The following is a 115343-nucleotide window of genomic DNA, read 5'->3' on the forward strand; positions in this document are numbered from 1 at the left end:
GCCGGGGTGAACATTGTCGAAGTCGCCACGCCAGCGCTTCCCGGTGAAGTAACGGACACCAACAATCGTGCCGTGGCGACCGTGGACGGCGTTCGTGAGAACCTGCGCGTTCTGCTCGTCTCCGGCGAGCCGCACAATGGCGAGCGCACCTGGCGCAACCTGCTGAAATCCGATGCTGCCGTCGATCTGGTTCACTTCACCATTTTGCGCCCGCCGGAAAAGCAGGACGGCACACCGATCAACGAATTGTCGCTGATCGCGTTCCCGACGCGTGAACTCTTCGTGGACAAGGTCAACGAGTTCGATCTCATCATTCTCGACCGCTACCAGCACCGCGATGTGCTGCCGCTGCTCTATTACGATTACATCGCGCAATATGTGGAAAATGGCGGTGCGCTGCTGGTCGCAGCCGGACCGGAATATGCAGGCGACATGTCGATTGCACGTACGCCGCTTTATAGCGCCCTGCCAGCCATGCCCACCGGAGCCGTGACGGAGAAGGCGTTCTATCCCCGCCTCACGAATATTGGCAAACGCCATCCTGTCACGCGCGGCCTCGACGGCAGCGAACAGGAACCGCCGCACTGGAGCCGCTGGTTCCGCACCATCGACATCACCGCGCCGCAGGGCGAAACGGTAATGAGCGGTGCAGACAACAAGCCGCTGCTGGTGCTCAACCGCGTCGGAAAAGGCCGCGTCGGCATGTTCCTCTCCGATCAGGGCTGGCTTTGGGCGCGTGGTTTCGAAGGTGGGGGCCCCTATGCTTCCCTCTATCGTCGCATTGCCCACTGGCTGATGCAGGAACCTGAGCTGGAGGAGGAAGCGCTCACAGCAACGGGCAATGGCCGCACGCTTTCCATCCGTCGCCAGACCATGGGCGATAATCCGGGTACAGCGGCCGTTACGACACCTTCCGGCAAGGCATTGCAGGTCAATCTGGTGCAAAGCAAGCCGGGCCTGTTCGAAGGTTCGCTGCAAACGGACGAGATCGGTATCTTCCGGGTGAAGAACGGCGATCTGGAAGCACTGGCCCATGTAGGGCCGATCGATGCGCCGGAATTTGCAGACAGCATCTCCACGGCAGGTCGCCTGAAGCCACTTGCCGAGGCGACCGGCGGCTCGGTCCATCGCGTGCATGCGAGTGCCGACAGTTCGATACGGGTTCCCACGATCACCGCAGTCGGCAGCAATCGTGCGGCCAGCGGCAATGACTGGATCGGCTTGCGTGAGACGTCGGATACGCAACTGAAAAGCGTCAATCGCCTGCCACTGTTCTCTGGCTTTTTGGCACTCGGCCTGCTGCTCTTCGTCTTCGGCAGCATGTGGTATCGCGAAGGGCGTTAACCCGCCCCTCACCCAATGCCCTCATCCTGAGCTTGCCGAAGGATCGAGGGTAAGCGTTTCGCAGAGACTACAGAGAAGCCCGGTTGGCATGACGCACGGTGCCGCTGACACCGCTTGCGGCACCGGCGGTCAGTTCGCAGGCGAGCATCCGGCGCGGATCGACCGACGCTGGCATGATCATCGAACCGGGCGGCACCATCTTGAAGCCAAACGGAGCATAGTAAGGCTCGTCACCGACAAGAATGACCAGCTTGTGACCGGCTTTCGTCGCCGCTTCCAGCGACATGCGCATCAGCTTGCCGCCAATACCCCGCTTCTTCCATTCAGGCCTGACCGCAAGCGGTCCGAGCAGGAGTGCGGGTGTCTTGCCGATCACAGCCGGCGTCTGCCGCACCGACCCCACCACGATACCGCCCATAAGCGCAACGAAGGAAAGGTCGAGAGCGTGCGGACCGCCTTCGCGGATGAAATGCGCGGCACGGGTAAACCGTCCCGGTCCGAAAGCTTCGGCATTGATGGCTTCGATTTCAATGTCGTGCGCCGGGCATTCCTGCGCGTAGGTCAGTTCAAGCTGCTGCATGGGCTTAGATCGCAATAGGAGAAGTCGGGGACCGTCAGGTCAATGGAATGCATTCCGCGCGGTTGGGCACGGTCCAAGTTTCATCGTCGGATGAAAAGCATTTCCATTAATCATTCTCCTCGGCGGCCAGAGTTTGGATGACCGCAATTTGGAAGTTGCATTACACCAAATTGGACAGAGGTAAAACTATTTTTTTCAAAATGGCGGTTTGAATTGATCTTTTTGGCACCGTTACGCACTGTTCACGGCTTGCGATGCTGCAAAATGACGGTTCTAGCCCTATTCTCTTTCCAAAAGGAGAAATCTCATGGGACTTCTGGTCGATGGCAAATGGCATGATGCCTGGTACGACACCGAGAGCACAAAAGGTCGTTTTGAGCGTTCGAAATCGCAATTTCGCAACTGGGTAACCGCAGATGGCAGCGCCGGTCCGACCGGCGAAGGCGGCTTCAAGGCTGAACCGGGGCGCTATCATCTCTACGTTTCCTATGCCTGTCCGTGGGCACATCGCACGCTGATCTTCCGTGCGCTGAAGGGACTGGAAGACGTCATTTCAGTATCGGTCGTGGACTATCTGATGGCCGATGAAGGCTGGACATTCTCCGGCACGACCGGCAGCACCGGCGATGCGCTCTACGGCTCGAAGCGGCTTTATGAAATCTACACCCGCGCCGATCCGAACTATTCCGGCCGCGTCACCGTTCCGGTTCTGTGGGACAAGCAGCGCCAGACGATCGTGTCCAACGAATCGTCGGAAATCATTCGCATGCTCAACACCGCCTTCAACGACTTTGGTGATGCTTCCCTCGATTTGTATCCGGAAGCACTGCGCAGCGAAGTCGATGCGCTCAACGACTTCATCTACCCCAATATCAACAATGGGGTCTATCGCGCCGGTTTCGCCACGACGCAGGAGGCCTATGAGGAAGCGTTCGGGCAATTGTTTGCGGCACTCGATTCGCTCGAAGACCGCCTTTCCCGCCAGCGTTATCTGACCGGTTCCAGCCTGACCGAAGCCGACTGGCGGCTGTTCACGACGCTGTTGCGCTTCGATCCGGTCTATGTCGGCCATTTCAAGTGCAATCTGCGTCGCCTTGCCGATTACCCGAACCTCTGGAATTACACGCGCGAACTCTATCAGGTGCCGGGTGTGGCCTCGACAGTGAACATGGAACACATCAAGGGCCACTATTATCGCAGCCACAAGAACATCAATCCGACAAGGATCGTTCCCGAGGGGCCGGAAATCGATTTTTCTGCGCCTCATGACCGGGATCGTTTCCCGAAGGCCTGACCCGAGGAACTGCGTTCTTCCTGCAACACTATAGCTAGAACATCAGCACTCTCTCAAATCTCTTGCGCCCCTTTGATTTCGATCAATGGGGCGTTTCGCTGCGCGGTTCAGATTGCACACATCACTACTATCCCAGGACCGACCACGACTTAAGGAGAGAGAAGATGAACCGCTTCACGAAGGGATTGCTGGCTGCGACCGCGCTGACATTTACCGCACCGGCTGCATTCGCTGCGGACGCCATCGTAGCCCAGCCTGCGTCTGAAATTCAGGCCGTGCCCGAAGCCCTGTCGCCATGGCAGATCCGCGTGCGCGCACTTGGCGTCGTTCCCCAGAATTCCGGCTATGTGAACGGTGTTTCAGGTTCGGATCTCGATTATTCGAAGTCGATCACGCCTGAACTCGACATCACCTATTACTTTACGGACAATTTCGCAGCCGAACTCATTCTCGGCACGACTTACGCCAATATCAACGGCGCCGGCTCAATCGACGGATTGGGCAAGATCGGCAAGGCATGGATTCTGCCTCCGACCCTTACCCTGCAGTACCACTTCACCAATTTCGGTGCCTTCAAGCCTTATGTCGGTGCAGGCGTGAACTACACCATGTTCTACAATCAGGATGCGACCGGCGTTGAATATCTGAAGGTCAAGAATGCATTCGGCGGCGCACTGCAGATCGGCTTCGACTACATGCTCAACGAACATTGGGGCGTGAACTTCGACGTCAAGAAACTGTTCCTCGAACCAAAATTCGACGCCACTCTTGCTGGCGGCGTGGAAGTCAGCGGCAAGGCCAAGCTTAACCCTTGGCTGATTGGTACGGGTATCACCTACCGCTTCTAATCAATCATCGTTCCGGTGAAGGCGCGGCAGTCGTGCCTTCACCAAAGCGGCAGTGGTTCCAGATCGTGAAGCGCTTCCTGCAGGCGCCGCTTGGTGGACGGTGTCGTTCCTTCCGGCAGATCATCCAGCGGGAAAAACCCGCATTCCGCAATTTCCCTGTCCGGCAATCGCGGTGCTGTCTGCTCGAACTGCCTGCATATATAGAGCGCCACATGATCACGCGGCGATGCATGCGCATTCTTGTAAAGCGCAAAAAGCTGTGGCGGGCCTTTCAGAACAATATTGGCTTCCTCGCGCAATTCCTTTTCCAACGCCTGCCCGAAGGTTTCGCCGCGTTCGACGCCTCCGCCCGGCAATTGCCATCCGGGCACATAAGTGTGCTTCACCAAAAAAACGGAATTCTTCTTTTCATCGAAGACAATAGCCCTGACGCCCAGCGTCATCGGGCGTCGCATTAAAAAATAAGTATGAAATATGAAATGACGAAAGCGCATACCGTCTCTCCGCGAGGCAATATACCTCTATCCAAAACAGCAATGACATCAACAAAAAGTCGCTAAACAGGTTTCGATTTTAAAGATAATACAGTAAATGAGCCTGATGTTCCGTCTCGCGCACATCTCCGATATACACCTTTCGCCTTTGCCTCGCGTGAGATATCGCGAACTGGCATCGAAACGCATCACCGGCTACATCAACTGGCTGCGCAATCGCAAGAACGCGATGCATGGAACCGTGCTGGACACGCTCATTACCGACATGCAGGCGCAATCACCCGACCACATCGCGGTGACGGGCGATCTCGTCAATCTGGCGCTCAATCTGGAAATCGACATCGCCCATGAGTGGCTGTCCAAATTGGGCAAGCCGGATGATGTTTCGGTGGTTCCCGGCAATCATGACGCCTATGTGCCCGGCGCGCTCGACAAGTCGTGCCGGAAATGGGAACCGTGGATGCGCGGTGACGGCATCGACAATCACGGCAATCGTCCGCAATTCCCCTATATGCGCGTGCGTGGACCCGTTGCGCTGATCGGTGTTTCTTCGGCGCGCGCGACAGCTCCCTTCATGGCCAGCGGCGACTTCCGGTCTGAACAAGGGAAACGTCTGGCTGCAATGCTCGATGAAGCCGGTGCCCGCGGGCTCTTCCGTATCGTGATGATCCATCACCCGCCCATCTATGGCGCGACGCCTGCCCATAAACGCCTTTACGGCATTCGCCGTTTTCAGAAGATCATACGCAAGCGTGGTGCAGAGCTGGTTCTTCACGGCCATACGCATCTGATCACGCATTATGAGATCGACGGACCGGACGGCAAGATTCCCGTTATCAGCGTACCGTCTGCAAGCCAGAATTTCGGCGGCCATAAACCCGCCGCCCGCTATAACATATTCAATATCGATAAACGTCCTGACGGCGGCTGGTCCTGCCTCATGGAAGAACACGGCGTTTCCGATGCCAGCGAGACAATAACGAAGCTCAACGAGCGCGTTCTCTATTGATCCGGCCAATAAAAAACGGCGCCGAAGCGCCGTTTTCATTTCATTTATGTTCGCTCACTTGCCGATGACGCGGTTGGCCGCCGATACGATGGCCTCCAGCGAAGCACTGACGATATTGTCGTTGATACCGGCACCGAACAGCTTGCCGCCCGGATGAGCCATTTCGACATAGGAGATGGCCGACGCATCCGAACCCTGCTGTAGTGAATGTTCGGAATAATCCACGACCGACATCTTCACGCCGAGATATTTCGACAATGCATCGACGAAACCGTCGATCGGCCCCGTCCCTTTGCCCTCGATATTTTTGGTCACGCCGTTATCGGTGATTTCGGCGGTCAGAATACGACGGCCCTTCTGCTCCGGATCAGGCATGGTGTGATGATCAACGAACTTGATGCGGGCATCCGGCTGCGTCACGTAGAGCTTCTGGAACTCCTCGTGAATCCGCTTCGACGGCAGTTCCTTGCCTTCTTCATCGGTGATGTTCTGGATGATTTCCCGGAATTCGACCTGCAGATTGCGCGGCAGGTTCAAGCCGTAATCCGCCTGAAGGATATAGGCGATACCGCCCTTGCCCGACTGCGAATTGATGCGGATGATCGCCTCGTAGGAACGGCCCACGTCCTGCGGATCGATCGGCAGATAGGGCACTTCCCAGATTGGTGAATTGGCAGAACGGCGCGCTTTCATACCCTTGTTGATCGCGTCCTGATGCGATCCGGAGAAGGCCGTATAGACCAGCTCGCCGACATAGGGATGACGCTCGGCAATCTTCAACTGGTTCGAATATTCATAGACTTCCTTCATCCGGTTGATGTCGGTGCAGTCCAGTTCCGGGTCCACGCCCTGCGTGTACATGTTCAGTGCCAGCGTCACCACATCGACATTGCCGGTACGTTCGCCATTGCCGAACAGCGTGCCTTCCACACGGTCAGCACCTGCCATCAGGCCCAGTTCAGTTGCAGCAATGCCCGTGCCACGGTCGTTGTGCGGATGCAGCGAGATAATCAGGTTCTCGCGATTGTCGAGGTTGCGGCACATCCATTCGATCTGGTCGGCATAGACGTTCGGCGTGTTCATCTCGACCGTTGAGGGCAGATTGACGATCAGCTTGTTGTCAGCAGTCGGCTTCACGATCTCGATGACCGCGTTGCAGATTTCCAGCGCCACATCCATCTCGGTGCCGGTGAAGCTTTCGGGCGAATACTGGAAGCGATAGCCGCCCCCTGCTTTCGCAGCCATATCCATGATCATCTTGGCGGCATCAGTTGCGATCCGCTTGATACCGCCGACATCCTTGGCAAAAACCACACGGCGCTGCAATTCACTGGTGGAATTGTAGAAATGGATGATTGGTGTTTTTGCACCTTCAAGCGCTTCGAAAGTGCGCGTGATCAATTCGGGGCGGCACTGGACCAGAACCTGCAAATCCACTTCGTCGGGAACATTGCCCTGTTCGATGGCCCAGCGGCAGAAGTCGAAATCCGTCTGCGAGGCGGATGGGAAGCCGATCTCGATTTCCGGAAAACCCATATCGACCAGCAGGCGGAACATACGCTCCTTGCGGTCATGCCCCATGGGGTCGACCAGGGCCTGATTGCCGTCACGCAGATCGACTGAACACCAGATCGGCGCCTTTTCGATGCGCTTGGACGGCCATGTGCGGTCATCGAGCTGCGGGGCCGGGAAAGGCGAATATTTGGTGCCTGCAATAGGCATGCCTTTGCGCTCGGAACTGGATTCTGATTGCGGTGTGGCGATAGACTGATTCATTTCTCGTTTCCTCCCGGCTTCCGACGGCATTGAAGCCCGTCAAGCGCGGATACTGCTGATCGATTATAAGGGTTTTTTGAAAAGGAGCACAGGCCAGCGGGACCGTTTTCGACCGCCGGACGCTCCTTCAGCGAGCCCGGCGATCGCCGCTAAGGCCGAGGGTAAGAAGCGAGTTTAGAACGCAAACATCAACGCGCGCGCCGAAGGCGGCTGCGGAATGTTCCAAGGATGTTGCGTTTCTGATCGTCATGAGGAAAGCTTTTACACGCGAGATTTGTACTGTGCAAGACAGTATTTCATTCCGTGTCTGGATCGACTTTTGGACCAGACAATCAGGCGAACGGCACCGCGCTTGTCCCCGGAGGCAGCTTTGCCTCGTCCTCCGGTTCGACGTGGATCACCACGCGCGCGCTTTCGATCTGCTTCTTCAAAGCGTCTTCGATACGGTCGCAAATCACATGGGCATCGCCGACACTCATATCGGCCGCAACGACCAGATGAAACTCGACGAAGGTGACACGGCCAGCGATACGCGTCTTGAGGTCGTGAACCTCGATAGCCCCGCCTGCATTGGCCGAGATCACGTCGCGAATGCGCATTTCCTCGGAAGGTTCGACAGCAATATCCATCAGCCCCTGCACCGAGGAATTGATGACATGCCAGCCCTGCCAGAGAATATTGATCGCAACCAGAATGGCGAGCAATGGATCGAGTATGGCCCAACCGGTAACCACTGCACCGACAAGACCGACCAGAACGCCCGCAGAGGTGAACACATCCGTCATGATGTGCTTTCCGTCGGCTTCCAGCGCAGGCGAGCGGGACTTGCGGCCGGTGCGAATCAACAATGTCGCCCAGAAGCCGTTTATGGCCGCTGCGACGGTGTTGATGCCCAGACCCAGCCAGGGTTCATCAAGCATCCGCGGCGTTTGCAGCGCAAACCAGGCCTCGCGGAAGATCAATAGTGCGGCGACCGTGATCAGGACGCCTTCCACAACAGCCGAAATATACTCGGCCTTGTGATGTCCGAAGGGGTGATTGTCATCGGCTGGCAGATAGCTGACCCGAATGGCCCACCATGCGCCGATTGCCGCAATCACATTGACGATGGATTCCAGTGCGTCAGAATAAAGCGCCACGGAACCGGTCAGTGCATAGGCCAGATATTTCAGCCCCATCACACCGAAAGCAATGGGAATAGACCAAGCGGCAAGCCGCCGAACCTTTGCACTCGCGTCCATGATGAACCTTATTATCTTGATCTTTTCCCGAAATCGGGACGGCCAACTGTTGGCCCCTCATGCATTGGCTTGAACGCGGGACGTATCCACAACGCTTCTGGCATATGCAGCAGCAATTCACCGCCGTTCTATACCCCAGAAAAGCAAAACTTCGTACCCCTGTTTTTTCAGTTCCGGCATTTAATTTTCTCCTGCAAATGCAAGGCATTACAGTTGCAAATGAGTTGCCGGAGCAAGCAATGGAAAAGCGGCGCCAGGCATAAAAAACCAGCCGTAGCGTGAGCTGCGGCTGGTTTCAAATCGGGACGAGATGTGTAGGATCAGGCGTTGCTGCGGCGCGCCTTTTGCTTGCCCGCCAGATGCGTCACCACATTTTCAATCATGCGCATTCCGGCATTGTGGCCGAGCGTCATGATGGATTCCGGGTGAAACTGAACAGCCGCCACCGGCTCTTTCTTATGCTCGAAAGCCATGATGACACCGTCTTCGGTTTCCGCTGTGACGAGGAAATCATCCGGCAGACGTTCTGGGTCGGCAAAGATCGAATGATAGCGCCCGACCGTCACTTCCTTCGGCAGGCCGGAGAAAATGCGTTCCGGTTTCGACACACGAATACGCGACGGCTTGCCATGCATCGGGATGCGCAACTGGCGCAATGTGCCGCCATAGGCCTCAGCCAGCGCCTGCAACCCAAGACAGACACCGAAGATCGGCAGTTCACGCTTGCGCGCCTTGTCGATGGTCGCCTTGCAATCGAAATCCTGCGGCGTGCCGGGTCCGGGTGACAGGACCACGAGGTCAGGCTTCACCCTGTCGAACACATCATCGGCAACCGGAGACCGCACGGTTGAAACCGTAGCGCCCGTCTGGCGGAAATAATTGGCGAGCGTGTGCACGAAGGAATCTTCGTGATCGACGAGCAGGATCGAGATCCCCTCACCCACCTTCGCCGCAACACGCTCTTCGGCAACATGATTGCTCTTTTGTGCTTCACGCACAGCCGCGATCATCGCCGATGCCTTCAATTCGGTTTCGGCTTCTTCTTCATCCGGATTGGAATCGAACAGAAGCGTTGCACCGGCGCGGATTTCAGCCACACCATCCTTGATGCGAATGGTGCGTAGCGTCAGGCCAGTATTCATGTCACCATTGAAGTGCATCATGCCGATGGCACCGCCGTACCATGCACGCGGGCTGCGTTCGTTTTCCTCAAGGAAACGCATAGCCCACAGCTTCGGCGCGCCAGTTACCGTCACAGCCCATGCGTGGCTGAGGAACCCATCGAAAGCATCCATGCCATCACGAAGGCGACCTTCGATGTGATCGACCGTGTGGATCAGTCGCGAATACATTTCGATCTGGCGACGGCCGATGACGCGTACCGAACCCGGTTCGCAGACGCGGCTCTTGTCGTTGCGGTCTACATCCGAACACATGGTCAGTTCGGATTCGTCCTTCTTGGAGTTCAGCAGTTTCAGAATCTGTTCCGAATCCGAGATCGCATCTTCACCGCGCTTGATGGTGCCGGAAATCGGGCAGGTCTCGATGCGGCGCCCATTGACGCGCACGAACATTTCCGGCGATGCGCCGACCAGATATTCGTTCTCGCCCAGATTGATGAAGAACGAATAAGGCGACGGATTGATCGTCTTCAGGCGACGGAAGATCTCCGACGGTGCGGTGTGGCAGCGCTCATAAAAGGTCTGGCCCGGCACCACTTCGAAGAGATCGCCGCGCTTGAAGCTTTCCTTGGCACGCTCGACCAGCTTCGCATATTCGCCAGGATTGTGGTCACCACGCGCAAGCTTGGCTTCCGAAGGCTTGAAGGCTTGCGCGGGCGTTGCCCGTGCAAGACCATGCGTGGAAGAACCGCCGCAAGTGAACTCATAACGATCCACCCAGGCACGCGCCGAGTAGTGATCCGCAACAAAAATCTCATCAGGGATGAACAGCACCAGATCACGCTGATCGTCCGGCCGTTTCAATTTGTACTGAATTGGATCGAACTGGAACGCCAGATCGTAACCGAATGCACCGTAAAGGCCAAGATTTGCGTCTTCTTCGGAGAAGAACAGGCCGACAATGGCGCGCAGAACCGTGAAGACCGAAGGCATGCGCGAGCGCTCTTCCTCGGTGAAGGTTCCGCTCGGTTCGGCAATGGTCAGTTCGATACGGTTTTCCTCGGCCTTGTCGACCGTCACCTCGGCAAGTGCTTTCACCGTGTCCAGGATAGGCCGCAGAAGAATGATCCCGCGGGCATTCAGGGCTTCTATGCGCATGGTGCGTTGACGCGAGGTGATCACCACCGGAGGATCGACGATAGCTGTATCCCATCGCGTATAGCGACCCGGATATTCGTAGTTGGACGAAAACACCGCGCCGCGCCGTTCGTTCAGTGCATCGATATAGGTCTCGATCGCACCCTTATAGGCCGTGAGGTGACGCACGCGCTCGACGACGATGCCGCCTGCCGTCTCGTGCTGGAATATCTCGCTATCCGCAATCTTCGCATTCATGATCGGCTATCCCAAATCTCGCTTGTTTCCAAACACTTCCAGAACCCGGTATTTCTGAGGTCTTATTCAAACAGCCAAACAAAAAGGCCGCCCGGATAATCCCAGCGGCCTGTTTCCTAAACGCAAATGCACGAACGCCTGCGTGGCCGCTATGGGCGGGCCCACCACCAACCGTTGATGACGATATTGCGCGAAATGTTCATGGACATACAGTTAGCCTTCAATGTGCATCCTTGCAACCGCAAAATTTAAGGGTGGGATTGAGCAATACAGACCGGCACTCTAACGGCGATCCCGCCATGCATTCGCGGATTTTGCCGGATGATCCTGTTACCCGCAAAGAAAATCCGGACAGTTTGGGGCTGTCCGGATTTCCTTAGAACCGGGATGGACAAAACGGAAGGACAAGGACGAATCCTCCGGTTTCTGGCACCCCTATACCCCATGCCTAAATTTACAGGTGCAATATAACTTTCAGTATGCACATTATTCCTACCACAAGTTGCACATAGATTGCAACTTGTGATTGTTATTTGCATATATGCTTACGTTTAAGCCGATTTCATCGGAACAGTTCGAAAATTTGTAGGACCACCCAACAAGTTTCATCTTGCGTCGGGGGCCGATTTCGGATTGATTTCCGTGGCAACTCAAACACATATCCAAAAATCAAGAACAGAGCCGTCGCACATAAACGGCCATTGGGGACAACTGATGAAGAATCTCGATGCGATGGACAGGAGTATTTTGCGCGCCCTTCAGGAGAACGGACGCCTGACCAATACCGAACTAGCCGATCGCATAAATCTCTCGCAGACGGCGACCGCCGAACGCGTCAAGCGACTGACCCGTGAAGGGTATATTCTCGGCTATTCAGCGCGGCTATCGCCCAAGATGCTCGACCGCGCCATGCTGGTCTTCATAGAGATCAAGCTCGACCGCACCACACCGGAGGTCTTCGAAACCTTTTCGACCTTCACCCGCAACAATCCCGACATTCTGGAATGCCACATGGTTGCGGGCGGCTTTGATTATCTCGTCAAAGCCCGCGTATCCGATATGGATCACTATCGGCGCTTTCTTTCCGAGGCGCTTCTTTCTCTACCCGGCGTGCGGGAATCGCACACTTATGCCGTCATGGAGGAAGTGAAGGAAACCGCCTATATCGCCGTTTAGAGCATGTCCCCAAAAGTGGGAACCGGTTTTGGGAATAAGACAGGCGAAAAAAGGGGATAGAGCGCCCATCTGGTTAAACGGGATACCGCTCTAACTGGTTGTTCTGACGCGCATCTTGCCAAAAAAGTCACATTCTTTTTGGGATGCGCTCTGATCCCGTTTCACAGACGATAAGCCCTCTTTGAAGGTATCGTTGCTGTCAGCAGAATGGCAGCAGCGAACCCGGCATTTTTCAATTCAATCTTGCCAACCATTATTTACGGGTATATACCCGCAAAATGTCACATCCATGTTTCTGTATTCTCCTGCGCCAGGCAGCCCGCAAGACATCAAGCGTCTACGACAACGCTCTGGCCCCGCTTGGCATTAACGTTGCCCAATTCAGTACACTGCGCAAAATCCGCCGTGCAGGCTCTATTTCACTGACCGAACTTGCGCATTTGTCCGAGCTGGATCGCTCGACCATGGGCCGCAATGTGAAGGTTTTGCAGCGTATGGGCCTGATCGAGCCCGCCCTCAGCGATGACCATCGCGAGACCAGCGTAACGCTGACAGCGGAGGGTCGCGATCTCGTGGAGCGCGGTGGTCCGCTCTGGGATCAGGCGCAGGAGGAAATCGAGGCCCGATTGGGAGAAGAAGGTGTGGCGCAGTTGGAAAAGCTGCTCCACAGCCTCGATTAGAGCGCATCCCGAAAAGTGTGAAACCGTTTTCGGATTAGATGCGCGGTTCAAAACAAATAGTCAGAGCGCCGATCTCGTTCAATCCGATCGGAACACGCTCTAAACTGACGCCTTTTGACTGAGAACAATGCCCTGAAGCCACGCGCCCGCTATGGAGCGAACGGCTTCGCCATCAAACGCATGGCTGGCCAGAAACCAGCTTGAACCCGAAAGCGCCAAAGATGATTTCTGCCCGCCTTGCCAGCTTTCTCGCCCAAAGAAACATCCATTACGGATGGGTCGTTGCCGCCGTTACATTTCTCACCATGCTGGCGACAGCCGCCGCCATGGGGTCTGCGGGCATTCTCATCGAACCGCTCCAGCGTGAATTCGGCTGGACGAATGCGAATATCTCTTTCGCAATGGCGCTTCGTCTTGTTCTTTTCGGCCTGATGGGCCCGTTTGCGGCGGCTTTCATGAACCAGTTCGGCCTGCGCCGTGTGGTTGCAGCAGCTCTCGTCATGATTTCACTCGGGCTTGTCGGTTCCATTTTCATGACCGAGGAATGGCAGATGGTTGCGCTCTGGGGTGTCGTGATTGGCCTGGGCACCGGCATGACCGCGCTCGTCCTCGGCGCAACCGTCGCAGCGCGCTGGTTCGAAAAGCGGCGCGGCCTTGTCGTCGGCCTGATGACAGCCAGCAACGCCACCGGTCAGCTCGTCTTCATGCCGATCCTTGCCAGCGTCAGCCAGACGATTGGCTGGCGCACGTCGCTGACCATCGTCATCTGTTTCCTTGTTGCCGCGCTCGTGTTGGTTCTCGCTTTGATGCGCGATCATCCGGCGGATATCGGCCTGAAACCGTTTGGCCGCACAGCACCGCTCCCAGCGCCTGAACCCCGGAAGAGCTTCGGCGCGATGCTGGCCTCACCGCTTGTCACCTTGCGCGAGGCCTCTTCAACCTCAACCTTCTGGGTCCTGTTCCTGACCTTCTTCGTCTGCGGCTTTTCCACCAACGGCTTGATCCAGACGCACTGGATCACACTTTGCGGTGATTTCGGCATAGCGCCGGTCGGTGCCGCAGGCATCCTTGCTGTAATCGGCGCGTTCGATCTGATCGGCACGATCATGTCCGGCTGGCTCTCCGACCGGTTCGACAATCGCTGGCTGCTGTTCTGGTTCTATGCGCTGCGCGGCCTTTCGCTGATCTACCTGACCTTCACCGATTTTACCGTCTACGAACTCGCGCTCTTCGCCGTCTTTTACGGTCTGGACTGGGTGGCGACCGTGCCGCCGACAGTCAAGCTCGCTGCCGAACGTTTCGGTCCGGAAAAGGCCGGTCTGGTCTTCGGCTGGGTGTTCACCGGCCATCAGATCGGTGCCGCTGCTGCTGCTGCCTTCGCCGGTTTTGTCCGCACCGATTATGACAGCTACACCCCTGCTCTGATCCTCGCCGGTGCCATGTGCTTTGCTGCCGCCGCGATGGTGTTCATCATCAACCGCCCTGCCCCGCGCGTCGTTCTGCAGGCGTCATGACGCGATAGAGCGCCGTGCGTCCATGTGGACGCACGACGCTCTAACTTATTGAATGTTACGCATCGTGCTTTCTACCCTTCCTGTTCAGTGCCAGAACACCGAGACTGATCAGCAAGGCGGCCAGCGTGTCGGGCCAGCCCGGCACTTCCCCCAGCAGGACAAGCGCCAGAACCAGAGTGATGACAGGGATCAGTGCCGACAGCGCTGCACCAGCCGCGGTTCCAAGCAAGACAACCGCGCGGTTGAAGGCAAAGACGCCGAATGCCGAGGTTAAAATGCCCTGATAGAAACCTTGCAGGGCAATATCTCCCCAGGACGTCGCTCCAAGCCCCTTGGGCAGGAAGATCATATAGATCGGTAAATAGACAATCGCTGAAGCAACTGCCGCAATGGCAGTGGCGTGCAAGCCGTCCATTGCCTTCCGCCGAAACACCATGACGTAGATCGCCCACACCAGTGCTGCGGTAAAAAAGGACAAGTGCCCGAGCATTTCCTGTCCGCCCAATTGCGACAGACCGGCGATCAACATGCCACCGATCAGGATCAGCAAAACGCCAAACGAGCGCGACGGTGCGAGAGGTTCCTTAAGAAGAACCATGCCCAGAATGGCAACCATCGCAGTCATCAACCCCGGAATGAGCGCAGCCGCATGGGATGCCGGAGCATATTGCAGACCATAGGTTGTCAGAAGTGCATAGGGAACGCCCGCTCCGGAAACCAGAAGAACAAAGCCGAGCGGACCAAGCTTGCGGAAACCAAAACCCTTCATAAAGACCACCGGCAAAAGCGCCAGTCCTGCCACACCGAAACGCAGCGCGATAATGTCGAATGGCGTCAGTGCTGTCTTGAAACCGAAGCGGGTCAGAACAAACGAGCCTGACCATACCACAACCCCGGATAGCCCCCAGGCCAAACCGCGAATCGTGTCGGAAGTCGAGATTGTCGGAGTGTCGTCGGGGATGGCCGTCATGGTCGCTCGCTGCAGGATGAAGGAATAGCGCTTGACTATTGCACCCTTGGCCGAATTGAACGCCACGGATAAGCGAGATATGAGATATTAGAATTTCTTATGCCACTTTGTTTTTTGCATCCAGCGCAATGTCGCAGAAGCGTTCGACCAGATGCCTGACCGGGCTGTCGGGTCGAAAGACAATATAGACGGTACGAAAAGTCGGTGGATTGAGGCGGCGCGCCCGCAATCCATTCAAATCGGCACCCGGCAGACTGATTTCTGACAACAACGTCGTGCCAATGCCATGTCGTACCATTTCCAGCACAGTGGCGACGTCGCGGGTGCGCACCTGCTCGCTGCGCGTTTCACCATCGCTATGAATGATTCGGTCGATAATCATTTCGCAGCCCGCGGCGGCGATGAGCTGGCGTTCCCGCAAATCCTCGGCGGCGATCATGTCATTCCGCATGAAGGGATCGTCGCGTCGTCCCACCACGACAAGTTCTTCCCGACCAACCTCCCGTGCTTCAAGCTCAGGCGCCGGCAGCGATGTAATACCGAGATCGGCGATACCGTCCCGCACCCATAGGCTGACATCATCGTGCCCGCCCTCGAAAGCGCTGAATTCGATGCCGGGATAGAGCCGCTGAAACGTCTTTCGCAAGCCGGGCAAAACATATTCGAGCTGGCTTGGAATGGCCGCGACACGTAATCTTTCGGGTACACCGGAAGCACTGCATCGTGCCTGCAATTCTATCCGATCCACGGCAGCGAGGACAGCCCTGGCATCGGCAAGGATCGATTGTCCGAATGCCGTCAAAGCAGCTCCATCGCGCTGTCGCGCCAGCACATCGACCCCGAGGATTTTTTCCAGCGTCGCAATCGCCTGGCTTGCGCCCGATTGCGTAAGTCGCAAGCGGCGCGCTGCGGCACCGACACTGCCGGTTTCCGCGACGGCTTCAAGCAGACGTAACTGGACCAGACTGATCTTCATCATTTTGGTTCCGGACTTCGGTTCCGACTCAATCTTTCATCAAAGCATCGCCCCAGTCGGCGCGACGCGCCCAGCGGAAGAAATCACCATCGCGTTTCGTGAACAGGCGCTCTTCCGCTGTCCCGTCATCCTTGCAGAGCTTCAATGAAACTTTACCGCCACCAACCCGCGTCGGCGCGATGACCCGTGCTTCAACTGCCTTGGACGGTTGGCGCACCGCAGCAAGATAGATGAACTTCTCGTCCTCCCAAGGCACTTCGGCTTCCTTGGTCAAACGATGAATGCGCGACCGCGCAACACGGCGTGAAAAATGGCACCAGTCGGGCGAGATCAACGGGCAATCGAGCTGGTGCGGACAGGGTGCAGCGATATGCGCACCGCCAGCGATAAGCACCCGGCGTGCATCGAGAATGCGCTGCCAGCCTGCGGGGGTACCCGGTTCCACGATGACCAGCATCTGCCGGGCCGACGCCCACAGGTGCTCAATCAGTTTCTGCCTGTTTTCGGGAGCAAGCTCGTCGAGTACATAGGCAATAGTCACGAGATCGGCCTGCGGAAAATCAAGTTTTTCCCGAACCACATCTCCTGCCCGCCAGTCGAGGTCAGGCAATCCGCTACTTTGCGAAAGATTGCTGCCCACGGCTCTGATCGCAGGGCTCGCCTCGATCATCGTTGCCGATTGAAGCGTCGGCCAGCATTGCTTTGCCGCCCAAAGGGCTGTTCCCGGCCCTGCACCCACATCAAGCATGGATTGCGGCGCGAAATCGGGGCGGACTTCAGCCGCACTATCCAGACTGGCGCGAACCGCCGCATAGGTCGCAGGCAGCCGCGCCGCCAGATAGGCCTTTGCCGCAAGATCGTCGGAAATATGCATGCGTCCGTCCCGCGTCTCAGCGCGGTAGCGGCGTGAAAGCATTTCGGATGCACGCTTGAGGTCGGTCAATGCGACACCCTCAAGCGCGGCATCCACCGCCTGTCGCAAGGAAGCTGGCAGTTCCATTGCCGGTCAGCGCTCCAGAACCTGTTTCACATCAACGAGATTCGAACGAACACGCAGAATATAGAAGCCCATCGTGGTCAGATGCGATGGCGTAAACCAGGCATCGGGGCTGCCGTTGGAAACGATGAAAGGCTGCATGTCGAGTGCGGCACGCATCTGCTTTTCCATTTCGTCCCACACACCGTCGAGGTGCTTTTCGGCGAGAACGCCGCGGAAATCCGAGTGGGCTGCGCGCAGCAAGCCGTAATAGGCATAGAGCTGGCCATAAGCGAACCAGAAGCGGTCATCTGCACGCGTATCGAACCAGCCGGCGTGATAGTTTTCGGCGCGATCCTTGAGGATAGCCGAGGTGGAACCAAGGTCGCTCGCGATACGGTCAACGAACTGGATCAGATTGTCGGCACGGGCATCGAAGGTCGCCTGACAGTTTTCAAGCCGCCCGTTGAAGGAGCGCAGATCCTTGATCGCCGAACGGTAGTAGCTGGGCGTTGGCGTCTTCGGACCAAACGGGCTCAAGCCGAAATACCAGGAATCTTCGGCAAATTGCAGATTACCGCGTGCCTTTTGCAGATCGCCATCAATCTGCGATGTGCCTCTGAGACGGCCAATATTGTCGACGAGTTCAATCGCAGTACGGCGAACCGCTGCATTGATGCCGCGCTGGAACGACGCCTTGTTGTCGAGGAACGGCGTACGATCCCAATCCAGACCGAAAAGGCCGAGCTTGTAGAGCAGCATGGACGAAATCCATGCATTCTGGTTGACGTTGAAGTCCGTGAGATCGGCAGCAACTTCGGCGATGGCCGAGCGGGAACATTTGCGGGCGGAGGACGGCAGTTGTGCAGCCTGAGCTGGCTGATTCGCCGGCGCGGCCTCACCAGTCTGGTTGGCTTCAGGCGTAATGGCAGGCTGTTCCACAGGTGCGGCGGTGGATGGTGCCTCAGCCGGCGCAGCCTCCGCTTTTACCTCTTCGCCAGGCGTGGTCGCATTCTGATAGGTGTACTTGGCCGGATAGTCCGGGTCGAAATTCGTCCACGCCTGAGTCTGCCAAATGAAGTAGACGTAAAGGCTGCCAAGACCGATCACGATAACCGCAACCGCGACTTTCCACAAAATTCCGAGCCGCAGGAAAAGCCGCCACAAACCGCCCAAAGGAACGGCAATCAGGCGGGCGAGCACCGCAATGAAACGGCCGAGGAAGGAAAAAACGCCCTTAACTGCATTCCACACTGTAACAAATCCTTCCTTTTGCCCCAAACTCCGGGCTTCGCACCGCTTCTGCGTCGCGTCTGGACCTATGCATGGCACGTCCCGTTCGCAAGCATCCAAGCCTGAAAAAGCTTCAGGTTCTCAAATAGAGTGTGCTCATCTTTTCGACAACCTCGAACGGTCATCCAACTGATTTTATCCGTCATTTTCAGCTGGCAGGGTTGAAACCGGGGGCTCAATACGTAACATGGCGCCACCCCGCTTCGGCCAAGTACGTGGCAATCATGCCCCGTTTCCCCCACGGCTGACGGTTCCGGAAAATGATGGGCGACAGCAGTTTCAGGAAGGTGCCAAACGGTTTTCCGCCGGAAACTGCGATCAACGTCGCAATCAAGAACATTTTCGCCGCTATGGTACTTGAATGGCGAAATCTTTGGTGTTTGCTAAAGCTGGAACCGGAAAAACAATCAATCCGTCAAAACGGCCCGGTAAATGGAGAGAAGAATGAAGTCCGTATCGACCTATATGCTTACGCTTGCCTTGGGTGGCCTTGCCACGGGGACGGCAATGCTGAGCATGCCTGCAACCGGTTTCGCCGCCGAACCCGAAAGCTGTTCGACCGTCCGTTTCTCGGATGTCGGCTGGACCGACATCACCTCCACGACGGCAGTGGCGACAGAAATCCTCAAGGGTCTCGGCTACAAGACCGACATCAAGGTTCTCTCCGTACCGGTGACCTATGCGTCACTGAGCAAAAAGGACATCGACGTCTTCCTCGGCTACTGGAACCCTTCCATGACCGCCGACCTCCAGCCCTATCTGGACAACAAGACCGTCGAGACGCTGCGCACCAATCTGACCGGCGCGAAATACACCCTCGCCGTGCCTAAATACGCCTATGACGAAGGTCTGAAGGACTTCAAGGATATCGCCACATTCAAAGACAAGCTTGGTGGCAAGATCTATGGCATTGAGCCCGGCAATGACGGCAACCGCCTGATCCTCGACATGATCACCAAGGATGCCTTCGGCCTCAAGTCGTTCGAGCTGGCGGAATCCTCCGAGCAGGGCATGCTTGCGCAGGTCGCGCGCAGCATCAAGAGCAAGGAACCGGTCGTGTTCCTGGCATGGGAACCGCACCCAATGAACAAGCGCTTCGAAATCGCTTATCTGACCGGCGGCGACGATTTCTTCGGTCCCAATCTCGGCGGCGCCAAGGTCGAAACCAATGTTCGCACCGGCTATACGCAGGAATGCCCGAATGTCGGCAAGTTCCTCACCAATCTCGAATTCAAGCTCGATATCGAAAACGACATCATGGGCAAGATTCTTGATGATGGCGAAGAACCGTCAAAAGCCGCAACCAACTGGCTGAAGGCCAATCCTGGCGTTCTCGACCAGTGGCTGGCCGGCGTGACCACAGTCGATGGCAAGGAAGGCCTGCCAGCCGTCAAGTCGGCACTCGGTCTCTGATCTTCGACACTATGGGCCGTGGCAAACCACGGCCCCGCAATCTGTGGATACCCCGCACCCTTTCTCTTTGTTTTACGCATTATCCGACGCAAAACCGCTTCGCACCTTTGCTGGTAATGCTCTAGCACGCAGCAGGAGACTTGATCGTTGAACTGGCTGACGGACTATAAGATCCCTGTCGGACCGACCGCCAAATCCGTGGTGGACTGGCTGACGGACAATATGGGCGGCTTTTTCGATACACTGGCCGCCGTCATGCAGAGCCTTATTGATGGGCTGCTTTTCCTTCTCAAGCTCCCGCATCCTCTGCTTCTGATCGCCATCTTTGCTGTCATCGCGTGGCTGATCCAGCGCCGTATCTCGGTGGTCGTGCTGACCGTGATCGGCTTCCTGTTCATCATCAATCAGGGCTACTGGGATCGCACACTCGAAACCCTGACCCTCGTTCTGTCTGCCTGCTTTCTCTGTATGGCAATCGGCGTGCCACTCGGTATTGCCGCAGCCCATCGTCCAGCACTCTACGCCGCGATGCGCCCTGTGCTTGATCTGATGCAGACCCTGCCGACATTCGTCTACCTGATCCCGGCCATCGTCTTCTTCGGCATCGGCATGGTGCCGGGCCTGCTTGCAACCGCGATCTTCGTTCTGCCTGCGCCAGTGCGCCTGACCCATCTCGGCATATCGTCCACACCGTCATCGCTGATCGAAGCGGGTGAAGCATTCGGTGCGTCACGGTCGCAGCTCTTGTGGAAGATCGAACTGCCCTATGCGATGCCGCAAATTCTCGCCGGTTTGACCCAGACGATCATGCTGTCGCTTTCGATGGTGGTCATCGCCGCGCTTGTCGGCGCCGATGGGCTGGGCGTGCCAGTCGTCCGGGCGCTAAATTCGGTCAATACCGCACTCGGCTTCGAGGCCGGACTTGTCATCGTCGTGGTCGCCATCGTGCTCGACCGCATCTTCCGCGCCGGACGCGAGAAATAGCATGATCCCGAAAAGTGGGTTCCGGTTTTCGGACGAGATCATGCTCACACAAAGATCAGGAGAGAGCGGATGACCATTATCGCACTCGAAGACGTCTGCATCATTTTCGGCACCAATGTCGATGACGCACTTGCTCTTGCGGATCGTGGAGCCACACGTTCCCAGATCCAGACCGAAACCAATCTCGTGCTGGGTGTGCACAACTGCACGCTCAACATCGAGGAAGGCGAAATTCTCGTTCTGATGGGTCTCTCCGGCTCCGGAAAGTCCACGCTTCTTCGTGCCATCAACAGGCTCAACCCGATCTCACGCGGGCGCGTTCTCGTTCGGGAGGGAGATCGCGCCATCGATGTCGGCAAGGCCGACCGTGGAACACTTCGCCATCTGCGCACCGAACTTGTCTCGATGGTGTTCCAGCAGTTCGGCCTCCTGCCCTGGCGCACGGTTGAAGAAAATGTCGCCTTCGGACTGGAAATTTCCGGCATGGGCAAGGACGAGCGCCTTACGCAAGCCCGCCAGCAACTTGAGCTTGTCGGCCTGCAGGACTGGTCCAAGCGCAAGGTCGGAGAACTTTCGGGCGGCATGCAGCAGCGCGTCGGGCTTGCCCGCGCTTTTGCAACCGGCGCACCGATCCTGTTGATGGATGAGCCTTTCTCAGCCCTCGATCCACTGATCCGCACCCGTCTGCAGGACGAATTGCTGGCCTTCCAGTCACGCCTGAAGAAAACCATCGTCTTCGTCAGCCACGATCTCGATGAAGCCATGAAGATCGGCAATCGTATCGCCATCATGGAAGGCGGGCGCATCGTTCAGTGCGGCACACCACAGGAAATTCTCCTGCAGCCTGCCGACGACTATGTTGCGGACTTCGTTGCCCATATGAACCCGCTCGGCGTTCTTCGAGCAGGCGACATCATGGTACCTTTCGATCGCAATGCAGCGCCACGTCCTTTTGCTGCAACTGCCCGGCGCGAAACCCTGGTGCGTGAGCTGATGAATGCGGTGGCTGACAGCAGCGGTGATGTCGGCATCATTGAAAATGGTGCCGTCGTCGGCAAGATCGCCGCAGATGATATTGTACGCGCGCTGGCCTGGCATCAGCAACGTGGAGTACAGGCTTAAAAAGGAAACCTGAACACTGTGTTTTCTATCCAAAAAATAGCGGACAACATCATGGCAACAATAAAAACAACAAAATAAAAATACATTAGAATACCGAAAGAAGAGATAAAAACGTCATTTATTTAAGTCAAAACTGCTTAAAGTACAATAATCTCGTTTCATAACAAAAAAGGCCGCACATTTTCATGTGCGGCCTTATTAAACAGTGCATCGATACGGGTCAGCTATGTGCAGCCTGTCTTGCAGCGGCACGTGCTTCCACACGTGCGCGAATAGCATCGACATCCGCACGCGGCGTCGCGGCAAACAGCTTCTTCGTATAGTCATGCTGCGGATTGTTGAACACGGCGTCGCGCGAACCGTATTCGACGACCTCACCGAAATACATCACCATCACCTCGTCGGCGATATAGCGCACCACAGAAAGATCGTGGCTGATGAAGACGTAAGTGAGGCCAAACTCTTCCTGCAGGTCGGACAGCAGGTTCAGAACCTGTGCCTGCACCGACAGATCGAGCGCGGAAACCGGCTCATCGAGAATGAGCAGCTTCGGATTGAGCATCAGCGCGCGCGCAATGGCGATACGCTGGCGCTGACCGCCGGAGAACATATGCGGATAACGGTTGAAGTGCTCGCGACCGAGACCGACCTTCAACAACATCTGCATCGCCTTGGCGCGACGCTCTTCCGCCGACATTTTCGTGTTCAGCAGCAGCGGTTCCGCCAGAACATCGCCGATCTTCTGGCGCGGGTTCAGCGAACCGTAAGGGTTCTGGAACACGATCTGCACCTTCTGGCGCATTTCCGCCGTCAGTCCATCACGAGCAATATCCACATCCTTGCCGCCGATCTTCAGTTCGCCGGAGGTCTGCGGATCAATCATCGTAAGAATGCGCGCCAGTGTGGACTTGCCGCAACCGGATTCGCCGACGATTGCCAGCGTCTTGCCCTTTTCGAGCTTGAAGCTCACGCCCTTCACGGCGTGAACTACTTTCGGCTTGCCGAACAGGCCGCCGCCGACATGATAGTCGCGCTTTATATCGCGCGCTTCGAGAACGATCTCGCTCATCGCGCTTCTCCTGCACTGCTGGTGTCAAAGACGAAATCGGAGACAGTCGGAAGACGATCGCCGGTCGCATTTTCCGGCAGAGCCGACAAAAGCGCGCGCGTGTAAGGGCTTTTCGGAGAGGAAAACAGCGACAGAACGTCGGCGTCTTCCATCTTGTGACCCTTATACTGCACGATGACCCGGTCCGCCGTTTCGGCGACAACACCCATATCGTGAGTGATCATGATCAGGCCCATGCCATGCTCCACCTGGAGCCGCATCAGGAGATCGAGGATCTGCTTCTGGATCGTCACGTCGAGAGCGGTGGTCGGTTCGTCGGCGATCAGGAGCTTCGGATTGCAGGCAATCGCAATCGCGATCATGACGCGCTGGCACTGGCCACCCGACATCTGGTGCGGGAAGCTGCCGAGACGCTCGGAGGCGTCGCGGATACCGACGAGTTCCAGAAGCTCGATAGCGCGCGCACGGCTCGCCGAGCCGTTCATGCCCATATGCTGCTTCAGAACTTCCTCAAGCTGATAGCCAACCGTGAAGCACGGATTGAGGCTCGCAACAGGTTCCTGAAAGATCATCGAAATGTCGCGGCCGATGATCTGGCGACGTTCCGAGCTCGAAAGCGTGCGCAAATCCTTGCCGTCGAACGACATCGTGTCTGCCGTCACGGTCGCGGTCTTGGGTAGAAGGCCCATCACCGCAAGCATGCCGACGGACTTGCCCGAACCGGACTCACCGACGATGGCGAGAACTTCGCCCTTGTCGACCGTAATATCGATACCGTCGACCGCCTTGAAGGGACCGACCGAGGTATCGAACGAAACCGTAAGGTTCTTGATTTCAAGCAAAGCCATCGATCAGCTCCTCTTGAGTTTCGGGTCAAGCGCGTCGCGCAGACCGTCGCCAATCAGATTGATGGCGAGAACAGTGATCAGGATTGCCAGACCCGGGAAGGTAACAATCCACCAGGCGCTCAAGATGAACTCGCGCGCTTCTGCGAGCATCGTGCCCCATTCCGGTGTCGGCGGTTGTGCACCCATACCGAGGAAGCCCAGTGCCGCAACATCGAGGATAGCGTTGGAGAACGACATCGTTGCCTGCACTACGAGGGGCGCGAGACAGTTCGGCAGGATGGTCTTGAACATCAGGCGCAGCCTGCTTGCACCGGCAAGTTTGGCCGCAGTCACATATTCGCGTTCCTTTTCCGCCATGACGGCGGCACGGGTGAGACGCGAAAAGTGCGGCAGCAAAACCAGCGTGATGGCAAGCACGGCATTGATGAGACCCGGGCCGAGAATGGCCACCAGAACCAGCGCCAGCAAGAGCGACGGGAACGCCAAGATCACGTCCATGATGCGCATGAACACCGTATCGACACCACCACCGAAATAGCCGGTGATAAGACCAATGGTGATGCCAAGGCACATCGAAATGATGACGATGACGAAACCGACGAGCAGCGAATACTGGGCGCCATAAATCAGGCGGGACAGAATATCACGCCCGACAGCGTCCGTTCCAAGCAGGAACTGGGTCGAGCCGCCGTTTTCCCAAAAAGGTGGAACCTTTACGAATTCGCGGAACTGTTCTGTAGGACTGTGCGGCGCAATGAGCGGAGCAAATATCGCCACCAGAATAATCGCGACAAAGACGTAGAGGCCGATAACCGCGCCACGATTGACGCTGAAATAGAACCAGAAGTCCTTCAGTGCGCGCATCTTTCCGATGTCGCTCGCGGCTTCCGGCTGAATAGCTGAGTGTGTCATGATACCCTCACTTATGCCGGATACGCGGATTGATCAGGCCGTACATCAGATCCACCACCAGATTGACCACCATGATGATGGCGGCAATCAGCAGCAGGCCGCTTTGAACAACCGGATAATCGCGACGGAAAATGGAATCGAGCATCCATTTGCCGATCCCAGGCCAGGAGAAGATGGTTTCCGTCAAAATCGCACCGGCCATCAGCACGCCGACCTGCAAACCAATCGTCGTAATGACGGGGATCATGGCGTTGCGCAGGGCATGAATGCCCACGACGCGGCGCGTCGGCAAACCTTTGGCGCGAGCGGTCCGCACATAGTCCTCGCCCAGCACTTCCAGCATCGCCGAACGCGTCTGACGCGCAATGACCGCGAGCGGAATGGTCGCCAAGACGATGGTCGGCAGGATGAGATGTGACGCCGCCGACAGGAACGCGCCTTTCTGGTCCGACAAAAGGCTGTCGATCAGCATGAAGCCGGTCACAGGCGGGAAGAAATACAGGAGCGAAATGCGGCCTGAAACCGGAGTCCACTGCAAAATGCCGGAGAAGAAAATGATGAGCAGCAGCGCCCACCAGAAAATCGGCATCGAGTAACCGACCAGCGAAATGCCCATGAGGCCCTGATCGAACCAGGATCCACGTTTGACGGCTGCGATAACACCTGCGGGAATACCGAGGAAAATGGCCAGGATGATCGCGCAGATGGACAACTCGACGGTTGCAGGAAACAGCGCGAAAAACTCTACCAGAACCGGCTTTTTGGTCACCAGAGACTGACCGAAATCGCCGTGCAGCAGGTTCCAGACATAATCCAGATATTGCTGCCAGATCGGACGATCGAACCCGAGCTGTGCCATCAGTTCGGCATGGCGCTCGGGGCTTACGCCGCGTTCACCTGCCATCAGCAGCACAGGATCGCCAGGCAGAACCCGGACGAAGGCAAAGGCCACGATTGTGATGCCTATGAAGGTCGGAACCAGATAGACGAGTTTGTTGAATATGAAACGGAACATACAAAAACTCCGACCGGGTGCAGGGGATCACCCTACACCCGGCCGCTTGTGTTGTCAGATTTTACTCGGAAATATCAACTTCTTCGAAGCGATAATCACCAAGCGGGCTCTGCTTGAAGCCAGTAACCTTGGCCGACATCGGAACGAAAACCGTCGAGTGAGCAAGCGTGTTCCAAGGAGCCTGTTCCTTGAAGATCACCTGTGCTTCTTCGTAAAGCTTCGCGCGCTCGTCCTGGCTGGTCGAGACCTTGGCCTTCTGGATCAGGTCTTCGAACGGCTTGTAGCACCACTGGGCACGGTTGTTGTTGCCAACACCGGCGCAGCCGAGCAGCGTACCCATGAAGTTGTCCGGATCACCATTGTCACCAGTCCAGCCGAGAATGACGGAACCGTCACGGTCCTTGTCGGACGACTTCTTGAGGTATTCACCCCATTCCATCGAGACGATTTCAGCGCTGACACCAACCTTAGCCAGATCGGACTGCATGAGTTCGGCAGTACGACGAGCGTTCGGCATGTACGGACGGCTGACAGGCATCGCCCACAGCTTCATCTTCAGATCCTTGACGCCAGCGGCCTCAAGAGCCTTCTTGGCAGCTTCCGGATCGTACTTGTCGTCCTCGACCTTGTCGTTATAGCCCCACATTGTCGGTGGGATCGGGTTCTTGGCAACCTGGCCCTGACCCTGGAACACGGCATCGACGATGGCCTGCTTGTTGATGGCCTGGTTCAGCGCCTTGCGGACTTCAGGCTTATCGTAAGGAGCCTTCAGCGTGTTATACGCGAAGTAAGCCACGTTCAGGCCAGCCTGTTCGTCAACCTTCAGGTTGGAATCGGCCTGAAGACCCTTGATGTCAGCCGGAGCCGGATAGGACATCAGGTGGCATTCGCCAGCCTTGAGCTTCTGCGCGCGAACAGCCGGATCGGTCGTGATTGCGAAGACGAGATCGTCGATCTTCGGCTTGCCGCCCCAATAGTTTTCGTTAGCCTTGAAGCGAACGACGGCGTCCTTCTGATAAGCGACGAACTGGAACGGCCCGGTGCCGACCGGAACCTGGTTGAGGTCGTCCTTCTTGCCGTCGGCGGCGAGCTTGTCGGTGTATTCCTTCGAAATGATCGAAGCGAAAGGCATCGAGATATTGGCGAGGAACGGTGCTTCTGGACGGTTCAGCACAAACTTGACGGTATAATCGTCAACCTTGGTGATGTCCTTGATCAGCGCACCCATTTCCATGCTGTCGAAATATTCGTAGGTGATGCCAGCCGTATACTGGTGCCAAGGATTGTCCTTGTTGCGCATGCGATCGAAGGAAAAGATCACGTCGTCGGCATTGAAATCGCGGGTCGGCGTGAAATAGTCGTTCGAGTGGAACTTGACGCCCTTGCGCAGATGGAAGGTGTATTCCAGACCGTCGTCGGTAACATCCCAGCTTTCTGCGAGACCAGGCACAACTTTCGTCGTTCCGTTTTCGAATTCAGCAAGACGGTTATAGACCGGATGGGCCGAGGCATCGAACGTATCGCCGCCGGTATAAGCAGCCGGATCGAAGCCTTCAGGCGAAGCCGGCGAGCAATATACAAAGGTCTTTGCCGATGCAGCACCGCTCATCAGAGCCACCAGCGCGGTTGCTGCCAGGAGTTTTTGGTAGAATTTCATTATTGTCCGCCTCCACGGAAAAGCATGCCGCGTGCACCCCATTGCCCGCAGCTTGCGCTTATCGAAACGTGTGGACGGTCACTTTGCAAGCGCAATTTTTAGAACCAGTTCATATTCTCAACCGGATATGGCCGTATTTGTTAGATTTTTATTCTACATATAATGGAATTTTCGGAATATTGCGCTAAAGCTCCTCGATTTATAATATTATTCGCACGGAACTTGCATGGGGTAATGCGCTTTATGCATCGTCGACTCACGCGCGACGCTGATGCACCTGCACCGAATTCACTGGTTCTTTTGACGGAAGCACATTATTAAGTGGATAATATCAGTCATATTTGAGTCCAGCAGATCATGCCCGAAACCAATCCAATTCGCCCGACCACACCAGAAGCCGTTCAGCTTGCCAAAACCCTGCTGCGCACATCGCGCTACGGCGCCATCGCCGTTTTCGATGCCGCAACAGGCCGGCCATTGGCCAGCCGTGTCGCGGTTGCGACGGATATGGATGGCACCCCACTGATTCTCGTTTCCGGGCTGGCGGCCCATACACCGGGTCTTCTGGCAAACCCTGCCTGCTCACTTCTACTTGGTGAGGTTGGCAAGGGAGACCCCCTCGCCCATGCACGCGTCACTTTGCACTGTCAGGCTCGGAAAGTTGAGAGGACAACCTCGGACTATCCGCGCATTCGGCGACGCTACCTCAACCACAATCCGAAAGGTTCGCTATATGTGGATCTGGGAGATTTCGCTTTCTTCCGGCTTGAGCTGGAAAGCGCCAGCCTGAACGGCGGCTTCGGCAAGGCCTTCAACCTGACGCGAGAGGATTTGCTGTGCGCTACGTCGATCAGCGCGAATTTTGCTGACAGCGAACAAAGCGTGCTCGACGAGCTGAACGAACACCATGCACTGGAAATCGCGCAAATTGCTCAACAACTATTGAAAGCAAGCGCTATTAAAGATCAACTGAAAGTGATAGGCTTGGATCCAGACGGTGCCGACATTGCCAATGGCGATCTTGTTCTGCGTCACATGTTTTCAACGAGCGCTGATTCCGTGAGGGAAGCTGTTACTGCACTGACCAGACGGTAAAATAAAGCCCCCTGAAACAGAATCATATTTTTTTTGGGACGAAATTGCACGTCTTTATACCGGAATGAATATAAGCAAGGGCTTTTCAAACTCGGTTTATAGTATTAATTTCAATATGCATGCTAATGCAAATTCGCATGTATATTTCAACTTTGTCCAGTCTTACGGGGGTATGACGGCAAATGAGCAACGAAGATACTTTCTTTGATTTGATTCAAAACGTAGATCAGGCTGCCGATTTCCTATCGGCACTTGCTAACAATAAGCGATTACTAATATTATGTAAGTTGCTTCACAATGAAATGTCAGTAGGTGCACTTGCCAAGGCGATTGACCTTAGCCAATCCGCCTTGTCTCAGCACCTGGCAAAATTACGGGCTCTCGACCTCGTTTCAACCCGACGCGACGCGCAGACCATCTACTACATGGTCTCTTCGCCGCACATCGAGTTGATGTTGTCGACGCTCTCGAGTCTCTATATGAGTCCAACGCCGCGCAGACACAATCTGGCGGCAGTCGCTCACGCATAACAATATGAGGTCACAGCCGTGCGATGAACGAAAACACTCATTCGCACGGCTGCGTCCAGCAGATTGACGATCAGGACGATATTCGCCTTTCCCCCTATCGTGATATTCGCGAAAAGGATCTCGTCGGACGCCAGCAACGGTTTATCGCTGAAGGCAAGGTGGTTCTAAACGTCCTGTTTTCGTCCTCAGCACGATTCGAAACAGAATCCTTGCTCGTTCTGGAAAACCGGCTTGCCGGACTAGCCGAACAGCTCAATCAATTGCCGCCGGATGTGCCCGTCTATTCTGTTCCGCAGACTGTCATGGATGCGGTCGCCGGATTTCATGTTCATCGTGGCATTCTCGCTGTTGGCCGCCGCAAGACGCAGCCGAGCCTGCAGGCGATGCTGGATGTGTTGCCCGCAAAATCGCTCGTCGTGGTTTTGTGCGGTATTTCCAATCACGACAATGTCGGTTCGATTTTTCGCAATGCCGCCGCCTTCGAAGCCAATTGCGTACTGATGGACGAAACCTGCTGTGATCCGCTTTACCGCAAGGCCATTCGCGTATCGGTCGGTGCGACGTTGAAGATTCCTTATTTTCACGGCGCGAACATCGATGAAATTATTGCCGCACTGGGCGATGCAGGGTTCAATCTGCTGGCGCTCAGCCCGTCATCCTCGCTCAGCATCTATGATGCGGCCAAGCACGACCGCCAGGCACTCCTGCTTGGCACCGAAGGTGACGGATTGCCACCTCGCCTTCTTCATAAGTTGCAGACGGCCAGAATTCCGATGTCCGACGCATTCGACAGCCTGAATGTCGCGACTGCTTCAGGCATCGCTCTGTCGCGCTTCAGCAAGTTTCAATAGACTTCTCGTTTCCCTGATGAGGAGAACGCTGCTGCTATCAACCGGCCGTCGATGGCTGCCAATCCTGCTGCAATCATCGCCATGCCGATCAAGTGCTTGGTTTGCAAAGTTTCGCCGAGAAAAAGCACTCCAAGCAGGATAGCACTGACAGGAATGAGAAACGTCACCAGCATGAGATTGACCGCGCCCGCCGTCGATAGAATGCGGAAAAAGAGAACGTAAGCGAGTGCCGTCGAAAGCAGCGCGATACCGGCCAGCGCTGCCCAGACTGCAGCGCTCGGAGCAGCCAGCGTCCAGGGATGATCCACCAGCAGGGCAACCGGGATGAGCATGATCGTTGTTGCCGTTACCTGGCCGGTGGCGGTTATCAGTGGTGCGACTCCCATCGCTTTGAAGCGACGTCCAAAAATACCTGCCAATGAATAGGAGAATGCAGCACACAGAATCGCAAGCTGCGGCCACAGGTTGCCTCCGATTCCGCTGATGGCATCGGGCCCGATCATGATCGCCACCCCGCAAAAGCCGATCAAAACGCCGGCAATCTTGTTCCGGGTAATCTTTTCGTCCACCGTCAGAAAATGTGCGACAATAACGCCGAAGAGCGGTGTCGTGGCATTGAGGATGGATGCCAATCCACTGGCGATCTGGGTTTGCCCCCAGACGATGAGGCAGAACGGCAGCAGATTATTGAGAAAACCCATACCGAAAAACGCCAACCATATACGGCGATCTTTCGGTAACGATAGGCCCATCATCCGAATTAACACCACCAAAGCGAGCGCAGCCAGCCCGACCCGGAGCGTGACGATAGTAAAAGGCGGCAACTCCCGAACGGCAACACCGTTAAAGAAGAAAGAACCGCCCCAAAGAACGGAAAGAACAATGAGCATCGCCCATTCCTTCCATCCCATCATCTTCTGCACCGTCATCTTCAAAACCTCCGAAGCCAAAGCTTAGAGCATAATCCGACCGGAGTGAAACGAGGATCGATAAGGTTATGCTTAAAATAGAGGAAGTTAGAGCGCCGATCTGATCCTATCAGATCGAAACGCGCTCTAAGTTCCGCTGACTATGAGCTTAGATGCAGCTCGCGCAATTGACTTCCCGTTTATCGCTTTCAAATTCCAGAGCGCTTCCAACGATTCAATGTAAACTGGAAATGCTCCAACTGAGATAGCGTATTGCTGGCGCATACAAAAAAAGCGGATGCTCGCGCACCCGCCTCTCATTCATCGGTCAGAAAAACGATCAAGCTGCAGAGGCACTTGCCTTGTTGGCAACGAGGCGGCGCAGCATTTCTTCAGCCTGCGGTTCACGCTCTGAACGGCCAATGAAGCCGCCGCCAAAGACGCGCGCGGTGTTGCTTTCATCGGAATAAAGCACGCAGGCCTGTCCCGGAGCGATACCGCTTTCACCATCGACCAGCTCAACCCAGGTCTGACCATCGGCATGGCGCAGTACGGCAGGGCGCGGCGGCCGGGTCGAGCGAACCTTGGCGAAAACTTCCATTCCGCCTTCCGGCAGGTCATTGATCGGAGCATCGCCCAGCCAGTTGATGTCACGCAGGAAGACCTTATGCGTTTCCAGCGCTTCACGCGGGCCGACGATAACCCGCGCATTGGCTGCATCGAGATGAACGACGTAGAGTGGTTCACCTGTGGCCACGCCGATACCGCGGCGCTGGCCGACCGTATAGTGCACAATGCCATCATGGCGGCCGAGTGTCCGACCGTCGATATGGACAATATCGCCAGGATTGGCCGCTTCCGGCTTCAGCTTGGAGATAATGTCTGAATATTTGCCCTGCGGCACGAAGCAGATGTCCTGGCTATCCTGTTTCTTCGCAACAGTCAGGCCCATTTCCTCTGCAATTTCCCGCACCTGAGCTTTCGGCAGGTGACCAAGCGGGAAGCGCAGATAATCAATCTGCTCCTGCGTGGTGGCAAACAGGAAATAGCTCTGGTCGCGATCCGTATCGACCGGACGATAGAGCGACCGATGCGCGCCCCGATTCCCATCATTGGCACGGCTGCGGATATAATGCCCCGTCGCCAGCGCATCGGCACCGAGATCGCGTGCGGTCTGCAGAAGGTCGGCAAACTTCACCGTCTGATTGCACGAGACGCATGGAATCGGCGTTTCGCCGCTGACATAGGAATTCGCAAAAGGATCGATCACCGCTTCGCGGAAGCGCGCTTCGTAATCGAGAACATAGTGCGGAATGCCGAGGCTTTCCGAAACGCGGCGGGCATCTTCGATATCCTGTCCCGCGCAGCAGGAACCGGCGCGATGAACAGCCGCGCCATGATCGTAAAGCTGCAGCGTCACACCGACGACATCGTAACCTTCACGTTTGAGAATCCCGGCCACAACAGATGAATCGACGCCGCCCGACATGGCGACGACAACGCGCGTGTCTTCCGGCTTTCCCGGCAGATCGAGGCTGTTCAGGCTCATGATTGATTCCAGCTTCCGGGCAAGCGCCCTGCTTCTCAAAATTTAGTTTTCTGCGCCCTATATAGGCTAAAGTGCGGCAATTTGCCAAGGGTCCGGGAACAATCATTGTCCAGATTGCGACAAGCCACACACACTTCCACGTGAGGTTTTCCGATCATATGCCGCAAAAAGGCCCGGAATAGGGCACAGGCGAATATTTTTCCAAGTCTTACCAGAGTGTTACTAGGTGTTTAGGTAATTTTTAAAGCTGTCGGGTTAGTCTCCTACTCGATTAGGTCCTTGAGTGTTGTGTAGAGAGTACAATGACCGATCTGGTAAGACCGCGTATAAAATATGTTATAGGTCCTGATGGCAGCCCGCTGACCATCGCGGACCTCCCCCCCGCCAATACAAGGCGCTGGGTCATTCGCCGCAAGGCTGAAGTCGTCGCTGCTGTTCGCGGCGGGCTTCTGAGCCTTGAGGAGGCATGCCAGCGCTATACGTTGACGGTGGAGGAATTCCTTGGCTGGCAATCTTCGATCGATGAGCATGGTCTCGCCGGTCTCAGGACCACCAGAATTCAACAATATCGTCACTAAACCTGTCTCAACAAAGTAGAGACCGGTTTTAGAAGAACGGTAACACGACCAGGGCGGAGCAAAATCTTCCGCGATGGATCTGATAAATCGAAAACCGGCCCACGTGGCCGGTTTTTATTTGCACATTCCATTTCTATGTTGTGAACTCGGGATACTGATCCGCAATAGCGGATCGAAGCGATCCAGACACGCATCGTTCAGGAGGATGGCATGAGCGGGACTATCGAGATTCGCAAGGAAGACAGCTCCGACGGTGGCCGTTACGCGGCTGTTCTCGACGGCAGCGAAGCCGAAATGACCTATACGAAGCTTGGCCCCTCACTGGTATCCATCGACCATACTTTCGTGCCGGATACGATGCGCGGCAAAGGGGTCGCTCAGGCACTTGCCAAGAATGCCGTTCTCGACGCACGGCGGAGCGGATGGAAAATCATTCCGCGCTGCAGCTTCATGCATGCGCAGGCGATGCGCCATCCCGACTGGTCGGATGTTTTCGGCAAAGAATAGACTCTAAACGGAAGACTTACTGCAAATCACGAATGCGGCGCGCCAGGCTTTTCGGACCGGCATTCTTGCCTTCGCCTGTACCGGACTTTTCCGCTGCCTCAAGGATTGAGTGTATCGGAGAATCCGGTCCTTCTTTCTCGGCAGTTGCGGCCACCATACGAGCGGCAAGCTCAGCCATTTCTTCACGAAGCAATGCATTCTCGCGTTCGATCCCGGCCTGATCGGGGCTTTCGTTTACGCCCGTATTTTTCCGGCTATAGCGCTCGATTTTTTCCTGTGCATCGGAAAGCTCCGATATCAGCTTCTCAAGCTTTTGCTGCAGTTCACCATTGCGGCGCTTTTCGCTTTTCAGCTCCGTCTGCGCAGAGGTCAACTGGGTCGAAACTTCGTTGTAACGTGCTGCGGCTTCCTTGCGATCTCGACGCATTTCAGTCATCTCGTTTGTCAGACGGCTGTACTCCGTCTCGCTTCCACTAATCTCGATCCGCAAAGTATCGGCCAATCCCTCAAGCGCACTGTAGTGGCTCTGCACCCGCTCCAGTTCCGCCCGAAGAATTTCTGCCTTTTCCAGCGCCGTATCGCGTGCTGCTTCAGCATCCTTGGTCACCCGCTCATGCTCAGCAAGTTGCTTCTCAATATCGGTCTGGCTTCCCTCTAGGAGCGGGATGCGTTTCAGCTCTTCATATTGCCGGGCAAGCGTCACCTTCTGTTCCGCGGCCTTTTGCCGTTCGAGCTTCAGCAACTGTTCCTGTCGGCTGACCACAACAGCATGTTCAGCCCGAAGACCGTCTCGGTCGGCCCGTATCTCGGCCAGCGTTATCGGCAGTTCAGCCTGAACCTGACGGCGCGCCAGAAAGAAGGCGCGTCGCCAGACGGAAGGGCCGAGCAGAACCACGACGAAAACCGTCACAAGAACGCCGAATATGAAAAAAAGAGCGGACTGGATCACGGTTTCAAATGGGCCCGAGTGGTTTCAGACAATCATTTACTATTCATAGTGCGCGATCAGCCGTCTTTCCAGCCAGCAAAAACAGTCTCCGGCTGAAAAGACATCCATCCGCAACCAAGCTTTAGAACGGATTCCACGTCGGTGCCGGGGAAAGCTTCAGATAGCCGATATTCACGCCCAGCCTCGCGCCCACGCCCGTGCGGATCGGCACCAGCATGATGTTCTCGCGTTTCAGGACGTTGAAGCCCACCCCTGCAATGACATAGGCAGAGCCCGCAACACCGGCATAGCGGCCGTACAAGTTCTGGATGTCATCGAGATTATAGACAAGCATCATCACCCGAGAACCCTGCCCGCCGAAATCCCAGCCAAGCGAGGGGCCTTGCCAGTAGGTCTTATGGTCGCCTGCGTTCTTGGTGTAGAGCGTACCTTCGCCATAAGTCAGGCCGCCGATGAAAGCGCCGGAACCTTCTTCACCAAGAATATAGCCGTTGGGCAGACCAAAACTCTGGAACGCCTTCTCGACCGCGCTTGCGATACCGCCCGAAGTCGACCCGAAGAACCTGTGACCAGATTCGACGATTTCCTCGGCGGAGTATGTGTTCTGTGCTCTCGCCTGATTTGGCAGAGCGATGAAAGAAACGAACAGCGCCGCAAAAAACGCAACGAAACACGCCGCATTGCGGAACCTGATTTGCGACAGGGATTGTATGGCCATGTAAAATTCCTTCTGGCTCTCCGCTCCTCTGTCTGACGGCCCTGTTAAAAGCCAGACCACGTCTCTTCCGGACATTTTGGTCGAATCGGGCCTATTTTAGACCTGAATTTATTGTCCAAACCTTTAAGCAGCGAAATTGGCTTTACGAAGGCATGCAATTTCCGGCTTTTCTCACACTGATGTGAGGGAATGCGGGGCTGGACGGATCGAAAAGACAGCTTTGTTGCGGCGGTCCAATGGCGCGTGTATCCAGTTAAATCGACATTCGGGGCGATTCGCCCACCTTCATGCAGCACGCAAACATCTGGCTTTGCGGACTGTCTCGTTAACCGATAACGGTCCTGTCATCCGACGCGAACAGATGGCAGGGATCGATCCGCGTTCCGGAGAAAACGCCATGCCAATGCACGTTACCCTTTCTGCGCTCGACCTCGGTGCGCTTTTGTGCAGCAGGATCTGTCATGACATCATTTCGCCGGTCGGCGCGATCAATAACGGTCTGGAGCTGCTGGAAGAAGGTGGAGCCGACGAAGACGCAATGGCGCTCATCAAGTCGAGTGCCCGCAACGCTTCCGCCCGCCTTCAGTTTGCCCGCATCGCTTTCGGTGCCGCAGGTTCGGCTGGTGTGCAGATCGATACAGGCGACGCGCAGAGCGTTGCCACTGAATATTTCAAGAACGAGAAGCCGGAATTCACCTGGGAAGGCACCCGCGTCCTTCTGCCCAAGAACAAGGTGAAGCTGCTTTTGAACATGCTTCTTATCGCCAATGCAGCCATACCGCGTGGCGGCTCGCTGGCCGTACGTCTTGAAGGCGGCGATACCGAACCGCGTTTCGTCATCACCGTGAAGGGCCGCATGCTGCGCGTTCCACCGAAGTTTCTTGAGCTTCATTCGGGTGCTGCCCCGGAAGAGCCGATCGACGCCCATTCCGTCCAGCCCTACTATACACTTCTTCTGGCCGAAGAAGCTGGCATGAAGATTTCCATCCACGCCACTGCAGAAGACATCGTATTTTCTGCTGAATAAGCTTTCCAGAGCGCGGGGCCAACCCGCGCTCACACTGGCAAACCGTCACAAAACCCTCTATCAGTCAGGCAATGCATTTGTGGAGGGGACCGAATGTCGAATGAACCAATGACAGGTTGCTGCCTGCTGGTTGACGACTCCTCCGTCATTCGCAAAGTCGCCCGGCGCATCCTGTCCGAAACCATTGCAGAATTCGCTGAGGCCTCAACCGGTCGGGAAGCGCTTGAAGCCTGTTTTTCGCGCATGCCCGACGTCGTTCTGCTCGACTACGACCTTCCCGATATGACGGCGCTGGAGGTCGTGACCGAGCTGCGCGCCATGCCAAATGGCAATCAGCCCCGCATCATCGTGTGTCTTTATGAACTCGACGTGACCCGCATCATGCGGGCAAAGCGCGCAGGCGCCAATGGCTATATTCTGAAGCCATTTGACCGGGCCTACCTCACCGAACAGTTTGCAGGCATTTTGTCCGCGTGAAATCCGAAACGAATGGTCGCTTCAAAAAGCAAAAGCTCCGCTAAAGCGGAGCTTTTAAGTTTCGGATCATTTAAAGCATTTCTAGCAAAACTGCGAAGCGGTTTTGCACAGGATAATGCGTAAAAACAAATAGATAGGGCATTTCCAATGCTTCAATCTAAACTGGAAATGCTCTAACCGATCAGGCGCTTTCGCGCATTTCTGCATCCGGTTCACGCAGCACATAGCCGCGACCCCAAACCGTCTCGATGTAGCTCTGGCTACCCGAAACAGCATCAAGCTTCTTGCGCAGCTTGCAGATGAAGACGTCGATGATCTTCAGTTCCGGCTCGTCCATCCCACCATAAAGATGGTTGAGGAACATTTCCTTGGTGAGCGTCGTACCCTTGCGGAGCGAAAGAAGCTCCAGCATCTGGTATTCCTTGCCGGTCAGATGAACGCGCTGGCCGGAAACTTCGACCGTCTTTGCATCCAGATTGACGATCAGATCGCCCGTCGTGATGACCGACTGCGCATGTCCCTTCGAACGGCGCACAATCGCATGAATACGTGCGATCAGCTCGTCCTTGTGGAACGGCTTGGTCATGTAATCATCGGCGCCGAAGCCAAGACCACGAACCTTGTCCTCAATACCGGCCATGCCGGAGAGGATGAGGATCGGCGTCTTCACCTTGGACAGACGCAAGGTGCGAAGAACTTCGTAACCAGACATATCCGGCAGATTTAGATCCAGCAGGATGATGTCGTAATCATACAGCTTGCCGAGGTCGATGCCTTCTTCGCCCAGATCGGTCGTATAGACATTAAAACTCTCGGACTTGAGCATCAACTCAATGCTCTGTGCGATAGCACTGTCGTCTTCAATCAAAAGGACGCGCATCTCTTATCCCCTTTCCGCAGCCGACCAGATGTCCCTCACGGCGGCACACGGAACTGTCGTTGCCTTTGCATGAAGGTGCCAGCAAATGGTTAACAAAATATGATTCTGCTTGGCAAGCATATTTCTGCCCTATTTAGAAAATTCTCTTAGATGCCTGAATCATAAAGACATTCGCTTCCTGATGACTCTAAAGCATCACATTAAGAATCTTCGCTAAGCGATTCATCTGACTCTAGCTTTCGCCTGTTGCCGAAAAACCACATGAGGTTTACCGAGCCTTAAGTCCTAACGCGTATGATTAACTTCGCCGGTAAAGGAATGGTTACCAAACGAGCGAATTCTTAACTTTTTGTTTCGCTTGTTGAGCCAATTCGGAAAAACGGCTGCGATGATTTCCCCTCTAGGGGCTTGGATTCGCAAGGAGATTCGGGTGTCGGTCGGGTGCGTTTTGCTCGTTTACACCTGTTAATAAAGTCGGGGGGAACGCCCCAACACATGAAAGCTGGTTGGTGTTCAAGGAGTATTGCGTATGAAGCCACGTGAAAGCCTAGTCAGGCTGAAACTGTTCCAGGTGAAGGAAAAACGCCGTCAACTGGGCCAGCTCGACCTGATGATCGGCGAGTTCGAACGGATGGCCGGAGAACTCGACACCCAGATTCTATCGGAAGAAAAGAAAGCTGGCATCACTGACATCAATCATTTCGCTTATCCGACCTTCGCCAAGGCGGCGCGCCAGCGGCGTGACAACCTTTTCGTATCGATTCGCGACCTGATGTCCCAGAAGGAAGCGGCAGAAGCAGAATTGTCCGCCGCAGAAACGGAACTGTCGAAAGCCGAAGCACTCGAAGAACGTGACGGCGGCAAGCCCCCACGCGAAGTGATCGAACGGCCTGTCAATCAGCGCCGCGCCATGATCGGCTGATCGAAGCGGTCATAGGAAATTCAAGACGCTGCTTTTGTCGAAAAGCGGCGTCTTGCTGCTTGCTGCAAGCGCCTCTTTTTCTTCAGTATATTGATATTTAGAGATCAATGTTTCTTGAACAAAATCGGATTTGCATCGCTCCTTCACCGGATGTAGTCAGGAAGAGCGATGCAGAAAATCTCCCCCTCCGGGCCGACCCCGACGCCAAGCAAGTTCAGTTTCAAGCATAGAGCCAGACCGATCCAATGGGCCTCGCTGGCCGCTTTTTCGGCTATTCTGATATTTGCAGGCGAAAAGCTGCAACTGCCCGCCGCCATGCTTCTGGGCGCGATGCTCGGTGCAATATTGATGGCCGCAGGCGAAAGCACCTTGCGGGTTCACCGTTGGCTGTCACTGGCAGCACAAGGCGTTGTCGGGTCCCTCATCGCCCGTTCGATCACGGCTGAGTTTTTCACCAGCATGGGGCAACACCTGCCCGTCATTCTGTTGTCCGTTGGCTATGTGCTGTTCACCAGCACCCTGATCGGCTATCTGCTCGCACGGTTTCGTATCCTGCCGGGAACAACCGCGGTATGGGGCTCTTCTCCAGGCGCCGCCACCGCAATGACACTGATGGCTGAATCGCACGGAGCGGATGCCCGTCTCGTCGCCTTCATGCAATATCTGCGCGTGGTGCTGGTCGCCACGGCCGCTTCGCTCGTCCTGCGCCTCAGCACAGGCGTGGAAACTGTCGCTCCCGTCGAGATCGTCTGGTTTCCACCTATCGATTGGTCCACCCTCGGTCCGACATTGCTTCTGATCGTCGGCGGCTCGTTCCTTGGAGAGATCCTCCGCATTCCAACCGGTGCCATGCTTGTCCCGCTGATATTGGGCGCATTGCTTCAGGATACTGGTCTCATAATCATCGATCTGCCGCCGTGGCTGCTCGCGGTCAGCTATCTGCTCATCGGCTGGCGCATCGGCCTTGGCTTCTCACGCGCCATCATCGCGCATGCAGCGCGCGCATTTCCCGCTGTTCTGACATCAACCCTGATCCTGATTGCCATCTGTGGACTGTTCGGCATGGCGCTGGGTCACGCTCTGGGTCTCGACCCGCTGACAGCCTACCTCGCCACCAGTCCGGGTGGCGCCGATACGGTGGCGATTATCGCGGCATCGAGCAATGTCGACCTGCCCTTTATCATTGCGATGCAGACAAGCCGGTTCTTCATCGTACTTCTGGCGGGCCCCGCCATCGCCCGCTTTGTCGCTGCGCGCATTGATAAGCACATTATGAAAAAGAACCTTTAACGGCCCGATTGCCGGAACTGGCGAGGCCGTGTTAGGCTTTCGGCATGACACAGGTTTGCACCCATCTCATGTTTCAGGGCAGTGCAGGCGCAGCCTTGGAAACATATCGTTCGATCTTTCCGGACTTCCTGATCGAGTCGATCAAAATCTATGACGAAGCGAGTGGCAGTCCGGGCAAGGTGCAGATTGCACGCGTGACCTTCGCCGAACATCGGCTGATCGTGATCGACAGCCCCATTCCGCACCAGTTCGATTTCAACCCATCCATATCGCTGTTCGTCGATTTCCACGATGAGGAAAGCCTGATGAGCGTTTTTGAGAAGCTTTCGGAAGGCGGCGAGACGCTGATGCCGCTCGACAATTACGGTTTCAGCAAACTTTTCGCCTGGATCAAGGACAAGTACGGGGTTTCCTGGCAACTGAACTTGCAGGCCTGATTAGAGCATAATCCGACCGGAGTGAAACGAGGATCGATAAGATTATGCTTGAAATAGAAGAAGTTTGAGCGCCGATCTGAACCAGTCAGATCGAAACGCGCTCTAAACAAAAAACCCGGCTTTCGCCGGGTTTTTCGCCTACCATATTTGTAGTTTTTCAGGCTTATTTGCCGTGGAAGCCACGGATCGCACCGATGATCTTGTCCTGATCTTCTTCCGTAAGATATGGATGCATCGGCAGGCTCAGAATGCGTGCAGGCAGCGCTTCCGAAACAGGCAGTCCGCCCGGTGCAATCGGATAATGCTTGTATGCGGTCTGCAGGTGCAGCGGCTTCACATAGTAAATGACCGATGGAATGCCGGCTGCCTGAAGATGCGCCTTCAGACCGTCGCGGTTTTCGCTTTCAATCGAATACTGTGCCCAGGCCGAACGATTGCCAGCAGGCAGGCCCGGAACCTTGACCACATCCTTGAGCAACTCATTGTAGCGCTTGGCAACACGATCGCGCGCTTCCATTTCGTCTTCAAGGATTGCCAGCTTTTCCAGAAGAACAGCAGCCTGGATTGTGTCGAGACGCGAGTTGAGACCAATGCGAACATTGTCATACTGCGTTTCGCCCTTGCCGTGGAACAGCACGGAGCGCAGCGTGTCGGCGAGTTCAGCGTCGTTGGTGAACATTGCGCCGCCGTCGCCATAACAGCCCAGCGGCTTGGCAGGATAGAAGCTTGTTGCGCCGACATGACCGAAAGCGCCACACATGACATTGTCGCGCTTGCCGCCGATCGACTGCGCAGCATCTTCAATGACGAACAGACCTTCGCGGTCAGCAATCGCGCTGATGCGGTTATAGTCGGCCGCCAGACCGAACAGATCGACCGGGATGATTGCCTTCGGCTGCAGACGGCCTTCCTTACGGATAGCGGCGATAGCAGCTTCAAGCTGTTCGACATTCAGATTATAGCTGTTCGGATCGACATCGATGAACACCGGCTCTGCGCCAACAAGCGCAACAACTTCAGCGGTTGCAGCGAATGTAAACGAAGGAACGAACACCGCATCCCCCGGACCGATGCCGCGTGCCATCAGGGGCATCTGCAAGGCGTCAGTGCCGTTAGCGCAGGCGATGACATGTTCCACGCCCAGATATTCACCGAGCTTCTTTTCGAATTCGGCCACTTCCGGTCCAAGAATATAACGGCCTTCCGCAACAACCTTGGAAATGGCGGCATTGAGACGGTCTTCGATACGCGCGCGCTGCGCTCCAAGATCAATAAACTGCATGTTGGCTCCAATATATCTGGCCCGCACAAATCGATATGCGAATCCTCGGCACCCTATTTATTCGCTTGCGCCCTGCCCCGCTATGGCCAGAGCGTTCAAAGTTTTGCGATTCCTGTAACACCGCTTGACGCAGTTCACATGGAACGCGCGGCCCCCTTTTTAGCGCGGGTGCCGGACAGTCCCTTCCGTGAGAATACGCAACACGCTGATTGCTTCCTTGCCATCGGTACGCGGCTTCTCGCGCGTCTCGATGCAATGCAGGAAATGCTGCAATTCACGTGTCAGAGGCATGCCTTCCTCAACCGGGATATAGACCGGCTCGACGGATTTGAAAGACCATTGGTCGTTTTCACGCCAGACTTCGTGGCTGTAGAGCGCAAGCTTGCGATCCCATGGCTCGACGTCATCGAATACAGCCATACCTTTTGTACCGGTAACAGTCAGGCGGCGCTCACGATAGGCGTTCAGGCGCGACGCAAACAAATGACCGCGGATGCCGTTCGGAAAATCGAGATGTAGATGGGCGACGTCGGTGAGATGATCGAGCGTCGCGACGCCCTCTCCACGAACCGCGCTCGGCTCTTCTCCGGTGATCGCCAGGATCATCGAGAGGTCATGCGGCGCAAGATCCCACAGGGCGTCGAACTCGTTGTGGAACTTGCCGAAGCCAACGCGATGCGAATGCACATAGCGGATGTCGCCCAGCTCGCCACTTTTCACCATGTCGAGAAGTTTTTCGAAGGCCGGATGGAAGCGCAGCACATGACCAACCATGAACACGCGCCCATTTTCGCGGGCGGCTTCCACTTCAGCTTCCGCAGCCGGAATATCGAGCGCGATCGGCTTTTCAACCAGCACGTCCTTGCCGTTCTTCACTGCCTGAATGGCGTATTGTGAATGAAACTGCGCTGGCAGCGCCAGGACGATGCCGTCGATATCCGGACGGGCGAACAACTCATCGACGGGAATGCTGGGAACGTTGAACTCAGTCGCGAAGCGTTCCGCCTGTTCTACCCTTGAGTCCGAGACTGCCTGAAGGGCACCGAGGCTCTTCAGGGTACGAATGTGATTGCCGCCCCAATAGCCGCAACCCAAAACCGCAATACGAGGTGCCATAGAACTATGCCTTTGCTGATGCCAAGTTCCTTATCGGTGCAAATGATAGAAAACAAGACGAAAGCTATGCGAAGAATGCTTGACAGCTTTTCATTCCGCACATATACCGCCGCCATTCCTTGCAGGAACAACGATTTGTCCCACCGGAAACGGCGATCATGAAGTTGTCTCTGTAAAGCGACGCGTGGCGGAGTAGCTCAGTAGGTTAGAGCAGAGGAATCATAATCCTTGTGTCGGGGGTTCGAATCCCTCCTCCGCTACCATTGCGCTCCCTTTTCAATAATTACTGCAGTTTTTGTAGCTTGACCGGCTATCGGTTAGCTTTAATCTTCGGGTTCATCGATTGGACCCGGCCACCTTCATGCAAATCATCGCCCTCGATCATGTTCAGCTGGCAATGCCAGAAGGCCAGGAACAAAAAGCGCGCGATTTTTATTGTTCAATCCTTGGTTTTAACGAAGTTCCAAAACCCGAGAATCTGGCAGCTCGCGGCGGCTGCTGGTTTGAAATGGGAACGATCAGGCTTCATCTGGGCGTTGAGCGCCCTTTCGCACCTGCGCACAAGGCACATCCTGCATTTCTGGTCGACGATCTGCAGGACATGATCGCATATCTTGCAAGAGCCGGTGTCGAAGCCGTCGTGGATGAGCCGTTGCAAGGTTATGAGCGTTGCTACATCCGCGATCCATTCGGCAACCGCATCGAATTGATGCAGAAAACCGCCTGATGGCAACGACCATCAGGCGATAAGGCTCAATTCGCTACAGCAGCTATGATACGGCAAAGCCCTTCGCGCACTACCGACTTGCTGGTTGTCTGCCCCGCCTGAATACTGAAAATCGCATCGACACGTGTGCCCTTACCTTGCGCCCGTGCAGTTACGCGCAAGGTCTGGATACGGCCCGATCCGGTCGTTTCCTGAAAAGCATCAATGGAAGCGAGCTGCTTGTTGATCTTGATGCCCGAGAAACCTTCGGCGGCGACAGCTTGTGCCAGACGCTGCAAGGCGGTCGACGATTTCACGCCGGCAAAGCTTTGTGTCGAGCGATAGCTCATGGCTGTCACGAGCGGAACGCCCTCGGACTTGAAATTCTGTTCGCACGAAGCAGCAAAGCCCGCCCCGGCTGTCGTCAGGGTCAGCAGACCCGCAATCAGGAACACCCGCATTCATCTCTCCCTCAACTCTATACAAGAGGACTAATAAGCTGTCATAGCCGCGCCGCCAACGGCAAGTTGATGCCCATGCGGCAACACTTCACTGGATTGTGGTCGGTGCAGCCATTATATCCGCTCAAGAGCCCGCCCTCCGGCACCAAGACACTCGACAAGCGATCATGACCGTTCTCATCAATCAGCCTCACCCGTCCATCGATCCGGTTTCAATTGAAAAGCTGGTGGCCATTTTCTACGGACGGGCGCGCGAAGATGCAGTCATCGGGCCTATTTTCGCCGACGCGGTTCACGATTGGGACCATCACATCGCACAGATCGCCGCGTTCTGGTCGTCGGTTATTCTCAAGACCGGCAGCTATGAAGGGCGCCCTATGGCGCCGCATCTGAAGCTGGGACTGAAGAACGAACATTTTGACCGCTGGCTCGAGCTTTTCGAGAAAACCGCGCGCGAAATATTCCCGCCCGAAGCCGCAATCATTTTTATCGACCGGGCACGACGCATTGCCGACAGTTTTGAAATGGCAATCGCCACCAATACGGGACAGATTTCCGCACCACGCCATTCTCGCCGCCCTCTTTAACCAAAAGAGGGCGCAACCCTTGCGGGCAATGCAACATATCTTGTCATCGAATATTTAACTATATAAGCACGTCCCCAGAATAAGCGGACTGCAACTCAGTCACGTCAACAGAAAATAAAGGCTTGCGGGAGCAGATAAAGCCAAATGCGCGGTGGTGTGTTTGCGATGTAGCTAATATTCGCAATATATCACTTGCATAAAGGGGCAGAATTTCGAACAGTTGCCGCAGCTTTTTGAAAGCTCAAGAGATCGTGTTGTCGCGTCAACCCAGACGCGAACATTCGACTTGAGCGGATATGCAGGGAGATAAAATATGAATGAATCCATTCGCGAACTTTTGGCCAAGGTCGGCAGCCTGCCGGGAGCAGTGACCGACATCGCCGACGATGCCGATCTTTACAGCGCGGGCCTGTCCTCCTTTGCATCGGTCCAGCTCATGCTTGGTCTGGAAGACAAGTTCGATATCGAATTTCCCGACCAGTATCTCAATCGCAAGTCTTTCGCGAGCATCAAGGCCATCGAACAGACGATCACCCAGATTCTCAAGGACAAAGAGGCCGCATAATGAATGCCGGGGCGGGAAACAGTCTTTCAGAGCGCGTGGGCCGCGTTGCGGACATAGCGGGTAAATTTTCCGATAGCGTCGATAAGGAAGGCCGCTTCCCGCGCGAAGCAATCGATGCAATGAAGGCCGAAGGTCTGCTCGGCATTCAGGTGCCGACCGAGTTCGGCGGCGAGAGCGCAGAAATCGACCAGATTGCGGAACTATGTTGCGTTCTCGGCCAGTCCTGTGCGTCGAGCGCAATGATTTTCGCCATGCATCACATCAAGCTCTCCAGCGTGGTGGAACACGGCCAGACTGTCGAATGGCACCGGCACTTCATGCGCAAAATCGCGAAAGACCAGTTGTTGCTTGCATCGGCTACGACCGAAGGCGGCATCGGCGGCGATCTGCGCAACTCGATCTGTGCCATCGAGGTCGAAGGCGACATCTGCCGTCTGGAAAAGAACGCCACCGTCATTTCCTACGGCACCTATGCGGATGCCATTCTAATCACGTCGCGATCACACAAGGATGCTGCGTCGTCGGATCAGGTGATGACCGTGTTCCTGAAAGACCAGTACACGCTCGAAAAGACCCACGATTGGGATACACTCGGCATGCGTGGCACTTGCTCGGAAGGATTTGTATTCCGCGGCGAGGCTGACAAGGCGCAGATCCTGCCACATCCCTTTGCCGAAATCGCGGCGCAATCCATGCTGGCGCAGTCGCATACGCTGTGGAGCTCGCTCTGGTACGGCATCGCTGTCGATGCAGTCAACCGGGCGCAGGCATTCGTGCGCGCCGCCGCAAAGCGCAATCCGGGCGCACCGCAGCCGGGTGCCTTGCGCGTTGCCGAAGCATCCAACATGCTTCAGATGCTCAAGTCCGAAATCGTCGCCTGCCTCAAGACCTATCGCGAAGCGAAGCACGATCCTGACAAGCTGGCATCGATGGGCTTTGCGATTGCAATGAACAATCTCAAGATTGCAGCGTCACAGACGATCCTTCAGATCATCAATCACGCCATGCTGGTCTGCGGCATTATGGGCTACAAGAACGGTACGCCTTTCAGTCTCGGACGTCATCTGCGTGACGCGCATTCCGCGCAGCTGATGATTTCCAACGAGCGCATCCTCGGCAATACGGCCACCATGCTGCTCATTCACAAACAAAACACCAGCCTTTTGGGATAATCGTCATGGATGCTCAGAGATCATTTCTAGACCGGCTTTTCGATTCCGGTCTCCTGATCGACACCGGCGTGGAAGGTCTATATGGACGCTCCGGCCAGTTCGAAGATGTCATCCAGGCATTTGAACGCCTGATCGACCGTACCGGAGGCAATGACGGCGCCGAAGCGATCCGCTTCCCGCCCGGCATGAACCGCGCTTTCTTCGAAAAAAGCGGCTACATGAAAAGCTTCCCGCAACTGGCCGGTACGGTGCACAGCTTCTGCGGCTGCGAGCTTGACCATGTCAACCTCATCAAATGCATGGATGAAGGCACCGACTGGACGCTGGAACAGAAGGCGACGGACATCGTTCTGACGCCTGCAGCCTGTTACCCGCTCTATCCCACGATTGCCAGGCGCGGACCGCTGCCGCAGGGTGGCGGTCTTTACGACCTGCAATCCTACTGCTTCCGTCATGAACCTTCGGTCGACCCTGCCCGCCAGCAGCTTTTCCGCATGCGTGAATATGTGTGCATGGGCACCGAGGCCAATGTGATGGCATTCCGCCAGCTCTGGATCGACCGTGGCACAGACATGATGAAGAAGGTCGGGCTGCCAGTTGAAATCGACGTCGCCAACGACCCGTTCTTCGGACGTGCAGGCAAGTTGCTGGTCAACAACCAGCGCGACCAGAACCTGAAGTTCGAACTGCTGATCCCGATCACCAGCGTCGAGAAGCCGACCGCCTGCATGAGCTTCAACTATCATCAGGACCAGTTCGGCGTGAAATGGGGCCTGTCGCTTGACGACGGTGCCGTGGCACACACCGCCTGCGTCGGGTTCGGACTGGAACGCATTGCACTGGCGCTCTTCCGTCACCACGGTCTGGATGTTGAGATCTGGCCGGAAAATGTACGCAAGGAATTGTGGGGCTGATCGCGACTATGCAGGCTGTTTTTCCGAACATCGCGCCCGACCGTTACACGCCGCACGCTTTGCATGCCCAGACGCGTATCTGGCCGGAAACCAACTGCTATGTCGATCTCTGGATCGAAGTGCTGGCAGCATTGGGTGTCGCTCCGGAAGCCATGCTCGGCTTCACGCTCACACAGGATTTCGAGGGCGACCAGTTCACCTTCTTCAAGGTGCCGCTGGAAGACCTCGAAGCCCTGTACGGGGTGCGGGCGACGGAGCTTGCAATTTTCGATCGTGTGGAAAGCCATGTGGCCGAGCAGATTGCACGCGGCCGCCTGTGCATGATCGAAATGGACAGCTACTTCATGCCGGATACGCATGGCGTCAGCTACCGGACTGAACATGGCAAGACGACCATCGCCATCAATCGTATGGACGTTGAAAACCGCTCGCTGGATTATTTCCACAATGGCGGTTTTTATCATCTGGAAGGCGACGATTTCGACGGTGTTCTTCAGCGTCATCTGACGGAAGTCGACCTGCCCTTCCTGCCGTACACGGAATTCGCCAAGTTTCCAAAGAATGTGCCGGATGAAGCGCATCAGCGACGCGTTGCAGAAATCCTTCTGGCACGCCATTTTGCTCGCAGGCCGAAAGAAAACCCGATCCGCGCGTTTGCCAGCGCTTTTCCTGGACAGGTAGAAGCAATCGCAGAGCGTCCGTTCGGCTTCTTCCATAAATATGCCTTCAACACACTGCGTCAGCTCGGCGCAAATTTCGAACTCGCGGCAAGTCACCTCGACTGGCTGGGGCAAGGCAAGCGTTTTGCAACGGCCTCAACGGATGCCTTGCAGATTGCGGAAACAGCAAAGGCTGTTCAGTTCCAGCTCGCCCGTGCTGTGATGCGCAAGAAATTCGACGCATTGGCCGGAACGCTGCAACCCGCAGCAGATGCCTGGGATCGGATGATGGCAGCGCTTGCAACGGAACTCGGTCGCGATGCGGCTTGAACTGAACCCGACCAGCCGCCCACTCTCGACCGGGTGGCGGCTTGTCATCACTGGCCCGGATGCGGCACAATCGCCGCACGACGCCAGGTCCGGTGAAACGATCGATGATGCCCCCGTGCCCGGCACGGTGGCGGAAGCCCTGGAAAGAGCCGGGCGTTTCGACCGAAAAAATCCCATACCGCTCGACAATCAGGATGCTTGGTATTTTCTCGATCTTGAGGAAACAGCCGGCCCTGCCACGCTCCATTTCGGTGGGCTTGCCACCATTTGCGACGTCTTTTTCAACGGCGAATTGCTGCTGCAAACCGACAGCATGTTTCTTGGCCATGACGTGCCCGTCATGCTGTCGGGCAAGGACGAACTTGCCCTGTGTTTTCGTGCACTCGCACCCCATCTCGGCCAGAAAGGTCCGCGTGCCCGCTGGCGCACGCAACTGATGAACACACAGGGCCTGCGCCTCATCCGCACAACGGCTCTAGGCTATATGCCCGGCTGGTGCCCGGAAGTGCACGCCGCAGGTCCGTGGCGGCCGATTTCAATCAGCCGCACCGATCCCGAAGCCATATCCGACATCTCCATTCAGGCAAGATTGGCCGAAACCGGCAATGGAGAACTTCAAGTCAGTTTTACCTATAGCGGCAAGGCCGCAACGCCCACCCTCCATTGCGCGGGGCAACAGGTCGTCTGCGAACGTCAGACCGGCGATCAATGGGCGGCACGGCTGACGCTTCCCAATGTCGAACCATGGTGGCCACACACGCACGGCAATCCGGCGCTTCACAATGTCGAACTTTCGCTCCACGGTGAAAAGCAGTTGCTCGGGCGCACCGGTTTTCGCCGCATCGAGGTCGACCGCGGGACGGACGGCAAGGGATTTGCACTCAGGATCAATGGCGAAAAGATCTTCTGTCGTGGCGCGGCATGGAGCTCCGCCGATATCGTCCGCCTTCCCGGCGCGCGCGGCGATTACGAACCGTGGCTGAAGCTCGCACAGGAAGCGGGCATGAACATGCTGCGGCTGAGCGGCATCACCGCCTACGAAACACCGGACTTCTACGCGCTTTGCGACGAGCTGGGCATCATGGTGTGGCAGGACTTCATGTTCGCCAATTTCGATTACCCGGTGAAAGACGAAGCGTTTATCGCGAAAGTACAAGCGGAAGCTCCCCAGCTTCTCACTGCCATCAGACATGCCCCATCGCTGACGGTCCTTTGCGGCGGTAGCGAAATTTACCAGCAGGGCGCGATGATGGGCCTGCCGGAAGCAACCTGGAAAGGTCCGCTGACCGAGGAAATTCTACCCGGTATTGCTGGTGAGCTTTGCCCGAATATTCCCTATGTGCCGAATTCGCCCTGCGACGGTGCCCTGCCCTTCATCAGCAATGAAGGTGTCAGTCACTATTACGGCGTCAGTGCCTATTGCCGTCCGCTGGAAGATGCACGACGGGCGGAAGTACGTTTTGCGACCGAATGTCTGGCCTTCTCCAACGTGCCGGAAGCACGCACGCTGAAAACCCGTCTCGATGTACCTCCGGTTCACGATCCGCGCTGGAAGGCACGTGTGCCCCGCGATCGCGGCGTGTCCTGGGATTTCGAGGACGTGCGGGACGCCTATCTGGAGATGTTATACGGTTACGATCCAGCGCGATTGCGGCGTGAGGACGTGGAACAATATCTCCACCTTTCCCGTGCCGTCACAACAGAGGTGATGGAAACGACCTTTGCCGAGTGGAGACGCCCCGAAAGCACCTGTTTTGGTGCACTTCTCTGGATGTTTCAGGATCTTCTGCCGGGTGCCGGCTGGGGCATGATCGATGCGACCGGCGAGCCCAAAGCTTCGTGGTACGGACTCAAACGCGCCTTCCGTTCGCAGCAGCTCGCCTTGACCGATGAAGGCATCAACGGCCTCGCGATTCACATTCTGAACGAGCAGTTGGAATCCGCTGATCTTTCGCTTGAATTAGCATGTCTGCGCGCCGGGTCGCAGCCGGTAGTTTCCGGTCGCCGCGATCTTGCAATAGCCGGCCGTTCAGCGATAACCATTCCTGCCACCGACCTGTTCGGCGCATTCTTCGATGTCACTTACGCCTATCGTTTCGGTCCTGCGGCACATGACGTAACGGTGGCTCGACTGAAGCGTAATAATATTACGGCCGCCGAAGCGTTTCACTTCCCGCTCGGACGAACAAAGGCCTTTCACGACGCTGCTATCGAAGCTGTGCCGGTCGAAGAGAACGGGAACTGGTTCCTCGACCTGAAAACGCCAGTGCTGGCCCAATCCGTCAGCATCGATGCAGGTGACTGGCGCGCAGCGGAGAACTGGTTTCACCTTGCTCCAAACGAGACGAAACGCATCGCGCTCATCCAGCGCAAGGATGCGCCGGAGAAACCAACGGGTGAAATCCGCATCGCCGGTTCGTCGCGGATCGTCTGGTTCTAGAGCGCATCCCGAAAAGTGTGAAACGGTTTTCGGAACAAGATGCACGCTAAAACACACAGTTAGAGCGCCGATCCGATCCAATCAGATCGGCGCTCTAATCCCGCAAGGCCAGCGAACGGATCGCGTCGATATAGATTTCGCGTGAATGCTCGGGCGTCAAATTATGATCGGCATCGGGAATGATGGCGACTGACGCATTGTCGAAACCCTGCAGGTCGGTGCCGACCTGATCGAAATAGAAATCGAAATGTTCGCGCCCGATATCCTTTTCAGCGTAGATGAGCGCTAGCGGAACCTCACGCAGCTTCAGTTCGTCAAAAGCCGAATAGACGGCCCGTCCTTCCACTGTGCGGCTACGCAGGAGCTTGCGTGCCAGATTGCGAACGCGCCCGACAACCCCGCGCGTGAGGTTGCGCAGGATAGCGCGGATATCCAGTTCACCGCGAAACAGGCGCTGGAACGTTTCGGCACGCAGCGCGCGACTGCCATAATCCTCCAGCGTACGCTTGCCTTCGCGAACTGCATCTTCAACCGAGCGGCCCGGCGCCCAGTAGAATGTCTCTGGATTGACCAGAACCGCACCCGAAATACGTTCATCTTTTAAAGCACTGTGGAACCCCAGAAATGCGCCGCTGCATCGTCCGGCCACAACAGGGCGACCCCAGCCGATAGCGTCGAGATAATCAAGGGCTTCGGCAACATCTGTCTCCGGTCCTCGAGTATAAAGCACCTGCTCTGGCATCTCCGAATTGGGCGGGCTATCGCCAGCATTCGCAATGTCGAAGCGCAGGGAAGCCATCCCTTCCCGTGCAAGCTTGCGTGCCATGTCGACGGTGGTGCGGCCCCATCCAACGCGTCGGTCATAGGATGCCGACAGCAACAGGACAGTCCTGCCGCGCCGTTCGCCCAAGGGCGCGCAGAGAACGCCGGACAGGCGATTGCCAGAACCGAAAGAAACGGGCGTTTCGTTAAAACCGTCACCCGTCAAAGTGCCGCCAAGCGCGTTATCGTTCGGCTTGTTTTGCGCAGGCTCAGACCCTGCAAGGCCTGCCACCCAGCTGACAAGCCGATCCGCGACCTCCAGAGGCAGACGCGAAATGACCGGGTTCGAAATCAGTTTGTCGTAATCGGCAAAAGCTTCAACCGTTATATCCGTGCCGAGCTTTTCCAGATGCGTCGCCAGTTCAGCATCGTTCGGACGATCCGTCCGCGCCAGCAAAAGACATTGCGGCGCGGGCTTCACCTCCAGCGACAGAAGATTGATCTTCTTCACATCGGTGGCCACTTCCGGCTGCATTGTCAAAGATGCAATGGAAACGCTGTTCTTGATCCTCTGTTCATCCGTCAGTCCCAGATCGGCATCGACCATGCTCGACCAGACGGCCAGTTCACGCGTGTAGAACCGTCCCGAGATGACCGGCGCCAGTAGCGCCAGTGCCGCAATGCCCTCGATCCGTGCTGCAGTTTCGGCCGCAATGGCGGCTCCAAGGCTCTGACCGATGATAACGACGCGGCTTGCCCCTGACAGGTCGCGTGCTTTCCGGGCAGCCTCCACCAACGTATTTCGCCAGAGCTCCAGCCCGTTTGAAAAATCGATGTCGTCGCGTCCGTCGCCCGTGCCGGGCCAGTCAAAACGGAAAGAAGCGATGCCATGCGTCGAGAGTTCATCGGCAATGATGCGCCAGAACTTGCGTGTTGTGCAGAGTTCTTCGAGCCCCCAGGGACTTGCAAGTACGACGACTGTCTCGAGAGATTGGCCAACGGGAGCCTGAAAAAGGCCCAGCGTCTCGCAGAAGACGACAGGGCTGGCGGCAGACCGCACAGTACTTGCCGATTGCCTGAAGGATGTTTCGCTTTCCACCCTGTCGCCCATGCCCAATACACCCCATTACAGAAATTACATCCTGCAATAATGGAAATTGCGTATGGCACAAGGGTTTATCGCTTTGATTGCGAAAGCGTGTCCCCGCCGCGCATCAAGCGCGGCAGGGTTGCAACAGGTGGAGCGTGTGCTCCAAAAATGGAAGTCACTCCAAATCAGGCTGCGGGCTTGGTTTTTTCCGCCTGAAGCTGCTGTTTGTGGCGCAACAACATGCCATAAAGATCGCGTGGCTCATCCGGATCAGCCAGCAGATCGAGCTGCTCATAGAAGCCCGTATCTTTCAGCTTGTCACGAACATAGCGCAGTGCCGAAAAGTCTTCCGTAGCAAAGCCAACCGAATCGAACAGCGTAATCTGACGCGCATCCTTGCGGCCTTCAGTCTTGCCGGTAATCACTTCCCACAATTCATTGACAGGATAATCTTCCGGAAGCTGCTGAATTTCGCCTTCAATGCGGGTCTGCGGCGGGTATTCGACAAAGATGTCCGAACGGCGGAGGATATCGCCGTGCAGTTCGGTCTTGCCGGGGCAATCGCCGCCAACCGCGTTGATATGCACACCAGCACCAACCATGTTGTCGGTCAGGATCGTCGCATTGAGCTTGTCGGCAGTGACAGTGGTGATGATGTTCGCACCCTCGACCACTTCCTCGACATCCTTGCAAATCACGATATCAATGCCTGCGCCTTCGAGATTGCGCGCGCATTTTTCCGAAGCCGTGCGGTCAATATCGTAAAGACGCAGCTTGTCGATGCCGAGAATTGCCTTGAACGCCAAAGCCTGAAATTCGCTCTGCGCGCCATTGCCGATGATCGCCATCGTGCGTGCGTTCTTTGGTGCAAGATGCTTGGCCGCAACGGCCGAGGTTGCAGCCGTGCGCAGCGCCGTCAGAATGGTCATTTCGGTCAGAAGCATCGGATAGCCGCTGCCAACATCCGAAAGGACGCCAAAAGCCGTGACCGTCTGCAAGCCATCACGCGTATTCTTCGGATGACCGTTCACATATTTGAAGCCGTACATCGTACCGTCGCTTGTCGGCATCAGCTCGATCACGCCCTCATCGGAATGCGAAGCCACGCGCGGGGTCTTGTCGAAGCTTTCCCAGCGGCGGAAATCCTCTTCCACATAATCGGCGAGTTCTTTGAGGAAGGTCTCGACGCCGACGGAAAGCACCAGCTTCATCATGTGATCGACACTGACGAAAGGAACGATATTGAGGTTCGGTTGGGTCATTATTACTCCTTAGCATCCAGCGACAGACCATTGGATCTTGCACAGCGGTGAATGCGGTCTTCTGAATCAATAGTTGATGGTTGGACGGTCCATGACGCTGCGGCCCAAAAGGCTCGCCATCAGGTCAACCATCACAGTTGCGGTGCGACCGCGTTCATCAAGAAACGGGTTAAGCTCAACGAGATCGAGGCTCGTCACCAGATCGCTGTCATGCAGCATTTCCATGATGAGATGCGCTTCACGGAAGGTCGCGCCGCCCGGAACCGTGGTACCAACAGCTGGCGCAATCGACGGCTCAAGGAAGTCAACATCCAGGCTTACATGCAGAAGGCCGTTTTCGTCCTTCACGCGCTGGAGGAAGCGGCGCAACAGAGCTGCCACGCCATGCTCATCGATGAGACGCATGTCATAGACTGCAACATCGGTCTGCTTGATCGCAGCGCGTTCTGCCGGATCGACACTGCGAATACCCATCATGCAAACATTGGCGGGATCAATCGGTGCTGCCACTGCCGGGAAATAGCCGTCGAAGCCCTTCTGGCCCGTGTAATAGGCCACAGGTGTGCCATGCAGATTGCCGCTGCCGGTGGTTTCCAGCGTGTGGAAATCCGTATGGGCGTCAAGCCACAGCACAAACTGCTTGCGGCCCATTTCAGCGGCGCGTCGCGCGATGCCGGGAACAGTGCCTGCGGCAAGCAGATGATCGCCACCGAGGAAGATCGGAAAACCTTCCTCACTCTCACGATAAGCAGCTTCACTGATGGCTTCGATCCAGGCGACAGCCTGCGGCAAAGCCTTGATCACAGGATTGGGATGTGTCAGCTGGCGCAGTTCAGCCGGGGCCAGATTGCCGAGATCGGTAAACTCGTGGCCAAGCTCGCGAATCGCATCCGCAATGCCAGCGGCGCGATAACCGTCTGGGCCCATATTGCAGCCCAGACGACCCGTGCCTTCCTGAACAGGCAATCCCAAAATCTTGCAATGCATAAAGTGCTACTCCAGAGAAATTATTATCCTAGATTGACCATTTACGCTTGGCGATGTGAAGCAACCGGATTGGCAATTTTAACGGTTTGGTTTATCAGAATGTCGGATTGGCTTTTCAAAATGGAGAAAACATGGACGATCTGGATGAAAAGCTGATCACGCTTTTACGTCACAATGGCCGGCGCAGCATTTCGGATGTGGCAATCGATCTTGGCGTTTCCCGCGCGACAGTTCGCTCGCGCATGGAACGTCTGGAACAGTCTGGCGACATCATCGGCTATACAGTGATCCTGCGGTCAGATGCGGTTGATCTGCCGGTGCGAGGCATCATGATGATCGAAATCGAAGGCCATGTTGCCGATCGTGTGGTCAAGGCGCTTGGCGGCTTTTCGGAAATTTCCGCCGTTCACACCACCAATGGTCGTTTCGATCTGGTGGTGGAACTGGGTGCTGCGACACTGACCGATTTCGATGCCGTTCTGCGCCGCATTCGACTGGTGCCAGGCATCAAGGCCAGCGAAACCAATCTGCTGTTGGCAACACCGCGTTCAACACGGGCACGTCTGTAATAAAAAAGCCGGGATCAAATCCCGGCTTTTGTCCCATGATCAGGCAAGGATCGGATAATCCGTGTAACCCTTGGCGCCGCCGCCATACATATGCTGCTGGTCCAGCTCATTGAGCGGCGAATTATCCTTCAAACGACGAACGAGATCCGGATTTGAGATAAATGGCTTGCCGAAGGCAACCACATCGGCGCGACCGCTTTCGATTTCCTGTTCTGCCAGTTCGCGACCGTAGCCATTATTGACCATCCAGGCAGCTTCGCCGCCAGCATCGCGATAAACCTGCTTGAGACGAGCATAATCGAATGGCTGCGGGCCCTGCTGGAAATCCCGTGCGCCGCCGGTCGCACCTTCAATGATGTGAACATATGCAAGACCGTAGGAGGCAAGCTTTTCGAGCACATAGTCGAACAGCGGCTGCGGATCGGAATCCGATGCGTCATTGGCAGGCGTTACCGGCGAAAGACGAATGCCAACCTTGCCCGGCGTAACCGACTTGGTGATTGCATCCACCACTTCAAACAGGAAGCGCGCGCGGTTTTCGATAGAGCCGCCATATTCATCGGTACGGTGGTTGCTGTCCGAACGCAGGAACTGATCGATCAGATAGCCGTTTGCAGCATGAATTTCGACGCCATCAAAGCCGGCCACTTCAACAGCATCCTTTGCAGCCTTGGCATAGGCCGCAACAATTTCCGGAAGCTCGCTCTTTTCAAGCGCACGCGGCTCGGAAGTTGGCGCAAATTCGCCGGTACCGTCCGGATGCACGAGATAGGTCTTTGATTTGGCCGTAATGGCCGACGGTGCAACCGGCTTGCCACCATTTGGCTGCAGGCTGTTGTGCGAAATACGGCCCACATGCCACATCTGCACGACAATCTTGCCGCCAGCGGTGTGAACGGCATCAGTCACGCGCTTCCAGCCGGCCAGCTGTTCATCGGAATAAAGGCCGGGAACGTCGGCATAGCCCTGTCCCTGATGGCTGATCGGCGTTGCCTCGGTGATGATGAGGCCTGCGCTGGCGCGCTGCTCGTAATAAGTGACGTTGAGGTCGTTCGGCACAGCGCGCGGCGAGCGATTGCGCGTCAGCGGTGCCATGACGATACGGTTGGCAAGCTTCAGATCACCGACGGTGACAGGATCGAACAAGGTGGCCATGGGCATTTCCTTCAAATTGGAAAAGTTGGTCAAAGATCGGATAGGGATGCGATGAAGGTGGCAATAGCCTCCTCATCGCGCTTGTAGAAAGTCCATTGGCCAACGCGGTGGGGCGTGATCAGCCCCGCTTTCGTCAGCACGGACAAATGGGCAGAAACGGTGGACTGGGAGAGGCCACACCGTTCGAACTGACCGGCGCACACGCCCATCTCCAGAGACATGTGCTGAGCGGAGAAATGCTTCCCCGGCTCTTTGAGCCAGCTTAAAATGTCGAGACGGACTGGATGGCCAAGTGCCTTGAGTATCTCGTCCAATGGCATAGCTGCTGCTACAGATTGAATGTCCGACATCATGGTCACCTCGCTGATCTTCATTCATATCGTCATTTCACGATATAAGTATCGCTTAAATCCGATTTAAAAAGGGGTGTGCTGTTCACATCGCCGTGAACAGATAAATTTACGCGTTTCCTGTGGACCACCATAACGGCCTTGATTGCGTCAAACGGGCATCCGACTATGTTCGCCGTAAAGATTTGAGATTGGAATGAATATGGCCAACGACATCAAGCGCATTGCTGGAATTATAGCGGTGGAAATCAATGCAAAGCCGGAACAGGCAATCGCCGCCATTGGCTTGCTGGACGAAGGCTCGACCGTGCCATTCGTCGCCCGTTACCGCAAGGAAGTCACCGGCGGCCTTGATGACACGCAGCTGCGCCAGCTTTCAGAGCGCCTCGCCTACTTGCGCGAACTCGAAGCACGCCGCAGTTCCATTCTTGAATCGATCCGCGGCCAGGAAAAGCTCACGCCGGAACTCGAACTGAAAATCGCTGGTGTTCAGACCAAGGCCGAGCTTGAAGACCTTTACCTTCCCTATAAGCCGAAACGCCGCACCAAAGCGGAGATCGCTCGCGAACGCGGTCTAGGACCACTTGCCGAAGCCATTCTGGCGGACCGCAGACTGGTCCCCACAGAGATTGCCGCGCAATATGTCACCGGTGAAGTTGCCGATGTGAAGTCAGCCCTTGATGGTGCGCGCGACATCATCGCCGAAGGCTTTGCAGAAAACGCCGAACTGATCGGTAATCTGCGTAATTATCTGAAAGACCGGGCCGTTCTGCGCTCGCGTGTTGTCGATGGCAAACAGGATGCAGGCGCGAAATTCTCCGATTATTTCGACCATTTCGAACGCTGGGCAAATGTTGCAGGCCACCGCGCTCTGGCCATGCTGCGCGGTCGCAACGAGGATTTTCTGTCGCTCGACATTGAAATCGATGCTGATGATACCTCGCCGGTAAAGCCGGTCGAACGCAAAATTGCAGCCGCCTATAATATCGGCGCAACCTTGCCCGGCGATCGCTGGCTGATGGAAGTTGCAGGCTGGGCATGGCGCGTCAAACTCTCGCTTTCCTTGTCGCTCGACCTCATGCGCGATCTGCGTGAACGCGCCGAGGAAGAAGCCATCAACGTCTTCGCCCGCAATCTGAAAGACCTGCTGCTAGCCGCCCCTGCCGGATCGCGCGCCACCATGGGTCTTGATCCGGGCATCCGCACCGGCGTGAAAGTCGCAATCGTCGATGGCACCGGCAAACTGCTCGACACGACAACGGTTTATCCGTTTCCGCCGAAGAATGATGTGCGCGGCACACAGGCCGAGCTTGCAAGCCTGATCCGCAAACACAAGATCGAGCTGATTGCGATTGGCAACGGCACAGGCAGTCGCGAAACCGAACGTCTTGTCGTGGATATGCTCAACGACCTACCAGCGCCAAAACCGCTCAAAGTCATCGTGTCGGAAGCAGGTGCATCAGTCTATTCGGCGTCAGAAGCCGCAGCGAACGAATTTCCGCAGCTCGACGTATCGCTGCGCGGTGCCGTTTCCATCGCCCGCCGCTTGCAGGACCCTCTGGCGGAGCTCGTGAAGATCGAACCAAAATCCATCGGCGTCGGCCAATATCAGCATGACGTTGATCAATCCCGTCTGGCGCGTTCGCTCGATGCAGTGGTCGAAGATGCAGTGAACGCTGTCGGCGTTGATCTCAACACGGCATCCGCCTCACTGCTGGCGCGTGTATCCGGTCTCGGAAAGTCTCTCGCCGAAGCAATTGTTGCGCATCGCGATGAGACCGGTGCCTTCAAGAACCGCAAGGAACTTCTGAAAGTTGCCCGCCTCGGCAACCGCGCTTTCGAACAATGTGCAGGCTTCCTGCGTATCGCCAACGGCACAGAACCGCTCGATGCGTCTTCCGTTCACCCGGAAGCCTATGGTGTCGCCAAGAAGATCGTTTCCGCCTGCGGTCGCGATGTGCGCAGCCTCATGGGCGATAGTGCAGCGCTCAAAGCGCTCGATCCGCGCGTCTTTGCCGATGAGCGTTTCGGTCTGCCAACCGTGCGCGACATCATTGCCGAGCTTGACAAGCCGGGCCGCGATCCGCGCCCGGGTTTCAAGACCGCGACCTTTGCAGACGGTATCGATGACATCAAGGACCTGAAACCCGGCATGATGCTGGAAGGCACCGTGACCAACGTTGCCGCCTTTGGTGCCTTCGTTGATATCGGCGTGCATCAGGACGGGCTTGTCCATGTTTCACAGCTCGCCGACCGCTTCGTCAAAGACCCGCATGAAGTGGTCAAGGCTGGCGATGTAGTGAAGGTGCGCGTGACGGAAGTGGATGTGCCACGCAAGCGCATCGGCTTGACGATGAGAAAGGATGGCGGCGAAGCCCCTGCCCCACGCAATAATGCACAACGTGATGCGAGGCCCGCAGCCAAACAGAACTTTGCCCCACGCAAGCAGGAACAGTCATCAACAGGCGGTTTCGGCGCTGCACTGCTGGAAGCAATGAAGAAGAAATAGGAAGAAGACGAACGGCCTTTGCGATCTTGCGTAGAGGCCGTTCAGCTTGCCGCCTGCTGCAAGGGGCGATTGACCTGTCCTGAAATCCTTCGGCCAACAGCAATCATCGGCTTCTCGACATACCGATAAGTCAGGGTCGAAACCGCGAACGATCCAACGACACACAGGACCATCGTGATGATATCGCTCATGGTGCCTGTCGGCGGCAAGAACAAGTAAATCGTCCAGCAGACCGGAACGTGAAAAAGATAGATCGAATAACTTATCTCACCTGTTGAGGATAAAAGCTCCGATTGCGGTCTCATCGTCCAGAGTGACAGAAGAAAGACGGAAAAAGCTGCCACATAAGCCGCGATGACCGGCAATTTCCCCACGATGAAGAACGTATCATTTCGAGCAAGAGAAAAGTCTCCGATCGAGACAATGATGCTCATCTGTACAATGATCAGCACCAGAGCCGCCCATAGGGCGCCCCTTTCCTTTTCAATGACGGCAAAGCGGAGCAGCAATCCGCAAAACAGGAATGATAGATGAAGCCCGATATAGATAACGGGCAGATTGACTCCGAGGAAGCGCAACAGAAACGGACCACCGGTCGAGAGCGCCAGCAACAGCCCGGCCGCGAAGATCAGCATGGGCTGTCGCAACATTCCCGCCATGAAGGCCACAGCGATCAATACATAGAAGGCCAGCTCGATAAACAGGGTCCAATAGACGCCAGAAAGCCACGGCTGCCCGAAAACATTCGCCGCCATCGTCGCATTGGCAAGCACAGCTTTCAGACCCGGAGTGTTTTCCGTGAACGCCAGATAACCGCACATGAAAAGCAACGACAGCCAGAAGGCCGGATAAAGACGAAAGAAACGACCAATTGCAAATCGCCTGATCGGCTGGTCACCCTTGATGCTGAAAGGCACCACGAAACCGCTGATCAGAAAGAACAGCACCACGCCAAAACGGCCGAAATCGAAACTTGAAACAATCGAGTTAAGAAAACCAATCAGAGGTGTACTCTGATTTGATGCATCTCGAATGAAATCACCAAAGATATGATGAAATAAAACCGATGTGGCTGCAATCGCGCGCAACCCGTCTATATTGGAAAACCGCACCGCCCCCATCGCCCCCTCCAGGTAAAGCACCAGATCGGGTGTATATCTGCAAGAAACCTACATCACAAGTTGAAAGATTTTATATCTTGTTGCCGATCGGAAAGCCGGTTGAGACTTTTCTCACCGGCATATCATCGGTGGGAATGATCCAGCCACCGCGAACGGCAACACGAACCTCATCGCCTTCTTCCAGCCGCACCGGATCGCGCACTTCAAAATGCAGGTGAATATCCGGCTTTGTCAGCGGTGATACCTCAATGCGCGAACCACCACCGCGATAGACCGAACGCTTCACGCGGACCAGAATGCCACCGGTTTCGGTCAATACGAGATCTTCTGCCCGAACGCAGAGCTGCGCATTGGCGCGCGGCATTTCAATGCCCGAACACCGCACCTGCGCACGGCTGCCCAGCACCAGCGCTTCGCAATGTCCCGCTTGCGCAAAAGACACCACTTCGGCAGGCAGAACCATGCCGTGCGCAATGAAGGAGGCCACCATTTCGCTGGCGGGTTCTTCATAAAGTTTGCGCGGCGTATCGAACTGCTGGAGCTTGCCGTGATCCAGCACCGCGATGCGGTCGGCCAGCGCCATGGCTTCCGCCTGATCATGGGTGATGTAGATGATCGTGGTACCGGTGCGCTTGTGGAAGGCGGCGAACTCGTCTTCCATCGAGGCGCGCAGATGCACGTCGAGATTGGCGAGCGGCTCATCGAACAGCACCAGCGACGGCGCTGCCACCAGACAGCGGGCGAGCGCAACGCGCTGGCGTTGTCCGCCGGAAAGATTGGCGGGGCGACGATCACCGAAACCGTCGAGATCAACCAGCGCAAGCGCTTCATGCACCCGGCGTTCCCGCTCGGCTTTGGCGACCTTGGCCACGCGCAGACTATAGCCGACATTTTCCGCCACGGTCATATGCGGCCAGAGCGCATAATTCTGGAAAACGATGCCGACCTGCCGCTTTTCCGGGGGAACGTTACCGCCTGCATGGGAGACGCAGCTGTCGCCAATATGGATTTCGCCGCCATCAACTTCCTCGAAGCCCGCAATCATGCGCAGCAGCGTGGTCTTGCCACAACCGGAAGGACCTAGAATGGCAACAAACTCGCCGTCTTTCACATCGAGAGACACGCCGGACAGGGCCTGAAACCCGTTGAACGTCTTGGATACCTGGTCGATTTTCAGTCGCGCCATGGCAGCACCCCGTTTGGAAGACGCCGCGCAAACAGATTTGTTGCAAGCATCAGCATGAATGTCACCGCAACGGCCAGAATGGATATGGCAGCCGCATAGGCGGAATCACCCGCCTGTTCGAAAGAAAACATCACCACGCCCAGCGTTTCCGATCCCGACGCCCAGAGAAGCGCCGAAACCGTCAGCTCACAGAATGCGGTCATGAAAATGAGCACGCCGCCTGCAAGCGTCGCCGGTGCGACAAGAGGAAATATAATAGTGCGCAGGCGATAGAAAAGCCCCGCGCCTGCAACTCGCGCGGCTTCTTCCAGCGCGCGATCGATCTGGTGAAGACCAGCAACCGTTGGCCGCAGCGCCAGAACGAAGAAGCGCGCCAGATAGGCAAAGAGGATGATCCAGAGCGTGTTGTAGAGGCTGACACCGACAACCGGCAGCGGCTTCAGGAACATCAGCAGGCAGGCAATGGCCAGCACGACGCCCGGAAGCGCATAGGGCATCTCGGCTGCAAAGTTGAGGATCGGCGTCCAGCGCCGTTTGCGCCAGGCCAGCATATAGGCAAGCGGCACGGCAATCAGCACAGCAAAACCCGCCGTCACCACCGACAGCAGAATACTGTTGCCAAAAGCGCGGGCTGAACCGCCGTGTTCAAGCATGACAAAGCGGAAATTTTCAAGCGTTGCCGTCGCAAATGTAAGCGGCACACCATAGGCCGGAACAAGGGCCGAAAGCGTCAGCCCGATCAACGGCAGCAGCAGCACGATGACGATCATCAGCCATGCCGCAGCTTCCGCCAGAAGACGCCAGCGTCCAAGCGCAAAAGGTGCCGCTGGCAGCGATGTGGAGACAATGCGGAAATCGCGCCTGCGCGACGCATAGTCCTGCGCTGCGATGCCCGCCATGGCAATCAGCCCGATCAGCACCGACAGAACGGCGACACTCGACAGAACCGATGGGCCGCCACCGGCAAGACGCTGATAGATCAGCGTCGGCAGGACGAGATAATTCGACGGAATGCCGAGAAAGGCGGGGATGCCGAAATTGCCGACACACGACACGAAAGCCAATGCCGCAGCACCGATGATCGACGGCGTCATCAGCGGCAGGATGATGGTGCGCAGAACGATCCATTTACTGGCACCGGCACTCAGGCCCGCTTCCACCAGCTCGCGCGGAAGCTTGCGCAGGCCAGCCCGCACGATCAGAAAGACCAGCGGCCCATATTGCACGCCGAGCAGAAAGATAATGCCCCAGACGGAATAGAGCGGATTACGGCTGCCAAGCGGCGGGGCCATCCCGATGATCTTGAGGAACTGGCTCGAAGGCCCGAATAGCTGCAGCCAGGCCAGTGCTGTTACCTGCGGGGCGATCAGCAGCGGGGTGACATAAAAAAGTACGAAGACATTGCGCCCACGCATATTGGTGAGACCCACCAGCAAGGCAGCGGCAATGCCAAAGGCAAGTGCCAGCACCGTGCCGCCAATGCCGATTTGCAGGGAGTGCCATGTCGCAACCCACGTAGACCGGCTGCCCAGCGTATCAACCAGAACGGATGTCGAAAACTGCCCCTGCGGCGCAACAAGTTCCACCAGCAACCTGCCCATCGGCAGAAGCGACAGAACCGCCACGATTAGTGTTACGCCAACAATCAGGGCCGCATCGCGGCCCTGAAGGTCTTTCATGATACGCATCGAAATGCCTTATCCGCCAAACAGCTCGGAGAACTGCTTCTTGTCGGCATCAGTCTGATCGAGAACCTTCTGGGTGTCGATAGACATGATGTTGATCTTGGTGCCCTCCGGTAGCCATGCAGGGCGACCGACGCCTTCCTTGGCAGGCAGATAGCCCTGCTCAAGTGCCAGCTTCTGGCCATCATCCGACAGGATGAAATCAACGAACTTCTTGGCACCATCGACATTCTTGGCGGTGGCCATGATCGCGACCGGCTCGGTCACGGCAGGCACGCCTTCCGACGGGAAGACGAACTCGATCGGCGAACCCTTGGCCTTGGCATTGAGCGCCATGAAGTCAACGAGAATGCCGTATGGCTTTTCGCCGCTCGCAACCGACTTCAATACGGCGCCATTGCCCTTGACGCTTGCCAGTTCGTTGGTCTTGAGGTTCTTGAAATAATCCCAGCTGAGATCCTTGTTGAGCGCGAAACCGCTCAGGAGATAGGCCGCAGCACCCGAATAAAGCGGGCTTGGCATGACGACCTGGCCCTTATAGTCGGCCTTGGCGAGATCAGCCCAGTGTTCAGGCTTCTGTGCAGCACCGGTGTTATAGGCGATGCCGGTGGTGATCAGCTTCGAGCCGAAATAGGTCTTGTCGGCGTCATAGGCGTCGGCGGCAAAACCATCGACCTTGGCTTCCGGATAGGCGAGCAGGCGCTTGTCCTTCTTCAGCCCTTCCATGGTCACCGCATCGGCGATCAGCAGCACATCTGGCTGCGGCGCACCGGCGGAAAATTCAGCGGCAAGCTTGGTGAGGAGTTCGCTGGTGCCGGAGCGGAAAATCTGCACTTCCGTGTCTGGATTGGCCTTACGGAAAGCCTCGACGGTCTTGGTCGCATCCGCTTCGGGCTGCGAGGTATAGAGCGTCAGCGTATCGGCCTGTGCCACAGCGATGGATAGAGCAAGAAGGGCCGGTACGGCAACGGCCCGCTTCAGCATCTTGTTCATGGGGTTTGCTCCTCGAATTTCGGTGTAATGCTCGCCAGCATGGCCAGCGATGCCGACACAGCCCTGCCGCGTGCGAAGTGATAGCGCGCAGATACTGTTATGGCGATAGGCACGATCATTTCCATTCATGGTGCACCTGTCAAACATCCTGCAACGTGAAGCCGGAAAAGCAAAAGCCTTCCAGCGGAATCATATCCATCGGAAGGCTTGTAAGGCATTGAATGTTTTGCCGAACAGCCATCCGCATCTCCCGGCATGGAGAAGATGCGGATGGCATTAGAGGAATTGCAATGCGGTTTTATGACAACCGCGACCCCATTCCCGGTAAAATGGCGAGCAAATCACATAACGATCTCGGCGACATGCGCAACCTGTGCACCGGCCTCGTAATAGACTTCGCGCAAGCCACGGAAATTCTGCTCTTTCGGATCGCTGACCGGCAACGGCAGATCGTCTTCCTTGATCTCACCGGAAACGAGCTGCGATAGCAGTCTTCCAAAGACCGTTCCCGGCGCGATACCGCGGCCGTTGTAGCCGGAGAACCCAACCACATTGCGGGCAAGGCGATGGAATTTCGGCAGACTGTCATCAGTCATGCCGATCTTGCCATACCATTCCGACTCGAATTCGACTTCGCCGATCTGCGGGAAGAGGCGCTTCAACGACTTCTTTGCCCATGCCTTGTGCACGGCAGCGCCCGTATTGCGCAGCGCACCGACGCTGCCGAACACCAGACGGCCCTGTTGATCAAAACGGAAAGACGAAAGGACTTCCTTCGTATCCCATACACCCTGGCGTTCGGGCAGAATGCTCTTCTTCAGATTATCGGAAAGTGGCTTCGTCGCCATGTTGAAATAAGGCAGGTGAACCAGTTCGGCGCGCACTTCCGCCCATGGTGCATTGGTATAGGCATTTGTCGCCACGACCACCCAGTTGGCCGTCACTGAACCCTTGGCGGTCTTGACCACCCATTTGCCGTTCTTTTCCTCGGCGCCAATCACCGGGCTTCCGGTAAACACAGTCGCACCGGCAGCAATGGCAGCATGGGCTAGCCCACGCACATAAGCCAGCGGCTGGATCGTACCGGCACGCAGGTCAAGCAGCGATCCGGAATAGGCCCTGGTGCCTACCTTGGCTTCGGTTTCTTTCGCATCGAGCAGCTTTACATTTGCGCCACGGCGCGCCCACTGCTCATGGCGGTCTTCCAGTTCCTTGAGACCCTTTTTGCCAACGGCGCAATGCAGCGTACCCTGCTTCTCGACTTCGCAGGCAATTTTGTGCTTCTCGATGATTTCAAAAACCAGCTTCGGGCCGTTGCCCAAAACATCGAGCAGACGCGCGCCGTATTTTTCGCCGAGTACGCCGGGCAGATCGTCCGGCATGACCCACATGCCCGCATTCACCAGACCGACGTTGCGGCCCGAACCGCCATAGCCGATTTCGATGCCTTCCAGAACGATGGCGCGCGTGCCTTTCTCGGCCAGATGCAGAGCCGTCGAAAGACCTGTAAAGCCACCACCCACGATTACCACATCCGCGGTCAGATCACCTTGCAGCGCAGTCGTCTTTGGAGCGGCAGGAGCGGTCTTTTCCCAAAGACCATGGGAGCGCGGATCGTTCAGCATAGAGAGCAACCATTTTATAGAGTGGAATACGGGCACCCTGCCCGACTGTTTCTATTTCACGCCGCGAAAGCCGGTTGGACAGCGTTATTTGCGCAACAATTCATTCCGGTTTGGAATGAACCAGCGGCGAATAATCTGTATTCCCTACCTGCCCGGCGATCCACTGACAGAACACTTGCGTCAACGGGTTTTCCAGTTTTCCTTCCGGCACGACGAGATAATATTCATTCTCGGTTCGCATCGGCTTCTCAAAAAGCATGAGAAGCTCACCGCTGAGCAACTCCTGCTCGATCAGATAAAGCGGCAGAAGCGCAAAACCCAGACCGGCCAATGCGGCGCCGATGACCATCGAGAACTGGTCAAATCGGTGCCCACGATAAGCCGACCGCCCCTCGACACCGCAGCTTTCGAACCATTGCGCCCACATTTTGGGCCGTGTCGCGAGATGCAGCAAGGGCTCGTTTTCAAGGTCTTCCGGGTTGGCCGGATGACGCGCCTTCAACAGGCTCGGGCTTGCAACAGGAACAATCACTTCACTGCACAAAAAGGTGCAAGTCGCGTGTGCCCATACCGGCTGGCCATAATGAATGGCGAGATCGAAGGGCTGTTCCTCGAAATCGAAGACACCGGAGCGCGATGCGACATTGATCGCGATGCCGGGGTGCTTTTCGATAAAATCGGAAATCCGAGGCATCAGCCAGCGCGTGCCGAATGTCGGCAAGGTCGCCACGCTGAACGACGATGTGGATTGCGCCGAAGCCATGGCGCGCAGCATCGTATCCTCAGTCTGGTTGAGAAGACGCCGCACTTCCGGCAAAAATTTGCGCCCTGCATCGGACAGAAGAATACGCTGACGAATGCGCTCGAACAGAAGCACGCCGAGCTGACTTTCAAGATCCTTGATCTGACGGCTGACCGCGCTCTGGGTGAGGTTCAGTTCATTGGCCGCCTGAGTGAAGCTCCCGTGGCGGGCAGCACACTCAAATGCCTGCAGCGTGGCGATGTCCGGGATCAGTCTTCTGCTCAGCTTCATTCCATTCTCGCATTAACATAGTTGCGTTCGTCGCGATCATAACGGCAAAACGGCTGATATGATACATTTTCATCATAATCCATGCATGTTCCTCCCAAGTACGGCATGCATCACCCGAAGATGCCCCACTCGACGGAAATTTTCGCCATGAAAGACCAGAAATTCGTTTCGCCGGACGCCATTCGCTCCGCCTTCTCGGCAGCGATGTCAGCCATGTACAAACAGGAAGTACCCGCTTACGGCACCCTGATGGAACTCGTCGCCGATGTGAATGCGAAGGTTCTGGCTGACGACAGCCATCTGCATGAGCGTCTGACAGAAACAGATTCGCTCGAACGCATTTCCGAAGAACGTCATGGCGCCATCCGTCTCGGCACGCCTGCCGAGCTTTCCATGATGCGCCGTGTCTTCGAAGTCATGGGCATGTTCCCGGTCGGTTATTACGATCTAAGCGCTGCTGGCGTTCCCGTTCACTCCACCGCTTTCCGTCCGATCGACGACGCCGCCCTGAAGCACAATCCGTTCCGCGTCTTCACCTCGTTGCTACGCCTTGATCTGATTGCCGACGAGAAATTGCGCGCAGAATCGGAAGAGGTTCTGGCCAAGCGCAACATCTTCACCGCTGGAGCCATCGCACTCGTCGAGAAGGCTGAAGCCGAAGGCGGCCTCAACGACGATGACGCAAAAGCCTTTGTCGTTGAAGTGCTGGAAACTTTCCGCTGGCACGATCATGCCAATGTCAGCGCAGAGCTTTATCATCGCCTCCACGATGCGCATCGCCTGATCGCCGACGTCGTTTCCTTCAAGGGTCCGCACATCAACCATCTGACACCGCGCACGCTCGATATCGACGCCGTGCAGGTTCAGATGCCAGATCGCGGCATCAACCCGAAGGCTGTTGTCGAAGGTCCGCCGACCCGCAAATGCCCGATCCTTCTGCGCCAGACCTCGTTCAAGGCACTGGAAGAAGAGGTTTCGTTCGTAAACGCAGACGGCACCTGGACCCCAGGCTCCCACACTGCCCGTTTCGGTGAAATCGAACAGCGTGGCGTTGCTCTCACACCAAAGGGCCGTGCGCTTTACGACAAGCTGCTCAACGACACTCGCGCAGTTGCCCGCCCTGCTCCGGGTGGTTCAAACTCGGCTGAATATGTGAAGGCTCTGAGCGACACCTTTGCCGCGTTCCCTGACACATGGGCAGGTGTGCGTGAAGAAGGCCTCGGCTATTTCGCCTATTCGGTCAAGGACGCCGCAAAGCTTGAAGCTTTCAAGCCGGGTACCGATATCGAGGTTCTGATTGAAGCTGGTGCAGTTCAGTTCGATCCAATTATCTATGAAGACTTCCTGCCGGTTAGCGCAGCCGGTATATTCCAGTCCAATCTGGGCGACGACGAAACACAGGATTTTGTCGAAAGCCCCAACCAGAAGCGTTTCGAGGATGATCTGGGCGCGAAAGTGCTCAATGAATTCGAGCATTATGCCCGTATCGAGCGCGAATCCATCGAAGCCGCTCAGATAGGCCTAAAGGGCCTCGAAGCGGCGGAATAAAGTCAAAGAAATACAGAGAGGATAACTATGAACACCGCTGTAAAAAATCTCGACGTGAAAAAAGAAGCCGCAGAGCTGCTTTCGAAGCTTGGCGTTGACGCAGCCCTTTACACGTCGGGCGACCTCGCTGGCTTCAGCCCGGTCTCCGGTGAACAGATCGCTGCAGTCAAGACCCACAGCAAGGAAGATGCAGTCAAGATCATCGACAAGGCTGACGAAGCTTTCCGTGCATGGCGCACTGTTCCAGCTCCAAAGCGTGGCGAACTGATCCGTCTTCTCGGTGAAGAACTGCGCGCCTCCAAAGAAGATCTTGGCCGTCTCGTTTCGCTCGAAGCTGGCAAGATCCCTTCGGAAGGCCTCGGCGAAGTGCAGGAAATGATCGACATCTGCGATTTCGCAGTCGGTCTGTCGCGTCAGCTCTACGGTCTCACCATCGCAACCGAACGCGCTGGCCATCGCATGATGGAAACCTGGCATCCGCTTGGCGTCGTCGGCGTTATCTCGGCCTTCAATTTCCCAGTTGCTGTCTGGTCGTGGAATGCTGCTCTTGCAATCGTTTGCGGCAACTCGGTTGTCTGGAAGCCTTCTGAAAAGACCTTGCTGACCGCTCTTGCCTGCGACGCCATCTTCAAGCGCGCGCTCAAGCGTTTCGGCGAAGCGCCAGAAGGTATTGCGCTGCTTCTGCTCGGCGACCGTACGGTTGGTGAAGTTCTCGTTGACAGCCCGAAAGTTCCAGTTGTTTCGGCAACCGGTTCGACCCGCATGGGCCGCGAAGTTGGTCCGCGTCTTGCAAAGCGTTTTGCGCGTGCAATCCTCGAACTCGGCGGCAACAATGCCGGTATCGTCTGCCCGTCGGCCGATCTCGACATGGCGCTGCGCGCAATCGCTTTCGGCGCAATGGGCACTGCTGGTCAGCGCTGCACCACGCTGCGTCGTCTCTTTGTGCATGAAAGCGTTTACGACGCACTCGTTCCACGTCTGCAGAAGGCATATGCCAGCGTTACTGTTGGTTCGCCGCTCGAAACCACAGCTCTTGTTGGTCCATTGATCGACAAGGTTGCTTTCGACAACATGCAGAAGGCACTGAAGGAAGCAGCTGCTCACGGCGGTAAGGTACAGGGCGGCGACCGCGTCGATGCTGGCCATGAAAACGCTTACTATGTGCGTCCGGCTATCGTCGAAATGCCAAAGCAGGAAGGCCCGGTTCTCGAAGAAACCTTCGCACCGATCCTTTACGTCATGAAATATTCCGACTTCGACGACGTGCTGGCGAGCCATAACGAAGTTGGCGCAGGCCTGTCCTCGTCGATCTTCACGCTCAACCTGCAGGAAGCAGAGCGCTTCCTTTCGGTTGAAGGTTCGGATTGCGGCATTGCAAACGTCAATATCGGTACTTCGGGTGCTGAAATCGGCGGCGCATTCGGCGGCGAAAAGGAAACCGGCGGCGGCCGTGAATCGGGTTCGGATGCGTGGAAGGGCTACATGCGCCGCGCAACCAATACCGTGAACTATTCGAAGGCTCTGCCGCTCGCTCAGGGCGTTTCCTTCGACATCGACTAATCGATCTGATTTCAGATCAAAAGAAAACCCCGCTTTTCAGCGGGGTTTTTTTATTATCTTAACATTTGCGATTAGCGAGATTATCGTTATGGCGAGCCGAAAATCGTGGCTTTTGAGAACCGGCGCGCAGCGTACTTGAGTACGTGAACCGGAAGCGCAAAAAGACGCGATTTGCAGGCCGTCAGAGCGGCAATATCAGCCCATACGTTCGGAGGCGAACGACCCGGGCGATGCCGGGAATACGACTGTGCGATTACCGTTGAGGAACGAACGGTGATGAATATGCGCGTGAACGGCGCGTGCCAGAACCTGCGCTTCAACATCACGGCCAATCGACACATAATCGGCTGCACTCTGCGCGTGGGTGATACGCGCGACATCCTGTTCGATGATCGGACCTTCATCGAGATCGGCGGTGACATAATGCGCCGTGGCACCGATCAGCTTTACACCGCGCTCATAGGCCTGCTTGTAAGGGTTTGCACCCTTGAAGGACGGCAGGAAGGAGTGGTGGATGTTGATGATCTTGCCAGACATCTTCTTGCAAAGCTGATCGGACAGAACCTGCATGTAGCGCGCCAGAACGACAAGCTCAGTGCCGGTGTCATTGACGATATCCATGAGGCGCTGTTCGGCTTCCGGCTTGTTGGCCTTGGTAACCGCCACATGATGGAAGGGAATGTCGTGGTTCACGACCACCTTCTGATAATCGAAGTGGTTCGACACGACACCAACAATATCGATTGGCAGGGCGCCGATTTTCCAGCGATAGAGCAGATCGTTCAGGCAATGACCGAAGCGCGAGACCATCAGCAACGTCTTGGTTCGTGACGCGTTGTCGTGGAAATCGAAATTCATTTCGAACGGCGCTGCGACAGGCTTGAAGCCTTCGTTGAGGGCTTCGAGAGCCACGCCCTCTTCCGAAATGAAGCTGACGCGCATGAAGAAGCGACCGGTGTCCAGATCGTCGAACTGGGCGCTGTCGATGATGTTGCAACCCTTGCCCGCAAGATAGCCCGAAATGGCGGCAACGATACCGCGAGTGGACTTGCAGGTGACGGTCAGGACAAAATTATGCATCGGACTTCCTCAAATTTTCCAAGGCGCAAGCCTAAGCGCGCGCCTTGAAACTAGTTCACGATGCAGCCTCCGCCATGCCAGAATGCGTAATGCACTGACCGGATTGCGCTATCAAGCAACTTTGGAGGAAAGATTGCCCTAATTTGATCAAAGGTGAGGATTGCGATCACGATACCGGGCAACAAGTTCCCGGTTTACCTCACTGGAGCCCGGCATGTTAGCGCTGAGATAGATCGGCGCGTCCCCCTCGCCCACCAGCCTTGCCGCCACATCGGCAAAAATTGCGTTGAGGATCGTCACGCCCAGCGCTGTCGAAACCGGGCCGACCTTCAATGCGCTGCCTTCCACTTCCAGTACCGCGTCGCCCGCGGGCGCGTCATTATCCAGCACGACATCCGCCAGGGAAAGCAGCTGTGTACGACCCTTGGCAATTGCGTTGGAATAGGTAACGGAAGTGACCACCACGACCGCAGCCCCCTTCTCCCTTGCGTAGCGCGCCGCTTCGATGGGAGCGGCATTCACACCAGAATTTGAAACGACGATCAACACGTCGCCTTCGCGAATGCCATAGCGTTCGAGAATTGGCAGCACGGCCCCTTCGATCCGCTCGAAGTGCGAACTTGCCACTGCCCCATCCTGCAGCATGATTGCTCCACAGAGGATCGGCACTGTGATCGCCAGCCCACCTGCGCGATAGTGCAGCTCTTCCGCCATCATATGCGAATGGCCGGTGCCAAACACGTAGACCCGACGATCTGCCTTGGCTGCAGCGGCAATAAGCCCGGCGGCTTTGGCCATTGGCTCAGCGAGGCGGTCACGCAGACCGGTGAGCCTTGCGATAAGGTCATCGAAATAGCGATCAGTGATTTCCGTCATCGCCCTTACCCCGCAATCTGTTTTTCACCGGAAAGCCATGTGGCTTTCGCAAACAAGTCGCCATCAAGATAGACAGCATCCATCCGCATGCCGGGGCGCAACGTGCCGCGATCATTGAGACGCAGATAGCGTGCCGGATAATGGCTCGCCATGCGCAGTGCCTCGGCCAGCGTCAGCTCCAGTTCAGCCACGCCGAAACGCACCGCCGACGCCATGTCGAGATCGGAGCCGGCAATGGTGCCATCCGCCAGCACCAGCTTCGAACAGATGCCACCGGGCACACGACGGACAGCACGCCCGTTAATTTCGAAGCTTTCGGAATCCGAACCGACCAAAGCCATGGCATCCGTCACGAAGAACAGATGGGCATCGCCACGCTTGGCCCGCAGGGCAAGTCGCAGCGCCATCGGATCGACATGATGACCGTCGGCAACGATCCCGCACCAGATATCTGGATGGTCGAGCGCAGCTCCTGCCAGACCTGGCGCGCGATGGCCGATCTGGCTCATGGCGTTGAAGAGATGGGTGACACTGCGTGCACCGGCATCGAAGCGCTTGAACGCCTCTTCAGCCGTTGTATCGCTATGACCGATGCTGACCACGACACCCGCGTCGCTCAGCCGACGCACCTGCTCAGGTGTGACCTGCTCGGCAGCAAACGTGACCAGCAAGGTGCTGATCTGCTTCGCGGTATGGATATAAAGCGCAATATCGGCATCATTGACGGGACGCATCAGTTCCGCCAGATGGGCACCTTTGCGGGCCGGTGCCAGATGCGGCCCTTCCAGATGAAGACCGGCAACGCCCTTGTCGGCCTTGACTGCTTCAATCGCCGCTTCGATGGCACGGTCGCGGACCGGTGTCGTATCGGTGATCAAGGTCGGCAGAAGGCTGGTCGTTCCGTATTTGCGATGCCCCCTGGCAATCGTGAACATGGTCTCGGGCGTCGGCTGATCGTTGAGCATACGCCCGCCGCCGCCATTGACCTGTGCATCGATGAAGCCGGGGGCCAGAACGCCGCCGTTCAATCGCTCAACATCATGTGCCTCACCAAGAGAGGCTTCCGGCACGATGGCTTCAATCTTGCCGTCGCTGAACACCAGTGCGCTTTGATCATGAAAGCGCTCGCCGTCGAAAATGCGCGCGCCCACGATTGCCGATTTTTTGGTCATACCGTCACCGTAACCTTGTTGAGATTGCGCGGCTTGTCGGGATCGAATCCCTTACGGCGCGTGACCGCTTCAATAACGCGGTAATAGTTGATGAGCGAAACGAGCGGATCGAGATGCGCATTACCCGTGCTTGCCGACGGTAGCCGGAAGCCGGGCGTCTCGACATCGGACAGTGTAACGATGCTCGCTCCAAACGAGTGCAGCCGCTTCAGGGCCTGCATGTTGGTGTCGAAGGCTTCATCACGCGGCAGGAAGGAAATGATCGGGAAACCTTCCTCGACCAGACGCATCGGACCATGCATGAGTTCTGCCAGAGAGAAAGCCTCTGCATGGATATTGGCAGTTTCCTTGGCCTTCAGAGCAGCTTCCAAAGCGATTGCAAAGGCCGTGCCGCGACCGCCCGTATAAAGCGAGCGGGCATTGAAAAGGAGATTTTCAACGGCTTCGCGACCATCGGGCCGTGTGGCAGCCAAGGCTTCCGGCAAGCGTTGCAGCCCGGCCTGCAGGCTTGCGTCACCACTGGCCGACGCAACCACGCCCGACAATGCAGCAACCGCAGCAATGAACGACTTAGTCGCAGCGACGCTCTTTTCTTCGCCGGCATTGAGCGCCAGTACGATGTCGGCGGCGTTGCCCAACGGACTATCGACGACGTTCACGACGGCAATTGTCGTTGCGCCACCCTTTTTGGCAGCGTCCTGCGCCGCGACAATGTCAGGACTGGCGCCGGATTGCGACACCGTGAAGTGCAATCCATTCTTGAGCTTTAGCTTGGAACCATAGACCGAGGCCACCGAAGGCCCGATAGAAGCGACGGGAATACCCATCGTGATTTCCGTCAGATATTTGAAGAATGTCGCAGCATGATCGGACGAGCCACGCGCGGCGGTAGTGATGACGGCAGGTTCGCTCTTCTGGAAAATGCGTGCGATTTCCGCAAAGGTACCTGCCTCCTTCTCAAGCAGACCGGCGACGACGGCGGGCGACTGTTCGGTTTCCTGCAACATCAGGGAGGAAGGGGTATTCATGGTCATTCTCCAATTTTCAGTTCCGCGACGAAGTCATAGGCATCGGCGCGATAATGCGAACGGGTATATTCGACGATCCGGTCGTCTTCGAGATGCGAGACGCGCTCGATCAGAAGCGCAGGCGCTCCCCGGTGCACACCAAGCAGGCGTGCCGTGCCCGGATCGAGCGTAACTGCTGTCAGGCGCTGCAAGGCGCGAACCGGCTTGTGGCCGCGCCGCGCCAATGCGCCATAAAGCGAGGTTTCATCGACACGGTCCTTATCCAGATAATAGCGTGGAACCACAGCGCGCTCGAAGGCCATCGGCACACCATCGGCAAGGCGCAGACGGTCGAGCCGGACGATTGTCGTATCAACGCCGATGCCAAGTCGAAAAGCTTCATCTGGCGACGGTCTGTCGACCCTGTTGGTGACAACGCGCGCGCCCGGCTCCTTGCCGCGTGACAGCATGTCCTCGGAAAACGAAGTCAAACGCCAGAGGTGCTGGCTGATACGCGCCGGGCGTTCAGCGACAAAGGTGCCACTGCCACGCCGCGCCTCTACTGCGCCTTGTGTCAGTAGCTCCTTATAGGCATTGCGAACAGTGATCCGGCCAACGCCAAGCTGTTCCGCCAGATCGCGCTCCGGCGGCAACCCCACAGCAGGCGCAAGTTGCCCTTCCTCGATCAGTTCACCGAGAATACGCGCAAGGTTCCGGTAAAGCGGACCCGTGAGCTGCGGATCGTGCAAACCGCGCTCTTCGATGGCCGTGATCAATGTGGTTCTATTCATGCCTTGCATAATAGAACCGATATAGAACCAATGGCAAGTGACAATCTTATGAAAAAAGGCCAGTATTCAAGCGCGTCCCGAAAAGTGTGAAGCGGTTTTCGGATCAGATGCGCGTCGATACAAAAAAATAAAGCGCCGAACTGTTTCAAACAGATCGGCGCTCTATAAACGGCCTTTTTAGCTTAATGTGATTGCGGAGCCGGATGCGCCTCGGCTGGCGGCTCGTCCGCACTATGCTCCGGCTCCTTGATCCGGAACCAGGCAACATAAAGCGCTGGCAGGAAGAGAAGCGTTATTGCCGTGCCCGCTATGATGCCGCCCATCATGGCATAGGCCATCGGCCCCCAGAACACTTCACGCGCAATCGGGATCAGCGCCAGACTTGCCGCAGCCGCCGTCAGCGCAATGGGTCGCATTCGGTGCTGGCTGGCCTGTGTCACTGCATCCCATGGATGCATGCCCTCCGTGATATGTTCCTCGACCTGCACGATCAGGATGACCGAGTTTCGGATGAGAATGCCGACCAGCGCCAGCACGCCGAGGATCGCCACGAAACCGAGCGGCTTGCCGCTTGGCAGCAACGCTGCAACGACACCGATCAGGCCAAGCGGTGCCACGGCGACGACAAGGAACAAGCGCTGGAAGCTTTGCAGCTGGATCATCAGGATCGTAGCCATGACGAACAGCATCAGAGGCACCACGGCAGCAATCGGCCCCTGGCTCTTGCCGCTCTCCTCGACCGTGCCTGCTGTCTGGATATAATATCCCGATGGCAGCTTGTCGGCGAAAGTCTTGATGGCAGGCGCCAGATCCTTGACGATCGTGTCCGGCATCGTCTTGTCGATGATCCCGGCGGCAACCGTGATCGTCGGAGTACGCGAACGACGATAGATAACCGGCTGCTCCAGCTCATACCGGAAATTGGCGATCGCCGCCAAGGGCACCGAGGTCCCGTTACCGGTTGCGATCTGCAGACTTTGCAGCGTATCGATCGAGTCCCGCTCCTGCTTTTGCGCCCGCGCGATGACGTCGATCAGATAGATCGAATCCCGCACCTGGGTGATCGTGATCCCACCGACGATACCGTTGAGGGTCGTCGCAATATCCTTGGAGGAAATGCCAAGCTTCCTCGCCTTGTCCTGCATGACATCAACGCGGATAACCCGGCCTGGTTCGTTCCAGTTGTAGCTCACAACCCCAAGCCGCTTATCGGAACTGAGAATGCCGGCAAAGTCCTGCGCGACACCGCGCAGCTTCTGGATATCCGGCCCCGAGATACGATACTGCACCGGACGGCCAACTGGCGGTCCAAGCTCCAGATATTTCACATAGACGTCAGTACCGACATAATCCTTGCGTAGAACCTCGTTGAATTTCTGCTTGAGCCTGTCGCGCGCTTCAAGATCCTTCGCAACGACCACCATCTGCCCGAAATAGGGATTTGCAGGTTGCACGTCGAAGGAAAGAATAAAGCGGATAGCGCCTTCCCCGATATAGGTGCTCCAGTGATCCACGTCGGGATTATCCTTGAGCATTGTTGCTTCGAACTTTTCCATCTGGGCTTTGGTATCGGTGATGGAGCTGTTTTGCGGCAACGTCCAGTCAAGCACCAGTTCCGGGCGGTCCGATTGCGGGAAGAACTGCCGTTCGATGAAACCCATGCCGAAAACCGACACTAGGAAAAGCGCGATCGTCGTAATGATCGTGATCCATTTATGCCGCATGGATGCGAGCAGAACCTGCGAGAACATGTTGAAGAAGCGACTATGCTTCTCCTCATGTGCCTTCATTTTCTTCGGCAGGAAAGTGACACCCAGCAACGGTGCAAACAGAACCGCCACGATCCATGAAACAATCAGTGAAACTGCAATCACCACGAACAATGTGAACGTGTATTCACCGGCCTGACTATTGTTCAGACCAATCGGGATAAACCCGGCGATGGTGACGAGCGTGCCCGTCAGCATCGGAAAGGCCGTATGCGAATACACGTAGGTTGCGGCCTTGTTGATGGGGTCACCCATTTCCAGCCGGGCTACCATCATTTCAACCGCGATCATCGCGTCATCGACCAGTAGTCCCAGCGCAATAATAAGCGCCCCAAGCGACACGCGTTGCAGCGAAATATCCATCAACGACATCGCCAGGAAGGTGATAGCCAAAACCAGCGGTATCGAAAGAGAGACAACAAAGCCCGCTCGCACCCCGAGGCTGACAAAGCTCACGGCGAGGACAATAACAACCGCTTCAAACAGCGCTTTGGTAAAGCCCGAAACGGCATCGGTAACGACCTGCGGCTGATCGGCAACCTTGAATACCTGGACACCGACGGGAAGTTCTGCCGTCACTTGGCTCATCATCTTGTCAAGCGCTGCACCAAATTCAAGCAGATTGCCATTGGGTTTCATGCCGATGCCGAGGCCGATGGCATCCTGTCCGTTGACCCGGAAAATGGATGTCGGCGGGTCGACATAACCACGTGCGATCGTTGCCACGTCGGAAAGGCGGAAGAAACGATCATTGACGCGCAGATTTACCGCACGCAGATCGGCTTCCGAGTTGAATTGCCCGCTGACGCGCACGCTGATGCGCTCCGGACCGGCTTCAACCACACCCGAAGGCGTGATTGCGTTCTGATCCTGCAAGGCTTGCAGGATTGCCTGCTGATCCAGCCCAAGCGCCGCAATCTGGCGCGTCGAGAATTCCAGATAGATCGCCTCGTCCTGCGCACCGATCAGTTCGACTTTGCCCGCATTGGGCAATGTCAGAATTTTCGTCCGCGTGCTTTCGGCGTAGTCCCGCAACTGCCGCATCGACAGTCCGTCCGATGTGAACGCATAGACATTGCCGTAAACATCACCGAACTGGTCGTTGAAATATGGTCCGAGAACGCCCTGCGGCAGCGTGTTCTGAATATCGTTCAGAAGGTGGCGTACTTCGGTCCATGACTTTTTGACCTGCTCGGCACGTGTCGTATCTTTAAGAAATACGAATACCACCGACTTGCCCGCTGTGGTTATGCTGCGCGTGTAATCGAGCGTATCCAGCTCTTCGAGCTTCTTTTCCAGCCGGTCCGTAACCTGGTTGAGCGTTTCCTCGACGGAAGCACCCGGCCAGTTGGCCTGAACGACCATCGTTTTGACGGTAAATTCCGGATCTTCCTCACGTCCAAGGTCAATATAGGAAATCAGGCCCGCCACCAGAAAGACGAGCATGAAATACCAGACCAGAGACCGGTGATTCAGAGCCCAGTCAGACAGATTGAATCCCTTCTTCACAGGCCGGTTCCTTTCTCGTTCAGGCGGACTTGCTGTCCTTCTTTCAGCTCGTTCACACCGGCAATCGCAACATAGCTTCCGATGTCCACGCCACCGGCAACGAAACTGTTGCCGTGCCGCTCAGTCACCTGCACGTCATGAAGGGAGACCGTCTGTTTATGCGGATCGATGATCCAGATACTTGTCTTGCCATTTTCATCGAGCAAGGCCTGTATCGGCATCGTCACGAGATTCTGTTCGGGTGCAGCCATCGCCGCCCGGATCGTTGCACCGAGGCGAAAACCTTCCGGTGGATTTTCGAGGGCAATACGTACCCGGCGTGTGCGCGTCTGCGCATCCGCCTGTGGGGCGACCTCGCGCACCGTTCCCTGCCCGGTGACAGTGGGATCGGCCTGAAGCTGCACATTGAATGACGTACCCTGCACGAAATACTGCGTCATGCTGTCTGGAATATCGAGCACCGCCTCGCGAATATCGGGGCGCGCGACCGTCATAACGGTCTGACCGGCGGCAACCACCTGTCCGACTTCCGCATCCGTTGCCGAGATGACGCCATCGTAATCGGGGCGCAGCACGGCATAGCTGCGCTGGTCCTGCGCTTTTTTCAACCCGGCCCGAGCCTTTTCAAGCCCCGCCTCGGCGCTGTCCCGCGCCTGCCTTGCAGCATCATAATCAGCTTGCGAGACATTGTTGCCCTTGAGCAGGATACGCTGGCGTTCCTCGCTCGCCGAGGCGTTGGCAAATTGGGCTTCGGCGCTTGCCAGATCTGCCTTTGCCGACTGAACCGCAAGATCGAGATTGGAAGGGTCGACCATGGCCACCATCTCGTCTTTCTTCACGAGATCCCCCACCTGCACAGGCCGATTGATAATCCTCCCGAGCACACGGAATGCAAGATCGGTGGAGTAACGCGGCTCAATCGTGCCAGCGAAGCCTGTCTGCGTTACGGGCTTGGGTTCGACCACCATGTAAAGAACGGGGCGCACAACGTCCGCATCCGTTTGCTTTTCTTCTTCCTTGCCACAAGCGCTGAGCACAACCGCTGCGCCTAACAAGGCAAGGTATCCCATTGACCGGATCGCAGGAAACTGGATTGCCGTTTTCATTGCGCAACTAGTCCTTCCTGTTCCTGCACGACTTCGGCCGGCTCGCCGGAACGCAACATCTGCGCGCCCTTCGTGACGATCAGCTCGCCTTCCTGCAGTCCGCCCTCGACGAGCAACCGGCCTTTCTCGTAGGCGAGTACCTTGATCGGGACCAGTGTTGCCACCTTGGAATCCTTCGAGAGCCTCCAGACGGCCGTGCGCCCGGCATCCGAAGTCATTGCGCTCCACGGCAGAACCACGACTTTCACAGTGTCCATATGAACCGTACCGGTCACCGTGGCTCCAAGTGCCATCTGGGGTGGCGTTTGCGCTATTCCGACTTTCACCCGCACGGTTCCGGTCTGCGCATCGACCACCGGAGAAATTTCGCGGATCTTGCCTTCTGCGCTCACCGAAGCATCGGACAGAAGTGCAATCGTTACGCCCATCCCGATCTTGGCATGATTGACCAGCGTTTCCTGCACATCGAAGACCGCGTCACGCGGCCCGTCCTCAGCAATCGAGAACGCCGTCTGTGCGGCCTGTACGACCTGACCCGCCTCGACATTGCGCGCGGTAATCACGCCGGAAACGGGCGCCTGCAATTGCGTGTAGGACAGTTGGTCGCGCGCATCGTTAAGCTGGCTTTCCGCGCTGGCAAGGGCGCTTTGCGTCGTCTGCAGATTCTGGTTTGCTTGATCATAGGTGCTGCGTGTCGTGAAGCCTTGCGCCAGCAAAGCCTTCTGTCTCGCAAAATTGGCTTGCGCCTGCACGAGCTGCGCCTGCGCAGCATCTTTCGTGGCCTGCGCAACACGTAGATTGGCCTGCTGTTCAACATCGTCGATGCTAGCGAGGGGCTGCCCCTTTTCCACGTGCTGGCCGATTTCGACCTGACGCTGCACAACCTGACCATTCAGACGAAACGATACATTGACAAGCGATCGGGCTGCAATCGCACCGGACAAAGTCAATTTCGGCTGATAATCGCTGGCTATCGCCTTTACTGCCGCTACCGGCACGATATTGAGCGAGTCTGCACGCGCCTGGAACGTCGTGCCTGGCACAAGCAGCGCCAAACCGACAAATAGCAAGCCGGGCGTTCTGAAATGGGGGGCAGGTTGGCTCACAACTCGCCTCCACCCGTTTCGCACGCCGCAAACGAATGATTTTACTGCCATTTACACAATTCTCACTGGTTTGGTTCTGTTGAGAATGCAACTAAAGCTAAGCAGAGAAAAGCCGTGCTGTAAAAGATCATGTTTCATAGTTATCGCTGTTAAAATCTTTTCAAAAAAGTTTACTCAAGGCGATTGAAAGGCTGCGGCCTTCCATCGGGTGTTTATGAGTAGAAATATATAGCTCTGTTAAATATCAAGAATATCGGCTGCTGCAAGCAGCCTGCTAACCCCTTACCTCCTCGACAAGTCTCTGACCGGCAGCGCTCAATTCATAGCGTGTGCGTTGTGTTCGCGGGTCGCGTTGCCTTATTTTGATAAAACCGTGGTCCTGTCCGAGCGCGGAAATCTCCCGAAGCACCAGCGCGTGAGCAACGCCCAGCAGCCGCGAAAAAGTCCGGCTGTCTGATGCAATTTCGAGCGCCGCCGCAGCGACAATCCCGGCACCAAGACCGGTAAGACTGCGGGATGTCGTCATGAGGGTGTCGACGAACGCCATATATTCTGCTTCGCCTTCATCCATCATGCTGCAACCGATTTAACGGGGCGGAACGAGACGATCACCGATTTCGAGGTCGGCGTATAACTTTCATCGCCGGAACTGGCGAGCGGTACCAGCACGTTCATTTCCGGGTAGTAACCCGCAATACAGCCGCGCGGAATGTCATAGGGCACAAAACGGAAATCCCGTGCAATACGCTCCACACCATCGTCGAACTCGCCGACAATATCTGCCCGGTCACCCGCTTCAACGCCGATATCCGCCATATCGTCCGCATTCATGAAGACCACTTGCCGCTCGCCGTAAACGCCGCGATAGCGATCATCCATGCCGTAGATGGTGGTGTTATACTGATCATGGCTGCGGAATGTCTGCAGCACGTAGCGCCCCGATTTACCGCGCGCCTGCTGATGCTCGATCGCTTCCGGCAGAGCACCGGTCCAGAACGTCGCCTTGCCCTTTGCCGTGTTCCATTCCAGCTCGCGGGCAGCATTGCGCAGATGGAAACCACGCGGAACCCGGACTCGCGCATTGAAGTCGTAGAAATCCGGCAACACGCGGGCGATGCGGTCGCGGATGAGATCATAATCGTCGGCAAGTTCCAGCCAGTCGACCGGGTTTGCGCCAAGCGTCGCCTGTGCCATGCCCGCAATAATCGCCACTTCCGAACGCAGATGCGCAGATGCAGGCGTATTGATGCCACCTGAGCCATGCACCATGCTCATGGAGTCTTCGACCGTCACGATCTGCGCCACGCCTTGAGAATTGAGGTCGATTTCCGTACGGCCAAGGCAAGGCAGAATAAATGAATCCTGCCCCGGCACGAGATGAGAATGATTGAGCTTGGTCGCGATATGGACCGTCAGACGCTGGCCGGAAAGCGCTTTCGAAATAAGCGGACTATCCGGAGTAGCGCGGGCGAAATTACCGCCAAGGCCGATGAAGGCCTGAGCCGAACCGTCGAGCATGGCGCCAATGGCACCCAGAACATTGTGCCCCGGTTCACGCGGAACCTCGAAGCCGAATTCCTTTTCCAACGCATCAAGGAATGCGACCGGAGGCCTTTCATTGATGCCGACCGTGCGGTCCCCTTGCACATTGGAGTGACCGCGCACCGGGCAAAGTCCGGCTCCCGGCCTGCCGATGTTGCCGCGCAGCAGCATAAAATTGGTGATTTCGCGGATCATGACAACAGAATGGCGATGCTGGGTGATCCCCATCGCCCAGGTGCAGATGACCCGCTCCGATTCCATGTAAATTTGCGCTGCACGCTCCAGCGACTGGCGGAGAAGCCCGGACTGGTCTTCGATTTCCTCCCATGAAGTCGCATCCACGGCTGAACGATAAGCATCCAGTTCCGCCGTATGTGTGCCGAGAAAATCCAGGTCGAGGATCGATGGTCTGCCTGCGGCGAGTGCTGCATCGTCTGCTGCAAAGACCGCCTTGGCCATACCGCGGAAGGCAGCAAGATCGCCGCCCAGACGCGGCTGGAAGTAGTCGCTGGCTATGGCTTCGCTGCCGCCATGCAGCATTTCAAGCTTGTTCTGCGGATCGGCGAACCGCTCCAGCCCACGTTCACGGAGCGGATTGAAAACAACAATGCGCGCGCCCCGCTCGGCTGCACGACGCAAATCACCCAGCATGCGCGGATGGTTAGTGCCCGGATTCTGACCAACCACGAAAATGGCATCGGCCATTTCGAAATCTTCCAACAGCACCGTCCCCTTGCCGACGCCGACGGATTGCTTCAATGCGACGCCGCTTGCCTCGTGGCACATATTGGAGCAGTCAGGGAAATTGTTGGTTCCGTAGGCACGCACGAATAGCTGGTAGAGAAACGCGGCTTCATTCGAAGCACGGCCCGACGTATAGAATTCGACCTGGTTCGGACTATCGAAACTCTTGAGAAGACCCCCAATGGCCTTGAAAGCCTCATCCCATTCGATGGCTTCATATTGGTCCGTCGTCGCATTGTAACGCATAGGATGCGTCAGACGGCCGGTATTCTCCAGATCATAATCCGTCCAGCCGCGCAGCTTTGAAACCGTATGCTCGCGGAAGAAGGCAGGCGTTGTGCGCCGATCGGTCGCCTCCCAGGCGACCGCCTTCACACCATTCTCGCAAAATTCAAAAGATGAGCCATGTTCCGGGTCGCCCCATGCGCAACCGGGGCAATCGAAGCCATCAGGCTGGTTCGCTTTCAGAAGCGTGCGCGCACCGGAAAGAGGCGCCCCACTTGCAAGCAATTGCTTGCCACAGCTTTTCAATGCACCCCATCCACCCGCTGCAGCGGATCGCTTGCCGATGAAACCCGTTTTGGTGGCCTTGCTCATCCGTTACCCTCTAACCCAGTTGCGGGACCGCCTTCTTCGACTGGCAGGAAATTGCCTTGGGCGGGTGCCAATATCATAAGAGGAATTACCTAGTCCTTCAATTAACCGCGAGGCAATTGTTATTCGATACTTGTTCGTACTTGATTTCACTCGCGCGATCCGTCATGCGATTGGTCAAGAAAAATTACCAGAAGGGGTGGGAAGATGCCCAACATCGTTGAAATCGCCGATTTGAAGCGGCTTGCCCAGCGCCGCGTCCCCAAGATGTTCTTTGATTACGCGGATTCTGGCGCCTGGACCGAGTCGACCTATCGCGCAAACGAAGACGACTTCAAGAAGATCAAATTGCGCCAGCGTATTCTCGTCGACATGACGAACCGTTCGCTGGAAACGACGATGATCGGTGAGAAAGTGTCGATGCCGGTCGCTCTTGCCCCGACCGGCCTGACGGGTATGCAGCATGCCGACGGCGAAATGCTGGCGGCGCAGGCGGCTGAAGCCTTTGGCGTTCCTTTCACCCTCTCGACCATGAGCATCTGCTCCATCGAAGATGTCGCTTCGGTCACCAAGAAGCCGTTCTGGTTCCAGCTTTACGTAATGAAGGACCGTGACTTCGTGAAGAACCTGATCGGCCGCGCCAAGGCTGCCGGCTGTTCAGCACTGGTCCTGACGCTCGATCTCCAGATTCTCGGCCAGCGCCACAAGGATATCCGCAACGGCCTTTCCGCTCCGCCGAAATTCACCCCCAAGCATATCTGGCAAATGGCGACGCGCCCTGGCTGGTGCTTCGGCATGATGGGCACGCAGCGCCGCACCTTCCGCAATATTGCCGGTCACGCCAAGAACGTCACCGATCTTTCCTCGCTTTCCTCCTGGACTGCCGAACAGTTCGATCCACAGCTCAACTGGAACGACGTGGCCTGGATCAAGGAACAGTGGGGCGGCAAGCTCATCCTCAAGGGCATCCTCGATGTCGAGGACGCCAGGATGGCGGCCAAGTCGGGAGCCGATGCGATCATCGTGTCGAACCATGGCGGTCGTCAGCTGGATGGCGCGCCATCCTCGATCTCCATGCTGCAGCCAATTATCGATGCTGTCGGCGACAAGATCGAAGTCCATGTCGATGGTGGCATCCGTTCCGGTCAGGACGTGCTCAAGGCACGTGCACTTGGCGCGCAGGGCGTGTATATCGGTCGCCCGTTTCTCTACGGTCTTGGCGCGATGGGCAAGGACGGCGTGACACTGGCGCTCGAAATCATCCGCAAGGAACTTGATGTCACGATGGCGCTCTGCGGCAAGCGCGATATCAACGATATCGACAAGTCGATCATCCATTCCGTAAACTTTTGACGACATTTGGAGCCGACCCCGGGTCGGCTCCTATACTTTAGTATTTACTTAAATAATATCGCGCCTAGCGCGAACGTCATCGGTCGATGCACCGTAAGGTTACTTAAAAATAACCAAGTGTTAAACATATCTCTTTACCATATCCGGCAATAGGGCTTGTGGGCCATTTTTCTGTTCGGATTTGGAGTGGGAACCGATGAAGTGCACTTCCGCCATTGCCATCGTAGCTATCAGTCTGATGGCGGGATCAGGGACGGCGTTTGCCGCCGATATAATTGCAGACCCCATCGTTGAACCGATGCCGGAACCGGTCAATTCGTCCGGCTGGTATATTCGTGGCGACCTCGGTTACAATTTCAAATCCAGCACGGATGGCGACTGGAGCTTCTGGAACCAGTTCGATCCGCCTTATCGCGGCATTGACGACACGCTGCGCTATGACGATTTCGACCTCAAGGCAGGCGCAACCTATGGCGTGGGTGTCGGTTATCGCTTCACCGACATGTTCCGCGCCGACGCGACGCTGGATTTCTTCCGTGCAGGCATCAATGGCCGCACCGCCTGTCCTAGCTATGTGAAATCCGCAAAGGGTTTCAATCCGGTTGAGGACAACTGCAACTATGAGGATTCCTCGACAGCCAATATCTGGACGGCTATGGCCAATGCCTATGTCGACCTGCCGCGTGTAGGACCTGTCACGCCTTATCTCGGCGCCGGTCTGGGCGCCGCCTATGTAAAATATGACACCTGGAAATCCCATGAAGTCTGCGCTGGCTGCACCTATTCCAGCGAAAAGGAAGGGCTGGATAGCTGGCGCTTTGCAATGGCTCTCATGGCCGGTGTCAGCTATGACCTGACCGAACAGCTCAAGCTGGATGTCGGTTATCGCTATATGCGCATCAATGGCGGCAAAGCATACGGTTTTGACGCAGCCGACCGCAACACCAACCCTTACGGCAATGCGGAAGGGCCCGGCGCAACCGGCACACAGGCGAAAGACAACGGCTTTAACATGCACACGATCCGTGCCGGTCTTCGCTACGAATTCCGTTAAAAACAGTGATTTTTTGAATGAGAAAGCCCGGCATCAGCCGGGCTTTTTCATTTCAGCCGCGTGAAGTCGGCGCCTTCGACAGAAGCACCGTTCGAATGGCAAAACTGGAATGGATGCGAGCGACACCAGGCAATCGCGACAGGATTTCCTTGTGAATGATCTCATAAGCTGCGGCATTTTCGGCCTCGACGCGCAAAATATAATCCGCATCACCTGTCATGAGATAGCATTCCTGCACCTCCGGATGCCGCCGCACGGCTTCCTCGAAACGGTTCAGAAACTCCTCGGTCTGGCGGTCAAGCGTAATGCGCACAATCGCGACCAGTCGCTCGTCGCCATCGGATGATCCGACAATGGCCGTATAGCCGCGGATAACGCCGCTTTCCTCCAATATCTGCACCCGCCGCAGACAGGCGGACTGCGAAAGGCCTACTTCACTGGCAAGATGGCTGTTGGTCATGCGCCCATCCCGGCGCAGACAACGGATGATATTGCGGTCGATACTGTCGAGCGTCGGCATGAATAATCTTCAACCTGAAAGCTAAAATATGCGCAAGATGTGCGAAAATTCGCACAATATGCGATAAATAGCAAAAACATTCGAATAGTCTTCGACTAATATGCACCTAATCTTTGGGAGTGAGGAGCCGCAGGGTTTTCCCGCCAAAGTTCATATGCTTAGGGCGGCAGACGATCAGTATCGATAATGACCTTCCGAGCGTTCTCGTAGCGTAGTGAGCAGTTTGGAAAGCACCGTGTAAATGGTTGATATGTCGATGCAGTTTTCACAGGATGAGCGCGATCTTGCCGCCGGTGGCATATTGACCATCGACCTGTCGGCCCTGCGCCATAATTATTCGGCCATTGCCCGTCATATCGCCCCCACCCGTGCCGCCGCCGTCGTGAAGGCTGATGCCTACGGGCTTGGCGCCAGCCGCGTCGCGCCAGCATTTTACGATGCCGGTTGCCGTGATTTCTTCGTCGCGCATCTTGGCGAAGCCATTGCGCTCAAGCCGTTTCTCCAGCCCGACGCGACGCTTTACGTTCTGAACGGTCTTCAGCCGGGAACGGAAGAAGCCTGCGTTCGTGAAGGCATTTTGCCAGTACTCAATTCGCTGGAACAGGTTGAAAACTGGGCGACGCTCGCTGCCAAGCAGGTTAAGAAGCTACCCGCCCTGCTGCAGCTCGATACCGGCATGTCACGTCTTGGCCTGTCGCCCAAGGAATTTGAAAACCTTCTTGAGAATTCCGCGCTTCTGGACAACATCGACATCAAGTTCGTCATCAGCCATCTGGCCAGCGGCGACGAACCGGAAAATGCAGCAAATGCCCGTCAGCTCGCCAATATGACCGCTTTACTGGCGCGGCTGCCAAAACTACCCGTTGCCTTTGCCAATTCCGGCGGAACCTTTCTCGACAAGACCTATCATTTCGACCTCGCTCGCCCCGGCGTCGCACTTTATGGCGTTGGACCGAAAAGCGAGATCGTTCCTGTCCTCACCCTTTCGGCACGCGTCATTCAGGTGCGCGACATCGACAAGGGCGCAGCGGTTGGCTATGGCGGCGCCTATGTTGCAGAAGGTCCCATGCGCGTTGCCACGATTGCTGTCGGCTACGCCGATGGCTGGTTCCGTTCTCTCAGCAACAAGGGTGCGGCCTTCTACGGCGACACGCACCTGCCGATCATCGGCCGTGTATCGATGGACTCGATTACGCTCGACGTCAGCGCCTTGCCGGAAGGCACGCTGAAACTTGGCAGCCTTGTGGAGCTGATCGGCCCGCACCAGCGTCTCGAAGACGTGGCGCGCGACTGTGACACCATTCCCTATGAAATTCTGACTGCGCTCGGCAACCGTTATGCACGTGTCTACGTGGAGAGCGGCGCGAGCGACATAAAAGCATAAGACAAGAGGCGAACATGCAGATCACCATCCTTGGTAGCGGCGTTATCGGCGTTACGACAGCCTACTACCTCGCCAAACTCGGTCACGAGGTAACTGTTGTCGACCGCGAAGAAGGCCCGGCACTGGAAACAAGCTTCGCCAATGCAGGCCAGGTTTCGCCTGGTTACGCGTCGCCATGGGCCGCGCCCGGCATTCCGTTCAAGGCAGCAAAATGGCTGTTCCAGAAGCATGCGCCGCTTGTTCTGCGTCCGACTTGCGACCCGGTTCAATATAGCTGGCTTCTGCAGATGCTCGCCAATTGCACTGACAGCCGTTACAAGATCAACAAGACCCGCATGGTGCGCGTTGCCGAATATGCGCGCGATTGCCTTGTCGATCTGCGCAAGGAAACCGGCATCGAATACGACCAGCGCATGCAGGGCACGCTCCAGCTTTTCCGCGAGCAGTACCAGCTCGACGGTATCGGCAAGGACATTGAAGTGTTGCGTCAGGACGGCGTACCGTTCGAAGTTCTCGACCGCGACGGCTGCGCCAAGGTGGAACCGGCACTTGCCCGCGTGAAGGACAAGTTCGTCGGCGGCCTGCGTCTTCCGCATGACGAAACCGGCGACTGCTTCAAATTTACCAATGCTCTGGCAAAGATTGCCGAGGGGCTCGGCGTGAAATTCCGCTTCGGTGTCAACATCAAGTCGTTGCTGATGTCCGGCGGCAAGGTTTCCGGTGTCGAGACTTCCGAAGGCGTTCTGACCGCCGACCGCTATGTCGTTGCACTTGGCAGCTATACGCCGGCACTCGTCAAATCGCTTGGCCTCAATGCCCCGATCTATCCGGTGAAGGGCTATTCCATCACCGCGCCGATCATCGATGAGGATCGCGCGCCGGTTTCGACCGTTCTCGATGAAAGCTACAAGATCGCCATCACCCGTCTCGGTGACCGTATCCGCGTTGGCGGCATGGCGGAAGTCTCCGGTTTCACCAAGGATCTGCCCGCCGCCCGGCGCGCAACGCTTGATCTGTCGGTGACTGACCTGTTCCCCGGTGGCGATCTGAAAGCGGCGACCTTCTGGTCGGGCCTGCGTCCGATGACACCGGATTCTACCCCGATCATCGGCGCAACGCGTTACGACAACGTGTTCATCAATGCTGGTCATGGAACGCTCGGCTGGACCATGTCCTGCGGTTCCGGCAAGCTGCTCGCCGACCTCATTTCCGGCAACAAGCCTGATATCCGGGCCGACGATCTCGGCATTTCGCGTTACAACTAAATACCGTTCTCCTGCACGCCGTCAGAAACTTGGAGGCGTGCAGGCGCTGACGATTTCGCATGGCACCGGCCCGACACAACGGAACCGGTGCGGCAGCTTGCTGGAAAAATAATAAGCGTCGCCTGGCCCCAGAATGCGCCGGTCGCTGCCGACCGTCACTTCGATCCGTCCCGAAATGACGATGCCGCCCTCCTCGCCCTCATGCATGAGCAGCACCTTGCCCGTGTCGGAGCCCGGTTCATAGCGCTCCTTCAGCATCTGTAACGAGCGCGAGAACAGATGGTCCCCCACCTGCCGATAAGAAATCGGCCCCTTGCCGATTTCCACCAGCTCCTCCGCCTGATAGAATACCTTGTGCGGCGTGTCCGGCTCCAGCGCGAAAAACTCGGCCATGCCGATGGGGATACCATCGAGAATACGCTTGAGTGCACCGACCGACGGATTGGACTGATTAGCCTCGATCAGCGATATGGTCGAGTTGGTCACGCCAGCCCTTTTTGCAAGCTCGCGCTGCGACAGATTCTGCCGCATGCGCACATAGCGCAACCTTCCGCCGATATCGATGCTCATCGGGCATTCCCCTTCTGTTTATGATGTTCGATATAGCATAATTTTCTGAATTCATCATCATAAAATCAATAGGTTAAACATTTGAAGAAAAGGGCTTGTTGCCTTAGGGAAAGCGTGTCCTGTTGGCTTAAAATAGGAGGTTACCATGCTCACCAAAACCAACACGCCAAGCCTTGAGAATTTCTGGATGCCGTTCACCGCGAACCGGCAGTTCAAGGCAGCGCCGCGCCTGCTCGCAAGTGCCTCGGGCATGTATTACACCGACACCGACGGCAATCAGGTTCTGGATGGCACGGCTGGTCTTTGGTGCTGCAATGCCGGTCATGGCCGCAAGCGCATTACCGAAGCTGTCGAGCGCCAGATCTCGACCATGGATTTCGCCCCGACCTTCCAGATGGGCCACAATATTGCTTTCGACTTTGCTGAAAAGCTCGCAGCCATCGCGCCGGGCGGACCGGATGCAAAGCTCGACCGCGTGTTCTTCACCAATTCCGGTTCGGAATCGGTCGACACCGCACTGAAGATCGCCATCGCCTATCAGCGCGCCATCGGCCAGGGCACCCGCACCATGGTTCTGGGCCGTGAGAAGGGTTATCACGGCGTTGGTTTCGGTGGCATTTCGGTTGGCGGTTTGGTCAACAACCGTCGCGTTTTCCCGCAGATTCCTGCCGACCATATGCGCCACACGCTCGATATCGAGCGTAATGCCTTCTCCAAGGGCCTGCCCGCACATGGCATCGAACTGGCCGACGATCTGGAACGTCTGGTACAGCTGCATGGCGCTGAAAAAATCGCCGCCGTCATCGTTGAGCCGATGTCCGGCTCTGCTGGCGTCGTGCTTCCGCCGAAGGGTTATCTGGAACGCATCCGCGCCACTGCCGACAAATACGGCATTCTGCTGATCTTCGACGAAGTCATCACCGGTTTCGGTCGTCTCGGCACGCCGTTTGCGGTCGATTATTTCGGCGTCGTTCCTGATCTCGTGACCACCGCCAAGGGCCTGACCAACGGTGCCATTCCGATGGGTGCAGTCTTTGCCGCCCGCAAGGTTTATGACGGTCTGATGACCGGCCCGGAAAACGCCATCGAGCTATTCCACGGCTACACCTATTCCGGCCATCCGGTTGCGGCAGCCGCCGGTCTTGCAACCCTGGAAGTCTATGCCGAGGAAGGCTTGCTGACCCGCGGTGCCGGGCTTGCCGACCATTGGCAGGAAGCGCTTCATTCACTCAAGGGCGTTTCGAACGTCATCGACATTCGCAACCTCGGTCTGGTCGGCGCCATCGAGCTCTCGTCGCGCAAGGATGCACCGGGCGCCCGCGCCTACGATATTTTCGTGGATTGCTTCCAGAAGGGCTTGCTGATCCGCGTGACCGGCGATGTGATCGCGCTTTCGCCGCCGCTGATCGTTGAGAAGGAACAGATCGACACCATCGTGTCCATCCTTGGCGATGCCATCAAACGCGCAGCCTGACCTGCACCCCGGTCACGCTGCCTTTTAGAGCGCATCCCGAAAAGTGTGAAACGGTTTTCGGACAAGATGCGCTCTATTTTTAAACTACGCATCGAGCTTCCCAAAAATCAAAATCGATTTTTGGGCCGATGCGCCAGCCGCCGCTGTTCCCCTGCGGCGGCTTTTTTTATCTGATAACTGCTTTTCACTCACCGCTATCGGGCACCGCTATCGGGAAACATCAAACCGCGATACTATTCAAAACGGATATGTTTTATTCCGGGAACCTTTTGACCTCGCATACATCCAATAAACTCCACAGGAGTTTGACCAATGCGTGCAAAAACAGCCATACCGACCATCTCCCCGACATTTCAGGGTGATCTTGCGCTTGCTCAATGCGCCAAAATGCACGACCTGGAAGCCCTGCGCAAAATCATGCAGACCAACAACCAGCGGCTCTATCGTTTGGCCCGCAGCATCCTGCGCAACGATACCGAAGCAGAAGACGTGGTTCAGGAGACCTATTTTCTGGCCTTCAGGAGCCTTGATCGCTTTCGCGGCCAGTCCAGCTTGACCACGTGGCTGTCCCGTATCGCAATTCACGAAGCACTCGGCCGCCTGCGGAAGACCCAGAAGACCGAGAAGCTCCTCAACACAGTACCTGACATATCAGCAAACAACATCATCCCGTTCCCGTCTGCCATAAGCATGAACGATCCCGAACGCAGTTTTGCGCAGCGCCAGATACTGCAACTGGTCGAACAGGCAACGGATAATCTGCCGGAAATTTTCCGCCTCGTATTCGTCGCACGGGTCATTGAGGGTTTAAGCGTGGATGAAACAGCCGAATTGTTGAGCCTGCGCCCGCAGACCGTGAAGACACGTCTTCACCGTGCCCGATACTTGTTGCGCAAACAGCTTGACGAAAAAATCGGTCCGGTGCTGCTTGATGCGTTTCCCTTCGCAGGCAAACGCTGCGAACGGATCACAACTGCCGTTTTGGCACGGTTGGACAAACAGATATAATATCAGGAACCTTTTGAATTCTCCCGCATCCAATAGCTGTCGCTAGAAGAAAGAGCCCGTAAAGGCACCGGGCAAGGGAGAGTTCCATGTCTATTCGTTCAGTTGTATCCATTGCTGCAATTTGCGTTTGCGGCAGTCTGTCTCTGGCAATCGCCCATGACGGAAAATTACACGATCCGGCGATAGCCCATATTGCTTACACGGCAGGCGCCATCGACGTCGCTGCTGCCAAACAGGCTCTTGAAAAGTCCAAAAACAAAACGGTGCTTGAGTTTGCACAGACCATGGTGCGCGATCATGAAGCGGTCAATCAGCAAGCGCTCGCTCTGGTCAAGAAGCTGAAGGTCACACCGGAGGATAACGACACAAGCAAAGCCTTGTCCAAAGCGGCAGCAGATGAACTGGCAAAATTGAGCAAGCTTGATGGCGCTGCCTTCGACAAATCCTATGTCGACAACGAGGTTGCCTATCATAAGGAAGTGAACAAGGCTCTGAAATCCACGCTCATCCCGTCCGCCAGCAATGCCGAGCTGAAGAGCCTGCTCGAAACCGGTCTCAAATTGTTCCAAAGCCACGAACAACATGCCGAACACATCGCCATGTCTTTGAAATAGGAACAGCCCGATGAGATATGTTCAAGCCGTCGCGATACTTGTCGGGCTTCTGATTGCCAGCGGCCCGGCAGAAGCGAAAACGATTGAGATTACGGTCGAGAAACTCGCTTTTTCACCGCAGAATATTGAAGCAAATGTGGGCGATGTGATCGAATGGAATAATAAGGATCCCATGCAGCACACCGCGACCGTAAAGGGAGGATGGGATATTCTGCTGCCACCAAAAAAGGTTACGAAGCAGGTTCTCAATTCGCCAGAAGCAGTCAGCTATTACTGCCGTTTCCATCCGGATATGGTCGGAAAACTGACAGTCAAACCATAAGGAAAAGCGCGCCAATGCGGCCTGTCTCATGCAGGCCTTTCATCCTCCCTGCGATGGCGTGAAATTCGCCACCAGCGCATGGCTGTCGCCGGGATAGGTGAACCGCACATGCGTCACCGGCTGCTCGGCATTCCAGGTCTGCCGTTCGATCACCAGACAGGGAGAACCCAGCGGAATACCGAGCATGCCCGCATTCTCCGGCGTGGCGGCAATCGCGCGTATCGAATGTTTTGCGCTGCTCCATGGCACGCACGAAACCAGCCATGGTCCCGGCGAACTTTCGGCAAAATCGGTCTGCGCCGCTGTCGGAACCGCATCCAGACTGATGATACGCTCTTCAAGGGCAAAGACGCGCTTGCCCGCATAGTGACGGCAGACGAGCTCAACCAGCGGCGTATGGCGCGGCATGTCGATATGCCTTGCATCGGCAGGCCCGCTCAATCGCTCGCTTCGGCTCGTCAGCTCGAACCGATACGCAACGCCAAGCGCGGCCACTTCATCGCGAATATCGTGGATTTCGAGGATCGCCGCCTGCGATTGCGGGAAGGAAACGAAACTGCCCGATTTGCGCTTGCGCTCGATCAGACCGGCTTTGGCAAGCTGGGTCAGCGCCTTGTTGACCGTCATGCGCGAACAGCCATATTGTTCAGTCAGTTCGTGCTCGAACGGGATACGGTGCCCCGGCGCCCATTCTCCAGACAGGATGCGCGATTCAATATCGTCCAAAATACGCTGATGCAGTGAAAGCACCGGGCCGTCTTTTGCCGCTGAACCGTCATCCGCCATGCTATTCCCCCTTTGTTTCCCACTTTTGCAGGAAATTCTTCAGGCGAGCAATTCGCCAATCGTTTTCTGGAAAGCACGCTCGGCCTGATCGCGCAAGCGGTGACGTCCACCCTCCACCTGTTTCGAGCCGCGTACCCACACATCACTGACCTGCGCGCGACCGGCGAAAATCCAGCCATCCAGCACGGCATCGCCGTTGGCATGGGGTAGCCGCGCCATATCCAGCGCGACAAAATCCGCCGAAGCGCCAAGCTTTAACCCGTCATCGGCGCGACCCATCGCGATGTTACCGCCGCGCACCGCACCATCGAACAAGGCACGCCCCGTGGAGGCTTCGCTTTCGGCCAGCACATTGCGGGCGCGATGATGGAGACGCTGCGAATATTCAAGCTGCCGCAACTCGTCGCCAATACCGATCAGCACATTCGAATCCGAGCCGACACCGAACTTGCCGCCCGCTTCCGCAAACACCGTCGCATTGAAGGTTCCATCTCCAAGGTTCGCTTCCGTCACCGGGCAAAGACCGGCAATCGCCCCGGCCTTGGCCATGCGCCGGGTTTCGTCGTCGGTCATATGGGTCGCGTGGATCAGGCACCAGCGCGAGGACAGCTCCTGATTATCGAGAAGCCACTCGACCGGACGCTTGCCCGCCCAAGCGATGCAGTCTTCCACTTCCTTCACCTGTTCGGCCACATGGAGATGCACCGGCGCGTCGGGCAGAAGCTTCGCCACGACGCTCAGTTCATCCGGCGTTACGGCGCGCAGGCTGTGCGGGGCAACGCCCAGAACCGCGCCGTCGAAACCGGCCAGCGCTCGGCTGCAGCCTTCAATCAGCCGTGCAAAACGATCGGGATCGTTGATGAAACGGCGCTGGCCTTCATTGGGCGCGCTGCCGCCGAAACCCGAATGCGCATAGAAAACCGGAAGCAGCGTCAGGCCGATGCCCGCCGCCTTCGCCGCAGCCACAATGCGGTCGGCCATTTCTGAGAGATTGGCATAAGGCGTGCCGTCGCGGTCATGATGCAGATAATGAAACTCGCCAACGCGGGTAAATCCGGCTTCCAGCATGTCGACATAAAGTCGCAAAGCCACCGCTTCGGCCTGTTCGGGCGACATGGTGAGCGCGAATTTGTACATGATCTCGCGCCAGCTCCAGAACGAATCGGCAGACGGCCCGCGCCTTTCGGCAAGCCCCGCCATACCGTACTGGAAAGCGTGACTGTGCAGGTTCGGCACGCCTGCGATGATCGCCGCGTGGCGCTCATCCCCAGCTTCGGCGGCTTTGTCCGCCTCAAGCGAGGTGATCTTTCCACCGGCAATACCGATGCGAACATTTTCAGCCCAGCCATTATCGAGAAGCGCCTGACCGGCATGGATAAAACGCAGTTCAGGCGTGGCTGCTGACATGAAAATTAACTCCTCGAATGTTCCCGCGCATTTTTCTCTTGGCTGCGCCTCTGATATGTATATACATTATCAAAAAACAGGGGAAGCGAGAAAACGCTCATGCTCAAGAATTCAAGCATCGTTTTTATCAATGCGCGCATTGCGACGCTGGAGGAAGACGCGGACAGTCTCGGCCTCATCGAGAATGCGGCACTTGCCGTCAAGGATGGCAAGATCGCCTATGTCGGCCGGCAATCGGCATTGCCGGAAGACTATGCGTCTTATGAGAGAATCGATTGCGAAAACCGGCTGATCACACCGGGCCTCGTCGATTGCCATACCCATCTCGTTCATGCCGGAAATCGCGCGCATGAATTCGAGCTTCGCTTGCAGGGCGCGTCCTATGAGGAAATCGCCCGCGCCGGTGGCGGCATTGTTTCCTCGGTCAAGAATTTGCGCGCTGCCAGCGAAGACGATCTGGTGCGCGAAACCCTGCCGCGTCTCGATGCGCTGATTGCCGAAGGTGTCACCGCTGTTGAGGTCAAGTCCGGTTACGGTCTTGACCGCGACAGCGAAATCAAGTCGCTGAAAGCCGCCCGTCGGCTGGGTGAAGAACGCGACGTTGCAATCCGCACCACTTTCCTGGGCGCACATGCGCTGCCGCCGGAAATGAACGGCGACAAGGCCGCCTATATCGACCGCGTCATCAACGATATGCTGCCCGCCATCGCAGCCGAACAACTGGCCGATGCGGTGGATGGTTTTTGCGAGGGCATCGCCTTTCTGCCTGATGAAATCGCCCGTGTTTTCGATGCCGCCAAGGCACATGGCATTCCGGTCAAGCTTCATGCCGACCAGCTTTCCAATCTGCATGGCGCAGCCCTTGCCGCGTCCTATGGCGCCCTTTCCGCCGATCATCTCGAATATACCGACGCAGACGGCGCTGCCGCCATGGCCAAGGCCGGAACGGTGGCCGTGCTACTTCCCGGCGCTTATTACTTCATCCGCGAAACGCAAAAGCCGCCGGTCGAGGCTTTCCGCGCAGCCGGCACCAAGATGGCGCTTGCCACCGACAACAATCCCGGCACATCGCCGCTGACCTCGCTGCTGCTCACCATGAATATGGGCGCAACGCTGTTTCGCATGACGGTGGATGAATGCATCGCGGGCGTCACCCGCGAGGCCGCACGGGCGCTCGGCATTCTCGACCAGACCGGAACGCTCGAAGTCGGCAAGGACGCCGATCTCGCCATCTGGAACGTCGAGCGCCCCGCCGAACTCGTCTACCGTATCGGCTTCAACCCGCTGTGGAAGCGGGTTTTCAAAGGCCGAATTTAATATTGTCCGTATGGGCCTGGCCCATACGGGAACCCAACGGAGCCTTTCATGACCATCATCCTCAAGCCCGGTTCTGTTCCGCTTGAAACGCTGGAAACGATCTATCGCGATGCACTTCCCGTCCGCATCGACCCCTCTTTTCATGCCGGTGTCGAAAAGGCAGCCGCACGCATTGCAGAAATCGCGGCAGGCGACGAGCCGGTTTACGGCATCAATACCGGCTTCGGCAAACTCGCCTCGATCCGCATTGCGCCCGGCGATGTCGCCACGCTCCAGCGCAACCTGATCCTGTCGCATTGCTGCGGTGTCGGCGACGCGTTGCCGGAAAATATCGTGCGCCTTATCATGGCGTTGAAGCTGATCTCGCTCGGTCGCGGCGCGTCTGGTGTGCGGCTTGAAGTCATCACGCTTCTCGAAGACATGCTGGCAAAAGGCGTGATCCCGATGATCCCGGAAAAGGGTTCCGTCGGCGCGTCCGGCGACCTTGCGCCGCTGGCCCACATGACTGCGGCGATGATCGGCGAAGGCGAAGCCTACTATCAGGGCGAACGCCTCTCCGGCGCAAAGGCGCTGGAAAAGGCCGGTCTGAAGCCGGTCGTGCTTGCCGCCAAGGAAGGGCTGGCGCTGATCAACGGAACGCAGACATCGACGGCCCTAGCGCTGGCGGGCCTGTTCCGTGCGCACCGCGCCGCGCAGACGGCTCTGATCACCGGCGCATTATCCACCGATGCGGCCATGGGATCGGATGCGCCGTTCCACGAGGAAATCCACACATTGCGCGGTCATAAGGGTCAGATCGACGCCGGTCGTGCATTGCGCGCCCTGCTCGACGGCTCGGTCATTCGCCAGAGCCATCTCGAAGGCGACCAACGCGTGCAGGACCCCTATTGCATCCGTTGCCAGCCGCAAGTCGATGGCGCTTGCCTCGACATTCTGCGACAGGCGGCCCGCACGCTGGAAATCGAAGCCAATGCGGTTACCGACAATCCGCTGGTTCTCTCGGACGGACGCGCGGTATCGGGCGGCAATTTCCACGCTGAACCTGTCGCCTTTGCCGCCGACCAGATTGCGCTTGCCATCTGCGAGATCGGTGCAATCGCTCAGCGCCGCATCGCGCTTCTGGTCGATCCCGCTTTGTCCTTCGGTCTGCCGGCGTTTCTCGCCCGCAAGCCGGGGCTCAATTCCGGCCTGATGATCGCCGAAGTCACCTCCGCCGCGCTGATGAGCGAAAACAAGCAGATGGCGCATCCGGCTTCGGTCGACTCCACGCCGACCTCTGCCAATCAGGAAGACCATGTGTCCATGGCCTGCCATGGCGCACGCCGCCTGTTGCAGATGACCGCCAATCTCAATGCCATTATTGGCATCGAAGCGATGACCGGCGCACTCGGCGTCGAGCTTCGCGAACCGCTGACCACCAGCCCGGAACTGGCCAAGGTCATCGCCGTGTTGCGTGGCCACGTGCCGACGCTGGAAGACGACCGCTATATGGCTGCCGACCTGAAGAATGCCGCCGATCTGGTGGCGAACGGTGCGTTGGCCGGTGCTGTTTCGAGCGGCATCCTGCCAGCGCTGGAGGCGTGATCATGAGTCCGTTCGAAGTTCGTCAGGGAACCTCGCCCGTCATTCTGGGCCTGCCGCATACCGGAACCGATGTGCCGCAGGATATTTTTGCGCGGCTCAACGACAATGGCAGAATCCTCACCGACACCGACTGGCATATTCACACGCTCTATGACGGCCTGATCGATGGCGCGACCATGGTGCGTGCAACCTTCCATCGCTATTGCATCGACGCCAATCGCGATCCGGCGGGCGCAAGCCTCTATCCGGGCCAGAACACCACGACGCTGATCCCGGAAACCGACTTTGACGGGCTTTCAATCTGGAAGGATGGAGAAGCGCCGACGGACGCCGATATTACCGACCGCATTGCGCGTTTTCACAAGCCCTATCACGAGGCATTGGCCGCCGAGATCGAACGGGTGAAGGCGATCCATGGCGTCGCCATCCTCTATGACTGCCATTCGATCCGCTCGCATATTCCGTTCCTGTTTGAAGGTAAATTGCCCGATTTCAACATCGGCACGGATATGGGCAAGACCTGCGATCCGACGATTGAGGCGGCGGCTGTCGAACTGACCGCCGGGGCAGAGGGTTACACGTCGATCCTCAATGGCCGCTTCAAGGGCGGCTGGACGACGCGTCATTACGGCAAGCCGGAAACCGGCGTCCACGCCATCCAGATGGAGCTTGCCCAATCGACCCATCTTGCGACCGAAGCTGTTCCCTTCGCCTATGACGAGGCCAAGGCGGACAGGCTGCGCGTCCATCTCAAAACCCTTTTGCAGCGGCTGGAAAAGCTTGCGCACGACCTGAAATCCTGAGGAGAACACCATGTCAAACCCACGCCATAACGAGCGCGAAGTCCGAGCGCCGCGCGGAGACGAACTCAACGCCAAGAGCTGGCTGACCGAAGCGCCGCTGCGCATGCTGATGAACAATCTCGACCCCGATGTGGCCGAGCGTCCGCATGAGCTGGTGGTCTATGGCGGCATTGGCCGCGCTGCCCGCACCTGGGACGATTTCGACCGCATCGTCGCGACCCTCAAGACGCTCAATGAAGACGAAACCCTGCTGGTGCAGTCTGGCAAGCCGGTCGGCGTTTTCCGCACCCACAAGGATGCGCCGCGTGTTCTGATCGCCAATTCCAATCTGGTGCCCCATTGGGCGACATGGGATCATTTCAACGAACTGGATAAGAAGGGTCTCGCCATGTATGGCCAGATGACCGCCGGTTCGTGGATCTATATCGGCGCTCAGGGCATCGTTCAGGGCACTTACGAAACCTTTGTCGAGGCCGGTCGTCAGCATTTTGGCGGCAACCTCACCGGCAAGTGGATTCTGACCGGCGGCCTCGGCGGCATGGGCGGCGCACAGCCTCTCGCTGCAGTCATGGCTGGCGCCTGCTGCCTCGCGGTGGAATGCGACGAAACCCGCGCCGACTTCCGTCTGCGCACCCGTTATGTCGATGAAAAGACCCACAGCCTGGACGAAGCGCTGGCCAGGATCGACGCCTGGACCAAGGCAGGCGAGGCAAAGTCGATCGCACTGATCGGCAATGCGGCTGAAATCTTCCCGGAACTCGTCAAGCGCGGCGTGAAGCCGGATATCGTGACCGACCAGACCTCCGCGCATGATCCGGTACATGGCTATCTGCCACTCGACTGGACCGTGGCCGAATGGCGCGCAAAACAGGAAAGCGACCCGAAAGCCGTCGAAAAGGCCGCGCGCGCCTCAATGAAACTGCATGTGCAGGCGATGGTCGATTTCTGGAACATGGGCATCCCGACGCTCGACTATGGCAACAATATCCGCCAAATGGCACTGGAAGAAGGCCTCGAAGACGCCTTTGCCTTCCCCGGCTTCGTGCCGGCCTATATTCGCCCGCTGTTTTGCCGCGGCATTGGCCCGTTCCGCTGGGCTGCCCTTTCCGGCGACCCGGAAGATATTGCGAAGACCGACGCCAAGGTGAAGGAACTGCTGCCGGACAACAAGCATCTGCACAACTGGCTCGACATGGCGAAAGAACGCATCGCGTTTCAGGGCCTGCCAGCGCGCATCTGCTGGGTCGGCCTTGGAGACCGCCATCGCCTCGGCCTCGCCTTCAACGAAATGGTCCGCAATGGCGAGCTGAAAGCGCCGATCGTCATCGGTCGCGACCATCTCGACAGCGGCTCCGTCGCTTCGCCAAACCGCGAAACGGAAGCCATGAAGGACGGTTCGGATGCCGTGTCCGACTGGCCGTTGCTCAACGCCCTCCTCAACACCGCCTCGGGCGCAACCTGGGTGTCGCTGCATCACGGCGGTGGCGTCGGCATGGGCTTCAGCCAGCATGCGGGCATGGTCATCTGCTGCGACGGCACGGAAGATGCGGATCGCCGTCTGGAGCGCGTCCTGTGGAACGACCCGGCAACCGGCGTCATGCGCCATGCCGATGCGGGCTACGAAGAAGCGCTCGACTGGGCCAAGCAGCAGGGCCTGCGCCTGCCCGGCATTCTGGGGAACTGAGGTCGAATGGCCGTCACTCTTCTCAAGGCCGAAAATCATCGCCGCATGCCGTGGAAAAACGGCGGCGGCGTGACGGTCGAGATCGCCGTCCACCCGCAAGGCGCATCTGTCGATGATTTCGACTGGCGCATCTCCATGGCGAGCGTCGCAAATGACGGCCCGTTTTCGGTCTTCCCCGGCATCGACCGCACCTTGTCGGTGCTGGAGGGCGATGGCATCGTGCTCGATGTCGAAGGCCAGAAAAGCACCCTCACCCGTCAAAGCGCGCCCTTGGCCTTTGCCGCAGACAGCCATTCGGCTGCACGCCTGATCGGCTCTGCCATCACAGACCTCAATGTCATGACCCGGCGCGGGCGTTTTGCTCATAGGGTCCAGCGCCTACCCGTCGGCGGCACCACACTGACGCAGGCCAACGGCGATCCGACGCTTCTTTTCTGTGCCGAAGGTCAGATCGATCTCATATCTGCCGGAAAGGCCATGAAACTTGCGAAACTTGATTGCGCGGTTTTAACGAACTGCGACGCCTTGCCTCTTGAACTAAAGGGGAAGGGAGACGCCTACCTGATCTCGATTAGCGCAATCTGATCAGTATCTTACGACTGCCCTGGAGAGAAACGGGAGTTTAAAGATACGCGACGAACTCTCTGGACAGACGATACGGTCCTGTTAATTTGGCAGGAGTTAAGAGACAACAAAGTCTCACTATAAAAGGGGTACTACACATGAAGAAAACATTGCTTGCCGGGGCAGCAATAGCAGCTTTCACTTTTGTGTCTGCCGCGCACGCTGAAACAGCCGTTTCGCTCGGCTTTTCCGGCTGGACCGGCTTCGCACCGCTGACGCTGGCCAAGGAAGCCGGAATTTTCAAGAAGAACGGCCTCGATGTCACGCTGACCAAGATTCCGCAGGCAAGCCGTCATCTAGCGCTGGCTTCCGGTGACATCCAGTGCGCAGCAACCACGGTCGAGACGTGGATTGTCTGGAACGCGGCGGGTGTTAAATCCAAACAGATTTTCCAGATGGATAAATCTTACGGCGCCGACGGCATTGCAGTGCGTGCCGACGTAAACTCCTTCGCCGATCTGAAAGGCAAGACGGTTGCCGCTTCGGCACCGGGCACATCGCCTTACTTCTTTCTCGCCTTCATGCTTGCCAAGAACGGCATGACCACCAAGGACGTCAAGGTTGTCAACATGGAGCCGGGACCGGCAGCACAGGCTTTCGTGGCTGGCCAGAATGACGCCGCCATGACCTATGAGCCTTATCTGTCCACCGTGCGCGCAGCACCCGACAAGGGCAAGATTCTCGCCACCACGCTCGAATATCCAGCTGTCATGGACACGGTCGGCTGCACACCGGACTTCCTCGAAAAGAACCCGGATGCTGCAAAGGCGCTTGCCACCAGCTATTTCGAAGCGCTTGAAATGATCGCTGCGGACCCGGCCAAATCCTACGAAATCATGGGCAAGGATGTGAAGCAGTCGGGCGAACAATTCGGCCAATCGGCAGCCTATCTGCGCTGGCAGGACAAAGCAGCAAATCAGAAGTTCTTCGAGAAGGAATTCAAGGAATTCTCGACTGAAGCTGCCGATCTCCTGCTGCAGGCAGGTGTTATCAAATCGAAGCCCAATCTCGATGATATCGTCGATACGAGCTTTATCAAGTAACACCGCTTCATGGGCTAGCCCGGACATAACGTCCGGGCTTCCCATTTCCGTCCGTAGAGCGAGGCGGATACGCGACTAGAGCGCGTTTCGATCTGATTGAATCAGATCAGCGCTCTAAATATTTGTTTTGAACCGCGCATCTTTTCCGAAAGCCGTTTCACACGTTTCGGGCTGCGCTCTAAACGGAAAAATATATGCAGCCCTTGCAGCCGATAGGCAGTCAGGCCCGGATATTACTGGGCATTCTATTCTTCGTTCTCTTCTTTGCGTTCTGGGGCGTCGCCACTCTGGGCGGTTTCGTTTCTCCAACATTTCTCGCCGATCCCATCACAATGGTGAAGGATGGATGGGACCTGATTGCCAATCAGGGCTTCCTGTCCGATATCGGCATGACGGTCTGGCGCGTACTGGGTGGGTTCGTTCTGGCAAGCCTCGTTGCCATCCCCCTTGGGATAGCCATGGGCGCCTACAAGCCCATCGAAGCGCTGCTGGAGCCCTTCGTCTCCTTCGCACGCTATCTTCCCGCTTCGGCTTTCGTGCCGCTCTTGATCCTGTGGTCCGGCATTGGCGAAACCCAGAAACTGCTCGTCATCTTCATCGGCGCCGTGTTCCAGATCATCCTCATGATCGCGGTGACCGTTGCCAATACCCGCCGCGATCTGGTCGAAGCAGCTTATACGCTCGGCGCGTCGAACCGCGGCATCATCCGCCGCGTCCTCATGCCGGCCAGCGCCCCGGACATAGCCGAAACGCTGCGTCTCGTGCTCGGCTGGGCCTGGACGTATGTAATCGTCGCCGAACTCATCGGCGCATCGTCGGGCATCGGCTACATGATCATCAATAGTCAGGCGCTGATGGCCACCGGCCAGATCATTTTCGGCATCATAGTCATCGGCGTGATCGGCCTGATCTCGGATCTTGCCTTCAAATATTTCAACCGCTGGCTCTTTGCATGGAGATTCGCATAATGGTTACGAAAAGCGACCACGAACTCGTCATCAAGGGCGTGAGCCGCACCTTTCCGGGTGTGCATGGCGGCAAGCCGACACTGGCATTGCAACCGACCGATCTCGTCATCCCGAAGAACGATTTCGTCACTGTCCTTGGCCCTTCGGGCTGCGGCAAGTCTACATTGCTGCGCATCATCGCCGGTCTCGACAAGCCGACCACCGGCACGGTGACGCTGGAAGGCAAGCCGGTTACCGGCCCCGGTGCCGATCGCGGTATGGTGTTCCAGTCTTACACGCTGTTTCCATGGCTCACCATCCGCCAGAATGTCGGCTTCGGCCTGCGCGAAAAGGGTATGCCGGAAAGAGAGGCTCGTGAAATCGTCGACAGCTATATCGACAAGGTCGGTTTGCGTGGTTTTGAAGATCATTGGCCCAACCAGCTTTCAGGCGGCATGCAGCAGCGCACAGCCATCGCCCGCGCGCTTGCCAACGATCCGAAGATCCTGTTGCTCGACGAGCCCTTCGGTGCACTCGACAACCAGACGCGCGGACTGATGCAGGAATTGCTGCTCGGCATCTGGGAACGCGAGCATAAGACCGTGATCTTCGTCACCCACGACATTGAGGAAGCGATCTTCATGGCGACACGCGTAGTCACGATGACCGCCCGCCCCGGCAAGATCAAATCGATCACGCCGGTCGACATTGCCCATCCGCGCTCCTACCACGTCAAGGCGAGCCTGGAATTCTCGGAACTACGCCTCAAGCTCACGGAAGAAATCCGCAGCGAAGCCATTGAAGCGGCCAGGCAGGCTGCCTGAAAATAATTGTTCCTACAAAATATCGAGTGGATTATGAAAGGGCTGCGACATTTGTCGCGGCCCTTTCTTTTCAGGACAGATCCCACCATGGCCGTTTCAGCAGAAGACCTTGAGAACCGTATTGTCTATGTCAACGGTGACTATGTTGCCGCGCGCGATGCCCGCATTTCCATCTTCGACCGAGGCTTTCTTTTCGGCGACGGCATTTATGAAGTGACCGCCGTGCTGGAGGGCAAGCTGATCGACAGCGGCCCGCATATGACGCGCCTGCGCCGCTCCACCGGCGAAATCGGCATTCCGATGCCGCTAAGCGAAGACGAGATCGTCGCTATCGAGCGCGAGCTGGTGCGCCGCAACAATCTGACCGAAGGTCTGGTCTATCTGCAGGTGACACGCGGCGACGGACGCGACCGCGATTTCGTACCGGCGAAAGGCATAAGGCCTTCGGTCGTTCTGTTCACGCAGGAGACCAACCTGCTCGACAAGCCTGCGCTCAAAACCGGTGCCCGCGTGCTCTCGCTGGAAGATCTGCGCTGGAAGCGCCGCGATATCAAGACAGTGTGCCTGCTGCCGCAGGCGCTGGCCAAGGAAATCGCCAAGAATGCCGGTTGCGACGAAGCCTGGATGATTGAAGACGGGTACGTCACCGAAGGCGCATCGTCCACCGCCTATATCGTGACCGAGGATGATGTTGTCGTCACGCGCCCCAACAGCAACGCCATCCTGCCCGGCTGCACGCGCCTGTCACTGCTGCAACTGATCGCCGAGACCGGCATGAAACTGGAAGAACGCCTGTTCACCATCGATGAAGCCTATGCGGCGAAGGAAGCTTTCCTCACAAGTGCCGGAACTTTCGTCACCCCGATCACCGTCATTGACGACAAGACTATCGGAACGGGCGAGCCCGGCCCGGTCGCCCAGCGCCTGCGCGAGATTTATCTCGACCACGCCCGCCGCACGGCGATCTGATCGGCCTCCATTCCTGAGGCGAAGGAGATTTTGGTTATGACGTGACGAAAAGAGTGTTCTTTCGAGAACCGGAGCGGAACGTACTAAAGGTACGTGAGCACCGGAAGCAAGAAAAACGCTCTTTGCAGTCCGTCAGAGCCGAAATATCCTCGCCTCAGCGTTTCTGGTTATAGACGTCGATACACACCGCCCCCAGCAGCACGATACCCTTGATGACCTGCTGATAGTCGATGCCGATGCCGAGGATGGACATGCCGTTGTTCATCACGCCCATGATCAGCGCGCCGATCACCGCACCGGTCACACGACCCACACCGCCATAAGCCGATGCGCCGCCGATGAAGCAGGCTGCGATCACGTCCAGTTCGAAGCCGATACCGGCCTTGGGCGTTGCCGTATTCAGACGCGCCGCAAAAACCAGACCGGCCAGAGCCGCCAGCACGCCCATATTGACAAAAGCGAGGAAGGTCAGCCGCTCGGTCTTCACGCCGGAAAGCTTGGCCGCATGGCGGTTGCCGCCGACCGCATAGATCTGGCGACCGATCACCGTGCGATTGGTGAGGAATGCATAGGCCGCAATCAGCACCGCCATGATGATCAGCACATTCGGTAGGCCGCGATGCATGGAAATCAGCAGCGACAGATAAGCAATGGCCGCAAAAAACAGAATGTTCTTGATAACGAACAGGCCGAACGGCTCCGTTTCCACCTCATGCGCGATATGGCGCTGACGCGACTTCACATTCTGCCAGATCATGAACCCGGCCAGAAGCACGCCTATGATGAGCGATGTCAGGTAGACGCCGCCCGTCGTGCTGATGATTTCCGGAATGAAGCCGGACGAGAGTTTCTGGAACACGACCGGGAACGGGCCGACAGACTGGCCGCCAAGCACAGCAAGTGTCAGGCCCTTGAAGACCAGCATGCCCGCCAGCGTCACGATAAACGACGGTATGTTGAAATAGGCAACCCAGAACCCCTGCAACGCACCGATCAGCCCGCCAACCAGCAGGCAGAGAATGGCAGCGATAGGGAACGGTACGCCCCAATGCACCATCATTACCGCAGCTAGCGCACCGATGAAACCGCAGACCGAACCGACCGACAGGTCGATATGGCCGGTCACGATGATCAGCAGCATGCCGAGCGCCATGATGACGATATAGCTGTTCTGCAACACCAGATTGGTGAGGTTCAGCGGCTTCATCAGCACGCCGCCTGTAACAATCTGGAAGAAAATCATGATCGCAACCAGCGAGAGCAGCATCCCGGATTCGCGCAGATTGTTCTTGAGATAACGCCCCACGCTGCTTGTCTGGCTGCTTCCGATGATATTCTCGCTCATTGCCGTTTTCCCTTGTTCTGCATGATAGCGCGCATGATGTTTTCCTGCGTTGCCTCTTCGCCGGCGACTTCGCCGACGAAAGCGCCTTCATGCATGACGACGATGCGGTCACAGATGCCGATCAGTTCCGGCATTTCCGAAGAAATGACGACCACGCCCTTGCCGCTCTCCGCCAGTGAATTGATGATAGTGTAAATGTCGTATTTCGCGCCGATATCGATGCCGCGCGTCGGCTCATCGAGGATGAGCACATCCGGTCCGGTGAACAGCCATTTCGACAGCACCACCTTCTGCTGATTGCCGCCCGAAAGCGTGCCGGTCTGCTGAAAGACATTGTGGCTGCGGATGCTCATCTGGTTGCGATAGTCGCCGGCAACCTTCATTTCGCGAATATCGTCGATGACGCCCTTCGGGCTGACGCCGCGCAGATTGGCCAGCGAGATGTTGCGCGAAATGTTTTCGCCCAGCACGAGGCCAAGCTTCTTGCGATCCTCGGTCACATAGGCAAGCCCGGACTTGATCGCCCGCGCTACGGTGGAAATATCCGCGGCCTTGCCGTTGATACGGGCCTCGCCGGTGATATTCGTGCCCCAGGAGCGACCGAACAGGCTCATGGCGAATTCGGTGCGGCCCGCGCCCATCAGGCCTGCAATGCCGACGATTTCGCCCGCCTTGACCTTGAACGACACGTTCTTGACCGAATGGCGCTCCGGATGCAGCGGATGATAGACCGACCAGTTGTCGACCTCCAAAATCACATCGCCGATCTTCGGCTCGCGCTTCGGATAGCGGCTTTCCAGATCGCGATCGACCATCTTGCGGATGATATCGTCTTCCTCGACCTCGCCTGCATGACAATCGAGCGTCGCCACGGCCTTGCCGTCGCGCAAAACGGTAATCTTGTCGGCAACTTCGCGAATTTCATTGAGCTTGTGCGAAATCAGGATCGACGTGATGCCCTGCGTGCGAAACTCCTTCAGGAGCGTCAGAAGCGCTGCACTGTCCGTTTCGTTCAGGCTGGCCGTCGGTTCATCGAGGATCAGCAAGCGCACACGCTTTGACAGCGCCTTGGCGATTTCCACCAGCTGCTGCTTGCCGATACCAATATCGGTGATCAGCGTATCGGGCGATTCCGACAGGCCTACCTTCTTCAAAAGGTCCCGCGTGCGCATATGCACGGCACTGCGGTCGATGACGCCATGGCTCGCCGGTGGATTGACCAGAAAAATATTTTCCGCAATCGACATCAGCGGGATCAGCGCCAGTTCCTGATGGATGATGACGATGCCGAGCGCTTCGGAATCGTTAATGTCGCGAAACTGCCGTTCTTCTCCGTCGAAGAAGATCGAGCCTTCATAGCTGCCGTGCGGATAGACCCCCGACAGCACCTTCATCAGCGTGGATTTGCCCGCGCCGTTTTCGCCGACAAATGCGTGAATCTCCCCCGGCATGACCGTGAAATTGACGTCGCTCAACGCCTTCACGACCCCGAAGGATTTGCTGATGCCACGCATTTCAAGAATAGGTTTGCCAGCATCATCCGGCTGGCCACCCTGCTCGTGCAGCGGGACAGGATTGGCTACATTCATCGCTCACTCCCATTTCAGTTTCTGCGGCCATTGCCCCAGCAAAAAGACAACGTTGTCAATCGCCGAGCCTACCCCAGCCGAAAGACTGGGGATTTGGGGGCAATGGCTTGCAGAAAAGCTCCGGCCATATCCTCCGATACGCCCGGAACGACAGATTACTGGATCTGGTCTTCCTTGTAGTAACCGCTGTCGATCAGAACCTGCTTCCAGTTCGATTTGTCGACGATCACCGGCTTGAGCAGATAGGACGGCACGACCTTGACGCCATTGTTATAGGTCTTGGTGTCGTTGACTTCCGGCTCCTTGCCGCTCATCAGCGCGTCGACCATATCGACCGTGACCTTGGCCAGTTCACGGGTATCCTTGAAGATCGTCGAATTCTGTTCGCCAGCGAGGATCGACTTCACCGAAGGCACTTCCGCATCCTGACCGGATACGACCGGCATCGGCATATCACCGCTACCATAACCTACACCCTTGAGAGACGACAGGATACCGATGGAAATGCCGTCATAAGGTGACAGGACCGCATCAAGCTTCTTGTCGGAATAATAGGCCGAAAGGATCGAATCCATGCGGGCCTGTGCAGTTGCACCGTCCCAGCGCAATGTTGCGACCTTATCCATGCCGGTCTGGCCGCTGCCAATCACAACCTTGCCGCTATCGATATAAGGCTGCAGGACAGACATGGCGCCGTTATAGAAGAAATAGGCGTTGTTATCGTCCGGTGAGCCGCCGAAGAGTTCGATATTGAACGGGCCCGGCTTGTTCTTGAGGTCCAGCGCCGTTTCGATCGACTGGGCCTGCAGCACGCCAACCTGGAAATTGTCGAAGGTTGCATAATAATCGACATTCGGCGTATCGCGGATCAGGCGGTCATAAGCGATGACCTTGATGCCCGCATCGTGAGCCTTGGCCAGCACGTCGGAAAGCGTGGTGCCGTCGATGGACGCAACGACGAGAACCTTGGCGCCCTTGGTCACCATGTTTTCGATCTGCGCCAACTGGTTCGGCACATCGTCTTCAGCGTACTGAAGATCGGTCTGATAACCGCGTTCCTTCAGAACCTTGACCATGTTGTCGCCATCGGCGATCCAGCGCGCCGAAGACTTTGTCGGCATGGCGACGGCGACAAGACCCTTGTCTTCCGCATGGGCCATGCCCGTGAAGGCAAGCGCGGCCATCGCGACTGCCAGGGTTAGAGTTTTCATACCTGCCATTGTTGCACTCCCAAAAATTGGGACAGGCTTCGCCTCGAAACCTGCCGTTCTCCCTAACTCCCGCTCCCCGCCCGAATTGTTGGCCTGCAGATTGCGGAATGCCTCCAAGTCCATTTCCGAACAGGGGTTTAATCCTCTTCGAAAATGCCTAAACCCTAACAAATTGCACGCCTACTTCAGCCCGCAACTGCCTCCCATGCAGCCACAGCACGCCTGGCGCGCTCGCGCGCATCGGCCACGGTGAAACCAGCCTTGTAAAGGCTCGATCCAAGGCCAAAACAGCTCATGCCCGCCGCGACATAGGCCGCGAAATCGCTTTCCGAAACACCGCCCACGGCGCCAAACGGAATATCCTTCGGCAGCACGGCAGAAACCGCCTTGATGCCATCAACACCCAACACACTGGCCGGGAAGAACTTCAGCGCCGATGCGCCTGCACGGATCGCCGAAAAGGCTTCAGTCGGCGTGAAAACGCCCGGCATCGTCACCATGCCATGGAGGCTTGCGCGGCGAATGACATCCGGCTCGACATTGGGGCTGACCATCAGTCGACCGCCGACATCGTGCAGCCGGTCCACATCCTCGACGCTCAACACAGTGCCAGCACCAATCAGCACATTGGCCGGTGCAAGCTTTGCAGCTTTACCAATCGACACGAACGGATCGGGCGAATTGAGCGGGATTTCGATGGCTTCAAAGCCCGTCTCGATCAGCGCCTCGACGATTGCTTCGGTTTCCTCCGGACGAATCCCGCGCAGGATCGCGACCAGCGGATAACGCAGTTTCGGCCATGCAACACGCGCGCTCATTGGGCACCTCCCGCAAAAGCGTGCCTTGCCGCCATGAACAGACCGTCGCGCACCAGTTCGTCCGCCTCGATGCGCCTGACCGCCAGCCCGGCGATTTCAAGCGCGCTTGCATAAAGCCCGCCCATCATGCCATCGGACAACAGCAACACCTGCTGCGGCTTGCCGTAAAGCGTGCGCCCGCCTGCAACTTCCAGCCCGATCAACAGACCGGAAAGCCGCGCCAGCTGGTCGGTCGGCTTGCGGTCATGCACAAGCCAGCCCGCGCGAACCGAGAACAACGCATTGGCGATCAACTCCGGCGTTTCGAGCGAGGCCTTCACGCCCGCTGCGAAAGCCGCGCTGTGCGGATCAACCGCGCCTGCGCCTTCCAGCGCACCGGCCAGCACCGACTTGTCTTTCAAAAGCGCGAACAGTTCGCCCGTCATGAAGGTCCGGTAATCGGCGAGACCGCCCTCGGCAATCCGCACCCATTTGGCATGGGTGCCGGGCATGACGACGACCGCATCATGCGTGCCGCCATGCACGAGACCGAGCAGTTTTGTCTCCTCGCCGCGCATGACATCCGGTGCCGCCTCATCCCGCCGCGCAACGCCCGGCAGCATGATGACGTGACGGCGCGCAGGCACGCGCACCGCAGCCTTCACAATGCCGCCCAGCCCGGCAGGCAGGCTCATATAGGGTGCTTCGATCCAGCCGGTCCGCGAACCGGCCATCCCGCAGATCACCACCGGCAGGTCGTCCGGCGCGCCGAGCGTGGCCAGATGCCGTTCGAGCGTTGGCTCGAAACCGGCTTCCTTTGCCCGCAGCAGACCGTCATCACCCCGGCTTTCACCCAGCACGGCACCGTCCGCATCCAGCGTCCAGAGCCGCAACCGGGTGGTGCCCCAGTCGGCGACGGCCACAAACGGCTTTTTATCGAGAGCCATTCCGGGCCGACCTTAGTGGTTGTCACGCGGCAGGCCGCGCGTATGCGCGATATCCTGATACTTGATCGCGTTTTCCAGAACCGCGCCGGTTTCCATCTGGCCGACAACGGCGCGCTGGATTTCCTGCCACGGCGTCTGGCTTTCCGGATATTTGAAGCCGCCAGCGGCTTCCAGAGCCTTGTGACGCTCGGCCAGTTCCTCATTCGAAATCAGGATATCAGCCGTGCCGCGACCAAGATCGATGCGCACGCGGTCGCCCGTCTTGAGAATGGCCAGACCGCCGCCAGCGGCAGCTTCCGGCGAGGCGTTGAGGATCGACGGCGAACCCGACGTGCCCGACTGGCGACCGTCGCCGATGCATGGCAGCGAGGTGATGCCCTTCTTCAGGAGATAGTCCGGTGCGCGCATATTGACGACTTCCGCCGCGCCCGGATAGCCAATCGGGCCAGCGCCGCGCATGAACAAAACCGTATGCTCGTCGATTTCCAGCGACGGATCGTCGATGCGATGATGGTAATCTTCCGGTCCGTCGAACACGACCGCCTTGCCTTCAAAGGCATTCGGGTCCTTGCTGTCGGAGAGGTAGCGATTGCGGAACTCGTCCGAAATAACGCTGAGCTTCATGATCGCCGACGAGAATAGATTGCCACGCAACACGCGGAAACCGGCATGCTTCTTCAGCGGCTGATCGTAGGTCTTGATGACGTTCGCGTCTTCAATGGTGGCGTTCTTGCAGTTTTCACCGATAGTCTTGCCATTAACGGTCAGCGCATCCTCGTTGATGAGGCCCTGCCCCATCAGCTGGTTGACGACTGCTGGCACGCCACCGGCATGGTAATAATCCTCGCCGAGATATTCACCGGCTGGCTGGAGATTGACCAGCAGCGGGATTTCCTCGCCGTATTTCTGCCAGTCGTCCACCGTCAGCTCCACGCCGACATGGCGGGCGAGCGCGTTCAGATGGATCGGCGCATTGGTCGAGCCGCCAATGGCGGAATTGACGCGGATGGCGTTGACAAACGCATCCTTGGTCAGAACATCCGAAGGCTTGAGATCTTCATAGACCATCTCGACGATGCGGCGACCGGTCAGATAGGACACTTCCTGACGGTCACGGTAAGGCGCGGGAATAGCGGCGGAACCCGGAAGCTGCATGCCCAGCGCTTCAGCAAGCGAGTTCATCGTGGTGGCTGTGCCCATCGTGTTGCAATAGCCGGTCGATGGTGCCGAAGACGCAACCAGCTTGATAAAGCCTGCATAGTCGATCTCGCCCTTGGCCAGAAGTTCGCGCGCCTTCCAGACGATGGTGCCCGAACCCGTGCGCTCGCCACGGAACCAGCCATTGAGCATGGGGCCGACCGAAAGCGCAATCGCCGGAATATTGACAGTCGCCGCAGCCATCAGGCAGGCAGGCGTGGTCTTGTCGCAGCCAATCGTCAGCACAACGCCATCGAGCGGATAGCCGTAAAGCACTTCCACGAGGCCGAGATAGGCAAGGTTGCGGTCGAGACCGGCGGTCGGACGCTTGCCGGTTTCCTGGATCGGATGAACCGGGAATTCGATGACAATACCGCCCGCCTCACGCACGCCTTCGCGCACACGATTGGCCAGTTCCAGATGGTGACGGTTGCAGGGCGACAGGTCCGAACCCGTCTGCGCGATGCCGATGATCGGACGGCCCGACTGCAATTCTTCCTGGCTCAGGCCATAATTCATGTAGCGCTCAAGATAGAGCGCCGTCATATCGACATTGTCAGGATTGTCGAACCATGCGCGCGAGCGGAACTTTGGCGTTTTCGGAGTGACGGGCTTGTTCATGTCTTTGTCCTGCTGGGTAAGAGGCCGCGTTGCGACAACCTCATTTCCTAATCTTCAAATGCTTCGACCACGTGCCGCTTTCCAAACAGGAAAGCATCGGCGACGTGCGTCAGCGGAGCGAGATCGACATCCGAACGCCCCGCACCGATCAATTGCACAAAATGCTTGTAAAGACGCTGATATTCGCGGTCCGGCTCGGCCATTTTTTCGGTGCCCGCAATGGTCAGGCGACTGCCACCATGGCTGAGCAGAAGCGTGCCCTTGTCGGTTTCGACACGAATATCCCAGGTCTGCGGCCCGGTCTGGCGCCAATCCAGTTCGAAGGAAACGGGAACGCCACTTTCCGTCTGAAACAGAAGGTCAGCCGCAATCGGCGCGGCGCGATTTTCCGGGAAATAGAGGTCCGACTGCGTGAGGAAAAAGCGTTCCGGCAGAATATGCGTCACGATGGAAAGCGCATTGATGCCCGGATCGAACACACCGAGCCCGCCCGGCTCCCAGATCCATTGCTGGCCGGGGTGCCAGTGGCGCACGTCTTCCTTCCACGCAACGGCAACCGAACGGATCACCGCGTCTTTCAGAAAATCGCGGGCCGGTTCGACCGCCGCAGCTTCGCGAGAATGCCAGGTGGCATAAAGCGTCAAACCTTCGGCTTTTGCCAGACGGTCCAGCGCCTGCACTTCGGAAAGTGTCGCGCCCGGAGGCTTTTCCAGCATCACATGCTTGCGCGCTTTCAAAGCCGCATAGGCTTGGGCGAAGCGGCCCTGCGGCGGCGTGCACAGCGACACGGCGTCAATGGCGACACCAGACGCCAGCAATTGTTCGATATCGTTGAAAGACGGCACGCTATCCAGCCCAGCATTGCGGCTGGCGACAGCGGCAAGCGCAATACCGTCCACCGCCTCGATGGACGGCAGATGCTGGTCGCGCGCGATCTTGCCAAGACCAACGATTGCGAGGGCAATGTTCGATTGCATACCCATTTCAGAGCGCCTTCACGGCAATATCTTCGGCTGCGGCCTGCGCCAGTCTGTTGACCAGCGGATAGCGAAACGGCTTGGCGGAAATTTCAAACTGATCGCCGGTTTGCGTCTTAACGCCTTCGGAGAAGGACAGGGTCGCCGTACCGAAGAAATGGACGTGAATATCGCCCGGGCGACGGAACAGCTCATATTTGAAGTGATGATGTTCAAGATTGGCGATGGTATGCGACATGTTCGCTTCGCCCGACAGGAACGGCTTTTCGAAGATCACTTCTTTGCCGCGACGAATGCGCGAAACGCCTTCAACATGGTCCGGCAGCGCGCCTACATAAAGCTCCGGTCCAAGCGATGCCTGACGCAGCTTGGAATGGGCAAGCCAGAGATAATTCTGCTTTTCGGTCACATGGTCGGAAAATTCATTGGCAAGGCAGAAGCCGAGACGGTGCGGCTGACCATCCGGGCCGATCAGATAAATGCCCGCCAGTTCCGGCTCTTCGCCGCCATCTTCCGCAAAGGAAGGCGAAACCAGTTCGCCGCCGGTCGCGACCAGCGCGGAACCATCACCCTTATAGAACCATTCCGGCTGAACGCCGGTTTCGCCGGATTTCGGCTTGCCGCCTTCAACGCCCATCAGGAACATGCGCATCGAATCGGTCGGCTTTTCGGCAGCCTGCGCGGCCTTGTGCATCTTGTCGCGACCATCGGCGGAACCAAGATGCGTGAGGCCAGTGCCTGCAACGATCAGGTGAGCCGGATCGGAATGGGTGATCGGCAGGCCGACGCGACCCGCAGCCAGCGCGGCGTCGATATCGACGGCTTCGCCCTTGCCATTGCGCTCCACCTGCTCTGCAAGGCCAATGCCCGCCTGAATTGCCGCCCAGGCCAGTTCATAGGTCGTCGAAGCGCCTTTGACGATATGTGCCGCACCCTCATCATCGCATGCAGCCACACGCGTTTCACCGCCCGCATCGCGGAACTGTACCAGACGTAACATTGATCCTCCCATTTTCCGCATTACCCTTTGCGGAATTCACCCCGACCGCTTGAAGACACCAAACGGCGTCAATTTACGGTTCGCGTTATTAATATGACTATTTTGCTCCAACCCGCTTTGTCAAGCAAGCAGACGCACCCGCCCCACCGGTTGGAAACCTTTGCCATATGCAGGCAGATACAAGCCTTTGTTTTATATCGGTAAACAGAAAAATTGCCCGTTTGTCGCACCGGCATTTTATTGGGAAACGCCGAAAGATGCTTGCCATAAAGTAATATTATATGCTTCATAAATGACGAGGCCGGGAGGGCCTTAATGGGAGGAACCAGCATGAAACGCAGTTTGACGGCCCTGACGGCCGCACTATCGCTTGCCCTGATTTCCAGTGCATCCGCCGCATCGCTGACGGTCGGCTTTTCGCAGATTGGCTCGGAATCAGGCTGGCGTGCCGCAGAAACGGCCCTGACCAAGCAGGAAGCTGAAAAGCGCGGCTATACGCTCAAATTCGCCGATGCCCAGCAGAAGCAGGAAAACCAGATCAAGGCCGTGCGCGGTTTCATTGCGCAGGGCGTCGACGCGATCCTGATTGCCCCGGTGGTCTCCACGGGCTGGGATGCAGTTTTGAAGGAAGCCAAGGAAGCAGAAATTCCGGTTGTCCTGCTTGATCGCCAGATCGATTCGCCGGAAGACCTTTATCTGACCGCCGTCACCTCCGATCA

The 115343-nt window shown here is 56.9% G+C and carries 106 protein-coding genes and 1 tRNA gene (2 of these 107 running past the window's edge); 51 read left to right on the forward strand and 56 right to left on the reverse strand.

The window, feature by feature from the left end; translation table 11 throughout:
* Window positions 1-1344, forward strand: partial view of a glutamine amidotransferase gene (locus CQZ93_RS09590; protein WP_105542362.1) — the 3' portion only. Its footprint begins 732 nt before the window's first position; the window shows 1344 of its 2076 coding nt (coding positions 733-2076); its start codon lies beyond the left edge, outside the window; the stop codon is at window positions 1342-1344.
* 67 nt (window positions 1345-1411) lie between these two features.
* Here CQZ93_RS09590 and CQZ93_RS09595 read toward each other — a convergent pair whose 3' ends face one another.
* On the reverse strand, window positions 1412-1924 hold the full coding sequence (locus CQZ93_RS09595; protein ID WP_105542363.1) for a GNAT family N-acetyltransferase: 513 nt from the start codon (window positions 1922-1924) through the stop codon (window positions 1412-1414).
* Between the two features lie 307 nt (window positions 1925-2231).
* On the opposite strand from CQZ93_RS09595, the gene CQZ93_RS09600 reads away from it, so the two are divergent.
* Window positions 2232-3218, forward strand: a complete 987-nt coding sequence (locus tag CQZ93_RS09600) for a glutathione S-transferase family protein (protein ID WP_105542364.1) — start codon at window positions 2232-2234, stop codon at window positions 3216-3218.
* 164 nt (window positions 3219-3382) lie between these two features.
* Window positions 3383-4066 (forward strand): OmpW/AlkL family protein, encoded by a 684-nt coding sequence (locus CQZ93_RS09605; protein WP_105542365.1) that lies wholly within the window; start codon window positions 3383-3385, stop codon window positions 4064-4066.
* Between the two features lie 38 nt (window positions 4067-4104).
* Here CQZ93_RS09605 and CQZ93_RS09610 read toward each other — a convergent pair whose 3' ends face one another.
* Complete coding sequence (locus tag CQZ93_RS09610; RefSeq protein WP_105542366.1) at window positions 4105-4560, reverse strand: NUDIX domain-containing protein; 456 nt, start codon at window positions 4558-4560, stop codon at window positions 4105-4107.
* Window positions 4561-4666: 106 nt separating this feature from the next.
* Here CQZ93_RS09610 and CQZ93_RS09615 point away from each other — a divergent pair, with 106 nt between their 5' ends.
* A complete protein-coding gene (locus tag CQZ93_RS09615) occupies window positions 4667-5569 on the forward strand; it encodes a metallophosphoesterase family protein (RefSeq protein WP_105542367.1) in 903 nt (300 codons plus the stop codon).
* Window positions 5570-5623: 54 nt separating this feature from the next.
* On the opposite strand, the gene leuA is transcribed toward CQZ93_RS09615, so the two are convergent.
* Entirely contained in the window at window positions 5624-7345 is a 1722-nt protein-coding gene (gene leuA / locus CQZ93_RS09620; RefSeq protein ID WP_105542368.1) for a 2-isopropylmalate synthase, read from the reverse strand.
* Window positions 7346-7677: 332 nt separating this feature from the next.
* Entirely contained in the window at window positions 7678-8586 is a 909-nt protein-coding gene (locus tag CQZ93_RS09625) for a cation diffusion facilitator family transporter (RefSeq protein ID WP_105542369.1), read from the reverse strand.
* A 59-nt stretch (window positions 8587-8645) separates the two neighbouring features.
* On the opposite strand from CQZ93_RS09625, the gene CQZ93_RS09630 reads away from it, so the two are divergent.
* Window positions 8646-8849: a hypothetical protein gene (locus tag CQZ93_RS09630; RefSeq protein WP_181153331.1), complete on the forward strand. Its 204-nt coding sequence runs from the start codon at window positions 8646-8648 to the stop codon at window positions 8847-8849.
* A 57-nt stretch (window positions 8850-8906) separates the two neighbouring features.
* Here the strand turns inward: CQZ93_RS09630 and CQZ93_RS09635 are convergent, their stop codons facing one another.
* Complete coding sequence (locus CQZ93_RS09635; protein ID WP_105542371.1) at window positions 8907-11102, reverse strand: anthranilate synthase component I; 2196 nt, start codon at window positions 11100-11102, stop codon at window positions 8907-8909.
* A gap of 714 nt (window positions 11103-11816) precedes the next feature.
* Here CQZ93_RS09635 and CQZ93_RS09645 point away from each other — a divergent pair.
* From CQZ93_RS09645 to CQZ93_RS09655, 3 genes are all read left to right on the forward strand, one after another.
* Window positions 11817-12278, forward strand: a complete 462-nt coding sequence (locus tag CQZ93_RS09645) for an Lrp/AsnC ligand binding domain-containing protein (RefSeq protein ID WP_006472719.1) — start codon at window positions 11817-11819, stop codon at window positions 12276-12278.
* 278 nt (window positions 12279-12556) lie between these two features.
* Window positions 12557-12958, forward strand: coding sequence for a MarR family winged helix-turn-helix transcriptional regulator (locus CQZ93_RS09650; RefSeq protein WP_105542372.1), 402 nt, complete (start codon window positions 12557-12559; stop codon window positions 12956-12958).
* Window positions 12959-13179: 221 nt separating this feature from the next.
* Window positions 13180-14472, forward strand: a complete 1293-nt coding sequence (locus CQZ93_RS09655; RefSeq protein WP_105542373.1) for an MFS transporter — start codon at window positions 13180-13182, stop codon at window positions 14470-14472.
* 55 nt (window positions 14473-14527) lie between these two features.
* Here CQZ93_RS09655 and CQZ93_RS09660 read toward each other — a convergent pair whose 3' ends face one another.
* The 4 genes from CQZ93_RS09660 to CQZ93_RS09675 are packed head-to-tail and all read right to left on the reverse strand — an operon-like array spanning window position 14528 to window position 18648.
* Complete coding sequence (locus CQZ93_RS09660; protein ID WP_286152923.1) at window positions 14528-15508, reverse strand: DMT family transporter; 981 nt, start codon at window positions 15506-15508, stop codon at window positions 14528-14530.
* A 31-nt stretch (window positions 15509-15539) separates the two neighbouring features.
* Window positions 15540-16421, reverse strand: coding sequence for a LysR family transcriptional regulator (locus tag CQZ93_RS09665; RefSeq protein ID WP_286152924.1), 882 nt, complete (start codon window positions 16419-16421; stop codon window positions 15540-15542).
* A gap of 25 nt (window positions 16422-16446) precedes the next feature.
* Window positions 16447-17418 (reverse strand): small ribosomal subunit Rsm22 family protein, encoded by a 972-nt coding sequence (locus CQZ93_RS09670; protein WP_105542374.1) that lies wholly within the window; start codon window positions 17416-17418, stop codon window positions 16447-16449.
* 6 nt (window positions 17419-17424) lie between these two features.
* Window positions 17425-18648, reverse strand: coding sequence for a DUF2333 family protein (locus CQZ93_RS09675; RefSeq protein ID WP_105542375.1), 1224 nt, complete (start codon window positions 18646-18648; stop codon window positions 17425-17427).
* A 483-nt stretch (window positions 18649-19131) separates the two neighbouring features.
* Here CQZ93_RS09675 and CQZ93_RS09680 point away from each other — a divergent pair, with 483 nt between their 5' ends.
* The 3 genes from CQZ93_RS09680 to choV all read left to right on the forward strand — a co-directional run bounded on the left by CQZ93_RS09680 (window position 19132) and on the right by choV (window position 22206).
* Window positions 19132-20100: a choline ABC transporter substrate-binding protein gene (locus CQZ93_RS09680; protein ID WP_105542376.1), complete on the forward strand. Its 969-nt coding sequence runs from the start codon at window positions 19132-19134 to the stop codon at window positions 20098-20100.
* 147 nt (window positions 20101-20247) lie between these two features.
* Complete coding sequence (gene choW / locus CQZ93_RS09685) at window positions 20248-21084, forward strand: choline ABC transporter permease subunit (protein ID WP_012091632.1); 837 nt, start codon at window positions 20248-20250, stop codon at window positions 21082-21084.
* A gap of 69 nt (window positions 21085-21153) precedes the next feature.
* Window positions 21154-22206 (forward strand): choline ABC transporter ATP-binding protein, encoded by a 1053-nt coding sequence (gene choV, locus CQZ93_RS09690; protein WP_105542377.1) that lies wholly within the window; start codon window positions 21154-21156, stop codon window positions 22204-22206.
* A 220-nt stretch (window positions 22207-22426) separates the two neighbouring features.
* On the opposite strand, the gene CQZ93_RS09695 is transcribed toward choV, so the two are convergent.
* The 5 genes from CQZ93_RS09695 to CQZ93_RS09715 form a co-directional block, all read right to left on the reverse strand.
* Window positions 22427-23275, reverse strand: a complete 849-nt coding sequence (locus tag CQZ93_RS09695; protein WP_105542378.1) for a dipeptide ABC transporter ATP-binding protein — start codon at window positions 23273-23275, stop codon at window positions 22427-22429.
* Complete coding sequence (locus CQZ93_RS09700) at window positions 23272-24123, reverse strand: ABC transporter ATP-binding protein (RefSeq protein WP_105542379.1); 852 nt, start codon at window positions 24121-24123, stop codon at window positions 23272-23274. The genes CQZ93_RS09695 and CQZ93_RS09700 overlap by 4 nt, the downstream gene beginning before the upstream one ends.
* A 3-nt stretch (window positions 24124-24126) precedes the next feature.
* Window positions 24127-25035: an ABC transporter permease subunit gene (locus tag CQZ93_RS09705; protein ID WP_105542380.1), complete on the reverse strand. Its 909-nt coding sequence runs from the start codon at window positions 25033-25035 to the stop codon at window positions 24127-24129.
* Between the two features lie 7 nt (window positions 25036-25042).
* Window positions 25043-26050: an ABC transporter permease subunit gene (locus CQZ93_RS09710; protein WP_105542381.1), complete on the reverse strand. Its 1008-nt coding sequence runs from the start codon at window positions 26048-26050 to the stop codon at window positions 25043-25045.
* A 61-nt stretch (window positions 26051-26111) separates the two neighbouring features.
* Window positions 26112-27707, reverse strand: coding sequence for an ABC transporter substrate-binding protein (locus CQZ93_RS09715; RefSeq protein WP_105542382.1), 1596 nt, complete (start codon window positions 27705-27707; stop codon window positions 26112-26114).
* A gap of 357 nt (window positions 27708-28064) precedes the next feature.
* Between CQZ93_RS09715 and CQZ93_RS09720 the strand changes: the two genes are divergently transcribed.
* From CQZ93_RS09720 to CQZ93_RS09730, 3 genes are all read left to right on the forward strand, one after another.
* Window positions 28065-28802 (forward strand): HugZ family pyridoxamine 5'-phosphate oxidase, encoded by a 738-nt coding sequence (locus CQZ93_RS09720; protein WP_105542383.1) that lies wholly within the window; start codon window positions 28065-28067, stop codon window positions 28800-28802.
* A 182-nt stretch (window positions 28803-28984) separates the two neighbouring features.
* Complete coding sequence (locus CQZ93_RS09725; protein ID WP_105542384.1) at window positions 28985-29332, forward strand: ArsR/SmtB family transcription factor; 348 nt, start codon at window positions 28985-28987, stop codon at window positions 29330-29332.
* 23 nt (window positions 29333-29355) lie between these two features.
* Window positions 29356-30183: a TrmH family RNA methyltransferase gene (locus CQZ93_RS09730; RefSeq protein ID WP_105542385.1), complete on the forward strand. Its 828-nt coding sequence runs from the start codon at window positions 29356-29358 to the stop codon at window positions 30181-30183.
* On the opposite strand, the gene CQZ93_RS09735 is transcribed toward CQZ93_RS09730, so the two are convergent.
* Window positions 30177-31112, reverse strand: a complete 936-nt coding sequence (locus CQZ93_RS09735) for a DMT family transporter (RefSeq protein WP_105542386.1) — start codon at window positions 31110-31112, stop codon at window positions 30177-30179. The two genes, CQZ93_RS09730 and CQZ93_RS09735, sit on opposite strands and share 7 nt — an antisense overlap.
* A gap of 319 nt (window positions 31113-31431) precedes the next feature.
* Window positions 31432-32640 (reverse strand): tRNA 2-thiouridine(34) synthase MnmA, encoded by a 1209-nt coding sequence (gene mnmA / locus CQZ93_RS09740; protein WP_181153332.1) that lies wholly within the window; start codon window positions 32638-32640, stop codon window positions 31432-31434.
* Window positions 32641-32942: 302 nt separating this feature from the next.
* Between mnmA and sciP the strand changes: the two genes are divergently transcribed.
* Together sciP and CQZ93_RS09750 are read left to right on the forward strand one after the other, a co-directional pair.
* Window positions 32943-33218, forward strand: a complete 276-nt coding sequence (gene sciP / locus CQZ93_RS09745) for a CtrA inhibitor SciP (RefSeq protein ID WP_010659559.1) — start codon at window positions 32943-32945, stop codon at window positions 33216-33218.
* A gap of 210 nt (window positions 33219-33428) precedes the next feature.
* Window positions 33429-33725, forward strand: coding sequence for a GNAT family N-acetyltransferase (locus tag CQZ93_RS09750; protein ID WP_105542387.1), 297 nt, complete (start codon window positions 33429-33431; stop codon window positions 33723-33725).
* Between the two features lie 16 nt (window positions 33726-33741).
* Here the strand turns inward: CQZ93_RS09750 and CQZ93_RS09755 are convergent, their stop codons facing one another.
* Both CQZ93_RS09755 and CQZ93_RS09760 read right to left on the reverse strand, forming a co-directional pair.
* Window positions 33742-34650, reverse strand: coding sequence for a hypothetical protein (locus CQZ93_RS09755; protein WP_181153379.1), 909 nt, complete (start codon window positions 34648-34650; stop codon window positions 33742-33744).
* A gap of 145 nt (window positions 34651-34795) precedes the next feature.
* Window positions 34796-35392, reverse strand: coding sequence for a DUF1134 domain-containing protein (locus tag CQZ93_RS09760; RefSeq protein WP_105542389.1), 597 nt, complete (start codon window positions 35390-35392; stop codon window positions 34796-34798).
* A gap of 397 nt (window positions 35393-35789) precedes the next feature.
* Between CQZ93_RS09760 and chpT the strand changes: the two genes are divergently transcribed.
* A complete protein-coding gene (gene chpT, locus CQZ93_RS09765; RefSeq protein ID WP_105543255.1) occupies window positions 35790-36419 on the forward strand; it encodes a histidine phosphotransferase ChpT in 630 nt (209 codons plus the stop codon).
* A gap of 93 nt (window positions 36420-36512) precedes the next feature.
* On the forward strand, window positions 36513-36896 hold the full coding sequence (locus CQZ93_RS09770) for a response regulator (RefSeq protein WP_105542390.1): 384 nt from the start codon (window positions 36513-36515) through the stop codon (window positions 36894-36896).
* A gap of 181 nt (window positions 36897-37077) precedes the next feature.
* Here CQZ93_RS09770 and ctrA read toward each other — a convergent pair whose 3' ends face one another.
* Window positions 37078-37776 (reverse strand): response regulator transcription factor CtrA, encoded by a 699-nt coding sequence (gene ctrA, locus CQZ93_RS09775; RefSeq protein ID WP_105542391.1) that lies wholly within the window; start codon window positions 37774-37776, stop codon window positions 37078-37080.
* A 529-nt stretch (window positions 37777-38305) separates the two neighbouring features.
* On the opposite strand from ctrA, the gene CQZ93_RS09780 reads away from it, so the two are divergent.
* From CQZ93_RS09780 to CQZ93_RS09790, 3 genes are all read left to right on the forward strand, one after another.
* Window positions 38306-38698, forward strand: a complete 393-nt coding sequence (locus CQZ93_RS09780; protein ID WP_105542392.1) for a flagellar export protein FliJ — start codon at window positions 38306-38308, stop codon at window positions 38696-38698.
* A 168-nt stretch (window positions 38699-38866) separates the two neighbouring features.
* On the forward strand, window positions 38867-39988 hold the full coding sequence (locus tag CQZ93_RS09785) for an AbrB family transcriptional regulator (protein ID WP_105542393.1): 1122 nt from the start codon (window positions 38867-38869) through the stop codon (window positions 39986-39988).
* Between the two features lie 44 nt (window positions 39989-40032).
* Window positions 40033-40425: a VOC family protein gene (locus CQZ93_RS09790; RefSeq protein WP_105542394.1), complete on the forward strand. Its 393-nt coding sequence runs from the start codon at window positions 40033-40035 to the stop codon at window positions 40423-40425.
* 163 nt (window positions 40426-40588) lie between these two features.
* Here the strand turns inward: CQZ93_RS09790 and CQZ93_RS09795 are convergent, their stop codons facing one another.
* Both CQZ93_RS09795 and CQZ93_RS09800 read right to left on the reverse strand, forming a co-directional pair.
* Window positions 40589-41707 carry a DegT/DnrJ/EryC1/StrS family aminotransferase gene (locus tag CQZ93_RS09795; protein WP_105542395.1) on the reverse strand — a complete coding sequence of 373 codons (1119 nt, stop codon included), beginning with the start codon at window positions 41705-41707 and terminating at the stop codon, window positions 40589-40591.
* 159 nt (window positions 41708-41866) lie between these two features.
* Window positions 41867-42823, reverse strand: coding sequence for a Gfo/Idh/MocA family protein (locus CQZ93_RS09800; RefSeq protein ID WP_105542396.1), 957 nt, complete (start codon window positions 42821-42823; stop codon window positions 41867-41869).
* A 186-nt stretch (window positions 42824-43009) separates the two neighbouring features.
* Here CQZ93_RS09800 and CQZ93_RS09810 point away from each other — a divergent pair.
* Both CQZ93_RS09810 and CQZ93_RS09815 read left to right on the forward strand, forming a co-directional pair.
* Window positions 43010-43086 (forward strand) — tRNA-Met (locus CQZ93_RS09810).
* Between the two features lie 98 nt (window positions 43087-43184).
* Entirely contained in the window at window positions 43185-43550 is a 366-nt protein-coding gene (locus CQZ93_RS09815; protein WP_105543256.1) for a VOC family protein, read from the forward strand.
* A 26-nt stretch (window positions 43551-43576) separates the two neighbouring features.
* Here CQZ93_RS09815 and CQZ93_RS09820 read toward each other — a convergent pair whose 3' ends face one another.
* Window positions 43577-43990 carry a hypothetical protein gene (locus tag CQZ93_RS09820; RefSeq protein ID WP_105542398.1) on the reverse strand — a complete coding sequence of 138 codons (414 nt, stop codon included), beginning with the start codon at window positions 43988-43990 and terminating at the stop codon, window positions 43577-43579.
* Between the two features lie 167 nt (window positions 43991-44157).
* Between CQZ93_RS09820 and CQZ93_RS09825 the strand changes: the two genes are divergently transcribed.
* The 6 genes from CQZ93_RS09825 to CQZ93_RS09850 all read left to right on the forward strand — a co-directional run bounded on the left by CQZ93_RS09825 (window position 44158) and on the right by CQZ93_RS09850 (window position 50657).
* Window positions 44158-44577 (forward strand): group III truncated hemoglobin, encoded by a 420-nt coding sequence (locus CQZ93_RS09825; RefSeq protein WP_105542399.1) that lies wholly within the window; start codon window positions 44158-44160, stop codon window positions 44575-44577.
* Between the two features lie 313 nt (window positions 44578-44890).
* Entirely contained in the window at window positions 44891-45142 is a 252-nt protein-coding gene (locus CQZ93_RS09830; RefSeq protein ID WP_105542400.1) for an acyl carrier protein, read from the forward strand.
* A complete protein-coding gene (locus CQZ93_RS09835; RefSeq protein ID WP_105542401.1) occupies window positions 45142-46314 on the forward strand; it encodes an acyl-CoA dehydrogenase family protein in 1173 nt (390 codons plus the stop codon). The genes CQZ93_RS09830 and CQZ93_RS09835 overlap by 1 nt, the downstream gene beginning before the upstream one ends.
* A 5-nt stretch (window positions 46315-46319) precedes the next feature.
* Window positions 46320-47228, forward strand: a complete 909-nt coding sequence (locus CQZ93_RS09840) for an amino acid--[acyl-carrier-protein] ligase (protein ID WP_105542402.1) — start codon at window positions 46320-46322, stop codon at window positions 47226-47228.
* A gap of 8 nt (window positions 47229-47236) precedes the next feature.
* Window positions 47237-48217: a DUF1839 family protein gene (locus CQZ93_RS09845; protein WP_105542403.1), complete on the forward strand. Its 981-nt coding sequence runs from the start codon at window positions 47237-47239 to the stop codon at window positions 48215-48217.
* A complete protein-coding gene (locus tag CQZ93_RS09850; protein WP_105542404.1) occupies window positions 48207-50657 on the forward strand; it encodes a glycoside hydrolase family 2 protein in 2451 nt (816 codons plus the stop codon). The genes CQZ93_RS09845 and CQZ93_RS09850 overlap by 11 nt, the downstream gene beginning before the upstream one ends.
* 94 nt (window positions 50658-50751) lie before the next feature.
* On the opposite strand, the gene CQZ93_RS09855 is transcribed toward CQZ93_RS09850, so the two are convergent.
* The 3 genes from CQZ93_RS09855 to rocF form a co-directional block, all read right to left on the reverse strand.
* Window positions 50752-52530, reverse strand: a complete 1779-nt coding sequence (locus CQZ93_RS09855) for an alpha/beta fold hydrolase (protein WP_105542405.1) — start codon at window positions 52528-52530, stop codon at window positions 50752-50754.
* Between the two features lie 164 nt (window positions 52531-52694).
* Window positions 52695-53771, reverse strand: coding sequence for an ornithine cyclodeaminase (gene ocd / locus CQZ93_RS09860; RefSeq protein WP_105542406.1), 1077 nt, complete (start codon window positions 53769-53771; stop codon window positions 52695-52697).
* Window positions 53772-53837: 66 nt separating this feature from the next.
* Window positions 53838-54758 (reverse strand): arginase, encoded by a 921-nt coding sequence (gene rocF, locus CQZ93_RS09865; protein WP_105542407.1) that lies wholly within the window; start codon window positions 54756-54758, stop codon window positions 53838-53840.
* Between the two features lie 131 nt (window positions 54759-54889).
* Between rocF and CQZ93_RS09870 the strand changes: the two genes are divergently transcribed.
* Entirely contained in the window at window positions 54890-55327 is a 438-nt protein-coding gene (locus CQZ93_RS09870) for an Lrp/AsnC family transcriptional regulator (protein ID WP_105542408.1), read from the forward strand.
* 39 nt (window positions 55328-55366) lie between these two features.
* Here CQZ93_RS09870 and CQZ93_RS09875 read toward each other — a convergent pair whose 3' ends face one another.
* Both CQZ93_RS09875 and CQZ93_RS09880 read right to left on the reverse strand, forming a co-directional pair.
* Window positions 55367-56482 (reverse strand): alkene reductase, encoded by a 1116-nt coding sequence (locus CQZ93_RS09875; protein ID WP_105542409.1) that lies wholly within the window; start codon window positions 56480-56482, stop codon window positions 55367-55369.
* A 29-nt stretch (window positions 56483-56511) separates the two neighbouring features.
* Window positions 56512-56832, reverse strand: a complete 321-nt coding sequence (locus CQZ93_RS09880) for an ArsR/SmtB family transcription factor (RefSeq protein ID WP_105543257.1) — start codon at window positions 56830-56832, stop codon at window positions 56512-56514.
* A gap of 202 nt (window positions 56833-57034) precedes the next feature.
* On the opposite strand from CQZ93_RS09880, the gene CQZ93_RS09885 reads away from it, so the two are divergent.
* Window positions 57035-59341 carry a Tex family protein gene (locus CQZ93_RS09885; RefSeq protein ID WP_105543258.1) on the forward strand — a complete coding sequence of 769 codons (2307 nt, stop codon included), beginning with the start codon at window positions 57035-57037 and terminating at the stop codon, window positions 59339-59341.
* Window positions 59342-59382: 41 nt separating this feature from the next.
* On the opposite strand, the gene CQZ93_RS09890 is transcribed toward CQZ93_RS09885, so the two are convergent.
* From CQZ93_RS09890 to CQZ93_RS09915, 7 genes are all read right to left on the reverse strand, one after another.
* Window positions 59383-60462 carry an acyltransferase family protein gene (locus tag CQZ93_RS09890; protein WP_105542410.1) on the reverse strand — a complete coding sequence of 360 codons (1080 nt, stop codon included), beginning with the start codon at window positions 60460-60462 and terminating at the stop codon, window positions 59383-59385.
* A gap of 70 nt (window positions 60463-60532) precedes the next feature.
* Window positions 60533-61648, reverse strand: a complete 1116-nt coding sequence (locus CQZ93_RS09895; RefSeq protein ID WP_105542411.1) for an ABC transporter ATP-binding protein — start codon at window positions 61646-61648, stop codon at window positions 60533-60535.
* Entirely contained in the window at window positions 61636-63336 is a 1701-nt protein-coding gene (locus tag CQZ93_RS09900) for an ABC transporter permease (protein WP_105542412.1), read from the reverse strand. Before CQZ93_RS09900 ends, CQZ93_RS09895 begins: the two co-directional genes overlap by 13 nt.
* Window positions 63337-63345: 9 nt before the next feature.
* Window positions 63346-64326: an ABC transporter substrate-binding protein gene (locus tag CQZ93_RS09905; protein WP_105543259.1), complete on the reverse strand. Its 981-nt coding sequence runs from the start codon at window positions 64324-64326 to the stop codon at window positions 63346-63348.
* Window positions 64323-64451, reverse strand: a complete 129-nt coding sequence (locus CQZ93_RS26890; protein WP_286152958.1) for a hypothetical protein — start codon at window positions 64449-64451, stop codon at window positions 64323-64325. Before CQZ93_RS26890 ends, CQZ93_RS09905 begins: the two co-directional genes overlap by 4 nt.
* Window positions 64452-64667: 216 nt before the next feature.
* Window positions 64668-65951, reverse strand: a complete 1284-nt coding sequence (locus CQZ93_RS09910; protein ID WP_105542413.1) for an NAD(P)/FAD-dependent oxidoreductase — start codon at window positions 65949-65951, stop codon at window positions 64668-64670.
* Between the two features lie 100 nt (window positions 65952-66051).
* Window positions 66052-66984: a LysR family transcriptional regulator gene (locus CQZ93_RS09915; RefSeq protein ID WP_105542414.1), complete on the reverse strand. Its 933-nt coding sequence runs from the start codon at window positions 66982-66984 to the stop codon at window positions 66052-66054.
* A 147-nt stretch (window positions 66985-67131) separates the two neighbouring features.
* On the opposite strand from CQZ93_RS09915, the gene hglS reads away from it, so the two are divergent.
* Together hglS and amaB are read left to right on the forward strand one after the other, a co-directional pair.
* Window positions 67132-68532, forward strand: a complete 1401-nt coding sequence (hglS, locus tag CQZ93_RS09925) for a 2-oxoadipate dioxygenase/decarboxylase HglS (protein WP_105542415.1) — start codon at window positions 67132-67134, stop codon at window positions 68530-68532.
* A gap of 27 nt (window positions 68533-68559) precedes the next feature.
* Window positions 68560-70092 carry an L-piperidine-6-carboxylate dehydrogenase gene (gene amaB / locus CQZ93_RS09930; protein WP_105542416.1) on the forward strand — a complete coding sequence of 511 codons (1533 nt, stop codon included), beginning with the start codon at window positions 68560-68562 and terminating at the stop codon, window positions 70090-70092.
* A gap of 195 nt (window positions 70093-70287) precedes the next feature.
* Here amaB and purU read toward each other — a convergent pair whose 3' ends face one another.
* From purU to CQZ93_RS09985, 10 genes are all read right to left on the reverse strand, one after another.
* Complete coding sequence (purU, locus tag CQZ93_RS09940) at window positions 70288-71172, reverse strand: formyltetrahydrofolate deformylase (protein WP_105542417.1); 885 nt, start codon at window positions 71170-71172, stop codon at window positions 70288-70290.
* A 147-nt stretch (window positions 71173-71319) separates the two neighbouring features.
* Window positions 71320-72048: an SIS domain-containing protein gene (locus tag CQZ93_RS09945; protein WP_105542418.1), complete on the reverse strand. Its 729-nt coding sequence runs from the start codon at window positions 72046-72048 to the stop codon at window positions 71320-71322.
* 5 nt (window positions 72049-72053) lie between these two features.
* Window positions 72054-73220 (reverse strand): N-acetylglucosamine-6-phosphate deacetylase, encoded by a 1167-nt coding sequence (gene nagA, locus CQZ93_RS09950; RefSeq protein ID WP_105542419.1) that lies wholly within the window; start codon window positions 73218-73220, stop codon window positions 72054-72056.
* Window positions 73217-74248 carry an SIS domain-containing protein gene (locus CQZ93_RS09955; RefSeq protein WP_105542420.1) on the reverse strand — a complete coding sequence of 344 codons (1032 nt, stop codon included), beginning with the start codon at window positions 74246-74248 and terminating at the stop codon, window positions 73217-73219. Before CQZ93_RS09955 ends, nagA begins: the two co-directional genes overlap by 4 nt.
* Before the next feature lie 2 nt (window positions 74249-74250).
* Window positions 74251-75018 carry a GntR family transcriptional regulator gene (locus tag CQZ93_RS09960; protein ID WP_105542421.1) on the reverse strand — a complete coding sequence of 256 codons (768 nt, stop codon included), beginning with the start codon at window positions 75016-75018 and terminating at the stop codon, window positions 74251-74253.
* A 182-nt stretch (window positions 75019-75200) separates the two neighbouring features.
* Entirely contained in the window at window positions 75201-78296 is a 3096-nt protein-coding gene (locus CQZ93_RS09965; protein ID WP_105542422.1) for an efflux RND transporter permease subunit, read from the reverse strand.
* A complete protein-coding gene (locus tag CQZ93_RS09970) occupies window positions 78293-79402 on the reverse strand; it encodes an efflux RND transporter periplasmic adaptor subunit (RefSeq protein WP_105542423.1) in 1110 nt (369 codons plus the stop codon). The genes CQZ93_RS09965 and CQZ93_RS09970 overlap by 4 nt, the downstream gene beginning before the upstream one ends.
* Window positions 79399-80559 carry an efflux RND transporter periplasmic adaptor subunit gene (locus CQZ93_RS09975; protein WP_422616084.1) on the reverse strand — a complete coding sequence of 387 codons (1161 nt, stop codon included), beginning with the start codon at window positions 80557-80559 and terminating at the stop codon, window positions 79399-79401. Before CQZ93_RS09975 ends, CQZ93_RS09970 begins: the two co-directional genes overlap by 4 nt.
* A 223-nt stretch (window positions 80560-80782) precedes the next feature.
* A complete protein-coding gene (locus tag CQZ93_RS09980) occupies window positions 80783-81082 on the reverse strand; it encodes a hypothetical protein (RefSeq protein ID WP_105542425.1) in 300 nt (99 codons plus the stop codon).
* Window positions 81079-83391 (reverse strand): FdhF/YdeP family oxidoreductase, encoded by a 2313-nt coding sequence (locus CQZ93_RS09985; RefSeq protein WP_105542426.1) that lies wholly within the window; start codon window positions 83389-83391, stop codon window positions 81079-81081. Before CQZ93_RS09985 ends, CQZ93_RS09980 begins: the two co-directional genes overlap by 4 nt.
* Before the next feature lie 204 nt (window positions 83392-83595).
* Between CQZ93_RS09985 and CQZ93_RS09990 the strand changes: the two genes are divergently transcribed.
* Window positions 83596-84741 (forward strand): alpha-hydroxy acid oxidase, encoded by a 1146-nt coding sequence (locus tag CQZ93_RS09990; protein WP_105542427.1) that lies wholly within the window; start codon window positions 83596-83598, stop codon window positions 84739-84741.
* Between the two features lie 196 nt (window positions 84742-84937).
* Window positions 84938-85795, forward strand: coding sequence for an outer membrane protein (locus tag CQZ93_RS09995; RefSeq protein ID WP_105542428.1), 858 nt, complete (start codon window positions 84938-84940; stop codon window positions 85793-85795).
* A 52-nt stretch (window positions 85796-85847) separates the two neighbouring features.
* Here the strand turns inward: CQZ93_RS09995 and CQZ93_RS10000 are convergent, their stop codons facing one another.
* The gene (locus tag CQZ93_RS10000) at window positions 85848-86315 is read right to left on the reverse strand and encodes an Lrp/AsnC family transcriptional regulator (protein WP_010659515.1); all 468 of its coding nucleotides are present in this window, start codon (window positions 86313-86315) and stop codon (window positions 85848-85850) included.
* 241 nt (window positions 86316-86556) lie between these two features.
* Here CQZ93_RS10000 and alr point away from each other — a divergent pair, with 241 nt between their 5' ends.
* Together alr and CQZ93_RS10010 are read left to right on the forward strand one after the other, a co-directional pair.
* Complete coding sequence (gene alr, locus CQZ93_RS10005) at window positions 86557-87699, forward strand: alanine racemase (protein ID WP_105542429.1); 1143 nt, start codon at window positions 86557-86559, stop codon at window positions 87697-87699.
* A gap of 14 nt (window positions 87700-87713) precedes the next feature.
* On the forward strand, window positions 87714-88964 hold the full coding sequence (locus CQZ93_RS10010; RefSeq protein ID WP_105542430.1) for a D-amino acid dehydrogenase: 1251 nt from the start codon (window positions 87714-87716) through the stop codon (window positions 88962-88964).
* 21 nt (window positions 88965-88985) lie between these two features.
* On the opposite strand, the gene CQZ93_RS10015 is transcribed toward CQZ93_RS10010, so the two are convergent.
* Window positions 88986-89534 carry a cupin domain-containing protein gene (locus tag CQZ93_RS10015; protein WP_105542431.1) on the reverse strand — a complete coding sequence of 183 codons (549 nt, stop codon included), beginning with the start codon at window positions 89532-89534 and terminating at the stop codon, window positions 88986-88988.
* 145 nt (window positions 89535-89679) lie between these two features.
* Here CQZ93_RS10015 and aptA point away from each other — a divergent pair, with 145 nt between their 5' ends.
* From aptA to CQZ93_RS10035, 4 genes are all read left to right on the forward strand, one after another.
* The gene (gene aptA, locus CQZ93_RS10020) at window positions 89680-91008 is read left to right on the forward strand and encodes an omega-aminotransferase AptA (RefSeq protein WP_105542432.1); all 1329 of its coding nucleotides are present in this window, start codon (window positions 89680-89682) and stop codon (window positions 91006-91008) included.
* Window positions 91009-91320: 312 nt separating this feature from the next.
* The gene (locus tag CQZ93_RS10025) at window positions 91321-92016 is read left to right on the forward strand and encodes an RNA polymerase sigma factor (protein WP_105542433.1); all 696 of its coding nucleotides are present in this window, start codon (window positions 91321-91323) and stop codon (window positions 92014-92016) included.
* Between the two features lie 86 nt (window positions 92017-92102).
* Window positions 92103-92630, forward strand: a complete 528-nt coding sequence (locus tag CQZ93_RS10030) for a DUF4142 domain-containing protein (protein WP_105542434.1) — start codon at window positions 92103-92105, stop codon at window positions 92628-92630.
* 10 nt (window positions 92631-92640) lie between these two features.
* Window positions 92641-92952, forward strand: coding sequence for a cupredoxin domain-containing protein (locus tag CQZ93_RS10035; RefSeq protein WP_105542435.1), 312 nt, complete (start codon window positions 92641-92643; stop codon window positions 92950-92952).
* A gap of 39 nt (window positions 92953-92991) precedes the next feature.
* Here the strand turns inward: CQZ93_RS10035 and hutC are convergent, their stop codons facing one another.
* Both hutC and CQZ93_RS10045 read right to left on the reverse strand, forming a co-directional pair.
* Window positions 92992-93738, reverse strand: coding sequence for a histidine utilization transcriptional repressor HutC (hutC, locus tag CQZ93_RS10040; protein WP_105542436.1), 747 nt, complete (start codon window positions 93736-93738; stop codon window positions 92992-92994).
* A gap of 39 nt (window positions 93739-93777) precedes the next feature.
* Window positions 93778-95145, reverse strand: coding sequence for a formimidoylglutamate deiminase (locus tag CQZ93_RS10045; RefSeq protein WP_105542437.1), 1368 nt, complete (start codon window positions 95143-95145; stop codon window positions 93778-93780).
* A gap of 99 nt (window positions 95146-95244) precedes the next feature.
* Between CQZ93_RS10045 and hutI the strand changes: the two genes are divergently transcribed.
* The 9 genes from hutI to CQZ93_RS10090 all read left to right on the forward strand — a co-directional run bounded on the left by hutI (window position 95245) and on the right by CQZ93_RS10090 (window position 104940).
* Complete coding sequence (gene hutI, locus CQZ93_RS10050) at window positions 95245-96462, forward strand: imidazolonepropionase (protein ID WP_105542438.1); 1218 nt, start codon at window positions 95245-95247, stop codon at window positions 96460-96462.
* A 48-nt stretch (window positions 96463-96510) separates the two neighbouring features.
* On the forward strand, window positions 96511-98046 hold the full coding sequence (gene hutH, locus CQZ93_RS10055; RefSeq protein WP_105542439.1) for a histidine ammonia-lyase: 1536 nt from the start codon (window positions 96511-96513) through the stop codon (window positions 98044-98046).
* A gap of 2 nt (window positions 98047-98048) precedes the next feature.
* Window positions 98049-98849, forward strand: coding sequence for an N-formylglutamate deformylase (hutG, locus tag CQZ93_RS10060; RefSeq protein WP_105542440.1), 801 nt, complete (start codon window positions 98049-98051; stop codon window positions 98847-98849).
* A gap of 10 nt (window positions 98850-98859) precedes the next feature.
* Window positions 98860-100533: a urocanate hydratase gene (gene hutU / locus CQZ93_RS10065; protein ID WP_105542441.1), complete on the forward strand. Its 1674-nt coding sequence runs from the start codon at window positions 98860-98862 to the stop codon at window positions 100531-100533.
* Window positions 100534-100539: 6 nt separating this feature from the next.
* Window positions 100540-101118, forward strand: a complete 579-nt coding sequence (locus tag CQZ93_RS10070) for a HutD/Ves family protein (RefSeq protein ID WP_105542442.1) — start codon at window positions 100540-100542, stop codon at window positions 101116-101118.
* Window positions 101119-101255: 137 nt separating this feature from the next.
* Window positions 101256-102200, forward strand: coding sequence for an ABC transporter substrate-binding protein (locus CQZ93_RS10075; RefSeq protein ID WP_181153333.1), 945 nt, complete (start codon window positions 101256-101258; stop codon window positions 102198-102200).
* A 194-nt stretch (window positions 102201-102394) separates the two neighbouring features.
* Entirely contained in the window at window positions 102395-103168 is a 774-nt protein-coding gene (locus tag CQZ93_RS10080; protein WP_105542444.1) for an ABC transporter permease, read from the forward strand.
* Window positions 103168-103971: an ABC transporter ATP-binding protein gene (locus CQZ93_RS10085; protein ID WP_105542445.1), complete on the forward strand. Its 804-nt coding sequence runs from the start codon at window positions 103168-103170 to the stop codon at window positions 103969-103971. Before CQZ93_RS10080 ends, CQZ93_RS10085 begins: the two co-directional genes overlap by 1 nt.
* Window positions 103972-104058: 87 nt before the next feature.
* Window positions 104059-104940 carry a D-amino-acid transaminase gene (locus tag CQZ93_RS10090; RefSeq protein WP_105543260.1) on the forward strand — a complete coding sequence of 294 codons (882 nt, stop codon included), beginning with the start codon at window positions 104059-104061 and terminating at the stop codon, window positions 104938-104940.
* 154 nt (window positions 104941-105094) lie between these two features.
* On the opposite strand, the gene mmsB is transcribed toward CQZ93_RS10090, so the two are convergent.
* The 8 genes from mmsB to araD1 all read right to left on the reverse strand — a co-directional run bounded on the left by mmsB (window position 105095) and on the right by araD1 (window position 114624).
* Window positions 105095-106285, reverse strand: coding sequence for a multiple monosaccharide ABC transporter permease (gene mmsB, locus CQZ93_RS10095; RefSeq protein WP_105542446.1), 1191 nt, complete (start codon window positions 106283-106285; stop codon window positions 105095-105097).
* A complete protein-coding gene (mmsA, locus tag CQZ93_RS10100) occupies window positions 106282-107874 on the reverse strand; it encodes a multiple monosaccharide ABC transporter ATP-binding protein (protein ID WP_105542447.1) in 1593 nt (530 codons plus the stop codon). Before mmsA ends, mmsB begins: the two co-directional genes overlap by 4 nt.
* 155 nt (window positions 107875-108029) lie before the next feature.
* Window positions 108030-109094: a multiple monosaccharide ABC transporter substrate-binding protein gene (gene chvE, locus CQZ93_RS10105; RefSeq protein ID WP_105542448.1), complete on the reverse strand. Its 1065-nt coding sequence runs from the start codon at window positions 109092-109094 to the stop codon at window positions 108030-108032.
* 176 nt (window positions 109095-109270) lie between these two features.
* Complete coding sequence (locus CQZ93_RS10110; RefSeq protein WP_105542449.1) at window positions 109271-109903, reverse strand: 2-dehydro-3-deoxy-6-phosphogalactonate aldolase; 633 nt, start codon at window positions 109901-109903, stop codon at window positions 109271-109273.
* Window positions 109900-110829: a 2-dehydro-3-deoxygalactonokinase gene (locus tag CQZ93_RS10115; RefSeq protein WP_105542450.1), complete on the reverse strand. Its 930-nt coding sequence runs from the start codon at window positions 110827-110829 to the stop codon at window positions 109900-109902. Before CQZ93_RS10115 ends, CQZ93_RS10110 begins: the two co-directional genes overlap by 4 nt.
* A 12-nt stretch (window positions 110830-110841) precedes the next feature.
* A complete protein-coding gene (locus tag CQZ93_RS10120; protein ID WP_105542451.1) occupies window positions 110842-112647 on the reverse strand; it encodes an IlvD/Edd family dehydratase in 1806 nt (601 codons plus the stop codon).
* A 47-nt stretch (window positions 112648-112694) separates the two neighbouring features.
* A complete protein-coding gene (locus CQZ93_RS10125; RefSeq protein ID WP_105542452.1) occupies window positions 112695-113630 on the reverse strand; it encodes a Gfo/Idh/MocA family protein in 936 nt (311 codons plus the stop codon).
* 1 nt (window position 113631) lies between these two features.
* Complete coding sequence (araD1, locus tag CQZ93_RS10130) at window positions 113632-114624, reverse strand: AraD1 family protein (RefSeq protein ID WP_105542453.1); 993 nt, start codon at window positions 114622-114624, stop codon at window positions 113632-113634.
* Between the two features lie 330 nt (window positions 114625-114954).
* On the opposite strand from araD1, the gene ytfQ reads away from it, so the two are divergent.
* On the forward strand, window positions 114955-115343 hold the 5' end (the start) of the coding sequence (gene ytfQ, locus CQZ93_RS10135; RefSeq protein ID WP_105542454.1) for a galactofuranose ABC transporter, galactofuranose-binding protein YtfQ. It continues 571 nt past the right edge of the window; 389 of the gene's 960 nt are visible here — the first part of the coding sequence; the start codon lies at window positions 114955-114957; its stop codon lies beyond the right edge, outside the window.

The sequence above is a fragment of the Ochrobactrum vermis genome, from assembly GCF_002975205.1.
Taxonomy (GTDB): Bacteria; Pseudomonadota; Alphaproteobacteria; order Rhizobiales; family Rhizobiaceae; genus Brucella; species Brucella vermis.

Excerpts from the sequence above, each read along its gene's own strand:
- CQZ93_RS09760 (WP_105542389.1), bottom strand. The coding sequence starts at position 35,392 with ATGGCCATACAATCCCTGTCGCAAATCAGGTTCCGCAATGCGGCGTGT.
- CQZ93_RS09750 (WP_105542387.1), top strand. The coding sequence starts at position 33,429 with ATGAGCGGGACTATCGAGATTCGCAAGGAAGACAGCTCCGACGGTGGC.
- CQZ93_RS09990 (WP_105542427.1), top strand. The coding sequence starts at position 83,596 with ATGCCCAACATCGTTGAAATCGCCGATTTGAAGCGGCTTGCCCAGCGC.
- CQZ93_RS10080 (WP_105542444.1), top strand. The coding sequence starts at position 102,395 with ATGCAGCCCTTGCAGCCGATAGGCAGTCAGGCCCGGATATTACTGGGC.
- CQZ93_RS09635 (WP_105542371.1), bottom strand. The coding sequence starts at position 11,102 with ATGAATGCGAAGATTGCGGATAGCGAGATATTCCAGCACGAGACGGCA.
- hutU (WP_105542441.1), top strand. The coding sequence starts at position 98,860 with ATGTCAAACCCACGCCATAACGAGCGCGAAGTCCGAGCGCCGCGCGGA.
- CQZ93_RS09800 (WP_105542396.1), bottom strand. The coding sequence starts at position 42,823 with ATGGCACCTCGTATTGCGGTTTTGGGTTGCGGCTATTGGGGCGGCAAT.
- hutG (WP_105542440.1), top strand. The coding sequence starts at position 98,049 with ATGAGTCCGTTCGAAGTTCGTCAGGGAACCTCGCCCGTCATTCTGGGC.
- CQZ93_RS10110 (WP_105542449.1), bottom strand. The coding sequence starts at position 109,903 with ATGAGCGCGCGTGTTGCATGGCCGAAACTGCGTTATCCGCTGGTCGCG.
- CQZ93_RS09825 (WP_105542399.1), top strand. The coding sequence starts at position 44,158 with ATGACCGTTCTCATCAATCAGCCTCACCCGTCCATCGATCCGGTTTCA.
- CQZ93_RS09645 (WP_006472719.1), top strand. The coding sequence starts at position 11,817 with ATGAAGAATCTCGATGCGATGGACAGGAGTATTTTGCGCGCCCTTCAG.
- CQZ93_RS09855 (WP_105542405.1), bottom strand. The coding sequence starts at position 52,530 with ATGGGCGACAGGGTGGAAAGCGAAACATCCTTCAGGCAATCGGCAAGT.
- aptA (WP_105542432.1), top strand. The coding sequence starts at position 89,680 with ATGCTCACCAAAACCAACACGCCAAGCCTTGAGAATTTCTGGATGCCG.
- mmsB (WP_105542446.1), bottom strand. The coding sequence starts at position 106,285 with ATGAGCGAGAATATCATCGGAAGCAGCCAGACAAGCAGCGTGGGGCGT.
- CQZ93_RS09680 (WP_105542376.1), top strand. The coding sequence starts at position 19,132 with ATGAAGTCCGTATCGACCTATATGCTTACGCTTGCCTTGGGTGGCCTT.
- hutC (WP_105542436.1), bottom strand. The coding sequence starts at position 93,738 with ATGGCGGATGACGGTTCAGCGGCAAAAGACGGCCCGGTGCTTTCACTG.
- CQZ93_RS10010 (WP_105542430.1), top strand. The coding sequence starts at position 87,714 with ATGCAGATCACCATCCTTGGTAGCGGCGTTATCGGCGTTACGACAGCC.
- CQZ93_RS09955 (WP_105542420.1), bottom strand. The coding sequence starts at position 74,248 with ATGAATACCCCTTCCTCCCTGATGTTGCAGGAAACCGAACAGTCGCCC.
- CQZ93_RS09610 (WP_105542366.1), bottom strand. The coding sequence starts at position 4,560 with ATGCGCTTTCGTCATTTCATATTTCATACTTATTTTTTAATGCGACGC.
- alr (WP_105542429.1), top strand. The coding sequence starts at position 86,557 with ATGGTTGATATGTCGATGCAGTTTTCACAGGATGAGCGCGATCTTGCC.
- hglS (WP_105542415.1), top strand. The coding sequence starts at position 67,132 with ATGAAAGACCAGAAATTCGTTTCGCCGGACGCCATTCGCTCCGCCTTC.
- CQZ93_RS09880 (WP_105543257.1), bottom strand. The coding sequence starts at position 56,832 with ATGTCGGACATTCAATCTGTAGCAGCAGCTATGCCATTGGACGAGATA.
- CQZ93_RS09895 (WP_105542411.1), bottom strand. The coding sequence starts at position 61,648 with ATGGCGCGACTGAAAATCGACCAGGTATCCAAGACGTTCAACGGGTTT.
- CQZ93_RS09710 (WP_105542381.1), bottom strand. The coding sequence starts at position 26,050 with ATGTTCCGTTTCATATTCAACAAACTCGTCTATCTGGTTCCGACCTTC.
- CQZ93_RS10000 (WP_010659515.1), bottom strand. The coding sequence starts at position 86,315 with ATGCCGACGCTCGACAGTATCGACCGCAATATCATCCGTTGTCTGCGC.
- CQZ93_RS10035 (WP_105542435.1), top strand. The coding sequence starts at position 92,641 with ATGAGATATGTTCAAGCCGTCGCGATACTTGTCGGGCTTCTGATTGCC.
- CQZ93_RS09900 (WP_105542412.1), bottom strand. The coding sequence starts at position 63,336 with ATGCGTATCATGAAAGACCTTCAGGGCCGCGATGCGGCCCTGATTGTT.
- CQZ93_RS09795 (WP_105542395.1), bottom strand. The coding sequence starts at position 41,707 with ATGCAGTTTATTGATCTTGGAGCGCAGCGCGCGCGTATCGAAGACCGT.
- CQZ93_RS09735 (WP_105542386.1), bottom strand. The coding sequence starts at position 31,112 with ATGACGGTGCAGAAGATGATGGGATGGAAGGAATGGGCGATGCTCATT.
- CQZ93_RS10025 (WP_105542433.1), top strand. The coding sequence starts at position 91,321 with ATGCGTGCAAAAACAGCCATACCGACCATCTCCCCGACATTTCAGGGT.
- CQZ93_RS09780 (WP_105542392.1), top strand. The coding sequence starts at position 38,306 with ATGAAGCCACGTGAAAGCCTAGTCAGGCTGAAACTGTTCCAGGTGAAG.
- CQZ93_RS09600 (WP_105542364.1), top strand. The coding sequence starts at position 2,232 with ATGGGACTTCTGGTCGATGGCAAATGGCATGATGCCTGGTACGACACC.
- CQZ93_RS09905 (WP_105543259.1), bottom strand. The coding sequence starts at position 64,326 with ATGAACAAGATGCTGAAGCGGGCCGTTGCCGTACCGGCCCTTCTTGCT.
- CQZ93_RS09665 (WP_286152924.1), bottom strand. The coding sequence starts at position 16,421 with ATGATGAAGATCAGTCTGGTCCAGTTACGTCTGCTTGAAGCCGTCGCG.
- CQZ93_RS09720 (WP_105542383.1), top strand. The coding sequence starts at position 28,065 with ATGCCCGAAACCAATCCAATTCGCCCGACCACACCAGAAGCCGTTCAG.
- hutH (WP_105542439.1), top strand. The coding sequence starts at position 96,511 with ATGACCATCATCCTCAAGCCCGGTTCTGTTCCGCTTGAAACGCTGGAA.
- araD1 (WP_105542453.1), bottom strand. The coding sequence starts at position 114,624 with ATGTTACGTCTGGTACAGTTCCGCGATGCGGGCGGTGAAACGCGTGTG.
- CQZ93_RS09625 (WP_105542369.1), bottom strand. The coding sequence starts at position 8,586 with ATGGACGCGAGTGCAAAGGTTCGGCGGCTTGCCGCTTGGTCTATTCCC.
- CQZ93_RS09770 (WP_105542390.1), top strand. The coding sequence starts at position 36,513 with ATGTCGAATGAACCAATGACAGGTTGCTGCCTGCTGGTTGACGACTCC.
- CQZ93_RS09630 (WP_181153331.1), top strand. The coding sequence starts at position 8,646 with ATGCATTGGCTTGAACGCGGGACGTATCCACAACGCTTCTGGCATATG.
- CQZ93_RS10125 (WP_105542452.1), bottom strand. The coding sequence starts at position 113,630 with ATGGGTATGCAATCGAACATTGCCCTCGCAATCGTTGGTCTTGGCAAG.
- CQZ93_RS09605 (WP_105542365.1), top strand. The coding sequence starts at position 3,383 with ATGAACCGCTTCACGAAGGGATTGCTGGCTGCGACCGCGCTGACATTT.
- CQZ93_RS09845 (WP_105542403.1), top strand. The coding sequence starts at position 47,237 with ATGCAGGCTGTTTTTCCGAACATCGCGCCCGACCGTTACACGCCGCAC.
- CQZ93_RS09870 (WP_105542408.1), top strand. The coding sequence starts at position 54,890 with ATGGACGATCTGGATGAAAAGCTGATCACGCTTTTACGTCACAATGGC.
- hutI (WP_105542438.1), top strand. The coding sequence starts at position 95,245 with ATGCTCAAGAATTCAAGCATCGTTTTTATCAATGCGCGCATTGCGACG.
- CQZ93_RS10085 (WP_105542445.1), top strand. The coding sequence starts at position 103,168 with ATGGTTACGAAAAGCGACCACGAACTCGTCATCAAGGGCGTGAGCCGC.
- CQZ93_RS09975 (WP_422616084.1), bottom strand. The coding sequence starts at position 80,559 with ATGGCAGTAAAATCATTCGTTTGCGGCGTGCGAAACGGGTGGAGGCGA.
- sciP (WP_010659559.1), top strand. The coding sequence starts at position 32,943 with ATGACCGATCTGGTAAGACCGCGTATAAAATATGTTATAGGTCCTGAT.
- CQZ93_RS09615 (WP_105542367.1), top strand. The coding sequence starts at position 4,667 with ATGTTCCGTCTCGCGCACATCTCCGATATACACCTTTCGCCTTTGCCT.
- CQZ93_RS09670 (WP_105542374.1), bottom strand. The coding sequence starts at position 17,418 with ATGGAACTGCCAGCTTCCTTGCGACAGGCGGTGGATGCCGCGCTTGAG.
- CQZ93_RS10115 (WP_105542450.1), bottom strand. The coding sequence starts at position 110,829 with ATGGCTCTCGATAAAAAGCCGTTTGTGGCCGTCGCCGACTGGGGCACC.
- CQZ93_RS09725 (WP_105542384.1), top strand. The coding sequence starts at position 28,985 with ATGAGCAACGAAGATACTTTCTTTGATTTGATTCAAAACGTAGATCAG.
- ocd (WP_105542406.1), bottom strand. The coding sequence starts at position 53,771 with ATGACCCAACCGAACCTCAATATCGTTCCTTTCGTCAGTGTCGATCAC.
- CQZ93_RS09650 (WP_105542372.1), top strand. The coding sequence starts at position 12,557 with ATGTCACATCCATGTTTCTGTATTCTCCTGCGCCAGGCAGCCCGCAAG.
- CQZ93_RS09875 (WP_105542409.1), bottom strand. The coding sequence starts at position 56,482 with ATGGCCACCTTGTTCGATCCTGTCACCGTCGGTGATCTGAAGCTTGCC.
- CQZ93_RS09790 (WP_105542394.1), top strand. The coding sequence starts at position 40,033 with ATGACACAGGTTTGCACCCATCTCATGTTTCAGGGCAGTGCAGGCGCA.
- mmsA (WP_105542447.1), bottom strand. The coding sequence starts at position 107,874 with ATGAATGTAGCCAATCCTGTCCCGCTGCACGAGCAGGGTGGCCAGCCG.
- CQZ93_RS10120 (WP_105542451.1), bottom strand. The coding sequence starts at position 112,647 with ATGAACAAGCCCGTCACTCCGAAAACGCCAAAGTTCCGCTCGCGCGCA.
- CQZ93_RS09985 (WP_105542426.1), bottom strand. The coding sequence starts at position 83,391 with ATGAGCAAGGCCACCAAAACGGGTTTCATCGGCAAGCGATCCGCTGCA.
- chpT (WP_105543255.1), top strand. The coding sequence starts at position 35,790 with ATGCCAATGCACGTTACCCTTTCTGCGCTCGACCTCGGTGCGCTTTTG.
- CQZ93_RS09960 (WP_105542421.1), bottom strand. The coding sequence starts at position 75,018 with ATGAATAGAACCACATTGATCACGGCCATCGAAGAGCGCGGTTTGCAC.
- CQZ93_RS10045 (WP_105542437.1), bottom strand. The coding sequence starts at position 95,145 with ATGTCAGCAGCCACGCCTGAACTGCGTTTTATCCATGCCGGTCAGGCG.
- amaB (WP_105542416.1), top strand. The coding sequence starts at position 68,560 with ATGAACACCGCTGTAAAAAATCTCGACGTGAAAAAAGAAGCCGCAGAG.
- CQZ93_RS09840 (WP_105542402.1), top strand. The coding sequence starts at position 46,320 with ATGGATGCTCAGAGATCATTTCTAGACCGGCTTTTCGATTCCGGTCTC.
- CQZ93_RS09655 (WP_105542373.1), top strand. The coding sequence starts at position 13,180 with ATGATTTCTGCCCGCCTTGCCAGCTTTCTCGCCCAAAGAAACATCCAT.
- CQZ93_RS09830 (WP_105542400.1), top strand. The coding sequence starts at position 44,891 with ATGAATGAATCCATTCGCGAACTTTTGGCCAAGGTCGGCAGCCTGCCG.
- CQZ93_RS10075 (WP_181153333.1), top strand. The coding sequence starts at position 101,256 with ATGAAGAAAACATTGCTTGCCGGGGCAGCAATAGCAGCTTTCACTTTT.
- CQZ93_RS09835 (WP_105542401.1), top strand. The coding sequence starts at position 45,142 with ATGAATGCCGGGGCGGGAAACAGTCTTTCAGAGCGCGTGGGCCGCGTT.
- CQZ93_RS10030 (WP_105542434.1), top strand. The coding sequence starts at position 92,103 with ATGTCTATTCGTTCAGTTGTATCCATTGCTGCAATTTGCGTTTGCGGC.
- CQZ93_RS26890 (WP_286152958.1), bottom strand. The coding sequence starts at position 64,451 with ATGGAAATGATCGTGCCTATCGCCATAACAGTATCTGCGCGCTATCAC.
- choV (WP_105542377.1), top strand. The coding sequence starts at position 21,154 with ATGACCATTATCGCACTCGAAGACGTCTGCATCATTTTCGGCACCAAT.
- CQZ93_RS09995 (WP_105542428.1), top strand. The coding sequence starts at position 84,938 with ATGAAGTGCACTTCCGCCATTGCCATCGTAGCTATCAGTCTGATGGCG.
- CQZ93_RS09910 (WP_105542413.1), bottom strand. The coding sequence starts at position 65,951 with ATGCTGAACGATCCGCGCTCCCATGGTCTTTGGGAAAAGACCGCTCCT.
- CQZ93_RS10070 (WP_105542442.1), top strand. The coding sequence starts at position 100,540 with ATGGCCGTCACTCTTCTCAAGGCCGAAAATCATCGCCGCATGCCGTGG.
- CQZ93_RS09850 (WP_105542404.1), top strand. The coding sequence starts at position 48,207 with ATGCGGCTTGAACTGAACCCGACCAGCCGCCCACTCTCGACCGGGTGG.
- rocF (WP_105542407.1), bottom strand. The coding sequence starts at position 54,758 with ATGCATTGCAAGATTTTGGGATTGCCTGTTCAGGAAGGCACGGGTCGT.
- CQZ93_RS09820 (WP_105542398.1), bottom strand. The coding sequence starts at position 43,990 with ATGCGGGTGTTCCTGATTGCGGGTCTGCTGACCCTGACGACAGCCGGG.
- CQZ93_RS09595 (WP_105542363.1), bottom strand. The coding sequence starts at position 1,924 with ATGCAGCAGCTTGAACTGACCTACGCGCAGGAATGCCCGGCGCACGAC.
- chvE (WP_105542448.1), bottom strand. The coding sequence starts at position 109,094 with ATGGCAGGTATGAAAACTCTAACCCTGGCAGTCGCGATGGCCGCGCTT.
- nagA (WP_105542419.1), bottom strand. The coding sequence starts at position 73,220 with ATGACCAAAAAATCGGCAATCGTGGGCGCGCGCATTTTCGACGGCGAG.
- CQZ93_RS09970 (WP_105542423.1), bottom strand. The coding sequence starts at position 79,402 with ATGAAAACGGCAATCCAGTTTCCTGCGATCCGGTCAATGGGATACCTT.
- mnmA (WP_181153332.1), bottom strand. The coding sequence starts at position 32,640 with ATGAGCCTGAACAGCCTCGATCTGCCGGGAAAGCCGGAAGACACGCGC.
- CQZ93_RS09700 (WP_105542379.1), bottom strand. The coding sequence starts at position 24,123 with ATGGCTTTGCTTGAAATCAAGAACCTTACGGTTTCGTTCGATACCTCG.
- CQZ93_RS09715 (WP_105542382.1), bottom strand. The coding sequence starts at position 27,707 with ATGAAATTCTACCAAAAACTCCTGGCAGCAACCGCGCTGGTGGCTCTG.
- CQZ93_RS09705 (WP_105542380.1), bottom strand. The coding sequence starts at position 25,035 with ATGACACACTCAGCTATTCAGCCGGAAGCCGCGAGCGACATCGGAAAG.
- ctrA (WP_105542391.1), bottom strand. The coding sequence starts at position 37,776 with ATGCGCGTCCTTTTGATTGAAGACGACAGTGCTATCGCACAGAGCATT.
- CQZ93_RS09980 (WP_105542425.1), bottom strand. The coding sequence starts at position 81,082 with ATGATGGATGAAGGCGAAGCAGAATATATGGCGTTCGTCGACACCCTC.
- CQZ93_RS09915 (WP_105542414.1), bottom strand. The coding sequence starts at position 66,984 with ATGAAGCTGAGCAGAAGACTGATCCCGGACATCGCCACGCTGCAGGCA.
- CQZ93_RS09885 (WP_105543258.1), top strand. The coding sequence starts at position 57,035 with ATGGCCAACGACATCAAGCGCATTGCTGGAATTATAGCGGTGGAAATC.
- CQZ93_RS09695 (WP_105542378.1), bottom strand. The coding sequence starts at position 23,275 with ATGAGCGAGATCGTTCTCGAAGCGCGCGATATAAAGCGCGACTATCAT.
- CQZ93_RS09730 (WP_105542385.1), top strand. The coding sequence starts at position 29,356 with ATGAACGAAAACACTCATTCGCACGGCTGCGTCCAGCAGATTGACGAT.
- CQZ93_RS09815 (WP_105543256.1), top strand. The coding sequence starts at position 43,185 with ATGCAAATCATCGCCCTCGATCATGTTCAGCTGGCAATGCCAGAAGGC.
- CQZ93_RS09890 (WP_105542410.1), bottom strand. The coding sequence starts at position 60,462 with ATGGGGGCGGTGCGGTTTTCCAATATAGACGGGTTGCGCGCGATTGCA.
- leuA (WP_105542368.1), bottom strand. The coding sequence starts at position 7,345 with ATGAATCAGTCTATCGCCACACCGCAATCAGAATCCAGTTCCGAGCGC.
- CQZ93_RS10015 (WP_105542431.1), bottom strand. The coding sequence starts at position 89,534 with ATGAGCATCGATATCGGCGGAAGGTTGCGCTATGTGCGCATGCGGCAG.
- purU (WP_105542417.1), bottom strand. The coding sequence starts at position 71,172 with ATGCATAATTTTGTCCTGACCGTCACCTGCAAGTCCACTCGCGGTATC.
- CQZ93_RS09945 (WP_105542418.1), bottom strand. The coding sequence starts at position 72,048 with ATGACGGAAATCACTGATCGCTATTTCGATGACCTTATCGCAAGGCTC.
- CQZ93_RS10090 (WP_105543260.1), top strand. The coding sequence starts at position 104,059 with ATGGCCGTTTCAGCAGAAGACCTTGAGAACCGTATTGTCTATGTCAAC.
- CQZ93_RS09785 (WP_105542393.1), top strand. The coding sequence starts at position 38,867 with ATGCAGAAAATCTCCCCCTCCGGGCCGACCCCGACGCCAAGCAAGTTC.